This window comes from Sphingomonas sp. GW821-FHT02B09 (assembly GCF_059421875.1).
Window position 1 is genome coordinate 56,112 of the sequence record NZ_JBWKVV010000005.1, and the last position, 115,343, is coordinate 171,454.

Below are 115,343 nucleotides of genomic sequence, written 5' to 3' on the forward strand. Positions count from 1 at the left end.
TGATCGTGATCGCGCCCGCTCTTGCACCGCCCGTTCCAGGTGCATGAACGTCGCTTGCCCGATCGACATTACTCCCATCTTCCGTCCCCTTTGTGGGGCCGGACCAGGCCAAACGATCCCGTGGCGCGAACCGCGCTCTCTTGAACCAAGGCTCAAAGACCCGTATGTCGGAAGCCGTATCGGGCTCCGTTTCACGCTTGCAGGCGTGCGACATTAGAAGTCTCAAGGGTGCCCGGCTTCGGCCGGGCATTCGTTTATGTGGTCACGGCCGCTCCCTGCTCGGCCGATCGCAATCACAATCAGCTCCGACAGTATTTGTGCCGAATTGAGCGGAACTGCGAAACAGCAACTATTCGTGCTTTCGCCGACCAATCACATAAAAAGTTCGTGCTTTCGCCGACCGTCGTCTGCCGAGTTCGTGCTTTCGCCGACCGAGGTTCGTGCTTTCGACAACCGTTTCATTCGTGCTTTCGCCGACCGTACTCGGATCGAGCACACTGATTCGCGAAAGAGAGGAGGTAGGGTCAGCCGGCGCCAAGTAGCGGTAGCGGCATAATCTTGACGCGCGTCGCGCCGGTTTTGCGTCGCGGACGGCCTTTCGTGGGCGCCAACGGCATTTCGACCAGCTTGAAGGAGAAGTCGGGGACGGTGTTCTCGTCAGCGATGCGCTTCAGCTCGAAGCGGAAATGCTTGAGTGAACTTTGATAGCCGAGCTGCAAACGCAGCTCGTCGATATCAACCTCAACAGCTCCGTTCGCGCAGGTCGATCGCGCAACTTCGTACAGACGACGCTCCACGGGGCCGAGCGTGAAGTAGGACGGTGCGTAGGCGAGGATACGTTGATCGCGAAGGATCGCGCGATATAGCCAGTCACACAGTCTGACTTTGACAGCCTTCAGGCGTCGATCGCCGGCCTTTGTCTTGGTGTATTGGAGCTGCGCGTCGGACAGCCAGGAGAAAAAGCCCGTCTGGCCTTCGCCACCCGCTTCGATGTTCGTCTTGATCTGCGTACCCTGAAGACGTTCCAGGGCGTCCGAGAGTCGCGCATAGGATCGGGCCGAGCCCCCATCGCCGGTAACGCGGAACAGATCATGAGCCGTGAACTGAAAGTCTTGAGCGGGCTGCATCCCGGCCTCCATCTTCGCCACCATGAGGCTCGCGATGTAGAGCAGCACTTCCTTGTCGTAGATCGTCGCGACGCCCTTTGGCGTGGCGATGATCTCAATCGACACGGACTCCGTCTTGTAGGCGAGAGGCTTAGTCCACTTGCCCTTGCTCAACGCGAAGAACGGAAACGCCATCAAGGATCGCTCGCCGCGGACCTCCTTCAGCAGCGGGCTATCGAGTGCGAACAGGTCGCCTTGGTCGACGGGGAAGGTCATACGCTACGCGAACCTACCGGAAAACGCTCGGTCGGCGAAAGCACGAAGATTGAGGGGGTAGGGGAGCCTTCGGCTCGGTAGGCACTCGGATCGGCAGGGGAGGTTCGTGCTTTCGGCGACCGATCTACCGAACCGGCCGGGAAGTTCGTGCTTTCGGCGACCGTTCCGGCGTGGCCTGGGAAGCGCCGGGCGGAGCCTCTCGCAAACGATCCTTTTTGAAGCAGCTTCATGTGCGACACTGTAGCACTATGGCCTTAACGCTGGAACGCACATCGCGAAACGACGCGTGTCGCGGATGTCCTAAGTTTGAGCGTCTCGTATGTCGCCGCTTTTGCGACAGCCGATAAATAGTGTGTGTCAAGTTGCGTATACCGTGATCGAACATGTAGACTTGAACAGCTTTCCTGTTCAATCAGGGCCGCTTGCAGAGATATTGAACACAACGTGGTGAGGGTCTAGAAGCTGTCTGAACAGTTGAGGCTCATATGGCGCTTTTTGGTTACGCACGCGTATCGACCACCGATCAGGATGTAAGCATCCAGGAAGCCGCCTTACGCAACGCTGGATGCCAGACGATACGCTCGGAGAAGAAGTCTGGATCAGAGCGGGGAGGGCGACCCGAGCTTCAGACGCTCCTCGACTTCCTACGCGCCGGCGACACGCTGGTGGTCACGCGCATCGACCGGTTGGCGCGATCGATGAAAGACCTGCAGGACATTGTTCACGAGCTGAAGGGCAGGGGGATCACGCTTAAGGCGACAGAGCAGCCGATCGACACCGGTACGGCTGCAGGGAAGGCTTTCCTCGATATGCTCGGCGTCTTCGCAGAGTTTGAGACCAACCTTCGCCGCGAGCGGCAGGCGGAAGGGATCGAGGCGGCTAAGGCACGTGGCGTTTACAAGGGCGGCAAGGCACGCATCAACCCCAATGCCGTACGGGCGCTGATCGCGGAAGGCGTGAGACCATCGCAGATCGCTCGCCAGCTCGGGATCTCTCGAGGCACCGTCTACCGCTTTGCTGGGGAAAAGGTGCAGCCACCGATCGAGCGGTAGCGGTTAGGCGGGCGCGGGGCGCCCGCCTAGTTTGATCACGCGTCTGCTTTGCCTTCGCTGGGGCCGGCAGCCACATCGTCCGTGCTCTTGCGACCAAGGCCGAGGGTCTTGGCCATCGCATTACGGCTCTCGCTATAGGACGGGGCAACCATCGAGTAATCGGACTTGAGACCATAACGCTGCCGGTACTCGTGCGGGGTCAGGCCATTGGTCGCGAGATGACGACGCAGCGTCCGGTATGGCTTGCCGTCGATCATCGAGATGATGTGATCTCTGGACGCGAGCGACTTGCGCACTGACACGGCCGGAGTGACATTTGACGAGCTCGTGTCCTCCTCTACGTCGGGCTCACCAAGCTTCGTCACCGCTGCATGCAGCGACTGCAGAAAGGCTGGAACGTCATCCGCGGACGTGCGGGTATCGGAATTGCGCAGCCAGGGGTCGGCACATAGGACGGACCTAAAACTACGCTAAGGCGTCGGAAAACCCGTTCTCGGCTGTTTCCGTCAGTAGGATCAATCCGACAAGGTTTGCCGCATCAGCGTTGTGACGTGACCAGCAGCGATCATCGTTCCCTGCTCGGCCTGTCGAGAAACAGATGTTTATCGTGATGCTGTTAGGCGAGGTGTCGAAGAACGTCCGGTAGTTGCTCAACCTGCCAAGCACGCTCGGCGTCCGCGTTTTCTCCACAAGCCGCCCGAGCCTTGCGCGCGTAATTCGCCGCGTGAGGAGCATGGGTTGCGACATGTGCAGTTGCCGCCGCATGACCGGCCGCCCTTGCCGCTGCTATAGCCGCTTTGCCGATTGGCTGTCTCGCGGCGGCATGTGCGGCGAACGCCATCTTTCGCGCCATCGTCATCGGCATAGCACCACTTTGCCAAAGTCGAGCGGCCTCAATCGCTTGGCGAGGACGCATATCCCCCGAACATTCGGCTTCAAAGAGGGGTAGAACGCGCTCGGCGCAATCAGCGGCCCATATCGCCAGTTCCTGATGGTGGTTCACCCATCGGCCTCCAACGTAACGTGTAGGCACAACCGTATATCTGTGCCCGTTCTATGTCATGACCCCAGCCAGGCGATAGTGAGTTCGGTGGCAAGCTCGACGGTGTTAGTAGACTGGGACATTCTCACTCACTCGTTACAGAGCTCCCGCAGCTAAGCCTTTGCATGGATAGCCGTCCTAATAGCGCCTGGCTGAGAGAAAGCTAAAGGCTGATGCCCCGTTTGGCCATTTCAGCGGCTGCCCACTTGACTATCGCCATGGTGGGTTTCGCGTGTAATATATCCGCAAGATCCAGCAGGTCTTCATTGCCGAGCGTGGAGATCGCCTCTTCAATCTCGGCAAGGCTCTGCACCGCGGTTGCGCTATTGGCCGCAAGCCGCTTCGATCGAGTTTTTAGCATCGGGGCATCATAACATGATCTGAGCTGTTTGGCATTGGGTTATGCAACCCACCCATCGCTACGTTAGTTAGCGACTGCCTGACCGGACGCACAAAAGCGGTTTCAGCCGCTCTGAATTTTATCAAGACTTTAAGGGCCCGTGAAACGTCGCTAGTGCGGCTTCGTGTACACCGGGCCGGCCTGTGCTGTATCTGCCCCCCTTAGGGGGATAGGCCTTTCACCTCTCCTATCGCCACGAACATTCAGGTGGGGGCGATCGACGAAACCATGAAGGCGCCGGAGGTGGCAACCGCCACCCCCGCGACGCTCAAGGCCGCAGGGATGGCGATCTAACTAAACGCCCCTCGGGTCATCCGTCCGAACGACAATATGCATTTTTTCTATGCCGAAGTCGTCAGCACGCCTGCCAACCAAAACCGTCTCACTATCGCATGAGAAACTAGCACTATTGAACTCTTGAAAGACTTTGTAGTGCTCGCTTGCCCGTGATTTGTAGACTGTCGTTACCACAGTGCGCTGTGCATCAACGTTCTTCCACACCCCTCCATTTGGAAGAACTGCCCCAGTAATTTCCTCACGATGCAACACGAAAAACTCTTCGCCTAGCTTTGTGTCCTCGCCCAGCAACGCTACTAAAAAATACCGCTCCCCAGAGCTGCCCTCTACAACGAAGGCATCCACTACAGAGTCAGTAGCTTCTGGAACGTATATCCTTTTCGCATCGATAAAATCGATAGGGCTTACGGCGTCGGACACATGTTACCCTTTCCACCAGTGAAGTGGATTGTCTCTGCTACCTTAAGATCAAAGGTTCCAGCCTTGATGTCGATGCGCGGAGAAAATCCAACCCTCGCGCCACCGGAGTAATCTACCCCGACACGCAGCCTGACCGATCCACCCGGTTGAGATACCGCAAGCGTCGTCGCATTACTGAAGCTGGGATTTGGAACGATGGTGTAGCTAGGCTCACCCGCAAGTCGGCTAAGGCCAGAGAACACCTTCCAGGCATCTTGAAAGCCCCCAGGTAGATCGGTGTTGTATCGTCCTGAAGCTGGACGTGGGTTCTCGCCCTTGGTGTCACCTTGCGGTGTATAGGCGATCGGGCACGCCACAGGCTGCATATTCTGCGGCGCAGTATCTCGCGGCGTTGGCCAGAGACCAATTTGCTGAAGCCAGCTCTTCGACGCATTATCTACGGGGCGAGGCTGAAAGTATCCCGCAGTACCATTTGGTTCTGAGCTAGGATACGCGGACGATGATCCGGATCCGCTGCTGGGTCCGAGGTGATATACTATTGGGGGCAGATCATACATTTGTAGCCCAGACGGGTCGGTGCGATTAATTGGATCCCCGCTTACATAGTTGTACCAATTGATCCCATCGCCATATCCGATGGGGTCGGTCTGCATGAAGCGGCCCAGCGTCGGCGAGTACATGCGCGCCTTGTAGTCGTACATGCCAAGCTCGGGCAGCCACACCTGGCCGGTGTACTGAAAGCGGCCCTGGTTATTGGCGCCGGGAATGCCGTATTCATCGTAGCTGTTGATGGCGATAGCGTTGCCGGCATCGTTGCTGATCGCCACCACGCTGCCACGTTCATCGGCATGGAGGTAGCGCCGGTCGCTGGTGCCAGCCCCCTCATACCAGACCAGCACCTCGTCGGCACCGGGCCCGTAGACATAGCGACGCAAGACAGCGCTGCTCGACTCCTGCGCCAGCTGGCCGTCGACCCAGTCGAAGTTGCCAGCCGGCGTCTGGCCGAGCTCCCCGGCCGGGTTGCGGTAGATGAGCTGGCCGGCTGCGTTCATGAATAGCTGGTTGCGGCTGTTGTACTGGTAGGTCGTACCGCCCGAGTTGGTGAGGTTGCCGCGTGCATCATAGCCAAACGTCGTGCCGCCGGCGCTGGTGTACTGATTGAGCCCGTTCACCGCATAGCTGCGATCGACGTTGGCCGCGCCCGTCCAGGCGTAGCTGTCGTTGCTGCTGCTGCGCGTCAGGATCTGGCCTGCCGCATTGTAGGTGAAGCCATAGGTCTGGTCCCAGGCGCTGCCTGCCAGATCCTGGGTTAGGCTAGTGAGCTGTGATGCGCCATTGTAGCCATAACTCGTCACCGTGCCGTTGCCGCGGGTCAGCGAGGTGCGCCGGCCAAGGTCGTCATAAGCGAAGGTCGCTAGCGCCAGGCCGCCGTTCTCGCGGATCACCGTCATCTGACCGGCAGCATTGTATTCGTAGGTAACGTAGAAGCCGTCCGCCCAGGTCTGGCGTGTCTTGCGACCTGCCGCATCATACTGCAGCGTCGTACTCGCAACGTTGCTGCTCTGCGTTGTCGCCCGACCGAGCGCGTCATAGCCGAAATTCTTAGTCCAGCCGTTGCCATCACCTGCGCTGGTCAGACGACCAAGCAGATCATAGCCGTAGCTGACATCGACTTCGGCAACGTTGGTCTTGGGATTGTGGTCGAAGACCCGGCGGTTAAGCGCGTCATAGTCATAGGTCAGCGTCTGCCCGTCACGCAGACGGCGGCCGATGGCGTTGCCATTTGCGTCGTACGTCACCTGATCGTAGCTACCGCCTGGGTAGGTTACCGTCGTTGCCCGGTCCATACCGTCATAGCTATAGGTCGTGACGTTGTTGTTGGCGTCGGTGACAGATGAAAGCTGACCACTCGCCGTGTACGCTGAGCTTTCCGTTGCGGCAACATCCGCTCCGTATCCTCGGGTTACTGTTACAGTCCGCCTCGCTACATCGTAGCTCTGCCGTACGATGCGATCCGCGCCGCTCCCACCCGGCGTACCAAGTGTACAGCCGTCTGGCGGTGACTGGAATGCGCCAGCATTCATACGCGTCGCCGTGCAGATCGTGCGACCCATCGCGTCGTACGCGTATTGAGCCACGGCAATGGTTGTACCGCCCGTCGAAAGCGAAGCCAGCAGTTTGCGATCTGCGGCGTCATACCCAAAACTTAGAGTCTGAACCGCAGAAAAGCTGGATCCGTCCGCATTGGCTGTGCCGGTAACCGCCCCGGTCGCTCTACCCTTCGAATCGTAGCTGTAGCTTGTTGCACGACTCCGTTGGGGTCCTGTCCCATCCGGATCTGCGCCGATAACCATCGTAGTCTGACGGGCGGCATCGTAGATCGACCTTATCGTATCGGCGCTACCCGCAATCGGGCCGTCCACCGAAACTACGTCACCAGCACCATTATAGGCAAAGGATGTCGTCGCGGCGACACTTCCATCCCCGGCAGAGACCGTCGTGCTGGTGGGCAGCAGGTTATTTGCAACACCTGGCTGACCGTAGGCAATAACAGTTCGGGCTTCGTCTGCGGAATTAACGCAGCTACTGGAGGTTCTGCACTCGGATATTGACGTCAGGAGATAGGTCGGTGCTCCGGAGGCGACGAGCGTTCCTGAGCTATTTTTGTAATAGGCCTGGAGCTGCGAATAAGCGTAGCGCCTTTGAGGACGGACTCCGCTTTGATTTGCCGGCAATGTGACACTCGTCACTCCGCCATGGATTGGATCATAAACATAGTCAGTTTGCGCGTTTTTCGCATCGCGCGTCCAATTTGGCTGATTACATGTAATAGAATTGCCGCAAGATGTATCATACCCAGAGGACCTAACTATGTCTGCGGGTGTCCCGGCCGTTGCCGAGACCAACCTGCTTTCGATAACATTGCCACGGCCGTCATATGAGTAACGCTGTTGAACCTGGGTCGGCGATGTTGCGGTCAAAAGTCGGCCGCTGCCGTCATATGAATAGGAGGTCACGGCACCGCTTTCGTCGGTAACCTGAGTCGGAAGGCCGACCGTGACGTTCGATGTCACGGTTCGCGAGGTCCCGTCAGGATTACTGATGGTAACCGTGGTCAGCGGATACGTTCCAGAGTATGAGTATCGCCACGTCTGACCAGCAGCCGTAACCGACGCCACGTTGCCGTAGCCGCTGCTTGGATAAGTGACAGATAGATCATCGGTTGAAGAGCCAGGCCGGCGAATTGTAGTCGTCGTGAAGGTCGTTGTTCGGCTAATGTTGTCAGTAATTGTCCAGCTGCCGGCTGCTGTGCCCGCTGCGACGGTGATTGCCGGCCAGTTCTGTGAGAAGGAGCATGAGTATGCAGTGACACCACATGCGTCCGTTGCCATGTTGAAGGCGGTGATAGTGGTCAGCGTGTTCCAGCTACTGTCGCCTGCTATGGTCGTTGCGTAATCAAAATGCAACTGATAGCCTGAGGAACTGGCAACCGAAATCAATCGCACCTTCCACGGTACGTTGCTTCCACCACCACACTGTTGTTGATACTGACTAGAGCAGCCAACCTGGCGCAAATATGACATCGTCAGTGTACGACCTGATGCAAACTTGACGCTTGTTACTCGCGCGATCCTGTTGCTGTCGACGGACGTCAGCGTCCCGTCATAGGTGTATTTTGTGCCATCGCTAAGCGTTAAAACATATCCGGTGCCCGACTGCGTTAGCGTCGCGCCATCGCCCAAATTTGAGACCCAAACCCCATTTACCTTCGCGAATACGGTGCTTGCAGGACCATTTGGCCCAAGCACACCGACATTCACCGAGGTAGTATCGCCATAGATACCGAGCTCGTACTCTGAGGTTCCTGGCCTACCGTTTCTATGGTCAAGATACAGCGGCAGCTCTTCGTTGCCGCTACCTATCGAGAGGATCTTCACTCGACCGGAGTAGGTGCCGCGGGCAAGATCAACGCCATTTCGATCTTTCTGGTATCGGGCTGGCGGCGCAACGTCCGCTCCTGCGTAACCGATATGCCCCAAACAGCAGACGATCGCCAAAGCTGAAGACGAAACAGCATGCCTCCGCAATGCTAGCCCCATAATACTCCCCTCTTATTGTTGGTATGCTAATTCCCTAACACGAAACAGCATGGCGTTCTATAAAGCAACCTGATTATTTTTGAACATGACGCCTGACTCAATTGGCTGACAGATGAGCAAATCGAATGGATGTGCCCGCCCAGGCAATATGCCAGCACTCAAAAGTGCAGCACGCGGCATGGTGGATACCATAATTAGCAATCGATGCGTGCAGGTCGCTCTGCCCCCGCCGCGCTCCTTAAGTATCGTACCGCTGCTAGTCCTGCTTAGTAAAATGCGAGAGGATTTAGCGACTAGCGCCGGTGATTCGCACCACGACCCGATTATCAACCTTATCGTGGCTGTACGTCGTACTCGTACCGTTGTTGATCGTACCGGTATGCACAACACTGAGGACACGCCCTTTGGCGTCGTACGTGTACGTAATTGTCTCTGCGGCGCTCGCCACATGAGACAACGTCATCAGACAAATGATAAAGATGGCCTTCATGATCACGCCTCCCCCAGGTTTTTGCTCTTGCCGGCAGCGTAGACCCATATTATTTCTGTGAGCAACAATATTTTTGAGGCAGGTCGAAATGGTTGCGTTACAATCAAATTTAGAAAGCCTTTGATCTGGCTTGGCCTCCTTAGATCGATGAAATCCACCTCTGAGCTAGGGGCGTCGTCGGGCACAATAATAAAGGGGTGTGGGATTGATGCACGTGAGATTCACGGCGAAAGCGGCCTCGTTCGGTATAATCGTCAGTCTAACGTTGACCATATCTGCAACGGCCTCTGAGACCGTTCGCTATACATACGACGCTAAGGGTCGCGTGACCAATGTAGATAGCAGCAGCAGCGGATCGAGAGCATATTCTTTCGATAAGGCTGACAACCGAACCCGGATGCAGAACACCGGGGCCAGTGCAGCAGTGCTGAATGGTGACGCAGAAAATCCTGCGGTTTCAAATTATGCTTATAACCCTCCAGCACCGGACCTAGTTTTTTCCGGGGGCGGGGGCATTGCTCAGAATGGCGGAGCGTGGGGCTTTTCAGCGCCATGGTCTGGCAATCAGGTATTCTTCATCCAGGCTAGTGGCAACACGGCTGGCTATGTTGAAATGAAAGCGGTTCGCCTCACCATCGGTCAACGTTACCAATTTGCCTTTGCAAGCGCGCAACGGCCCGGCTTCCCGGCAAACAATATGAAAATCTACATAGACGGTAATTTAGTCTGGGATGCGCCTCCTGACACGGCAGACCGCTTTACCCCGCATCCGACGCAGTCGTTCGTCGCCAGCAAAGATACCGCAACGATACGTTTTGCGGCTACGCCAACGTCTTACGATTCCTCGTCAGCCGTTGATGCTGTAAGCGTCCAGCCGCTAAACTAGATGCATTCCATTGCATCAGCATTGAACGGGAAGACGCGATGCTGAGCAGCAGCCCGGCCGAGCTATCGACGAGTGCTGCGGTTAACTGGCTGGCCACGCTCATGCTGGGCAGCATCGGAACCGCTATAGCCATTCTGGCAGTTGCAGGGCTAGGTATCGCCATGCTGTTAGGCCGCCTTCCTGTACGCAGGGGCGGACAGACATCGGATAGTTGGACTTGAGGCCGTAGCGCTGCCGGTACTCGTCCGGAGTGAGGCCATTGATCGCAGATGGCGACGCGTCCGGTATGGCTTGCCGTCGATCATCGAGATGATGCGATCCCGGGACGCGAGTGACTTGCGCAGCGTCACGGCCGGAGTGACCTGTGCGGAGCCTGGAACCTTCTCTACGTCAGGCTCACCAAGCGTCGTCACGGCTGCATGCATGGATTGCAGAAAGGCCGGAACGTCATCTGCTGACGTGCAGGGCATGTTAAAAGACGATCTAGGCCGGCTGATCGGACACACCAAAGGCGGCATGAACATCAAGCTCCATGCCGTTGTCGACGCGAACGGCCGCCCCTTGAGCTTCTTCATAACCGCTGGGTAGATCAGTGACTACGTCGGCGCGGCAGTGCTGCTGGACGACCTGCCAAAGGCTCAGCGGCTGCTCGGCGACTGCGGCTATGACGCCCACTGGTTCAGGGAGGAGCTCCGGGCCAAAGGCATGCAGCCCTGCATCCCGAATCGACGATCACGCAACAAGCCGATCAGATACGAAAAACGCCGCTATCGGCGTCGCCATTGCATCAAAAGTCATGTCCGGCCGGCTGAAGGACTGGCGCCGCGACGCCACCACCTACGACCATTGCCCGACCGCTTCAATTTGTGCCGCCCCCCGCTGCCACCGTAACCTTCCGGCTATGATAAACGAGCCCTGACCCTAGCCCGCCGCCAAACCAGCACACGCGATTTAACCCTGAAGGGTCAGCGGCTGCTAATAACGTTCATAAGCGAAAGGTTCCTATCCTCGAAGAAAAAAAGATGAACATCTTTTCATAATTGATATTGTGATACTCTAATTACCGAGTTATTCGGTGATTAATTTATGATGATACCGGGAGAATAGCTGTGCCAAAGAAGCGGGTAACGACGCTGATGCGTTCTATGCTTTACCTCTCGGTAACCAGCTTCGCAGCGCCTCCCTGCCTTGCTCAGGCTACATCATCCTATTCATACGACACCGAAGGCCGACTAGTTGGGGTTGCCAATGGGGGCGTGGCAGTGCCGAGCTCAGCCTATCAGTACGATGCGGCAGGCAATCGTACAGTGGTAACAGTTGCGGCTGCGAGCGTTGCCCGGCAACAACGTACAAGCGAAAATACAAGTGATAGATCAGTAGCGTTAAAGAAAGCTCGTATAAACTAAACTAACATTATCTACCGGGAGGTGCGCGATGGTCATTAGTTTGAACCAGACGTCTGGGTATTCAACTCTGCGAGCGTTGATCATGACGGGCGCATTGCTATCGGTATCAATTCCTGCTCTCGTCAGCGCCCAAGCCGTCGGACCCGATCTTCCAGTCCCTTCAGTAGAAACGAATCCCGATAAATATGGTATTGATCTAGCTACGGGTGCTTTGAACTTACAGTTCAACGGGCCATCCGCTGGTACGGCCGCAACGGGGATATCGCACGCTCGATACTGGGTCAGCAATGGTGCCAGAGACAAATTTAATATTACGCTCCAGGTGACGTCTCAAGCGGCAATAATAAGTGACGGAAGTCGTAGCGCGTCATTTACCAACTCAAGCGGAACATTCACGCCTGATGACGGTAGTGGCGCATCGCTGTCAGTATCAGGTCAAACGTATACCTACACTCGATCCGATGGCACGGTAACCACCTTCGAGCAGGTACAGGGAGGGCGGATGATTACGGCCTCGTCCGTTCGCAGGCCTGATGGTGAGACCCTTACTCTCGCATATGATAGAGCACCATTTTTCATCAATAATGTACCGCAGCTTTGGTCTCGTGTGGCAACCGTCGATAGTAATAACGGTTACCGTCTAACTTATTCATATGCCTCTGATGAGGGAGGAACTGATAGCCCGGCAGGATTTATGACATTTAAATCCGTCGTTTTGACTAATACTCAGCGGCCAGAAGCGGGTTCAATCGGCTCATTAGCCATTGCCTATGCTCCAGGAACAACGCCAAGTGATTTTACGTACACTGACATTTCTGGTAGAGCTTCGACTTATCAAGTAAATCAGCAGGGTCGGATAGTAGGTATAATTAGACCAGGCAGTTCGGTTGCTGATCTAACCATTGCGTACGGAGAAACTGGTCGAATTTCAAGCGTAACAGATGCTGCGGGTGTGACATCATACGCATACAGCGATAGCGGTTCGTCGCGAACGACTACCGTAACCGATCCCAATGGAGGTGTTACGAGCTATGTTTTCGACATTGCCTCTCAGAAGCTACAGTCGCGGACCGACGCTACAGGCCACACTACGGCGTGGCAATATGACGGCGCGCGTCGAGTAACGCGCGTTACCCAGCCAGAAGGAAATTTCACCCAATATTCATACGATACATGGGGTAACGTAGTCGAGACCCGCTCCGTTGCCAAGCCAATGTCTGGCATTGCCGACGGTGTAGTGTCAGCATCATTCCCATGTAGTAGCGCTGCCACATGTAATAAGCCTGAGTGGACGCGCGACGAATCTGGAAATCAGACGGACTACGCCTACGATCCCACAAGTGGTAATCTTACGTCGGTGAGTTTGCCGGCAAATCCTGCAGGTGTCCGGGCCGTCACGACCTATTCGTATGGAGATAACGGCGGTGTAGCGCGGCTTGCCGCTGTGACAAGTTGTCTTTCGGCTACAACCTGCGCTGGCACAGTGGATGAAACAATATCAACTATCTCTTATACATCCAACGGCCTTCCTGGAACGGTAACGAACAGATCTGGCGATAGCTCTGCTGTTTCGGCAAACACAATAGCATACGACGCAGCTGGCAATATTGCTAGCGTTGATGGTCCGCTGGACGGCACAGACGACACTACGTTCTTTCGATATGATTCCTTGCGTCAACAAGTAGGTGAAATCTCTGCTGATCCTGATGGGGCTGGCGCAATGTCGCGCCGCGGGACTAAGGTGACCTATGATCTGCGGGGGCGTCGAACGCTTGTTGAGCAAGGGTCTGTTGCGGATGGAAGTGACGCAGCTTGGGCTGCCTTCTCCTCAATCCAGCAGGTGACACGAGCATTCGATGGGCTGGATCGTCCCCTGTCTGAAACGATCAGTGGAGCTGGCGCCAATGTCTCCCTGACGCAATACAGCTATGACGGCAATCGGCTTGATTGCATCGCCATACGAATGAATAGCGCTGAGTGGGGTGGCCTGCCTCCTTCAGCGTGTACCGCTCAAAACGCGTCCGCGGATGGTGCGGACCGTATCACCAAATACGGCTACGACGCCGCAAGTCGGATTATTCAGCAAACATCCTCGTTCGGCACCAATGCACCCGTGTCGGTGGGGACCGCTTTCTCAGCGAATGGCAAGGCCACCGCGCTCACCGATCCAGCTGGAAACGTAACCTCCTTTGCCTACGATGGCTTAGATCGGCTTTCAGTCACTACGTTCCCCGGAGGAAGTTACGAGCAACTCACGTATGACCCAAAAAGTAATATCACCACTCGCCGACTTCGCGATGGAAACTCTATTAACTATGGATTTGACTCTAATAGCCGTCTTATATCGGTAGTTGTTCCAAAACTACAGACGTTTGAGTTCGATCGAGCTTACACGTATGATTTGCTAGGAAATATGATACAGGCTGCAGACTCTAATGGCCATTATGCGAACATGACGTACGACGCCTTGGGGCGTCAGATCAGTGAGACAAGTAACTTCTCGACACGTCAATATTCTTACGACGCTGCCGGACGTAGGACGCGACTGACCTGGCAGGACGGCGCTTATGTCAGCTATGACTACCTCATGACTGGCGAAGTGTCGGGAATTCGAGAAAACTCAGACACTGTCTTGGCAACCTATTCGTATGATGACCTTGGTCGGCGGATATCCGTATCTCGGGCGAACGGCGTTACTACGACATATGGTTTTGATGCCGGTTCTCGACTTGCCAGCTTGACGCAGGACCTAGCGGGTACAGGCAGCGACGTAGCAATTACGTTCACGAATAACGCGGCTGGCCAGATCACTGGCCGATCGGCCTCAAACGCGATTTATGCATGGGACGGCGCAACGCCTGTGTCACGTTCGTACGCGGTCAATGGCTTGAATCAGTATACTCAGGCTGGGGATGTTGCATTCTCATACGATGGCCGAGGAAATCTCACGGCCTCGGGCTCGACACCTTACGGATACACATCCGAAAACCTTCTGGCGTCATCAAATGCAGGCTATTTAGCCTACGATCCACTCGGCCGTCTTTATGACGAAAATGGTCAGCTGACCTTACAGTATGACGGCCCTAATCTCATTACCGAGCAAAACGCTGCTGGGATAGCTCGACGTTATGTCTTTGGGCCGGGGGACGATGAACCGATAGTGTGGTATGAGGGCGCGGGGCTGACTGATCGGCGCTGGCTCATCGCTGACGAACGGGGATCGATCATTGCGATTACCGATGGTGCTGGCAACGCCAATGCTATCAATCGGTACGATGAATACGGCATCCCCGCCGGGACTAATATGGGCCGATTTGAATACACTGGACAGAAGTGGTTGCCCACGTTTGGCCTCTATGATTATAAAGCGCGAACATACTCACCAACTCTAGGACGCTTTCTTCAGCCTGACCCCGCGGGTTTCGCTGACGGAGCGAACCTATATTCCTATGCCGGCAATGACCCGATAAATTATTCCGATCCGACCGGCTTATTCCTAGACCCAGCTACCATAACGGTGATTGGAAAGCCACTAGCTACATTTACGTTCACACAAGCTCTGCCAGCACTATTCACAGGAATAGGCAGCATACTGTCCGGTATCTTTGGTGGCGGCATTAGTCCGGCGCAAGCCCGATTGATCCGAGAGCAGCAGCAGGTACAAAGCGAGCAGAGCAACCGAAATATCGATCCACAATCTGACGAGATAGTGGTCAACGGGCGTAGATTGGCGCGTGATCTGCCGGCTGCCGCAGCACGGGCAGCGTCTGGAGCAGCAGCGCAACAGGGCATTTTGGATCGCCTGGCGTCGGCTGGTAAAACCGCTCTCTGCGCTGATTTTACCGGGGATCTGGCCGACGCTGTGTCGGGCGTTATAACAGGTGGCGCTTCCGCGCGAGGTATCACATTTTTGAATGCTCGATACGCGGCGAGCGTAGGTGGCATTGGGTCTATTGTCGGACGGCGGGCAGTACTTATCGGAGCTGGTCCACAAGTACTTATTGCAGTTGGCGTCGCACTTGCTACGTCTCAGGCCGTGAAGTACGGCCGCAGCCAAATATGCCCTGTTAGTGCGGGAAGATAATGTATGAAGATAGTTAAATACGTTTTCGCCATAGTGGCACTTGCATTAATATCCGTATTTGCTTTTTACGGAGTCAGAGCTATTTTTCCGTTGGTAGATCGTGCTGTCCTGTTCGCTATTTCGTTTGCGTTCGGCGCTACGGCCTTGGTGGTGTACACGAGAAGGCGCCCGGCGGTTTAAAGGAAGCCATATGGTACACAGGCGCTTCGTGGTAGCGGAGATCGTGGTTTCAAGGTGGTCACCGCTTGGCACGGCACACGACAGCTTCTCCGATCCCTCCGGGTCCGGCCCCGATCGTTGGTGCTGTCCACTGATGGCAGGTGCTACAATGGTTAATAAAATTGGGCAATCCGAGATTGTTGCGGGTCTCGTCGTTTTTGTGACGTTCATCGTACTGAGTGCGCTGTCAGTTGCATTGCCAATAACAATTGGCATCTGCCTTTTGATATCGGCGCAGCTTATTTTATAACTAGAAGAAGAGAAATTTTCAAAACCTGATATAGATTACTAATTTCATTTTTAAAAACCTGACATCTTGAAGTAAGATGGATTATTTGCTCAAATAATACACCGTTATACCGTCGCATCAAACGCAGTGGAAATCAGGCGCTTAACCAGGAAGACACGATGTTGAGCAGCAACTCGACCGAGCTATCGATGAGTGCTGCGGTCAACTGGCTGACCACGCTCATGCTTGGCAGTATCGGAACCGCTATAGCCATTCTGGCAGTCGCAGGGCTTGGTATTGCCATGCTGTTAGGCCGCCTTCCTGTCCGCAAAGGCGGTCAGATGGTGATAGGCTGCTTTATCCTGTTTTCATCCCACGCCATCGCGTCGGGCCTATGGAACATCGGCCACGCTCAGATCGACGAACCGATCCGGCCGGCAAATATCGAAACCCCGGCGTATGTTGCGCAGACCCCGCCGCCAACACCCTACGATCCCTATGCAGGGGCATCGGTGCCGGTTCGGCCGCCTGACGGTGCAGGCAACCTGATGCCACATTGAACAATGCGATGAAATGAAACCGACCATTCGAAACGAGATTGACGCGCCTCTCCTCTCCTGAGGATATGCGATACAGTACGTGCAAGGGGAGGCACATGAAGACCTATTCGAGGCTCGCCGCTCTGGTGGCATTTGCATCACCGGCAATGGCGGCAGCACAGGACAGCTTTTCTGATCCTGCCGGCTCCGGTCCTATCGTAGGCGCCGTTCACTGGCTGCAGGGCACGTTGCTCGGCACCGTCGCAACCGTCATTGCAGTGATCGCAGTGGCCTCCGTCGGCCTGCTCATGCTGACCGGGCGGATGAACTGGCGCTACGGGGCAACCGTCATCCTTGGCTGCTTCATTCTCTTCGGGGCGGCGAGCATCGTCGGCGGCATCCAGTCGGCGTCGAGCGTTGGCTACTGACCCGGAAAGCCTCGATCGTGACGTTCTGTTCGTCGGTCTTACCCGCCCGCAAATGCTGCTGGGCGTGACCTATGGTTTTGCGATCGGCAATGCGATCCTGACGACCGAGCTGTTTCTCGTGTTCAAGTCCGTTTGGGTGCTGTTGGCGGCGCTTGTCGTCCACGCCGTCGGCGTCATTGCCTGTCTGCGAGATCCGCGCATCTTTGATCTGTGGCTGGTCAAGGTGCGGCGCTGCCCGCGCGTTCCTAATCACCGTTTATGGCGCTGTAACGCCTACCGCCCGTGAACAAAGCCGCACAGGATTGGGCACGAGAGAAAGCGGCGGGTGATCACCTGCCGTATCTTGCGCAGATCGACGACCACACCGTCATGCTACGCGATGGCCGCCTCATGCAGGTGCTGATGCTCGACGGCCTGCTGTTCGAGACGGCGGACACTGCCGAGATTAATTATCGCAAGACGCTGCGCGATGCGATGCTGCAGACGATCGGATCGTCGCGGTTCGCGCTCTACCATCACGTCATACGCCGACGGGTCGAGCCGCAGCTCGAGGCGCCATTCCCGGATCCTTTCAGCACCGGTGTTGATGCGGCCTGGCGTGATCGCCTTGCTTCCAAGCGTCTGTTCTCCAACGATCTGTTCCTCTGCATCATACGCCGTCCGCTACAGGGCCGGGGCGGCGTCGCCGATCGGTTTGGTCGCTGGCTCGGCCGGGGAAAGGACAGCAGTGCAGCAGAAGAAAGCGCAGAGTTGCGTGCGCTCAATGCGGCACGCGATGCGCTGCTCGCCGCTCTTGGTGCTTACGGAGCAAGGCTTCTTGGTAGCTATGACGGCAAGGGTGGACCGTGCTCTGAGGTGCTCGAGTATCTCTCCGGCTTGTACAACGGCGAAATCCGTCCGGTCCGACTCCCTGAGGGTGACGTCGGTCAGTATCTGCCCGCCCGTCGCGTAAGCTTTGGCGCCGATACGGTAGAGCTTGGCGCCACCGGCGAGGCTCCGCGTGATTTCCAGGCGATCCTCTCTATCAAGGATTACCCGGGACAGACCGGGCCGGGGATGCTCGATGAGTTACTGCGACTGCCCTTCGAGCTGACGGTGACGCAAAGCTTTGGCTTCGTCGACCGACAGGCGGCACTCGGTAAGGTCAACCTGGCCCTGCGCCGCATGCGTGCGGCCGATGACGAGGCCCTCAGCCTCCGGGGTGAGCTCGGCGTCGCACGCGATGACCTTGCTGCGGGGCGTGCCGCATTCGGCGAGCATCATCTGACGATCGCGGTTCGAGGCGATACACCTGCCCAGGTCGATGACGGCGTCGCCGAGGTTCAGGCAACGCTAACCGACCTCGGCCTTGTCGCTGTGCGCGAGGAGATGGCGCTGGAGCCAGCCTTCTGGGCACAATTCCCCGGCAACTTCAGCTACGTTCCGCGACGTGGCCTGGTCGCCAGCCGCAATTTTGCGAGCCTTGCCAGCCTGCACAATTTCCCAACCGGTAGAGCGGAAGGCAATCACTGGGGACCGGCGGTCACGGTCCTCGAGACGACCGCTGCCGGTCCGTACCATTTCAATTTTCATCACGGGGATCTCGGCAATTTTACCGTCATCGGTCCTTCGGGCACTGGCAAGACGGTCGTCCTCAACTTCCTGCTCGCACAGGCGCGCAAATACGATCCGCGCATCGTCTTCTTCGACAAGGATCGTGGCGCCGAGCTTTTCCTGCGCGCCGTTGGTGGCCGGTACGATGTGCTGCGACCAGGTGAGCCGTCAGGCCTCAACCCGCTGCTGCTCGACGATACTGCCGAGAACCGCCGCTTCCTGGTCGACTGGCTCTCGCGGCTCGTCGCCGATCCCGCCCGCCCCCTCGACAGCGAGGACATGGTGCGCATCGTCGAAGCGGTCGAAGCCAATATGGAGGCACCGCGCGCCTATCGCCGCTTAGCCCATTTCGCCCAGCTGCTACGCGGACAGGCGCGTCCAAAGGGGGGCGATCTCGCCTCGCGCCTGGCTCCCTGGTGGGGCAGCGGCGATCGAGCTTGGCTGTTCGACAATGCTGAGGATCGTACCGATCTTGATGAGCGTGTCGTCGGGTTCGACATGACCCGTATTCTCGATGATCCGACCGTACGGACGCCGGCGATGATGTACCTCTTCCACCGGGTGGAAGAGCGGCTCGACGGCACGCCGTCGATCATCGTGGTCGACGAGGGCTGGAAGGCGCTCGATGACGAGGTCTTCACCGCCCGTATTCGCGATTGGGAAAAGACCATTCGCAAGCGCAACGGCATCGTCGGTTTTGCCACGCAAAGCGCAGAGGATGCCCTCTCGAGCCGCATCGCCTCTGCGATCGTCGAGCAGGCGGCCACGCAAATCTTCATGCCTAATCCGAAGGCGCAAGCACGCGATTACATGACCGGGTTCGGCCTCACCCAGCATGAATACGATCTCATCCGCACTATGCCCGACAACGCGCGGGCCTTTCTGATCAAACATGGTCAGGACAGCGTGGTGGCGCGCCTCGATCTCTCGGGAAATCGTGATCTGCTGACGATCCTGTCGGGGCGCGAGCGATCGGTACGCGCGCTCGATGCCATTCGCGCAGAGACCGGCGATGATCCTGCGATCTGGCTGCCACGGCTGTTGGCAGAGGCGTCATGATCGACTGCCCGCTTCCCGATGGTGATGCCGGCGTCGCCCTTCGCCTCTCGAGCTTTTTGACCTGCCAGGCACAGGCACTGGGCGAAAACGGTTATCAGGCGCTCGCTGGTGGTCCGATGATCGCCGGCTTGATGACCGGGCTCGCCACGATCTTCGTGGCGCTGATCGGGTACCGGTTTCTGCTTGGTTCGGCGCCGACCATGCGTGATGGCGTCGGCTGGGCCGTCCGCCTTGGCATAGTGCTGACGCTGGCCACTGGATGGCCAGCGTTTCAGGTCCTCATCTACCGTGTCGCCGTCGACGCACCGAGTGAGTTTGCAGCCGTGTTGCTGCCTGCCAGCGGGCTTTCCGCCGACGGGCTCGATGAGCGCGTGCAACAGGCTTATGACACGATCCGGCTAGGCTCGAGCGTCAACCCTGCCTTGGCACCGCAAGCAGCATCGACGACGACCACGCAAGGCGCGCAGGCTAACACCTCTGGGACGCAAGCGCAGCAGCAAGCGCCCAACTTTGGTCCGCTGGGTCAGACAGCCCTTCCGCAGACGGCATCCTGGTTCGTCGTCTCGACATTGGGTGTCGCCGGCGCGCTACGCCTGGCGGCGGGCTTCCTGCTGGCGATTGGGCCGCTCGCTATCATGGCGCTCCTGTTCGATGCCACACTCGGCCTGTTCATCGGCTGGGTACGCGCTCTCGCCGGTGCGGCTCTCGCGACGCTTGGCGCCACGATCGTGACCGCCCTGGATCTGTTGCTCGTCGAGAGCGAACTCGCCCATCTGCAGGCGGTCGAGCGCGGTGTTACCATCATCGATCCGCAGGCGCTGACCACCATCGTACTCGCCTTCACGTTGGTGATGCTGGCAGCGATCTGGGCGGCGGCCAAGATGGCAGGCGCATTCAGCTTTACATTGAAGCGGCAGGAGACGCTGATCACGGAGCGGTCGCACAATAACGTCAGCGAGCGATCAAGCTCGACCTTCGGCAGGCCTCAGGGCGGCCGTGAGGGCGCAGCCGCGGCGGCTGGTGCACCACCCCGCGCGCAGGGCGTTGCCAATGCCCTAGCTGGTACGATGCGGCGCGAGCAGATCGCGATCGCTGCTGGTGAGGCGGGATCATCGGCAGGTGGCAACCGGCGTCAGCCGCTCCAGCCTCAGCCGAGGCAGGATGCCTTATCATCTCCGACGGCGCTTGGCCCTTCGGCCCGCCGCTCGATGACACGAAAGACACGCAGCGCCATGCGGCGGGACGGAGCGGCATGACTGAGCGCGAGACCTATTTTCGAGATGCACGAAGCTGGGCGGAGGATACACGCGCCAGGACATCGCGCTCGAAGCAGATTGCCTGGACGATTGCTGGGATCGCGATCGGCGCTGCAGCTTTTGAAGCCGTGGCGCTCGCCATGCTGACGCCGCTGAAAACAGTGCAGCCGATCACGCTTCTGGTCGATCGCCAGACGGGTTTCGTCCAGGCGCTCGATCCCAATACGCCGCAGCGCGTCTCCGCCGATGCGGCGCTGACGGACGCATACCTCGCACAATATGTCCTTGCCCGTGAGGGCTTTGATCGGGCGACACTGCAGATCGACTATCGCAAAGTTGCGCTTTGGTCGGCCGGGAATGCCCGTGCGTCGTACCTGTCGGGAATTGCTGCGACCAATCCGGCAAGTCCGATCCAGGCGTTGCCTGGTGGGAGCGTCATCACTGCGCGGGTAAAGAGCGTTTCACGCCTTCAGTCCGGCATCAGCCTGGTTCGCTTCGACACTCAGAGGACCGATCGCAACGGTCAGGCTGAAGCGCCTCGACCCTGGATCGCGGTTATCCGCTTCCGCTATTCGGCTGCACCGATGGCGTTCGGTGACCGCCTGGTGAATCCGCTTGGCTTCCAGGTCATAGGCTATCGCCGTGATGCCGAAGCGCCACCTGCCCCAGAGACTGTTACAAGTCAGGTGGTGACGCGCACCAGCGCTGTTCAGGAGCCCGTTTCAGTAATCGAAACGCGCACAGCCCCTGTTGCAACGACCCGATCGTTGGCGGTCCGTCGGGCACCGGTCCGCATCGTGCAGGGCGGCGTAGGCGGCCCCTTCATCAGCCAACGTGAGGTTCCGACCAATCAGATTCCGATGGGCTCACCGCTTGGTCCCGTCGTCGACACGGCCGCGACGACAACGGAGCCGCAGCAATGATGATGGTGCTGACGCTTCTGGCCGGAGTTGCGCAGGCGGGCATGCCCGCCATGCCGCCGGCGCCCTTGCAATTCACCATGCCGGCCGATCCCCGCATCCAGACCTTAGTCTATGACAGCGGCCGCGTCTTCGACTTACGGGTTGGCAGCGGCTATGCCGCCATCGTCGAATTGGCTGGAGACGAGCGGGTCGAAACGATCGTGGTCGGGAACGAGACGGGTTGGGAGGTGACCCCAAATCGCTCAGGCAATCGCGTGATCGTGAAGCCGCTTGGTGCTGCCATGACGACGAACCTGATGATCGTCACCGACCAGCGGCGATATGTCTTCGTTATCAGCGCCGATAGCGGCGGTAATGGGAGCGGTGCGTTTGTACTCCGCTTCTCCTACCCCCTGGGACAGCCCGGCAGCCCTCAGCAGGTCGTTCGTAGCGCCGATTACCGGCTCCGGGGCAACAAGACCCTCTATCCCATTGCAATGAGTGACGATGGCAAGCGGACCACCATCACCTGGGATCTGAAAACCTCGCTTCCTGCAATTTTTGCGATCGATGACCGTGGTCGCGAAGCGCTGGTCAACGGACGCATGGTCGATGGTGACTATGTCATCGAGGGCGTCGCCAAGCGGTACGTATTCCGTCTCGGCAAGGTACATGCCGATGCGACACGCATGGTCCTGAAAGGCCGGCCATGAGCCGTAGCCAACCAGCGCCGGCGCCGGTGGAGCAAGGCGGCCATGATCCGCGACCGGTCGTGCGCTTGCCCCGGCAAGGCATGCCAGGCGCAGTCATTGCACTGGGCGCTATCGCAATTGCGCTGATCCTGTTCGTGGTTCTGAATGGTCAGCGCCAGCGCCGGGTGACGGTACCGCCGCAGACGGCTCAAGCAGATGGGTTTACGCCACCACCGCCCTTACAGGTGCCTGTCCTTGCCGAACCAGTCGTTCCGGCACCAGTGCCCGTCATTGTCACGTCTTCCGCGCCAAGCCTTCCGCGAGAGCGGAATGACCCGCCGCCTGTAACCTACGCGCCGCCCGTCATCACGCCAGCGCCGCCAACGCCGTTCGTACCTGCGCCGGCGGCTCCTGTGGCCGAACCAGTACGCGACAAGAAGGCGCAAGGCGCCATCGTCTATGATCTCGGTGCCGAAGCGCCGACGGCTGGGGGGGCGACGCAGCCATCCGCCGCGGCCGGCGCTAACGTGGGCCGCAATGGCTCGGGCGGATTTGATGACGCACCCGCCAAGGCGACGACCATGGCCAGCCGAACGGACGTCGTTCCGATCGGGACGCAAATTCCAATCGCACTCGAAACACCGATCGACACCGCAAGGCCCGGTCTGGTGCGGGCGATCGCGTCTCGTGACACGCTCGGTTTCGATGGCCGCCGTATTCTTATCCCAAGGGGCTCGCGCTTCGTTGGTGAATATCAATCGGAGGTACGCTCGGGCCAGAACCGCGTGTTCGTCACGTGGACCCGGGTTATCCGTCCCGATGGCGTGACGATCCGCCTTGGTTCGCCGGCAGCCGACCAGCTGGGCGGCAGCGGCGTACCCGGCAAGGTCAACACCTTCTTCTTTCAGCGCTTCGCCGGAGCCGTCCTCCAGTCAGCGTTGACGGTGGGGGTAAACCTTGCGTCACAACCACGATCAGGCTCGGTAATCGTCGGTATTCCGTCAGGGCCAATCTCTACCATAGGGCAGGGGCTGGTGCCCAATGACTACAGGCCGAAAATCACCGTCAAACAGGGTGCTGCGCTCAACGTTTTCGTTGCGCGCGATCTCGATTTCTCTGGCCTGACGGCTGGACAGCCTGCCGCACGATGACCACCGCAGCGTATCTTGACGTCTATCTTGCGCCCTTTCTCGAGCAGCTCGTTCGGCCGGACGTCACGGATCTCTACGTAAACCGCGCTGGCGAGATCTGGATCGAAACGCTGCAGGGTGGACTTGAGCATCATCTCGTCCCCGAAATCACCGAGGCGCAGCTCTGGCGTCTGGCGCGGCAAATCGCGAGCGTGACCCACCAGGGGATCAGTCGGGAACATCCATTGCTGGCCGCACGCCTCCCGGACGGCTCGCGCGTCCAGATCGTCGCTCCGCCGGCGACCCGAGACGGTATGGCCATTGCCATCAGGAAGCACGTGTCCTCCGATCTGTCGCTCTCAGATTATCAGCAGGCTGGCGCTTTCCACGATACGACCGGGTCCGATGCAACAGATCCCGTCGAGGATGAACTTGCCAGCCTGTATGAGATGCGCAGGTGGGACGCCTTCCTTGCCGCCGCGGTACAGGCGCGCAAAACCGTAGTGGTGTCTGGGGGCACCTCGACCGGCAAAACCACCTTTCTCAACGCTCTCTTGCGCGAGATCGCGCCGTCTGAACGGCTCATCCTGATCGAAGACACGCCGGAACTCGTGCTGCGGCATGAAAACGCGATTGGCCTCGTCGCAGCGAGAGGCGGGCTAGGCGAGGCGAACGTCTCAACGGAAGACCTGCTGATTGCCTCCCTCCGCCTGCGGCCCGACCGCATCATCCTGGGCGAGCTCAGGGGCGCGGAAGCCTTTACCTTCCTCCGGGCCGTCAACACCGGACACCCAGGATCGCTCACCACGATCCATGCTGACACCCCATCTGGCGCGCTCGAACAGCTTATGCTGCTCGTTCTGCAGGCAGACGCGAAGTTGCAGCGTGCTGACCTTCTTCCATACGTGTCGCGCGTCATTGATGTGATCGTACAGCTCGAGCGGCGGCAGGGTGTCAGACGAGTGGCTCAGGTCGATTGGCTGAAAAGACATTAAACGGGGGGCAGTTCTTTATGCTGAAGGAAATTGCAGCTGGCGCCATATTGTTGAGCGTCTGTTCGAGCGCTTTAGCCGAGACGGTTCAATATGGTTACGATGCTCAAGGCAGGCTGTTGGTCACCGATATACGGCGGTCTAACGGAACCGGCTATGCTGCCGGCTACGGTTACGACAAAGCTGGTAACCGGAGTGTCTATCAGAATGCGCGGGTCGTTAAGACAGGCGGCCTAGCCTCGGGTACAGGTATTGGGGCTGGAGAAAGCATCCTATCACCCGGCGGTGCATACCGCTTTATCTTGCAATATGACGGCAATCTTGTCCTTTATGCTGGCCCGCTGCAGCCCATTTGGTCCACAAGCACGTTCCAACCGGCAAACGCCCGTCTCGAAATGCAGGGAGATGGCAACCTCGTGTTGTACAGCGGCTCAACCGCTATATGGGCAAGCCATACTGATGGCCACCCGGGAGCATATTTTGCTGTGCAGGAGGACGGCAATATTGTCGTTTATACTGCCGCAAACCAAGCAATATGGGCGCGCTTCGGGCTATAGGTCGAACCGGTCACCAGAAGATGACGTCGTATAATGCTAACAGGGGGCTGCATGAAATATCTTAAAAGCACGCTGCAAATAACCGTTCTGATCGCCGTTGGGTTCGGATCTCCGGCGATGGCAGGCCGCCAGACGGGAACATTGGCTTATATAAGCGCTGACAAGACGTTCGGCACCGGCGTCGTTACCTTCTCGGTGATTGGCGGCGCAAGCTCCGACAAGCCTCCCTGTGCCGCTGGTACCGACGCACGCTGGGCTTTGAACGTCGGTGACAACGCTCCTGCCAACCAATATATTTACTCTCTCATTGTATCGTCCATGTCTTCGACATTCCAAATCTCTGTTACTGGGACCGGCAAATGCACAACGGTCTCCAATCTAGAGGATGTCGCATACGTTGAGGTTAGAAAGTAGCTTCAAGCGCACTTGGCCAACATACGCAAAGATCGCTAATTGTTACTTTTTTCCGTTGTTAGCGAAGCTGAACATAGCCGATACGACAATAAACTCCGCTCTGATTGGTAAGCAATGTTACCGGTTTACCGGATAGATAGGCCGAGGTAATTACCGACACGATGGCATCATAATTGTCAGCATCTTTATTGACGAAGGCCCACGCCTCGCTTGTACCGCACATCGGCGTGCCGTCCATATAGACCCGGAAGCCAAAATTCTGCCCCTCAGTGACGACGTCAATTCCGGAGACCTTCCCGGTCTTTATACCATCCCATGCTGCTGCAGGCGACGCCCATGACAACGCAACGATAGGAAGCGTGGCAGCAATACGACTTAGCAAACGCAATGTGTCCATTCCTTTTCAATTGCACGGCCCATACTGTGCCAGCCTATCAAAAAAATCCAGTTCGCTGAGGAGTTTTTCTCTATATGCTTATAGGACATTGTCAGGCCCACTTTGCGCATGGTTATTTCTTCGTTTTAGAAGATCGACATTGAGCAAAACTTTGAGGTTGGGCGCCAAGCCAATTTCCTTGACTATGAAATTAATTAAGGTTGATAATGGTTCAACATCTCGGGGGGGGGGAGGGGTAGGTGAATAAAAAAACGGCATCGCTTGTGGCATTAGCGCTGACTACGTCCATAGCGCCCAACGCATTTGCGACCTACGATAGCAACACGGTGGGGAGAATCACCAATGTTCTCACCTACGATGACGGGCATTTTTTGGTATCCTTGGACCCCATGCCAGCTGGGCCATGTAGTAATTACTTTATAGTAGGAACGGACGTCGCAGTCGACGCCAGGCAAATGCTCCTATCTCGAGCACTCACTGCTTATGCAAAAGGGGAAGCCATACCCATTGGCTATGACGGGCATACCTGCGTGAACGGATGGTACAGAGTACATCGAATTGGCTAATCATTCTGATGGTGGCTTAGAGCCGTAAGCCAGCCAGCGACAGGAGATCGCAAATGCGCGTAAAGCTGATAATAGCAGTAGTATCCTCATGCCTATCAACAGGCGCTTTGGCAGGCGGAAGCTCGATCACGAGCAAGGTAAAGGAGGTCCACGTTCGCGCCTCTGACGGGTTACATTGGGTAGTGATGACCACACCTCCGTCAGGTCGCCCTGACTGTGGCAGCAGGCAACCATATTACATGATAAAGGACGAGCGCAGCGATGCTGGAAAAGCGCAGTTCGCCATGCTTCTCTCAGCCCAGCTTTCAGGTAACTCGGTAACCGTTGACGGGGCAGGTGTATGCTCGCGATGGGGCGACGGAGAAGACATCGAGCATGTGATGCTCGCGCAGTGAACCCATTAACGTTGCACGCCAACCCGGGTTTTGGAGCAAGACCAATATGACTAGCTCAAACGGCTTCAAAGGTCTTTTGTACGGACTATGCGCGATTGGCTTCGCCTATGCAGGCGGAGCTCATGCAGAGAGCGTCACCAACGTTACAGTGACAGGAGTCGGCAATCAGGGGACGCAGCTTTATGCGACACTGGCAACCACACCCCCCGGTTGCCGAGGAGCCGTGATCTATCACTCCTCCGAGGTTCAGGCCGGTCAATACGTCATGAGCATCTTGTTGTCAGCACGTCTCGCTAATCGGCCGCTTACACGGATCGACTATAGCGTTCATGGTGATGGGACGTGTTGGATCAGCTTGGTTGAGGTATAAAGTATTTCAAAGCCCGTCTCTTAGACGGGAAAAGGTAAAACCTCGGGAGCACTTGTTGATGTGGGTAAGATCTCTAAACGTATTTGCGTTAGCTATAACGGCAAGTGGGACGATATCTGCTTCCGTGGCTAACGCGCAAACTACGTCCTATCGCTACGACGCTAGAGGCCGGCTTATTGGCTCCACCAATTCCAGTGCAGGCGGGACAGTCAACACGACTATAACGTATGACCGCGCCGACAACCGCGCAAATTACTCGGTATCAGGCGCAGTCAATGGTACCGGAGGGAATGCGGGTACCGACCCGAATTCTGGTGCATCGATCCCGCCTCGGTCGAGCACATCCCGATTGATTGTCGTGCCCCTGAATGGCTTCACAGTGATCCCTCTCCCATAAACCTATAGTTATAACTCGTTGCTTTGACGACGGCGGTGAGGCTTCCCATCAAATCTTCTTAGTTTGGCGGGAGCAATGAGCGTTATATTGGAGAAAATTATGCGACTTATTGGCTTTATCGCGCTGTGTACGATTGCTTATGGCTCGGTAGAACAGGCCAAAGCGGACGTCTATTGTGGTGGAGATGCAACGCCAGCCAGATTATTAACGTATAGCGACGGATCGGTTCTTATACTTACCACTTGGCGGAGCGATTTTCTGCAAATTTGCAATCTTAATAAAAGCTGGAAGGGCGTCGAGCCCGCCACATGTTTCGCTTGGATGTCGAAGATCGCCGGTGCGATAAACGCTAATAAAAAGATCGGTCTTTGGTATAGCGGACTGTCGGGAGATGTGTGTCGCTCTATACCAACTTACTCTGGGGCCCCCGCTCCGGTATATATTGACGTATCGTCTTAAAAATAAGTAATCCTATCAATAGGATAGAAGCCCGTATCTCAACCGCGGGGCGTTGACACGCGACGGGGCGCGCGCGCGCCGCGGCGTTATTGTTAGCGACGAATTACTAAAAAAACCTATTGTGTTAAATTGGTATCACGGCATATCTAAAGGCGAATGTGACGGCTGGCAAACCGTAACGGGGGTGTTCGCGTATGCGTAAGGTGTTTCCAATTAGCAGCGGTTTATGCCTCCTGCTTTCGCTCTCACATGCCTCGGCTGCCGAAACTATAACCTATACATATGACGCTAAAGGCCGTTTAGTGCGCGCCGTCGCATCGGGTGGGGCCAATAATGGCACGAATACCACCTACGATCACGATAAAGCTGACAACCGCAAATCAAAAAAGACGGCTGGCGCGCCACGCTGATCGGTCTCAAGCAAACTGGCATGTGGCGCGGGAGCGCTAACTAAAGAGGGGTCACCATGAATGCTCGTCGTTGCGCGCGCGCCGCTGGCGCGTGCGGGTTCCTGCTCGTCTCGGTATCCTTGCCAGCCATTGCATCCGCGCAGCTCGCCGGCGAAATACCGCCACCTGCCCGTGCGTTGACTGACGAGAACGGTGTAAACGTCGCAACCGGGCAATACCGCTCGCCCCGTATGGACATGGTTGTTGGTAGTGGCCCCGGAGCAATCAGTGATGATCGTATTTACGGGCGGCAGACCTGGAATGATGCGCGGATCTCGCTGTACAACCCGAATGACCCATCCGGCCCCGTCTATGTCCGGACCGACAGCAAGACGTATGTTTTCACAAGATCTGGAGGCGGGTTTGCGACCACTTCCGAAGGCGCAAAGCTAGTCGTTACGTCCGGCATTTATCAGGTCGTTCTACGCGATGGGACCAAATACACATACGGCCAGATCGAGAAGGCCTCTCGTCATGCAGACTCCCGCGAGTACGATTACGATGCCTATGCCTATCTAACGACGATAGATGGCCCGGATGGTTTTAGGACCAGCCTGAACTGGTTGACCTCGTCCTATTGCCCCTATGGCCCCCCTCCCGGCGGAGAGGGTGGTAATTGCCGCCTGAGCGCGCAGTCGGCTTCGGGACCACCCCCGCAAATCTGGAAGACCCGGCTGACGTCGATTTCGAACAGCGCGGGCTACAGGATCGACTACCAATATGCCGGCGACAGCTTGGCTGGCCGCCCTGCACCGACACAGGCCGCCATCGTCGCCTGGAGCACCGTGACTGGAGCACGCGGCGCAAATGCGCAAGGTGGTTCAGGTACTCTTCCGACCGCGACCTACGCCTATGCCAGCTCGACGTTGAGCACCGGGGGCTATGTTTCAACTGACGATGTGACCGACGGCTTGGGCCGGACAACCCGGTACACGAAACAGTTCGGGTCGGTAAGCTACGAGGCGATGCGCCGCCCCGGCAGCAGTGCCGACAACGTCCGCATCAATATCGATAATACCCTGCACGTCTCATCGATTGTGCGTGACGGGGCGACCTGGACCTATTCCTTTGCGTCACCCACCGCATCCACCTCAACGTTGACCGTCACCGATCCTGTCGGCCGCGCGCGCAAATACCAGTCCGACCTGACGGTTGGTTTGCCGACGCGTGTCGAGGATGAATACGGCCGGGTTACGAGCTACACCTATGACGGCGCCGGTCGATTGAAGACGGGAACCTCGCCTGGCGGGCAAGTCACGACGTATGACTATGACGACCGCGGCAACGTCATCAAGACGACGGTGACCGCAGTCGGCGGAGCGACGCTCGCCAGTTCGGCAACGTACCAGGATTACAGCTGCACGACTGCCGGAACCTGCAATCGCATGGCATCGAGCACCAGTGAACGCGGCGTGGTGACGACCTACGGCTATGACCCGACGCATGGCGGTGTCACCTCGGCAGTGACGCAGAACACAGGGGGTACTAACCCAAGCGTTCAGACCCGCTATACTCAAGTAGCGGGTGTATGGATGCCGACAAGCAGCTGGGCATGCACCACTCAGGCGAGCTGTGAGAACACCGCGGATGCGGTTCGCACAGTGACCCAATACAACGCCAACCTGTTGCCAAGCTCGATCACTACGGGCGCAGGCGACAGCTCGGTGCAAGCCGTCACGGCCATGACCTATACCGCGGCTGGTGATCTTTTAACGGTCGATGGTCCTTTGGCGGGCTCTGCTGATACAACTCGCTACTATTATGACGCGGGTCGTCAGCGCCTTGGCGCGATTGGGCCGGATCCAGACGGAGCAGGTCCGCTACTGCCAAGAGCTATCCGGACAGGCTACGACGGTTGGGGCCGCACGACGAGCGTAGCGCAAGGTACGGCAGTCGATCAGGGCGATGCCGCGCTTGGTGGCATGACAGTGCTGCAGACACAGACCGCAACCCTCGACGATGCTGGGCGTAGACGTTCGGCTGCGCTATCTTCGGGCGGCACAACCTTTTCTCGCATCGATTATGCCTATGACGCGGCGGGACGCCCGACATGCACCACGCAGCGGATGAATCCGAACAGCTTGGGTGCAGCTGCGGATGCCTGTAGCGTTGGCGGAGACGCCGGATATGGTCCTGATCGGTCGACGCTCGTGCAGTATAGCGCAGCAGGGGCGGGGCAGCCGGCCTCGACCAGCGTGACGTCAGCCTATGGTACGGCGCAGGCTGCCACCGAGACCATCCTCCAAACGCTGACGGGCAAGCCGGCCAGCGTTACGGATGGCAATGGTAACGTGACGTCCTACGCTTATGATAGCTTCGATCGGACATGGCGGACATGCTTCCAGACCGCTTCAAGTGCCGCGTGCGGCGGAACGCCTGGCGATTATGAGCAGCTGGGCTACGACGGCAAAGGCGATATCACCAGCCGACGGTTGCGCGACAATCAAACGCTTAGCTACCGATATGACGTACTGGGAAGGCGTACATACGACCAAAATCCCAAGACGAACGTTGCCGAGGTCGATGTCGGCTACAGCTACGATCTGCTCGGTCGCCTGACCAGTGCCGGCGACGGCAATGGCTGGACCAAGAACTTCGTCTATGACGCGCTGGGTCGGGCGAAGACGCAGAGCAGCAATGTCTCGAGCACGACGCTGCAATATGATGCGGCAGGTCGTAAGGCACGCCAGACCTGGGCGGACGGCTTCTTCGTCACCTATGAGTACAATGTTGCCGGCCAGATGACCGTGATCCGTGAGAACGGCGGTCTTGTGCTCGCTACCTTTGCTTACGACAATCTCGGCCGCCGCACGTCGCTGACCCGCGGTAACGGTACGGTGACGAGCTATGGCTATGATGCCGCCTCGCGCCTGACCAGCCTCACCCAGGATCTGGCAGGCAGTGCCTGGGACCAGAGCTACGGCTTCACCTACAATGCGGCAGGCCAGATCCTGACGCGCAGCAGCAGCAACGACAGCTACGCTTGGACGGGCGCTACCACCGTTGATCGCAGCTATGCGGTGAACGGGCTCAACCAATACACCACCGCCGGCAGCACGACGTTCGGCTATGATGCGCGCGGCAATCTGACCAACTCGGGCGGCACCACTTACCAGTACAACAGCCGCAATCAGCTGTTCATGAATGCGGCGGGTCAGCTGATCTACCGCAACCCGGCCGGTGAGCTCGGCCAGACGCCGGCGGGTAACTTCGACTGGGTCGATGGGCAGCTGGCGCAGGAGTCGACCAGCGGCGTGCTGCGCCGCTATGTCTACGGGCCCAATCCGGACGAGGTGCTGGTCTGGTATGAGGGGGCTGGCACTGGTGACCGGCGCTACCTGCATGCCGATGAGCGCGGCAGCGTAGTGGCGGTGAGCAACGATGCCGGCAACGCCATCGCAATCAACAGCTACGACGAATACGGCATCCCCGGCGCCAATAACCAGGGCCGCTTCCAGTACACCGGTCAGGCCTGGCTGCCTGAGCTCGGCATGTACGACTACAAGGCGCGCATGTACTCGCCGACGCTCGGCCGCTTCATGCAGACTGATCCCATCGGATACGGTGATGGCATGAACTGGTATAACTATGTCGGTAGTGATCCTATCAACGGGACCGATCCCACCGGCATGTATGACTCACCAGATTGCTTTAAAAATGGTCCTATGCATTTTGATGCCACGACTGGCAGCCTAGTTCCGAACAATCCAGATGATATCGTCGTGTGTGGTAACAAGACTCCTACCTACTCGAATCCGTTTCCCTTCGGCTACAACTATGGCGGAGGTGGAACCACGCCTAATTCTGATCGCGGCTACGGCGGAGCACCAACCGCGCCGCAGCAGAGTATTGCCGACGAAATTGTTGTCACTGCTCGCCGAACCGCACGGACATTGAAGCGTTCTGCATCAATCACACTAAACGCCCTTACGTTTACATTTGACACTATTTGGCTCAGCTTTAATCAAGTATACGACTCTATCGTACCACCTTGCTGCTTTACGGCCGGGACGATGGTCTCGACGCCTGCGGGCCTGAAAGCAATTGAAACGCTCAAGGTGGGCGACCTTGTAATGTCCCGAAGCGATAGGACCGGCGAGACTGCCGCCAAACCTATCGTGGGCATTACGCCGGCTCATTGGCGGCAGGTTTGGACGGTTACCCTATCGTACAAGGATGAGAATGGCGACTGGACCAACGAGCGATACGAGACAACCGCTGACCATCCCTGGCGTACGGCTGACGATCAGTGGATTACCTCTGCATCGTTGAAGCAGGGGCAAGTTCTTTTGCGAAAGGACGGGTTAGCTATCGTTGCCGAGGTTGTCGATACCAAAGTCACGAAGTTGACTTACAATCTCGAAGTGGCAGAGTATCACTCTTACTTTGTGGGAAGTGCAAAGACTTGGGTGCACAACGCTTGTGCATATGTTTTCAGGACGGAGCATTATGCACCTCGTCTCATTCGAGCCGGTATAAATGTCCAAAGCGCCGAGTCCGCGGTACGAGCAGCCTTGGAGGCGGGTGGTTCTAGAAACGGGTCAGTCCAGGTTGGCGATCAAACGCTACTTTATCGTTCCTATGTTCTTCCCAACGGGACGGTAAACATTGGAACAATTCATATTCCATGGTGAAAAGAATGATTGACTTTAACGGCCTCCGCAACGCCTCCCGCACAATTTGTAATTCTGCTCCTTTGGAGTTTCGTAACAAGCTACTTCGGCAATTGGAGAAGGCAACTTTCTATCCGATTAATAATGACGGCTCCATCGTTGAGCTAAGATATAGCGGATATCAGCGCCCTGATTATTCCCAAAATCAAGTTGGCCCCGTAGGACTACTAAAAGACACGGACTTATGCCCAATAGAACTTATAATGTATTGGGACAGGAACCTTAAACTTTGCGAGATTGAACTTATTCGTCAAGGAGAGGGCCCTTTGATTGCGCCTGATTTTACATTTTTAGAGTTAATTAAATAGCGCTGCAGAGGCATATCGCACCTGATCGATCAAGAGGAAAAACACCAGGTCCTACGGCAGTTCGTATAGACGAGCGTCCTTGAAGTGCTCGGCTCGCCGACGGCGTTCTTCGTAGATCCGTTGCGCGATCGCAATCTTGTCGTCACCGTCGTCCGGCACCTGTGCGTCGTCCATGTTCCGCCGCGATATTTGGATCAGGTCTTGGCGAAGGGTGCAGTACTATATCCTTGGGAAGACTAATCTCCATTTTCGTCCTTACCGGCACGCGCCAGCTGCGAGCGTATAACGCTATCGTCAAGGGCGACTCCAACGCCCGGTAACCTTCGACCGCCAGCGGCGGTCGAAGGCAGGATTCATCACTGCAGGAGGCTCTACCAGCAAAAAAGGACGCCTTAAGATAGCGGCAGGGCGGAGGCTGCACCCACCGCAGGCAGAACCAATTTCTCGGAAGCCGTTCCCAAATTACTTTCTGGAAAAGTGTGATTCAGATGGAGTTGTGGAAATGATCTAGCTGGCCTTCTCGGCTGATGTGTCTGCCTCCCAGCTGGTGATCGCGAACGATTTTTGAAGGATGAATGACAGGCCTCTCCGACGCACCCGCTCCCAATCAAGCCATATTATCTTAACGACTTTGCACTCAGCAACATTCCTCGCCCCTGCGGCTTCTACATGTCGGCCAGCGGTTGGCGCCGGCTTCCACAGGGGATGACGTTGGAAAATACCATTCTGCTGCTCGTGGTGGGCATCGCCGTTGCGGGCGTGTTCGGACAATGGCTTGGCTGGAAGCTACGCGTGCCGGCGATCATCCCGCTCCTAGTGATCGGCGCGTTGCTCGGCCCCATCGGGGGCGTCATTCGACCGTCAACAGCACTCGGCGAGGTGATGCGACCGGCGATCGGCATGGCGGTGGCCATCATCGTGTTCGAGGGCGGTCTGAACCTCAACCTGCGTGAGCTCCGCTCCGCGGGGTCAGGTATTCTCCGCCTGGTTGCGGTCGCGCTACCGCTCAACTGGTTGCTAGGTACGCTGGCGGGGCATTGGGTCGGCGGGCTGTCGTGGCCGGTCGCCATTCTGGTCGGCGCGATCTTGGTAGTGACAGGGCCGACCGTCATCATGCCGTTATTGCGGCAAGCAAAGCTCGAGCCGCGTGCGGCCGCGTTCCTGCGCTGGGAAGCTATCGTCAACGATCCGATCGGCGCCACTCTGACGCTACTGGTACTGAGCTATCTGACGCTGTCGACCACAATGAGTGGAAGCGAGGCAGTCGTCCATCTCGGCTGGCATACCTTGCTAGGGGCCGGATTGGCGGCGGTGCTGGGTTTGGCAGTTCCGTTCGGCATCCGGACGCTGTTTGCGCGCGATCTCGCGCCTGAATACCTTAAAACGCCGATCCTGCTCGCAGGAGCGTTAGGCGTGTATGCCGCGGGTGAGGCGATCCAGCCGGAGACCGGCCTGGTAGGGGCAACGTTATTCGGCGTCGTCCTCGCCAACATCGACGTCACCGGGCTTCAGGAGCTCCGCCGCTTCAAGGAATCGCTGACGGTCTTTCTCGTATCCGGGCTCTTCATCCTTCTCACGGCGAACATTGATCGGAGCACGGTGGCGATGCTGAGCTGGCCGATCGCGATGACGACCATGGTGATCCTGTTTGTCGTCCGTCCGCTCGCCATCTGGCTGGCCACGATCGGCGCGAAGGCGAGCTGGCGCGAACGCCTGCTTGTCGGCTGGATCGGGCCGCGAGGCGTCGTCGCGGCAGCGATTGCAGGCGTCGCGGGCGAGCGCCTGTCGCAGGCCGGCTATCCGGATGCGCGTCTGGTGCTGCCCTTGGTGTTTGCGGTCATCGCATCCACCGTTCTGCTTCATGGTCTGTCGCTGGCGCCGCTCGCGCGCAAGCTGAAACTCGCCTCGGGCGGGCGTGGCGGGTTGCTGGTGGTCGGCGCGTCACGGTGGACCGTAAGACTCGGGGAGGCGCTGCATGGGGCCGGCATACCCGTCATCCTGGTCGATCGCTCTGCGCTGGCGCTCAAGGAAGCACGCCTTGCCGGCCTCAAAACGTTACGCGTCGAGGTTCTCTCGGTCATCGGTGAAGAGGTGGTTGATCTGCGCGATATTGAGCAAGTGCTCGCGGCGACGCCAGACGATGCCTACAACGCCTTGGTGTGCACGCGCTTCGCCCCCGAGCTGGGGCGCGAACGTGTTCACCAGCTGGCAACAAGCGGCACTGGCACTCGGCATGAGGCATCCCGCGAGTGGCGCGGCAAGATCGTGATGGATGAGACGATGACCTTTCAGCACTTGGCGGACCTGATGCAGGCCGGCGCATCGCTGGTGGTCGAACCGGTTGATGGCACCGGCAATCAGACCGAGATCGTGGAGGATGGCTGGCCTATCGCCATCATTCGAGAGAGCGGCGAACTCGCGTTTGTCGGCGTCGAACACGCGACGGCTCCTGCTGGAGGGGATCTGATCGTACGCCTCTATCAAGCCGCCCTCGCACCCACGTCAGACAGAAAGACAGCACGCTGGCGTCGTTTGCTCAACAGGCGAAGGTTCGATGTCTGATTGATGTCTACCTGTCGCCAAACTCCTAAGTTTTGCAACGCCCCCCTTAGTGCTCATATGTGTAATGTCAGAGCTAATTGGCACCATTGTATCAGCGGTAAATGGCATCCCCATCCGCCCGATTGATCGTTAGGCTGATGCAAGAATCAAAAGATTTGCATCACAGACAACCGGGAGAGGAAGGTCCGCTATCCGCTACCATCCGACAGGGCACTACCGGTGGCCGGACGAGGCAACAAAGGAGGTGTGCTATCCGGATAGGTCAGCCAGTTGCGCCAAATCATATAAGTACGCAGGCGGGTTAGACGTATGCGGCATCTGATCTCCATACTCGTTCTGATCGTGCCACCCCGATACTTTTCATAAGCGGCGTCGCATTCGGAATCTCGATACGAAAGCCATGATCGTTCAGCCTGAACAAGTCTTTTGGTACCAGCTCCGCTTTCTCTACGAATTCGTCGAATAGCCATGTTGTAATATCGGTTTAGATTGGCATCCTCCTCCACGAAGCGGGCCACGAAGCAGGCATTCACTTCAACCGTTGTTGTGCTAGGACAGGGGGCGGCGCCAGAGCTGTCACTAACAATCATTGCAAGAGCCAGAAGCGATAGCATGTATTTATCCTGATTTCTGGCGTAGAGGAACCTAGCAGGCTAACCAAATCTATATAAAGGGCCCCGCAGTAATGCGGGGCCAAGGATTTTCATTGGTAGCGAGGAAAGGCGCCGAAACCGAATCTAACAGGTTCTATAGGCGGGCAACCCGCTGACAGGCGTCAAAACTTGAACGTTGCGCCAGCGTACATCATGCGCCCGTAAAGGTCATAGGTATCGGCAACCGTCTGCGTACCCGGCCACGTCACGGGATTCGTATCGCCAAAGGTGGGCGGCTTCTTGTCGAGGAGATTGTTCACGCCGACGTAGAGTTCCATTTTCCTGCTCTCGCCGACGGCGATCTTGCCTTGGATATTATGGTACCAATAGGCCGGGATGGGGGTGATGACCGTCGTGCTTCCGTCCAGATTATCCTTGAGCGGCCCAAGGTAATCCACGCGATAGTTCAGCTGGAAGTTTTCGGTGCCGAACGTGAAGTTTCCGGTGACCCTATCCTTGAATCCCGATCCCAGGCGGCCGCAGCTATAGCAATCAGCCTGTCCGATTTCGTTCTGAACAGGTCCTCCAGGGAAGGGCGTCTGCTGCTGATCGAATCTATGGTTGTACAACACGTCGATATCGAGCCTGCTGCCTCCGATTGGCAAAGAGTACCGTCCCTCGACGTCGAGACCCGACACGAGATACGATCCCGTGTTGAGGTTCAGAGCGTTCACCCTGGTGATGAAGCCGTTGGCGTCGCGTATTACGTTGTTGCAGAATAGCGGCTGTGCGCTGGTGAAGCACTGCGACACCGAAACCTGCTGACCGATGATCCCGATCGCGTTCTTCACCTTGATGCGATAGTAATCCACTGTAAGGCTGAAATTCCGGATCATCCTCGGCGTTATGACCGTGCCGGCGGTGATCGTGTCGGCGGTTTCCTCCCGAAGGTTGCGGTTGCCGCCCAGAAGCCCATCGATCGTCTGGATCTGCGAGGTGCTGTACTGGAAGCTGCCGCGCGATGCGACCGTGGCCGCGATGCCGGGGATGGCAGAACAGCCGGCCGGCAGCGCGACGGTCTTTGCACCATCGCCATTGCCCTGCGCCTGATCGCATGGATCGGTCACCGCCGGGAAGGTCTGGCTCAGCGACGCGAACAGTTCACCGATGTTGGGTGCGCGCGTTGCCCGTGCGAACACGCCCCGGAACCTGATGTCCTGCGTCGGCGCGTAGGTCGCTCCTGCCTTGAAGCTCCAAACGCCCCCGACCGTGGAATAGTCCGCGTACCGAGCTGCACCTTCGAGGCCCAGGTAGTAGAGACCCGGGCGGTTTTCCACAATCGGCGCCACGACTTCAACGAAAGCTTCCTTGGTGTTGAAGGAGCCTTGCGTGTTGGTGATCTGGTTGCCCGCGGACAGCCCCGCCTGGGTGAAGGGATCAAACACCTCCGAGCTCTTCTCATGGCGATACTCGCCGCCGAATGCGACTGCGACCGGACCGCCCCACATCGAGAAGAGCTTGCCGCTGACGCTGCCGGACACGACGTCCTGGTTGACCTTCGCGAGGTAGTCGTAGGTGACATTCCTACCATTCACGATCTGGACGGTATTGCCATCGACCAGCGTCACCGTCCGGGTCGGACCCGTATACGTCTGAAGGAACTGCGACGCGGCGGCAGAGGCTGTATTGTAACCAAAAATATTCAGCGGGACGCAACCTGCTGCACGGGCCGCTGGGTCGGAGCAGCGAACTTGTCCATCAGGCCCGATTTCATTGTTCAGGGCTGCACCATAGTTGGGCGTGTAGATCGACTGCGCCGTGGTGTGGTCGCGGCTCTGCGAATGTTCGTAGTACAGGTCGTACGACCACCTGCTTGCGCTATCAAGGTCTCCCTTGACGCCTAGCACACCGCGATAGAAGTCGCGATCATTCTGGTTGCTGCGGCTGAAGATGTCATTCGACCGCCGCCTGAACTGTATGACATTGACGCCGTTGGCGATCGCCGCGTTCCGAATTGCCGCAGGCACGTAGGGGCTGGTGATCGGAATGCCTGCATAGGCCGATCCATCGAAACTGAGCGCCGCGCCGGGGCCGGTGTTCGCGATTGCGGACGGCTCCAAGGACGCATTCGATTTGGTGTTCGAGTATTCCCCCTCGGCATAGACCTTGAAGGCATTCGAGAAGTCGAAGTTGCTGAGCAGGGTGCCCTGCAGGCGAGCCACGGGCACGGACAGGAGACGATCGCCATTGCGATTATATCCGTCGACGTTGGCGCCCTGGTAGGGCTTCAGGACGTTGTTGCCGTCGAACGTGAACGTGCGCCCGGTAGCAGGGGAGAATTGGCTCTGCGTAGCGGGATTGCTGACGTCGAAAAGACCCTGCGCCGCATAGGAGCTCCGATTGGGAACGTCCTTCGCGGAGAAGCTGCGATTGCGCGATGGAAGGCCGTGATCGTTGTCGTAGCTGAAGTTGCCCACGATATGCCCGCGTCCGTCCGCAAAGGCGTGCCCACCGGTGATCGAAATGTACTGACGCGCGGCATCGCCCTTGTCCGAGATCGTGTTCTGCCCCCGAACCTTCAGGCCTTCGAATCGATCGTTGAGCACGAAGTTGACGACGCCGGCGACCGCTTCCGATCCGTAGACGGCCGACGCGCCACCGGTGACGACTTCGACGCGCTGGAGAAGGTCCGTCGGGATGTTGTTGACGTCCACGGCCGAACTGCCCGCGATGCCAAGCGAGCGACGGCCGTTGATAAGCACCAATGTGCGCGATGCGCCAAGGTTGCGCAGGTTGACGGTGGCGACACCATTGCCGGTGTTCGAGAAGTTCGAGCTCGTGCGGCTGATGTTCTGGCCTACCGACGGCAGCGTCGCGAGCACATCCTGGATGTTGGAGGCGCCGGTATCCTGGATTCGTTCGGCGCTGACGGTCACGATGGGGACCGAGGCCTGCAGATCCGGTCGGGCGATGCGCGATCCCGTCACGACGATGTCGTTACCTGCATCCCCCGCTTTAGCCGTCTGCGTAGGCGGCGTGGAGCCATCCTGGGCCGCGGCGGGATTGGCGATCAGGACTGCGCTGGAAACCAGCGCTGACGTCAGCAAGCTGTTGCGAATGCTAGATTTCATAGAACCCCTCTACGGCGATGTGCCGTCGTTACCGGCGACCTCAAGGTCACATAACAATCCAATTGCGTAGTTGGGATTGGCCATCAACACTGAAAGAAGGGCGCAAAAAACATATTTACTGCCTGTCACTTAATTGCAACTAGTCAGCAAGACACCTAAAAAAGCCATTTAAAACATGTATTTAGATAAATGGTTATCGATCTGTCATGTTGTGTTCATTTCTTTGTCATGTTCGATTCGGGGATCAAATATGGCAATACGACCGAGAAGAATAATGCTTATCAACGACTTACATAAACATATAAAATCCTTCTCTTGACAATCTTGATCCACTAAATTGGTCCTTGTACGCGCTCTTATAGATGATGTTTAAACGGGTGCACGGAGCGCATCGCAATGCAGATCGAAAAGCTGCCGACCTATGGGGATAATGAAAAAATTATCGTCCGCGGGGCGGTCGCGGTAGCCTTTGATCCCATCGCCGTGTTCTGGCGGGGTCGCCATGTTGCGCTATCGAAGGTTGAAGGCGAGGTGTACGCGCACGTGTTCCGTCGCGGCAGAGTTCACGTTGATGAGGTGACCACTGTACTGGCTGACATAGGCGCAAAGCCATCAACCAGGTCCCTGGTATTAGGGCATATACGGCGAAAGTTTATCAGACTGGGGGCTTGTGACCCGTTTGAACGATTAGGCAGTGAACTAATCTGCCTGCGTGTCGACGCTGACTCAGCGGGCAAAACCGCACCTGTTATCGGCCTTACTGGCTCCCGCTACGCGAAAGCATCAAGCGTCTAGGAAAACCAGAGAAAGAAATTAAATAGTATCTGCCTGATTCGCCCTTAATGAGGCGAGGCCTGTTAGGCTGCATGGCGATACATCTGTTGCATTGGTCTAGCCGGCACTTCAGTTTTGTTATATCGTCACTTGAAGCAAATCACGAAGCGAGAGCGTTGACGCAAAAGTCCTAGCTTTCGAGCATCTCATAATATAGCAAAATCTTTGCGGTAACTTCATTTGCTTAGTCGACCTTGCTGCACCTCCAGCGCCAACTCTCATGAGTTTTTGCTACCACGACTGTCAGGCAAATCACGCTATCAGGCTAGTCGCCGCAACGAATGCAGCTGCAGACAGACTGGACCATGCACGTTTAGGCAACGTGATAAGGAGGGTAATTTCGACAACTGCCTCCCATGCGATCGGACGGCCTTCAGATCGCAAAACGATGTGGCTCGAATTAATCGGTACGCCTTTTGTGTTCTATATATCATTCCTGCGACGTACGATTGTGCAGACCATGCCTCACATCATCGATGCCGGCAACTCGGCGAGGGGGACACGGTCGTGTCGCGGACGTGCTACCTACTTAGGCCACACGCTGGTTTTTCCAACCTTATGACGGCGATGCGCCCGTCGGCCTCGTATCGATCGCCTCCCCCGTTGCGGTAGTTTCGACCTGAGGGGAGCCGCATCGACTCTGCACCTTCTTGTTTGGCACCGCAGCGCTGCAGGACAGCGACCGACAACGCACGTTCCGCATCGATGTCGAAGCCTATATGATGCGTAAGTTGAAATGTGAACAAGCTGAGACCAACGCCGCGGTCGAACGTCGCTGCTGCCAGCCATTGGTCCGGGCCGATCCGCCAAAAGCGGACATGGTGGCGCTGGGCGGCGCCTGCTGCGACGTCCTTTTCGAAGGCGAAGTCCTGTATGCGATCCTCAAGGAATAGCGGACTGACCGGCGCATTGGGATAGGGCCGCGCGGTAAGCACGCTCAGTCCAATCTGCACACCGGTACGTAATGATACCGGATCAGCGCGAGACCAGCCAGCGCTGTGGTACGCCGCGGCGATCAAGGCCTTGCTGGCGTAGATGTGCAGGTTGATAGGATCACCAGGAATGTCCTGTGCGGTGTAAGAGGTGATCGCATCGCGCTTGCCGATCTTGCGATGTTCGTGATGGCTCCACAGCCGGGGCAGCCCCGCATAGGCGAGCAGGAACCAGAGCAGCAGTACACCCAGGAACACACCGATCGCGATGCCGGCCCAATGACGGGATTTGAGCTTCTTGGCCGGTTTGCCGTTCGAAGTGCGCGGCATAGGGTCACAGGCCGCTGGGATTCGCGCCGCACCATCCCGGCAGGCAGCGCGCCTCGTCCGACCGTGCGATGCGCAGTGCATGGGTGACCGCTGCGTTCCAGTCTTCCGTGACTGAAGCACCAGCGATACGGTGACGCAGATGGTCCGCCCAGAGAAATTCAGCGAAGGGGTGATTGGTCTTGGCGCATCCACCTGCGCGGATCAGCGCGCCGGCGAGTGACCGGAACGGATCGTCCGACAGATCCTCCAAGCGTTTTGGAATCGCGTCGAGATCCCGCCGCTTACCCTCCGCGTCGTAGGCGTGGCACCATCCACTATTGTCGAGATACGTCCAGAATTCGCGCTTGGGTAGATGTTCAAGATCGACGATGACGTACACGGCGGCAAGCTCGACCTTCTCGTCGAGCAGGGCACGGGCGAAATGGTGATGGTCGACGATGTAGCGCCGCCCCTTGGGCCCGATCACTGCGGGCAAGACATGACGGCGCAGCAGGACCGCGCGTTCATGCTTGTCAGCATCGCGCCAACGCTGGCGTTTCGCCGCCACTTCCCGCAGGCCAACGGTTATCTGCGTCGGACGCAGTTCGGCAATTGGGATGCCGATGGGGATGGTGGCGGACATGATCGGTCCTTCGCTGATTGGGGCTTACGGATCGGAGCCCCAGCTAATCCCGCCATCGAACGTCCGCAATCAGGAAGCAGAGCGACCGTCCCGGATGTCCGTTAATGCGCAAAAGCGGAACCGCAGCTCTCCGACAGACAGGGTGCCCGAACGCTCACGCTGGCTGTCGTAAAACACATGTTTTCCGACACCCGCAATCCTGAGCCTGCAATGGATCGATCCCGTCTCCTGCAATAATGATCGACAAACCCTGTCGCTTTGATAAGCTATGCGACAATGCGGTTTGGGGCTTTGTCGTACATGCTGGTTGGGTACATGCGGGTTTCGTCGGCCGATGATCGGCAATCGGTCGACCTGCAGCGCGATGCCCTGATCGCGGCCGGCTGCGATCACCGTCACCTTTATACCGACAAGGCATCCGGCGCCCGTGACGACCGGCCGGGGCTCAAGGCCTGTCTCGGTTATCTCGGTGAAGGTGACACCCTCGTCGTATGGAAGCTCGATCGCCTCGGCCGGTCACTGCCCCACCTGCTGACGATCGTCACCGACCTGAAGGCGCGAGGCATCGCCTTCCGCTCCTTGACCGAGCAGATGGACACGACCACCCCGCATGGCGAGCTTCTGTTCTCGTTGTTCGGGGCGCTGGCCCAGTATGAACGCGCGCTGACGCGCGAGCGGGTAATGGCAGGCCTTGCTGCAGCAAGGCGACGGGGGCGGCAGGGCGGTCGCCCACCCACGATCGACGCCGAGACGCTCGAGCGGATTACCGCTGCGCTCGATGGCGGGGCCAGCAAGGCATCGGTCTGCCGGACGTTCAAGGTGCCGCGCTCGACGCTGATCGGCACGCTGTCTCGCATCGGCTGGACGCGCACCGGCAAAGACCTCCAACTTGACCCTGTTTCCTGACAGGGCCTCTTGCTACGTCGTCACGAACCAGGCCTCTTGTATTGAAAGATGCACAGGCCTCTGATTTTCCGGGGAAAACGATGACTGATGAAGTAAATCCCGTCGAGCTTGCCACCGAACTGACGGTCGCGTGGCTGCGCAATCCCAATACGCGTACGTCCGCGGATGATGTGCCCGCCTTCCTTGCCTCGATGCATCAGGCGGTGCTGAACCTGGCTGCGCCGGCGACGCCACAAGCGGAGCCGGTGCCGCCGCAGGATTATACGCCCGCCGTGACCGTGCGTAAGTCGCTGGCCAGCAAGGACCACATCATCAGCATGATCGATGGCAAGCCGTACAGGACGCTGCGTCGCCACCTCGGCTCGAACGGCATGACCCCTGAGGAGTATCGTGCCCGATACAACCTGAAGGCCGACTACCCGATGGTGGCCGAAAACTACAGTGAAGCCCGTCGCGCCATGGCTAGGAGCATCGGTCTCGGCCGCAAGCCCACCCCGGCAACCAGCCAGGACGAGGCGCCCACTCCCGGGGCAAAGCGCACCCTCAAGCCAGCGTTCCAGTCCGTTGCTCAGACCAGCGCCGGCAACTGATCGGAAAGGGCAGGGGCTTGTCTCAGCGATCACCTGATGCGCTGAAGCCTGCCGCATTGACATCGGCGTGGCTCATTCCAGAGACGACGGAATGAGCCGTCCCGCCACACCGCCCTATCGCGTCAAGTTAGTACCCCTTCCCGTGGTCATCGACGCAGACGGCAACCCTGTTGCCCAATCGCATGTCGTCGAGATCATCTTTCCCGGTGATGCCATCGACACCGCCCTTGGCAAGGTGAACACCATCGTGGGCCCCGGTGCCGCCAAGATCATCGTCGGTGACATGACGTTCCGCGGTGTGCCGCTGTGCTGACGTAATACCTGGCACTGATCACAGACGGGCTTTTCAGTCTAATTTTCGCGACACCGCTCTCGACGCCAAGGTTCTCTCGGATGCTGGTGTCGCAGAAGTCGGTTGCATAATGCTGATGATCTGATACAATTTTGCGACATGCTGATCGGCTACGCCCGTGTGTCCACCGACGACCAGGATCTCCGGCTGCAACGCGCTGCGTTGAAGGAGGCGGGATGCAAGCGGACGTTCGAAGAGAAGATCTCGGGCGCGAAACGTGACCGACCCGAGCTGGCAAAGATGATCGAGCAGCTGCGTGACGACGACACGGTGGTGGTGACGCGGCTCGATCGGCTGGCACGGTCCACTCGCGACCTGCTCGACATTGCCGAAAAGCTGAAGGAGGCCGGGGCAGGGCTCCGATCGCTGGCGGAGCCTTGGGCCGACACAACCTCGCCTGCGGGTCGGATGGTACTGACTGTTTTCGCCGGCATTGCGGAGTTCGAACGCGAGCTGATCCACCAGCGCACCAGCAGCGGACGAGTGGCGGCCAAGGCGAGGGGAGTCCGCTTCGGCCGTCCACCCAAGCTCACCTCCGATCAGATCGCACTCGGCGAACGGTTGGTGAGCGAGGGCACATCGGTGCGCGAAGCCGCTAAGCTGCTCAAGTGCCACCACGCCACGCTCTATCGGGCGCTGACCGCCGCAGCGCTGGCTCCATGATACCGGGCGCCTCGCGACCTAGTGCTCCGGAAGGGGAGGCCTGATGCCGATCCGCCCCGAGCACGTATTTCTGTACCCGATCGACTGGCCGCAGCTCTCACACCATGTGCGCTTCGTACGGGCAGGGGGTGTTTGCGAGCATTGCGGGCGGCCGCATGGACAGAGAGTATTCCATCTGAGGGATGGGCGATGGTGGGACCGCAAGCGGCGCTGGTGGCGCAACGGTCAGGGTCGGCGCGTGCGACGGCCCACCGAAAACATCTTGGAGCACGGTGCTTGGACGCCAGTGGTGCTGGCCTGCGCGCACCTCAACCATGATCCCAGTGACAGCGCGCTCCACCAGCTGGCTGCACTGTGCCAGCGCTGCCACATGCTCTACGATGGCCCAGAGCATCGGCGCCGGCGTTGGATGAACGCGCACTACCGGCGCGCCCTCGGCGACCTGTTCCACGGACCTTACCCCGTGCTGGGAGCTGACTGGATCACGCCCACCCCGCTCAGCATGCTCGACGATCACCGCATCGGAACGTTCTCCCGTTGAGAGCTGTTTCATTTATTGCGTTTACACGTCGCACTCACTAGATGGCATTCGCCTTGGGGAGACAAACATGGCTGCCGTGGCCTTCAACATCGACGAGGCTTACGAGCCCACCGCGCAGGAGATCGAGGCGGCCGGTAACGCTGCGCGTGCGCTGTCGCGGGTGGATTCTAGCCGACCCATCCACCTTACCGTGGAAGGGGCGGGCGAGGACGTCATCAGCCTGCCATCCGGTGTGTTCAACAGCATCGTCAAGATGTTGGTCGAGATCGGCAACGGCCATGCCGTCACCGTCGTGCCGGTACAGGCAGAACTCACCACCAGCCAGGCGGCCGACCTGCTCAACATGTCGCGTCCCCACCTTATCAAGCTCCTGGAACGCGGCGACCTGCCGTTCCGGATGGTAGGCACGCATCGTAAGCTGCTTGGCCGCGATGTGCTGACCTACCGGAGCCGCATGGATGCAGCCCGGCATGATGCCTTGCAGGGGATGGCAGACCTGGATCAAGAAGCCGGCCTCTTTGACGATTACGCGACCCTCGATCATCCCTGATGCTGGTCGGCCGCTACACCGTCCTACTTGATGCCAACGTCATGCACCCCGCCATTGTGCGGGGTACGCTCTTGTGGTTCGCCGCCAGCCGGCTGTTCCGGCCGCTCTGGAGCGAGGCGATCCTAACCGAGTGGGAGGAAAGCCTGCGCCGGCGGTTTCCCGATCTGACAGCTAACCATTTCCAACGGCAGCGGGCCTACATGGACAGCTTCGGGGAAGCGTTGGTGGAAGGCTACGAACCGCTGATGCCCGCGCTGGCGCTGCCTGATCCCAAAGACGTCCACGTTCTTGCGGCAGCGATCCACGGCAGGGCCGACGCGATCGTCACCTACAACCTCAAGGATTTCCCAGTCGATGTCGCTGCCCGCCATGGCATCGAGGTGAAGCATCCCGATGACTTCATCGTCAACGTCATCGATCTCGATACTGCCAAGGCTCTAACCGCGCTTGGCAACCAGCGCCGGCAATTCCGCAACCCTACCATAACCGCCGTAGATTACCTCGACCGTTTTCGGAAAAGCGGCCTGGTTCAGGCGAGCCACCGCCTCCAGCCACTCGCTGAGCTGTTCTGAATGAGGGTTCTGACCCCAATAGCGGTTGAAAGGCTCTGCCTTACATAAGGCGTCAGAACCATCCGGTTGTGACACCAAGACGACCACAATGCGACTTTAAGCCATTGGTCCATGCTTCTCCCAACCTGCCGCTGGTTCACGTTCGAAGCAGCCCGCATATTTGCACCGCGGAGTGAGTTCAACGCCGCTCTGCGGCGACTGATTAACTGCTTGGTTAATCGACGCTAAAATGAGTCTATCAGCCTGCTTCGATTCCGGGGATCGATCCTAGATCTTACTAAACACGGGGCAAGTTCCGATGTACAAATATACGCCCGAGCAAGAGCGACTGGCGGTTATGAAGCGGGATCTGGGGCTGCCAGATAACCGGCCTTCAGCGTCGTTAACCAACGAAAGGAAAGTGTTCTCCTGCCATTGCCGGCTGCGCTTGTATTTACCGCCCAAGCTGGCATTGTTCGAGCGTCGACAGACGCAGGGAGATATCAATGAAGATTCGAGACTTGTTAGCCGCTTCGGCAGCTCTCCTTCTTGTTGCGCCCGTTTTGGCCCAATCTAGCCATTCGGTTAGAGGCTATACACGGAAGGATGGGACCTATGTGGCCCCACATCGTCAGACCAATCCGAATGCCACCCTTAATGACAACTGGTCGACGCGGGGCAACACGAATCCTGATACGGGCCGGGACGGCACCAAACCGCGCGACGGAGAGTCGGCGCAAAGTATGCCACGCACCCGCACCGACATGTATGGAAACAGCTACTGATGCAGTTGATGCCACGCCTCGCACTTGCGGTGACGTTCGTGCTTGCCCTCTCTGCTCCTGCCGATGCGCGGAGCAAGCTGAGCGACGGGCAGATTAAGCAGCGGATCATAAAACAGTCGGTCGCGGCTTATCCTGGTAACTGCGCCTGCCCGTACAATTCTGCCAGCAATGGCTCCAGTTGCGGCCGCCGAAGCGCCTGGAGCAGAGGTGGGGGGTACGCTCCGCTTTGCTATGCGGCGGACGTCAGTCGCGCCCAGGTCAACGCCTATCGAGCAAGTCACTGAAGATATGCTGGGCGGCCAAACCGCCCAGCAAGTCCTATTTCACTGGCACGGCGCCAGTGGTTCCGCACTTCGCGAATTGTCCCTTGGCGTTACGGCAGCGCGGTGCGGGCTTCTTATCCGCACACTTGATGAACTTGCCTTTGGTATCACGGCACGGTGGCGCCTTCGCCTCCACCATAGAGCCGAAGCTCGCGATCATCGCGACCGACGCGATCGCGGAAAGTAGCCGTTTCATATCGTCTCTCCTCCAGTGCAGACGTGAAAGCCTGCCGCTATTCACGTGTGTCCTTTGATCGCAGCTTCTCAAGCTGCGTCAACACTCCCTCCCAAACGATGGTCATGGCCTCATCTTCAGAAGCCGAGGCTTCGGCGAGCCTCTCGATCACGGCCTGCTCGGCGTCATCGCCATGCGTAACAATGAGCATGGTGGCCACGCTGATTAACTCCCACTTCGCTATGACGGGAGAACGAACGAGGTCATCACCGGACATTATCTGATCTCACCCAGCAGTCCTGATTATCCGTCGCCACCCTCGTCCACGAAGATTGCTGATCCATGACGTCGACTATCTGGCTGCCAGGCATCATTGCCACAATTGCTGCGCGCGGAGCCGGGTTGGACCTACATGAAGCATCCTTGACCAGCCTAGCACGACCTCGTGACCGCTCCGATGCCGCAGCTGGCTCCTGACCCGCGTCCTTTGCTGCAACGCGCCCTTGCTCCAAGCCCGCTTCCGCGCTCGGCGGGGTGAACGTCGAGCTGGCGCCGCTGTCTTTCGCGCTCTGCAGGCCCGCGACGAAAAGCAAGGCGATCACCACCAAGATCACGACCGCTAAAATGGCTATCCATCCCGTGCTCCGCCTGACTGCCATTCCCGCGGTCCGTTCCTCGTAATCTCCCCCTGCTCCGGGCTCCGCCCCTCTCTTGATGATCGTCTCCGTATACGAAAGCCCTGTACCTGGCAGTCCGACGGTCCCTCGCACGCCGCGTTTACCAATGTTCACAGTAGCGCCCGGCCGCCCGATACTGGTGCTTACCCCGCCTTTGCTCAGGTTGAGCCGAACTCCGGGCATGATCGTGAAGCTCTTCCGAAACCTGAAGCCCACTGTTATTTCCTCTCAGCGCACCTAATCAGCCGATCGCCTTCTGCATCTCCGCTGTCAGAAGCCCGATCATAATAGAGGATCGAGGTGACAGTAAACTACCTGGCAATCGGTCTACGACGGCTGGCCAAGCGCTTCCGTCACCACAACGCTGCACAATTGGAGCTTTGTTTCATCATCAGTCCGATTTTCGCGCGTTCGCAATCGAATCCCATGGCTTCGGCACCGAACTGAAAAAGTGTTTACGCTGCCGATCACAGAAAGCAGAACAGATGCTTCCACCAGTAACCCGCTAATCAACCAATCTTAACGCATGAACGAAGGTCCGCTTGCTAAGGTGCCGCCTAAAAGCGGACGGGCTGCATTTCACCAATTATAAGGATACCACAGTGTCAGAACCGACCGGTTTTGACACTGCTGGCCGACCCAGAGACATGGCAGCATTGCCGTACAGCGAGTGTGGTCAGTGCACCCATGTTGATCTCCGGTGAGAGGCGGCATCCCCACCGACCCGATCTGAGCATAATATTACAAGCGAGCGTCGATCCATTCCCAGACGGCTTTGCTCAGCCACCCTGCATGTTCGCCTTTATTAATCTTCGACACGAAAACTCGGTCGTTCTTATCTAATTTTAGCTGAAGGTCTTTACTAACTTCCTGCGCGGTCCAGTTAGTTGAAACCCAACGCACACTTTCCAGTCCGGAATCTTTAATGCTTTGGTAGCGATCAAGATGCGCAATGAACTCTTGGCGCGCATTCGCGTAATTCGACCGCTCCTGATTGAGGTTCCACGTCACCACGTAAATAGCCATCGTCCTCTCCTATCGTTATGACGGAGACGCTATCTCAATCGGACGATCATGCAAACGCTTCGTCGTCCAGCGTGCCATCACGGCTCTCTACGATAAGCGAGACATAATCCTTGTTGTCTCGTGGGTTGAAGACGCGACCGACTACCGTCCAGATCTCCCGATTTCGCGGATCGTGATGATCCTTGCCGGACGGGACGCCGGGGTTGAGGATCATATCACCGATCGTAGGCACCTGCCCGGCGAAGTGCTCAGGATCGAAATCGTTACCGAAGTCGGACACCTTGCCATTTTTATTGCGGTGAAGAACGCGAATACAGGTCGTCATCGCTACCTATCCCAATCCCATGCCACGGCTCTGCGCTGGCCTATAGATGCCACTTTGCTCGGCTGATCGCGAGGGCGCGATAGCGGCGTGCTGCTTCGCCAAGCTGGTCGCGGCATAGACCATTCGTTCCGGAGTTGAACAAACCGGGATCACGCACCATCTAAGCTAACATCAAGCGCCAAGGTCGGGGCACCAAAGAGCGCAACAACGGGAGGCTGTCATAAGCAGGGCAGACAATTTCAAAACGCTGTTCTCGAACATTTCAATCGACAACGAAGCCACGATTTCGCTGCGCTATGGTGAAGTCACCAAGGCCTGCAACCTTCAGTTTCGCGACACCGACAGTCGCACGGCCAATAGCCTCCAGGTAGGCTCTTATGGCCGCTGGACCGGCATCCGGGGCATTTCCGACTTGGACATGCTCTACATCATGCCCGCCGGTAAGTGGGACACGTACAAGAACGATCCCTACAAGCTGCTTCGGCACACAGCGGATGCCATTCAGGACCGCTACAAAACCACTACGGTATATGTCGATACGCTTGTGGTAGTCTGCGAGTATCAGAACTTCAAGATCGAGGTGCAGCCGGTCTTCGAGGACGCGGATGGGTTCTGGTATCCCTATACAAAGGGCCAGGGCTGCTATCGCCTAACCAAGCCCCGTCTCGAACTTGACACCACCAAGAGAGTGGATGCCGATAAGAGCGGCAACTTGCGCCGATTGACGAGGATGGCTCGCGCGTGGAAGAACAAGCATGGCGTAGGTATGGGTGGCCTACTTATCGACACACTGGCCCATAATTTCCTAATTGGACGAGACACATACGACAAGACCGCGTTCGCCTCTTGTGGGCAGATGATGCGCGACTTCCTCTCATTTCTTGCCGATCAACCCAAGCAGGATCGCTATGGAGCTCTTGGCTCTGTTCAGTACGTCAAGGTCCACAAACCGTTCCAGTCTAAAGCCAAGAAGGGGTTGGAACTAGCGGACAAGGCGCTTGAGGCGGGTGAGGACGCCAAGGCCAACAATCGGTGGCGCAAGCTTTTTGGCAGGGCCTATCCGCTTGCGGATGCCACGGAGGTTCGCAAGTCGCAGGTCACGGAGGCCAGCTACACCGCCGACAATACTGAGGAGTTCATCGAGGACAATTTTCCCGTGGACATTCGGTATTCCATGCGTTTGGAATGCGAGGTCAAGCAGAGCGGCTTCCGCACGGTCCTCCTCCGCGCAATGCGGGGCGTGGGCATGAAGCGCATCAACGTCTACAAGTCCAAGCAGCTCAAGTTCTACATCACTAGCGAGAACATCAAGGGCATCTACATCGTCTACTGGAAGGTGCTGAACCGAGGTCCAGAGGCAATTCGCCGCAACATGATTCGGGGGCAAATCGTCCCGGACAGCGGAAACAAGGTCAGGAAGGAGACTTCGAACTTCCGTGGCGAACATGTCGTGGAGTGCTACGCGGTCCAGAATGGTGTGGTCGTGGCCAAGGACCGCATCCATGTGCCCATTGTGGATGAAAGCGAGCAGTGATGGACAAGGATCGACTGCTCAAGGCGATTGCCGAGAAGGGCTACGATGTCGTGTTCGGCGTCAAGAAGACCTTCGCGACCTACGATATCGTGAGCAAGGGTCCGGGCTGGATTGGCTTCATATCCAGCGCCGTGGGCGTGTTTGCGCTGATCTATGATCCGCTGTCCGCCAAATTCCCCTCAGCCATTCTGGTGATCGCGGGCATCGCCAGCCTCTACCTGTCGTTCTACCGCGCAGAGGAATACGAGAACGCCGCGAACGCTCAGCTGGTTCTCTACAACAAGCTGAAAGCGCTCTACCGCAGCGTGCAATCCGGTATGGACGTGGTAGCTACAAAGGCGGAATACGATGCCATTGAGTCTTCCTACTATTCCGTGACAGTGGGCAAGCAGGTGTTTTTGAGTGGCTGGTATGCCCATTACAAGCTGTTCGCGGAGAGCCAGACCGACTGGATGGACGAGCAACTGCACTTCACATGGAAGGACAAGTGGCCAGTCTCTGCCCGCATCACCATTGTGGTGGTCGCTATCGCGTTGATTGTCGGGCTGGGCTGGTGGATCGCGAGGGCGTCGCTCTGTAGCTAGTGACTAGCTATAGTTTGCCGCTCCCTTGAGCGAGACCTTTCGTTACCCATGCAGGTGGCTTTGCCAAGCGCTTGGACTGTTTTATGTCACCTACATAGATGTAAGGCTTAATCGCGTGTTGCAGGCTTGAGCTAACGCTAAGAAAGCGGCCGTGTGTTCGCCGGTGCTCGTCGCGAACCATCTGGTCGTCTTCTGGGTCAAAGCCGATTGGGTGTGCGTTGCGCTCCATACGCCTGAATGTCATGCGCGCCACTTCATACTCTCCAAGCGCCTCTCCGCCTCGAATAAGCTCATCCTCGATCTCTGGTCCGAAAAGCCACTGTGCTGTCATCTGTTGCCGAATTAGCAGTTCCAACCAGTCGTTGCTTTCTGGTTCGGTCTCGCCGTTGATGATCGTCTCTGTGCTTGAGAAGATGAAGTCATAATAGCCCTGGATGATCCTGCGCGTTTCGGTGTGCCACGCAATCCGCTTATCCAGTAGGTCCAGGAACATCTTGCGCTCGGCCACGCGCACCTGATCGCGCGCTGAGAGACGCGCGAGCACCGCCGCTGCCCCTCCAACCATGATTGTGCCGTAGATCACGGAGCCGACACCGAAATACCAGAGAGTGCCGACGATCACGGCTATAGCTGTATAGGATCAGCGCGTCGAGCATCTCGCCACCTTAGCGGCGGGTTTCTGGTCTCGGTAGTGCGTCTTGGAGCTTCTTCGTCCCACGTTTGTGAAGCGGCTCAGCTGCCGCATAGGCGTGAGGCGATCCCTGTCCAAGACAGGGCTGTTCTCCTATAAGCTGGTTGGTTTTGTGCCAAGAGAATGCCAAATGCGATTTATGCCTCTCGTCCTCATCTTTCTGCTGGCTGCGTGCGGTCCTAACCCTTGCAATCGCGGCTCGATGGGCGACAGCTTGGAAAACCACTCTGACAACTTCCAGGATATGAACGATTGTATGCTGAACAAGCAGGTCGCCCGTTCAAAGTGATAGCCTGACGAGTAGGGCGGTGTCGCGGCTGCGGAAAACGAGCACCATTTCGCTCTACCCGCCCTATCGATCACGTTGACGTAGCGGTTCGTCCCGCAGCGCAATCAATCAAAAGGCGTTTCGTGACCGCAAAGCACGGCAAGCCGCCGAACATCCTGGTGTTACAACCGAGGGAGGCTGTTGAAAAACGGCTGCTTGCGACGGTGACGAGGGCGTGATTCACTCCTGCAAGGCGGCAGGGGGGCACGGACATGATGGGTCGGCAGGTAGCACAGGGCGCGCTGTTCTACGGCTTCCGGCTCGACGACCATGTGCCGGCCGGCCACCTGCTCCGACGCATCGACGGGCTGCTCGACTTCGGCTTCGTGCGCGAGGCGCTGGCGGCGAGCTACAGCATGAGCGGGCGGCCCTCGATCGATCCGGAACTGATGCTCAGGATGCTGTTGATCGGCTATCTGTTCGGCATCCGCTCGGAACGGCGCCTGTGCGAGGAGGTGCACCTCAACCTCGCCTATCGTTGGTTCTGCCGGCTCGATCTGGCTGACCGGGTGCCCGACCATTCGACCTTCTCCAAGAACCGGCACGGCCGCTTCCGCGCCTGCGACCTACATCGTCTGCTGTTCGAGCAGGTAGTCGCGCGGTGCGCCGCGGCCGGGCTGGTAGCGGGGCGGGACTTGGCGGTGGACGGCAGCACGATCATGGCCGACGCCAGTCGCGAGAAGAGGCTGAAGGGGGCCGACGCCGCAGACGAGCTCCGTGCCGGGGAAAGCATATCGCGACCCGTCGCCGAATATCTGGCGGCGCTCGATGCCGCGTTGCCGCCAAATCCCGATGAACCTGTGTCCGTCGATCCGACCAGCATCTCGCCGACCGACCCGCAGGCGGCGCTCACCTACAAGCACTGACCGGCGCGCTACGCATACGCCATCAACCCCCTGCTCGACCTCGACACCGACTGCATCCTCGACGTGGAGGCGACGCCTGCCCGCTTCGCAGCCGAGGTGGCGGCGACCCGGACACTGGTGTCACGCGCCGGCATCAGGCTGGGCATCGAACCCGCCAGTCTCTCGGCCGACAAGGCTTATGGTAGCGGTCCGCTGCTCGGTTGGCTGATCGACCGGAACATAACGCCATACATCCCGGTCATCGACCGGACCCGCCAGCGGGACGCCTTCTTCACCCGGGATGCCTTCCGCTACGACCGGGAAGTGGATGCCTACCGCTGTCCGGCGGACAAGCTGCTCGGCTATTGCTGCACCAACCGGACCAAGCAGGTGCGCGTCTACCGAAGCCGGCCGGCCGATTGCGCCGCCTGCGAGCTGAAGCCGCAATGCACCATCGGTCCGAAGCGGGGTGTCACCCGGCTTGTCAACGAGGAAGCCCGCGATACCGTGCGCGCCCTTGCCGGCACCGACGCCTATGTGCACGCACGGCGTCGAAGACAGCGGATCGAGCGCGTGTTCGGCCACCTGAAACGCAACCTGGGGCTACGAACGCTCAAGCTGCGGGGCCTGGTAGGAGCCGCCGAGGAGTTCACCATGGCCGCCGCGGCATACAACCTTCAGCTGCTCGCCCGGCAAGCCGCGCCGGCCTGATACGCGGCGCATCATTCGGTGTCCGGCATCGCCAGCCATCCGCCACGCCGATTTCGCGCAGGCCTTTTTCAACAGTCTCCATCGTTTGTGGGACGGTCGCCAGCAGTGAACTGCAACGCGCCGACACTGCCTTGCGAGCGGACAGAAGGAAGAGCTTCAACCCTCAATGAAGCTTCATCGGTGCCGTTTGGTAGGGTGCCGTTTGGTCCTCCTTGGTTAGGACTCCAGGCGGACCAAAGGGCCAATCCGAGCTAAATTCTTAATGTCCCTTTTTGGCGGAAATCGGACCGGCCAGAGTAGGAACGCAGAGGGTATACCCAAGCGGGACCAATATAAAAAAGATCAGTAAGATAACCAGCAGGGGAATGAGGGTAAGGGCGACTGCCAATAAGACGTGCTCTAACGTGGCAGGCATGCAGCAGCGTTGAGCTGTGTCTCAAAACGCTGTCGCGAAACCAGAAGCGCATGCTAGGGATTCATGATGGGCTTTGAGAATGCTTCATGCTGATTGGCTACGCACGGGTTTCTACGCCTGAGCAAGATCTGACTCCGCAATTGGAGGCGCTGTTCGCTGCGGGATGCGAACGTACCTTTACGGACAAGGCGAGCGGCGCAAAAGCCGACCGAGCCGGTTTAGCCGATGCGCTCTCCCATGCGCGATGCGGCGATATCATGGTCGTATGGAAGCTCGATCGGCTTGGCCGGTCGATGAAGGGGCTCGTCGACCTCTCCGCAGAGTTGGCGGGACGCGGAATCGGCCTCAAGTCGCTGACCGATGGCATTGATACGGGTGGAACGGACGGCAAGCTGGTTTTTCATATCATGGCCGCGATGGCTGAGATGGAGAGGGACCTTATCCGAGAACGGACGACGGCTGCGCTGATCGTCGCGCGTCGCGGGGGTAGGGTAGGTGGGCGAAAGACGGTAATGACTCAGAGCCGGGTCGAGGCGGCCCGGAAGCTCCTGGCGTCTGGGATGTCGGCGCGAGAGATTGCCCCCACCATCGGTGTGTCCGTAGCAACTTTATATAGGCACCTCCCGGCTGCGGCCAAGGACAGCATCAGCGCGGAAAGCCAATGACGATGCCGGCATTGCTCGCAGCCAACCTTGGCCAGGCAGACAGGGCTCGCTATGCTCTTCGGGGATCACTCCTGCGGCCTTCGCCCTCGCTGAAGCCAAGGGCAAGAACCGCTAGGGGGAAGACTTTTGAAATCGGTGAAAAACGAGCGCCCACCCACGTCAGCAAAAGGGAGGGCGATCACTCGATGACGGGTTCCATTAAGAAGCACTTATGGGCCGACATTGTAAACGCCCCGGCCCTGCCAGGCGTGTACGCCTGGTATTATAGCCCCGAGATCACAGACTATGATCTCGAACAGACGATCGCCCAACTTAAAGCCTGCCGGGATATCGATCGTCCCGCAGCCGAGGAACTGGCTCGCACGACCCTAGACAGCAGGATATTCAAGCATTTCCGCGAGGATCCCTATCAGGCCGTTATTGAGGGGCCTCTGAAGCCAACCTACACCGGGACAATGGAGCACACCTTTAGGGTCTCCAGCGGTCTCGTGCAGCGCATCGTGGACGACCCCGACCGGCTGCGGACGATCCGCAGCGTCTTGGATATGTCGGCACCAATGTTCGCGAGCCCGCTCTACATGGGGATGGCGGGCGAGCTGCGCAGCCGGCTCGCCACTCACAAGGGATTGATAGAGAAATACCGCCGACTGCATCGACAAGGGGAAGAGCCGCTTCGAAACAGCGACGCCGGCTTCGCGTGGCAGGTGGCAAAGCGACGTATCCCGCCAGATCGACTTATCGTTTTTACGTGTACGACGCCGGCCGATGATAATACTGCGGTTGATATTGAGAATATTCTCAACCGGATATACTACCCGATTCTAGGAAGAAACTAAAATGGCCCTCGGACTTAGCGTCACATCTGCTCTGAACCTTACGCTAGAGGGGTCGGTCGGCAGCTTCAGTGTCGGTGCTGGCGGCGAAACTCAGAAGTCGGTCGAAGTTAAATACTTTCTGACCCATGTCGGCTTGGACTTCGAGAACGGGGCGAACGAGGAGGTGCTCAAGCACCTCGCGCCAGTGCGCGAGATCTTCCCCACGGTCGACCTAGAGTTTGACGAGATCATGCAGCGCGACATTGATGACGCGCGCGTCTCGTCGGACCTCGTGCCATACCTCCTCGACCATAAATCTCGTGACTTGGTGAAGCTCTTTCCACCGATCATCGTCGTCGTGCTTCCCGTGAAGGCTTACGAGAACAAGCCGGCCGACCTGTATCCGAAAGTCACCACAGATGTAGAATTGACGCCCGAGGGGCATGAGGCACAAATCACTCGCTCAGGTGTGAAGGGCCAAGAGGTTTTCGAGTTCGTACAGCCGCTCCAAAATGGCAAGCTGTACGAGCACGATCTCGTCCGCTTGCGCCTTAATACAAACAAGTCTCGTCTCGTCATCGTTGATGGCCAACACCGGGCGATGGCGCTTCTCGCGGTCTATCGAAATCTTAAGCAGGACTGGAATGACGCTATGAAGGCGCCATACAAGGACTACTATGAGGAGTGGACGCCAAACTATATCAAAAAGTTTGAATTGAAGAACATCAGCCTTCCAGTGATGTTCTGCACATTCCCGCAGCTCGATGAGGCGTTCGACGGCGAATACAATGTGAAGATGGCGGCACGTTCGATCTTCCTCACCTTGAACAAGACCGCTCGACAGGTTTCAGCATCTCGCAATCGCTTGCTCGATGATAACGACCTGATTGCGCTCTTCCTTCGTGACACTCTCTCTACGATCAAGAAGGGCGATCTTCTTTCCGGTTCGACGTTGGAGATTAGCAATATCGAACTCGATCAGGCGCACGACCGTGTAAAGATCGAGAGCCCCATAGCGATCTCGGGTGTGAACCACATTTACTACATCATCGAGCATCTGGTTTTGAACAAGCTCGAGGACGTGAACGGCGCAAAGCCGCGTGCTGGCCTCTATTACCTTCGCACGGATCTGGAAAACTTCGGCGCGTTTCGCCGGCTTAATGGACGCAACCTTCTGGGAGCGGATCTCGCCGACGCCACGTCGCGGCAGTTCTACACTGCTGCAGCCGGAGACACTCTCACGAAGGAGTTCCGTGAGCGCTTCGGCAATTATGTCGTTGCCGCATTCCAGCAGTTTGCACCATATCAAGCGCACTCAAGCGCCGTGTTCTGGCTTAGTGAGCAGCTGCGGGCGCAGGCCAACACGAAGCTGCGCCCCATTCTTTTCGAGGGACAGGGAATTGGCCGTACCTTCACCGCGCATACCGAGAATCTCGCAGAGAAGATTCGATCGAAGGAGTTCGGCGCGGAAGCGCCGAAGCTCAAAGAGATCCTCGATCGGCTCATTGCAACGCAGAAACTCGTTGAGGAGTTTATCGGCAAGCTGAAGCACGAGCGTGCCGAGCGTTTCTTGGCGAAGGTTTCAGACAAGCGCGCGCTGCGTTCGGAAGACGGTAGCACCCATCCTCGGGTGATCGACTTTGTAAATAAGCTTTATGACAACGTGCTCACAACGGTCGCCTTCCAGACGGCAATGATAGCTGGCTTTTTCGGCGAATTGGAGCGGGCGAACCTCGACCGGTCCAAGCAAGGTTTGGAGCCCGTCGAGACGGAAGCTGCGTTCACGCGGTTCATCGAAGACATCAACGCCTTCTTTATGCCTACGAGCTCGCGCGACTTCCGGCGCTTGGTCGAGGTGTTTCAGGACACGCTCGAGGGCGAAATCCGGGAGTGGAAGATTACACCTTCTAATTCGACGTTCCGTCGCGTCGTGTATCGCGGAGAGATGCAGCCTGCCCAGTGGCCGAAGTATAAATACCTTCTGCTCGAAATCTGGCGTGCATCCGGAACGGAGCTGGAAGCGCCGCTTGCTGCAGAGCGAGACAAGAGCCGTCGACAGATTTTCACGTCTCTCGAGCAGGAGTATCAGAAGGACTTCCTCAACCGGAACCTGAGGCGCGAGGACAGCCTGACGCAGACCGACCGGAACGAAATTACGACGGCAGCATATGACGCGTTCAAGAAGTTCCTGAGGAACGTCGGCTGGCTGGCGCAGGATGTGCCAACCAAGAAGGCGCTAGTGGAGGTGCCCGCACCGGAGGATGCGGACGAAGCGCCGATCGTCGAGGATGAGGCCGAGACCTGGGAAGCGCCCGAAGACGCCGGGTTTGCTACGGACGAGAACCAATAGAGCCTCGCATGAGCGAACCGGTCTATCTCGACGGTTTTGCGACCTCGCCTCTGGCACCTGAGGCCCGGGATGCGATGTTGCTTGCAGCATTGCATCCGGGAAATGCCGGCTCGCCTCACTATGCTGGGGCGCGAGCAAGCGCGACGCTCGATCAAGCACGACAGGACGTCGCGTCGCTGATCGGCGCGGATGCGAACGAGATCGTGTTCACGTCAGGAGCGACAGAGGCAGACAATCTGGCCATTCGCGGTATCGCCATGTGGGCGATGCAGTCTGGCAGCTCGCGTCGAAAGATCATCGTTTCCGCAATCGAACATAAAGCGGTCTTGGAGGCGGCCGAAAGCCTTCGGCCCTGGGGTTTCGAGGTCATCCTTGCTCCCGTGAGTCGGGACGGGGTGGTCGACGTAGATGCAACCGAACGTCTGATTGACTCTGCGACGTTGCTGGTGTCGGTCATGTTGGCGAACAACGAGACCGGCGCGCTCCAGCCGGTCGACGCTATTGCTGCGATCGCCCATCGCGAGGGGGCACTCGTTCACTGCGATGCCGCACAGGCGGTGGGCAAAATCCCTGTCGATGTCGATGGGCTTGAGGTCGACTACCTCTCGGTCTCAGCGCACAAGATGTATGGCCCCATGGGTGTCGGAGCGCTCTACGTTGCGTCCGGCGCACCGAAGCCAACGCCCTTGTCCTACGGAGGAAAGCAAGAAGGATCCATGCGTCCAGGTACGGAGCCAACCTATCTTCTTGCTGCGTTCGGGGCGGCAGCACGGCTCTCTAAAAGTCGGCTCCATGAAGACATGGTGCATGGCCACGCGCTCGCCGAAGCCTTCTGTTCTCATCTCAGCAACAGTGGGGTGGGCTTTGCAATTACAACGGGAAACGCCTCGGTGCTTCCCGGATCGTTAAGTATTTCGTTTGATGCCATCTCGGCCGATAGTCTTGTCGCATCATTAGCACCGAGTGCAAGTGTATCCACCGGATCCGCTTGCACATCTGGGCAGCTTATGCCTTCCCATGTCTTGCTAGCAATGGGTATTACGCCAGATCGGGCGCAGTCGGTTGTTCGGATATACTTTGGACGTTACAATACGGTTGACGATGTTGAGACTATAACCCCGCAATTTGTTAAAGCGGTCCGACGGCAGCGCTCGCCACTGGACGAAGCCGCCAGTAAGATGTAATCGGATGGCATGAGGCATGCGCTTTCCGATTCAGACGTCCGAGGTCAATTTGCCGGCCACGAAACTTTCCCGCTGCGCCTCCTTTGGCTCAAGAAGGCCTATGATGCCGTCCGCGATGGAGCCTCGCCCGGAACATTCCAGGAACAATCGGCTATCGCACGGTTCGGAGTGGGCCGCAACATGGCTGTGTCCATGCGGTACTGGGGGTTGGCTACCGCTTTTCTGAAGGAAGAAGAGCGAATCATCAAGCCGACGAAACTCGGCCATGCGATTTTGGCCAATGATGGTTACGACCCGTATCTTGAGCATGCGGCGACGGTGTGGCTCGCGCATTGGGGTGTTGCCAGCAGCCCGGAATGGACAACGACCGCCTATTTCGCCTTTAACGTGCTTTCGGCAATTGAGTTCGACACCGGAAGTCTGATCGACGAGTTGATGGCGCTTGTTCGATCGAAGGGATGGCGGGCGACGCAGAACACGCTGAAGCGCGATGTCGAGGTGTTCCTGCGCAGCTATGTTCGCCGTGACGGGATGGCTGGTGATGATGCTGCCGAGCCTTTGCTCGCTGAGCTAGGGCTGATCCGCGAAGCGCGGGTAGGGGGCTGGCACGAGTTCGTTCGTGGTCCGAAGCCCACGCTTCCCGATGGCATCTTCGCCTATGCTCTTGCCGATTTCTGGGAGGCCAAGGGCGGGTCGAGCGCGATCACTGCTGAACAGGTCTGCTACGCGCCAGGGTCGCCGGGCCGCGTCTTCAAGCTTGACGAGGATACGGTCATCACACGGCTGATGGGGATCGAGGCCGTTACCGCAGGCGCATGGCGCTGGACGGACACGGCGGGTCTTCGGCAGGTTCAAAGGCTCGGCGATGTCGAGCCCATGAAGCTTATCTCAAATGCCTACGGGCATGTTCTGCACGATCGGGTTGCCGCATGAAGCCTCTGTCCGAAACGGTAGAGATCAACCGACGGTTTGCTAGATCCGCGCGCCTGGACGCCGATCTGCAGGGCACACCGCCGCTAGTCGGCTACGTCATGCAAGCAAGCGTCATCAAGGCGCTCACCACGCTCGCAGACAGCCAAATAGAGAGTCATCAGGGGGCGTTCACTTGGACGGGTCCTTACGGGGGCGGCAAGTCCAGCGCGGCACTCCTTGTCGCCAATCTTGTTGCCGGACATCCAGACAACCGAGCAATTGCTCGGGAAATCGCCGGCGCCGACCTGACAGCCGTTTATGCGCGCGCCTTTCCTGAAACGAATGGACCTTGGGCCATCGTAGCCGTGACCGGCAGCCGAATGGGGCTTCGTCAGGCGATCGCCGACGCGGCCGTTGCTACGCTGCACTGGGGCAAGGCTGCATACGATCGCGCGATCGCGACTGACGACGCGCTTATCGAAGCCCTGATGCAGGCCGCTTCCGCCAAGCGAAGCGGTGTTTTTCTCGTCCTCGACGAGTTGGGCAAGCTCCTCGAGCACGAAGCATCGGGCGGTGGTGACATCCATCTTCTACAGGACTTGGCTGAACGAAGCGCCCGCTCTGAAGGCCGACTGGTGGTGGTTGGCATCCTCCATCAGGCTTTCGACCAGTATGTTGCGCGCGCCGCACGCGATGCTCGTCAGGAGTGGGCCAAGGTCCAAGGTAGATACCAAGACATTCCGTTCCTTGCGGGTGCGGACGAGACCGTCACCCTGCTGGGCAGCGCAATCACCGGCGCTGAAGCGCCGGAGTCGGCGAACGAGCAAGCGCGCCTTGTGGCCGAGGCGATCGGACGCAGGAAGCCGACCGACGAAGCTATTCTTTCAGCCGCCCTGGTAGCGACGTGGCCGCTTAATCCAATAACGTCACTCCTGCTCGGCCCGGTATCGCGGCAGCGGTTTGCGCAGAATGAGCGAAGCGTCTTCGGCTTCCTGAGCTCCGCCGAACCGCACGGATTCCAGGAGTTCCTTCGTTCAACAAGCGATGGCGTGCCGACATACGGCCCTGACAGCCTGTGGGACTATCTGGCCTCGAATTTCGGTATGGCACTTTCGCATGGAACCGACGGAAGTCGGTTCAGCCTTGCGTTCGAGGCGATCGAACGAGCGGCCGCCAAAGGCGGCCCGCTCCACGTCCGTCTGACGAAGGCAGCGGCCGTCATCGAGTTCTTCCGCAACGGCTCGGGCCTCGCGCTTGCAGACGATATCTTTGGTGCCGCAGTGCCCGATGTTGCGGCGTCCGACCGCGTCGCAGCGATCGCCGATCTCGTCGATTGGGCAGTGCTAATCCGACAGCCGCGCCTCGGCGGATACGCGCTGTTTGCGGGCAGCGACTTCGACCTTGAGGACGCAATCGCGCGCGGCACTAGCTCGCTAGACTTTGAGCAGCTCGCCTCCATCCCTCAGCGTGTCGGCCTCGGGTTCGCAACGGCGAAGCGCCACTACTTCCGGACAGGAGCCCTCCGGACGTTCGAAGTCGTCGTTCAACTCCTGACGCGTGACGACACCCCGACCGACCTTGCGGCCCGACTAGCGGCCCGTCGCAGCCGCGGAAGTGGTATCCTCCTTCTCGCGCTGAGCGACGGATCACTGGATGTCGCCGATGTCGACAGCCGGTGCAAGGCGATCGCGAAGCACCTGCACAAGGCCGGTATCGTTGCCGCTGTCGCCGGCGCGGCGAATAGCCATGCGCTTCGGACAAGCGCTTCCGATCTTTTCGCAGTGGAACGGGTTTTCCGCGATCATCCTCAGCTTGAAGGCGACCGGATCGCCCGCCGCGAGATCGCGGCGCGGAAGTCTAGCAGCGTTGACGTCCTTCACCGCGAACTGGAAGCTGCACTCAACCGGGCGCGATGGTGGTTAGCATCGTTGCCGCCGAAGTCGCTGCGCGAACCTATTTCGATTGTTGCCACGGCTCTTGCAGACACCGCCTACGGCTTGGCTCCAATATTGAAAAGCGAACTGCTTCAGCGCGATCGGCCATCCTCAAGCGCGATGGCAGCGGTTCGTGAGCTAGGGCACGCGATGGTGCACAGCTCAAACAAGCCAAATCTTGGTTTCGAGGGCTTTCCCGCCGAGATGGGGCTGTATCTCACCGTCCTGCAGCCTTTCGGGATCCATGGCGCAGATAGTGATGGTAATTATGATTTCAGAGCGCCTCACGATGCCGGCGATGGACCAACGCTGAAGCCTGCTTGGTCTGTGTTGGCAGACGCCTCCGAGGTTTCGCTCGCCGACGTTTACGCGACGTGGTCACGCCCACCTTTTGGTATGAAGGCGGGTATTATGCCAGTGCTTGCATTGGCTATCCTGCTTGCGAACCGCGACCATCTCGCGGTGTATCTCGATGGCGTCTATCAGACCGATATCGATGATGTGTTCGTCGATAAGCTTCTTCAGAAGCCGGCGGACATACGAGTCAGGCGCGTCGATCGGTCCACGAAAGAGGCCGCGTTCCTCAGCGATTTGGCGCGCTATTTCGGTCTGGAAGGGGAGAGTTCGTCTCTGCCCGTGGCGCAGGCACTCTTTCAGCGGTTCAAGGGCCTAACGGCCTATGCTCAGCGAACGGACACGGTGTCGTCCGACGCGAAGAAGGTCCGGAGCGCCGTGCTCAAAGCGCGCGACCCGGAGGCTCTGCTGTTTGAGGCATTGCCGGCTGCGTTGGGCGACCGCCTAACGGCACAGCTCGTCATCGACGCGCTTGACGAGGCAACCGGTGTTTATCCGAAGCTTCTCACGCATCTCCGGGGGGCACTCGCCAAAGCCTTAGCAGTGGACCCTAGTACCTTCCTAGGCGCGCAGGAGCGCGCGACGTCGATCAAAGACCTTACGAATGACTACGCCTTCGAGGGGTTCTCCATGCGCGCTGCGGCATTCGAACGCGGAGAGGGCGACATTGAAGGCGTTGCCAGCGTGCTGCTTCACAAGCCGGCTCATGGCTGGTCCGACCGCGATCGCGAGCAAGCGCTGCTCGAGATGGCACGGTTCGGTCGGCAGTTTCGCGAACTCGAGGCGCTGGCTGTGGTCAGAGATCGACGCTCCAACACCGAGGCGCTCGCCTTGGTCATCGGTGTGGATCCTCGCACACCACCACTCCTAAGGTCGTTCGTTCTCACAGAGCCGGAAAAGGCCGATGCCGCCTTGTTGGCCGAGAAGGTTTTAAAGACGCTACGCAAAAGCGCCGGCCTCGACCGGGTGCAAATGGCGGCGCTCGCGCGTGCGGTTGCTACGCTTGCGGCAGATCAGGACTTGGAGGCAGCATAATGCAGGAACGTCATATCCTCGGCATCTCGGGTGGGCGGGATAGTGCGGCTCTGGCGGTTTACATGCGCCAGCATCGGCCAGAGCTCCACATCGAGTATTTTTTCACCGACACCGGCAAGGAGCTTCCAGAGGTTTACACCTTCCTGGATCGGCTTGAGGGGTTCCTTGGGAAGCCGATCAAACGGCTCAATCCAGATCGTAATTTCGATTTCTGGCTCGACGAGTATGGCAATTTCCTTCCTTCGCCACGGACCCGATGGTGCACACGGCAACTGAAGCTTCGCCCGCTGGAGCACTGGATCAGGCCCGCGCTGGAGGCAGGCACAACCATCCATTCCTATGTCGCCATCCGAGCGGATGAGCCCTCGCGCGAGGGCTATCAGTCGACGCACGAGAACATGCGGGTGCATCTTCCCCTCCGCGAGGCTGGGATCGATCGCGCAGGCGTGATCGAGCTCTTGCAACAGGCGGATGTGGGCGAGCCTGAATATTATAGCTGGCGATCACGATCAGGATGCACGTTCTGCTTTTTTCAGCAGAAGATCGAATGGGTGCGGCTCGCCGAGCATCATCCTAACGAGTTTGCAGAGGCGGTGAAGTACGAGAAAACTGCGCTGGAAGGCGGTTCACCCTTCACTTGGTCCCAAGGCGAAAGCTTGACCGAACTTGTCGAGCCTAAACGGGTACGCGCCATTGTGGACGATTACGATCGCCGCCTGAAGCGGCTGCAGAAACGACGGCCCCGCAACCCGCTCGCAGCCCTATCTGATGAAACGGTGGATGACGTATATGGCATCGATGAAGCCGATGGCGGGTGCGTGATCTGCCATAAGTAGCACGGCAGCAAGGACCGGGACCGGGTAGGACCGCAAGCCATCCTGTTCGGTGGTGTCATCAACGCGAACGTGTTCCAGCGGATGTACCTATCCCCCTCGTCGCGGCCGCCTGGAAGCTAGCCGAAGGGGCTCAAGCCACGGATGGATTGTATCCCACGCAAGTTCAGCGAGGCGGATCGATCTTATCGCGATGAACGCCTCGTCCCACGGTCCAGCGAAAGCGCTGATCGCTTGGCACATCGGCAGCACCGTCGACTCTTCAACTAGCTGTTCGGCACGACGCCCTGGGTTGAAGCCCACAGCGCGACCCTCTGTAAGCGCGCGTGTTGCCTTGGCCCGGGTATCTGCGCCGAACATGCGGTACATTATCCGCTTCTGGTCCCAAGGGCGATTGGCGAGAAGGTTATTTTCAACCTCCGGGATAAGGACGAAGTTACCAAGGCGCTGTACGGTTCGGCGCTCGTTGTAGACGTTGCCGGGCCACCCGGGACTGTGCTGTGCATCTGGTGCGACATGCTCGACAGTCAAAGTTTCCTCGTTCTCCCACTGTGCGCGCGTAAGAAGCGTGTTTGTCCCCCGTCGACCTTTGACGATCATGCCAGGCACATCTTCATCGGGAACGGCATCATGTGCCGCGGCCAACAGGAGGAAGCGGGTAATTGCTTGCCCTGTCTTATAGATAGCTGCCACGCTTGTGTCGGCTACCCACGTAGAGCGGTCGAGACCCTCACCATCAAGCTTCGACTGAAGCGCAGCTTTTAAATTCGCCAGTGATACGTCGCCGCCCGCTCTCCTGCCCAACGCAACTCCGCCGCCTATGCCGCGCGACATAAGCTCACGATACACGCTGTCGATATTGGCGGTTCCGCCTTTCGCAGCTCGCCAAAGCATCGAGAACGCGGTGACAGCCTTCACCGCACCAAAGAACTCGGCTGCCGCCTCTTCACGACCTGCCGCTGCTGCATTGCAATACGCCGCATAAAAACGGGAAAGCGGTGCCAAGACGATGTCGTGCCGAATGGTCCGAAGCGCCTCAAAGCAGAACTCGGCCACAGGATCAGTCCGGGCTCGGTCAGGAAGGAGCTGAGGAACGTGCCTAGCGCGAGGGCGCCAAGCCGACCCGACGAAATCCGCTGTTGTCGCGAGGTGCTGAACGAAGGCCCGCTTCGCAGGACGGGTATTTGCCAGGCTGTACTGTTCGCGCAGGTATCGCCGCTGATGACTTAGGTGCTTCTCCAGACGGTGACCGTTCTCCGCAAGTGCAAATGGAATGAGAAGGGAGCTGGTCGCTTGCAGCCGTTGCTCGGCATTCTTAAATCGATCGAGAAAACGCTGGACCTTGTCCACAGATGTCTTTGACGGAGATGAAGGATAATTAGCTGGCGTCTCAAATTCAACTACCTTCGGCTTAAAAGTCTCGAAAGCAGTCAGTGGCTGCCCAGTCGTGTTGAGCGACTCAAACATGTCGAACGCATAATCCTCGTTCGACGCGTCAATGACAGTCGCGGCCATGCGAAAGTTCACGTAACGTGCCAGCGCCAGTAGCCTGACCGTTTGCACAGATTCCGCAACATATTGCTCGTCTTCATTGTCGTTGAGAAACGCACGAGTTTGCCCCGGTAATGTATGGGGCCACAGCTCCGCCAACACGATCGAACCGTCTGCGATAATCTGCTCGACCGTCGGCAGTGACAGTGTTGGATGGTCGGCCTGAGCTAGTTGCTCAACCTGCTCAGAAAGATAGGCCCAAGCATCGACCAGCGCTTCGTGGCCGTCGATCAAGTCCCCGTTCTCGTCCTTTCCATCATAATGGAACTGGTCACGCTCATCCTCTTCGTCATCCTCGGTCGGTTGCAGATACTCCACGTAGCTCCAGATGGCTTTCGCGATCGGCGAGCTGTACTCGGCGGTTTGATCGTTGCGTGACCAGGTGTCCTCGTATGCCCGAACGATCCGAGGGTAGAGCCGATTGACCTCGCGGCCTCGGGCACGTTCAAAGCGGAACGTCTTGGAAAGGTCGTTGAGGAAGTCGGCGGCATCTTCACGCAACGCTACGACACCGGGATCGTCCGCATCGGCAAGTGCTTCGACGAGAGCACTAAGCTTCATGTGAAAGATGATGTTGAGGATCACTACGGTGCATAGACGCTGCTGCCCATCGATGATCGTCACGACTCGGCGCGGAAGCTCGCGATCAAGTGGAGGCGGGGCCGCAACTAACTCATTCCCTTCCACGGTAATGATTGAGCCGAGAAAGCGCACGGAGGAACTATCCTGAACGAGGCGCTCTAACCCAAGGGTGGCGTCCTCAAGCAGGCGACCAACGTGGCCGCTATCCCAAGCATACCCGCGTTGATAGGATGGGATGAAACAGCCCTGTCCATCTATCGTCAGAAAATCGTATACGTTCTGGCTCTCGGCGCTGAAGATTTGCGATATGTTCATCGGCACTGCTGCACCCGTCCCTCCTGGCAAACTAACGTGTGGTGCTAACCCTGATATTTCCGTTGAGCCAGTGGTCGTTATCCCACGCGCATCAGCTGAGGGGGGTAGGCGGCGACTAAATCCGTCACCTCGTCCCAAGGCGCAGTGAGCCAGCGCTCTTAATCGTCGTCATGAAGGGGTCACGACACGAAAGTAAGTTTTGCATACGCTAGGAGCGAACAGAACGTGTCCGTAAACCCGTCCCGTGCCGATCTTGTCCGGCAAGCCGTCAAAACCGGGCGTTGCCGGACACTCTGAAGCTGACCGGCATACCAGCGTTTGACGGCCACGGCAGGAACCGTCCAAGTCCTGCCGTTAAGTAAATCGTCTCGGCGTCTCGAAACTGGCCATCTGCGGTGCAAAAATATTCCCGCTTTCCGATGTACGACGGGCTGTTTTGAGAAAACTCTATCAGGAACAGATTTCGAGAAATTAGCTCCCCTGGGCGCATTGAGAGAACGATCCTGCCCGGCTTTCTCGCTGCGCCTTCGTTTGTGGGACAGTCGCCAGCAGTGAGCTGCAACGCGCCGACACCGCCGTGCGAGCGCACATAAGACAGAGCTTCAACCCTCAATGGAGCTTCTGCGGTGCCGTTTGGTAGGGTGCCGTCTGGTCTTCCTTTGTTAGGACTCCAGGCGGACCAAGGGGCCAATCCGAGCTAAATTTTTGATGTTCCTTTTTGGTGCAAATCGGACCGGCCAGAGTAGCAACGCAGAGGGTATACCCAAAAGGCACCACAGGCCGCGAGAACACGAGAGGGGTAGCTTGCGACATCAGCAGAGGGGCGGCAGACCCTATTGATGAAGCCAACCGATCAGAGCGTCGAACAATGACCGAGGGACTTCAGCTTCTGCAGCCTATGAGGTGAATCTTGAGTAGAACGATGGCAGCCCTCGTGATTGGAAACGCGGCGTATCCTGACGGGAACGACTTGCGAAACCCGACGAACGATGCTGAGGATTTCGCGCATAAACTCGGCGGCTATGGGTTCAAGGTAATCCTTACCACTAATGCCACAAACAAGGAGATGGCGAGCGCCCTTAAAAGCTTTCAGGCTGCACTAGAAACGCATGACGTAGGTCTGTTTTTCTTCGCGGGTCACGGCATGCAGATCGAAGGCACAAACTATCTGCTAGCAATTGACACCGATATGGATACAGAACTTGATGCGCGGCATAGCTCTTTATCTCTCGATAAGGTTGTTGACGTAATGGCCGCTTCTAAGTCATCGACAAGGATCGTCGTACTAGATGCGTGCAGGAACAATCCATGGGAACGACGGTGGCATCGAGCGCAAGGGGTCAGGGGGCTTGCCTCTGTATATGCGCCTAAGGGAACGATTATAGGATTTGCTACGTCTCCGGGTGAGTACGCCCTAGATGGTACTGGCCGAAACGGGGTCTATACTGCTTCAATCCTGCAGCATATTGATACCCCGGATTGTACAATAGAAATGATGTTCAAGCGCGTCCGCAACTCGGTCGCGGCTGCGAGCGCTGGAAAGCAAACCTCGTGGGAGCATACGTCATTGTCAGGCGAGTTCTATTTTAACCTTAGCCTCGGAAATGCCATAGAGGAATACGACGCTAAGTCTGTAGCTGACCAACTTTATCCGGTTGATCCTACCTTGCCAATCGATGCGATAATCAATGCTCTGAAAAGCTATAGCTGGTCCACTCAGAATCCGGCGCTATCTGGCTTGTCATCTACAATGGCCAACAAATCGACGGAGGATAGCCTCTTTGTTCTTGGGCGAAACATATACCAAGCGTCGTGTGGCAGCTCAAACACCGCATCTGGATTTATTAGCTCCTTCATGTCCAAAACTGTTGGCTACCATCCCGAAAAGCGGAAAGCCTTGTTGGACGGCATGCTGTTTGAGGTCTTCTTTGACTCCACCGGCCAGGTCAGGCGTACCCCAAAGGACGATGAGCTAGATAGGCTATTTGACCTTCAAAAGCACGAGGCGTTGAAAAGCAGCTTCGACTTCATAGCGAAGGTACTAACGCTCGCGGGGGCGGATTTATATGTGCTCCCAGGCAAAGAACACGAACTTGCGGTTGACGTCTCGGTATCCAAAAACAACGAGAAGTTTTACGTTGAAGCCGTATATGTCGAGGGGGCTAATGTACTCGGCATCGATGGCAGCGGATGGGACTTTGGCAGCGGCGAGATAATGTACAATCCAATCGACGCGGAGCGCTTAAACACCGCATTCTCGCGGCAGCTGATTGTTCCGCCTCGACTGTTAAAAATAACGTACACCCTCCCAGAGGCCTCAAAATCAGACGAGCTTCGGATACCGGTAGGATGGACAGTGCGTAAGGGCGCAATCGCTGCCGGAGGAACTGCTCGAAAGATCGTCAATGGTAAGATCGTTTAGGGTGGCACTGCCGATTAGACCACCGAGACATACTTGACACTATTTATCGTTCTCGTCGGGGCCGAGCATCACGTTTGATTGCAAGACGCGCTATTTCGTCCTCGACGGGGTACAGCTCATTTAAGCGCTTTGCCAATTCGTCGCCGTGTAGTTTCGAGGGCGGCGACGGTAAGGGAACATCCTTGAAGCCTGTTTGCTGGCGATGGGGAACGATACGACGTTCCAATTCGCCGGAAGGATCAGTAGCAACCGGGTGATCAGCGGTCCGTGCCGGCTTTGCAGGGCGTGCGTCGTGGAGCCACTTACGCGGCGCGAAGTTAAGGATACCGTTGCGCAGCGCCATATCATCCCTGCCTCGCAACTTGGTGATATCAATAAGGATAGCCGAAGGCCCGTCCATATGCGACATCCTCTCAATAAAAGCCTTTTGTGATGTTGATGCCGAAATGTATAGCTTAAGTTTTCGCGAGCCCTTTTTACAGACCACCATCACCGGACCATCAAGGGGGACTACCTCCTCTATGTCGACGGTGATTGGAGGTTGCTCGACGTTGCGCCTGGGCAATAGTAGCAATGATGATGGTCCTAGAACATCAATGACAAAGCGTGCGAGTGCGCCGACCTTAGCTTTCTGACACGATGCGACTGCTCCTGCCGCATGAGCAAAGTGATGCGCGAGTAACGCGCCCTTCTTAGCAACTAGCGAGGAGCCGCAATCACAACGAAGGTCGGGCTGGACACCACTAGCGGCATCAGAGATCGAGACGAACGAGCCATCTGGACTTTGTCCCCAAACGATCTTCGCGCCTGCCTCATATCTGCGGGCGTCGTTGTTTACTGTGTAGCCCAACGAATTTCGATGCGGGGTAGCCGGCTCGGGCATCATGAGACGAGAGCATGGCAGACCTTTTCGGTCAGCGCCAGTTAGCTAGTCGTGGACGCTCATGAGCTGCGATGGATAAGGTCCTACGAGCTCAACGACATCGTCCCAGGGAGCGGAAAGCCACCGAAGATAGTCGTGGTCATGCAAGATCACCGGCATGGCTTTCGGATGAATCGGTGAGACGACCGCATTTGGCTCTGTGGTTAAAAACCCGAAGGCATTGCCCCGTTCGGTTGGCCGCCAGATCCCGGCGAATGCAAAGATTGGACGGCTTGGGACATCGAACCAGTGCAGCGGCTTTTTGCCATCCTCACTAGGAGCTAACCCGTACTCGGAGAATGACGTAACCGGCACAAGGCACCGCCTCGCCGGCGTGGTCAGCATCGATCGCCAAAAGCTGGAGGTGAGATTGCGCACGTTGGTCACGTACTTGGTCAGCTTCACAGCTGGATCGCGCTTGCTAGGAACATGCGTCGGCACACCCCATTCCATGCGCTCAATCCGCCGATCGTCGCCGTCCTGCACGACGACGGCGCCGTAGAACGGCGTCTTCTTCCCGGTCGGAAAGATATCGCCAGTTGGGAACGTCTCATCGACCTCGTAGGGAGGGCGGATGCCGAACGTCGCCGCCACCTCGGCCTGCTTCGCCGTCAGCCTATACCGATTGCACATCCGCGCCTCCTGTGGGCGCCGGCGATCGGTCGCCGGCGCGTGATCGTCAGAGCTTGTCCTTCAGGCCCTTGGCGGCGGTGAACGACACCTTCTTCGACGCCGCAATCGTCATGGCTTCACCGGTCGCCGGGTTACGGCCCTGGCGCTCCGGCCGATCCTTGACGGCGAACTTGCCGAACCCAGGAATGGAAACTTCGTCGCCCTTTGCCGCCGCATCCGCAATCTGATCGAAAACCGCCGTGATCGCCTTCTTGGCGTCGGCTTCGTTCGATCCCGTCGACGTGGCGACGCCCTTGGCCAGCTCGCTGATGTTCATGCTATTCATGCTCCCTAGAAAAACGAGCGGGATCCTTACCCATGACGAGCGAAGACACAAAGACCGTGCTGGATGACGCCAACACCCGGGCGGTTGCGCTGATGCTCGACAAGCTCGAGGACCACGACGTCACTGTGATCTATGAGGCAGTCGGCGGGGTAGGGCCGATCGCCGACCTCGCGGCTGACGCCATGAAGAGCCGGAACATCGACCTCTAGCGCGCAGCGTGTCGCTCGCGGGTGATGCGTGGATCCTCGTACAGGTCGCGCAGCGCGCGCACCCGGAACGCATTCCACCAGCGCTGCCAGCGATGCTCGGCCGCATCGTGGATCATGTGGCAGCGTTGGCAGAGCGCGCGGAGGTTCGTCGGCGTGCTGTTGCCCGGATCATGATCGAGGTGCGCGCACGCCAAGACGACATACGTCATCCGCACGCTCGCAAGCGTGAAGCCGGCCTTCATCGAGACACGCTTGCCATGGTCCGATCGCCAGCACGACGACTCCGCATCCCACCAGCGTCCATCGCCAAGATGCGCGACGCGCCGAAGGTGCGGCCGACGGCATTGCTCGCAGCGCCGGCCAGCACGCTCGAACCGGATGGCGCCTGACAGCTGCTGCCAGTCGATCGGATAGAGCCAGCGGTTTTCGGCGCGGATCGGCATCGTATTTCTATGAGTCACGCGACGAGTCTTGGGAAGCGGAATTTCACCGTCTGTTGCCTCTTCGTATCGCCTGCGTTCCGTTTCAACACGACGAGCTGAGACGATCGGCGCTTGACCAACTGATCGCATTAACGGAACATAAAGGGAACGAGTAGAGTCTTAGAACACGATGTCCGCCGCCCTCGATTCCTTCGCGCCAAGCATAGCGCATCTCCGGACGATCGCCACGCCGGTCACGGACTATCGTGTGCTGCCGTTCGGCATTGATGAGATAGATAATCGGCTCGGGGCAGGGGGGCTACGTGCCGGGGCGTTGCACGAAGCGACCGCCCAATCCGGGGCATTGGTCGACGACGCGGCGACGACGCTGTTCCTGGCCGGAATTGCGGCCCGTGAGGCTGCGAACGCCGGCGGGCTAGTGCTTTGGGCAAGCTGCCGGCCCGATATCTACGCACCGGGGCTGGCTCAGGCGGGTCTCACGGCTGCAAGCGTCATCTACGCGCGCACACCCGACGATGCCACGCTGCTCGCCGTGATCGAGGACGCTGCGCGCGACGGCACGCCGTCGGCGATCGTCGCGGACGCGAGTAAGGTATCTATGGTTGCCACGCGCCGCCTGCAGCTGGTCGCGGCTGAAGCCGATATGCCCATCTTGCTGATGCGCCGTCGACGCAAACGCGACGAGGATCCATTCGCCGAGCCATCTGCCGCGTGGACGCGCTGGCGGATCGGCTCCGCGCCTTCGGCGCGGTTGGATGTCGCGGGTGTAGGGAGAGCGCGGTGGTCGATCGAACTCGCGCGACAGCGCGGAGGTGAGGGCTTTTCCCTGATATTGGAGGCCAGCGATGAGACGGGTTGTCTCGCTGTTCCTACCGAACTTGGCCATCGAACGGCTGAGACGGTTGGAACGGCCCGCTTCGCGGCCGCCTGAGCGCCCGCCCCTCCAGTTACCGGTTGACGACGATCCCGGCGCCTGCTCGGTGCCGCGGGGCGGCGGTTGGCGTCCTGGTGCCCGTTGGGCGCGGACCAGTGCGCAATCGCGTGAAGAGGTGGAGGCACAAATTGCGTCGCTGCCTGTCCATGCACAGCCACCCATGCGCGAGCTCGGCCGACGGTCGGAGGCGGCGAGCCACCCCTACAAGGCGGCTGCGCTCACTATGCGAAGCGCGCCGACCGCAGCGACACCCGTCGATCACGCCCCGCTTGCACTGATCGGTAAGATCGGTCGTCGCGAGGAGGTGATCGCCGCCTGCACGGGCGCGCAGGCGTTGGGGATCCATGCCGGCATGGCCGCGACCCATGCTCGCGCGCTTGTGTCGGATCTCGATTTCCGTCCGGCCGAACCCGAAGCAGACGCGGCGCTGCTCGATCGCCTTGCACTACTAGCGGTCCGGCGCTGGTCGCCGGTCGCCGCGGTGACGCCGATGGATGGCCTTTGGATAGACCTCGCCGGCTGCGATCATCTCCACGGCGGAGAGGAGCGCTTCTGTCGCCGTCTCCTGGCCTTCTGCAGGCGGGCAGGCTTCACCGCTCGCGTGGCTGTCGCTGACACGCCAGGCGCCGCACATGCCCTAGCGCGGTTCGGGAAAGGCGAGCTGACGCGCGTTGATCCACACGGCACGGTCGAGGCAATAGGCCCGTTGCCGATCGCGGCGCTGCGCCTGTCGGCGACCGCGCTGTCGGCCGCGCGCAAATTCGGGTTCGAGCGTGTCGCGGACCTGCTGCCGGTCGCGCGCGGTCCGCTGGCACGTAGACTTGGTTTGCCGGCGATAACGCGTCTCGATCAGGCGCTAGGCGGTATCGCCGAGCCTATTACGCCTCGAGACGACCCCGAGGTGCCGGCGGTCGAGCGCCGGCTGCTCGAACCGATCAGCACGGCCGACGCGATCGAGAAGGTCATGTCGGATCTCTTGGGGGACCTTGCCGAGGTGCTGCAGGCGAGGGGACTTGGCGCTCGATCGCTGCGCCTGACGGGAATGCGCGTCGACGGTACCGAACAGATTGTCGCGATCGGCACATCGCGGCCGACAAGGGAGGTTTCGCACCTGCTGCGGCTGCTGAAGCTGCGTATCGAGCGCATCGACCCGGGCTGGGGCCTCGAGCAATTTACGATGGTAGCACCGCATACCGAGCCGCTTGATGCAGTAGATCTAGGGGCCGTCTTGGCGGGCGAGACGCTTGTGCGCGATCCCGCACGCCTGGTCGACGTGATCGCGGGCCGGATCGGGATGCAATCGGTCTTCCGCATCGCCCCGGTGGCTAGCCATGTGCCGGAGCGGGCCGTCGCCCACTCCGACCCAAATGTCCTGCCGGGTGATTGGCCCGCTTGGCAACGTCCGGTGCGTCTTTTCGCGCGTCCAGAGCCGCTGCACCGGGTTATCGCGCTGATGCCCGACCAGCCACCGCGACGCTTCGAGTGGCGGGGAACGGTCTATAAGGTCGTCGCCGGCGATGGCCCCGAGCGCGTTCACGGCGAATGGTGGCGGCGAGACGCGGAGATATGGGCCGTTCGCGACTATTACCGGGTCGAGGACGATGCAGGCGGCCGGTACTGGGTATTCCGCCGCGGTGACGGGTTCGAGGATGATACCGGCGACCTGTCCTGGTGGATGCACGGGGTCTTCGGATGACCCACTATGTCGAGCTTCAGGTGCTGACGCACTTCTCGCTGCTCCGCGGCGCGTCCAGCCCCGAGGAGCTGTTCGCGGCTGCGGCCTTGCTTGGATATCCAGCGATCGGCGTCAGCGACATCGGCACGGTCGCCGGCGTCGTGCGCGCGTGGGAGGCGCAGAAAGCCACAGGCGTCCGCTCGATCGCAGGAACGCGCGTCGATCTATCCTGCGGCCGTCGCCTGCTGCTCTATCCCACCAACCGCCCCGCCTGGTCGCGCATCACGCGACTGCTGACCGTGGGGAAAAAGCGGGCAGGGAAGGGCGGATGCCTCCTCCACTGGCACGACCTCGAACCATGGTCCGAAGGCGTCGTGGCGATCCTGCTGCCCCATGAGGCAGACGAGGAGAACCTTGACGCGCTGAGGGACCTGAAGGCGATCTACGGACGGCGCGGCTACATGGCGCTGTTCCAACGACGTCGGCCGGGGGACGCGGTGCGGATCGATGCCTTGGCGCGTCAGGCGGGCGGTGCCGGCGTTCGGGCAGTCGTCACCGGCGACGTGCTCTACCACTCGCCTGAGGCACGGCTGCTGCAGGACGTGGTGACGGCCGTGCGCGAGAAATGCACCGTCGACGAGCTCGGCTACCGGCGAGAGGTCAATGCTGATCGCGCGCTGAAATCGCCCGACGAAATGGTTCGACGCTTCCGAGCCTACCCCGACGCGCTGCAGGCCAGCGTCGACATATCGCGCATCTGCACGTTCGACCTCGGCGAGCTCCAGTACCAATACCCGCACGAGAAGCTCATCGACGGGCTGACCGCTCACGAAGCACTGCAGCGCTTGGCGGATGAAGCTGTCGACCGGATGTTCGATGGCAACGTGCCGCAGGCCTATACCGACCAGATTGCCCATGAGATGCGGCTGATCGGTGAGCTTGGCTACGCGCCCTACTTCCTGACGGTGTACGCGATCGTGCGTGAAGCGCGCCGGCGAGGAATCCTGTGCCAGGGACGCGGTTCAGCCGCCAATAGCTGCGTCTGTTTCGTGCTCGGCGTGACGTCGATCGACCCGATCAAGCACGAGTTGCTCTTCGAGCGCTTTGTCTCAGGCGAGCGGCGTGAGCCGCCCGATATCGACGTCGACTTTGAGCATGAACGCCGCGAGGAGATCATCCAGTGGATCTATGAAACCTACGGCCGCAACCACTCCGCGCTGACGGCCGTCGTCACACGCTACCGCGCGCGCGGTGCCGTGCGTGACGTGGGCAAAGCACTTGGACTTCCGGAGGATCTAACATCCTCGCTCGCCGGCCTGGTCTGGGGCTGGTCGGCCGACGGCGTGGGCGAAAAGCAGGTCGAGGAGCTGAACCTCGATATCGGCGATCGTCGACTACGCCTGACGCTGGACCTTGCGCGCAAGTTGATTGGCGTTCCGAGGCACATGTCTCAGCACCCAGGCGGCTTCGTGCTGACGCATGACCGGCTCGACGACCTGGTTCCGATTGAGCCAGCTGCGATGGAAGACCGCCAGATCATCGAGTGGGATAAGGACGACATCGATGCGCTGAAATTCATGAAGGTCGACGTCCTAGGATTGGGCATGCTTGGCTGCATGAACCGAGCCTTCAATATGCTCGAGGCGGATAAGGGGCTCCGCGTCGGGCTGGCGGACCTGCAGGACGACGATCCCGACGTCTACGCTATGATCTCAAAGGCAGACACGCTTGGGACTTTCCAGATCGAGAGCCGCGCGCAGATGAGCATGCTGCCGCGGATGAAGCCGCGGCGCTTCTACGATCTTGTCATCCAGGTCGCGATCGTTCGGCCGGGTCCGATCCAGGGCGACATGGTTCACCCATACCTGCGCCGGCGCGAGGGATTGGAGAAACCGGAATATCCCCGGCCGGAACTACGCGCCGTGCTGGAAAAGACGCTCGGCGTGCCCCTGTTCCAGGAACAAGCCATGAAGGTCGCGATCGTCGGCGCGGGTTTCACGCCGGCCGAGGCGGACCAGCTGCGAAGGGCAATGGCGACCTTCAAATTCACGGGCGGCGTCTCTCATTTCAGCGAGAAGCTGATCGAGGGGATGGTCGAGCGCGGCTATCCGAGGGAGTTCGCCGAGCGCACCTTCCGTCAGCTCGAGGGCTTCGGCTCCTACGGTTTCCCGGAGAGCCATGCGGCAAGTTTCGCCAAAATTTCCTACGCCAGTAGCTGGATGAAGCATCATCATCCCGACGTGTTCTGTGCCGCGCTCATGAACGCGCAGCCGATGGGCTTCTATGCGCCGGCGCAGATCGTCCGCGACGCGCGCGACCACGGCGTCGAGGTGCGGCCTCCTTGCGTCAACGCCAGTCGTTGGGATTGCACGCTGGAACGCACGGGCGGACGGTATCTCGCCGTGCGCCTTGGATTGCGGCAGATACGCGGCCTGTCGAACGCGGACGGCGCCAAGATCGTCGGCGCACGCACGACGACGCCATTCGAGAGCGTGGAAGACGTCTGGCGGCGATCGGGGGTGCAGCGCGCCTCGATCGAGAAACTAGCCGATGGCGACGCCTTTCACAGCTTCAGCGTCGATCGCCGGCAGGGTCTGTGGAAGGTCCGGGGCTTAGGCGAAGCGCCCTTGCCGCTCTTCGCAGCGGCCGATCGGCAGGCGGAGACGTTCAGCGCCGAGGGCGTCGAGCCGGACGTCGCGCTCCGTGCACTGACAGATGGTCGAGAGGTGATCGAGGACTATCGCGCGCTGCAGCTGTCGCTCCGCGCCCATCCACTGTCCTTCGTGCGGGACGAGCTAACACGGCGCGGCGTTACGAAATGCGCCGATCTCGCCAACATCCGCGACGGCCGCCATGTCGAGGTCGCCGGCATCGTTTTGGTCCGCCAGAAGCCGGGTTCGGCGAAGGGTGTGCTGTTCATAACGATTGAGGACGAAACCGGCGTCTCGAACGGCATCCTCTGGCCAGACCGTTTCGAGGCGCAACGCCGCACGATCATGAGCGCATCGATGGTCGGCATGAAGGGTCGCGTTCAGAAGGAAGGCGAGATCATCCATGTGATCTGCGACCGGATTATCGATCATGGCGACCTGCTGCACCGCGTTGGCGACATGTCGTTTCCGCACCGGACCGGCCGGGGGGATGCCGGCCAGCATCCCGGCTCGCCTGACCGCGGAGACAAGGGCTGGGAGCCGGAACCGCGCAATCAGTATTGGCCGCCTCATGCGGACGGCATGGATCCGGAGCAAGTCGTGCGATTCAAGTCGCATGACTTTCATTGATCCGTGGCAACGCTGCCGAGACATCAGCGCGTCGTGATCGCGCTGTCCGTGCATATCCTGCGCGCTGGCGTAGCGCGGTGTTCAGAGACCACCGTCGACGGCATGGAGGTGCGTCTCGCGTTGCGATGCCTCCTGCCTCACTGTCCAGAACGCTGGCCGCTCGAGCTCTACTGGGACGCCGCGTCGCAATCGAACGAGATAGGTAGAGCTCAGGGCGTCACCGCCGCGTTTAACGGAATCGTCCGTCAGCTGCGCAAGGCGGGGCGATACGAGGATGTGTCACCCCTGTGAGCAAACGCCCCACGATTGAGGCATCTTACAAGACGCTCGGCGAATGGGCGGCCGATCGGGCTGATCTACGCATCGTGTGTGCGTGTGGCCGGACCATGAACATGCCTTCGGAAGAGATCCTCGACCGGTTTAAGGGCGATGGTCAGGTCGCTTCGAGCGTCATCCGTCTGCGATGCCGAGGATGCGGCCGTCGAGGTCATGCGTCGGTGTCGGCTGTTCCGATCCTAAGGCGCTAGAGCATCACGCGTCGTATTCCGATTAGCGACGCCAAACATGTCAGAACGAAATGACGACCGCTTCGCGTGCGACTGGCGGAGCTTTAGGTGCGGCGGTGTGTCGTGTGCCGACGGTAGCGTCGTTGTAAGACTGGCGGCCTTGAGTGTGCCATCGAAGCGCAGAGGCGACTGTCCGATAGCTTTTGGGGTGAATCCCGTCGTTAGACGAAAAACGACCCAGGTAGACGACGGTGTCGCCAAACTGATCGGCGATCGCTGTCACGATTGCCGCAGCGCGTGGGTGATATGGTGCGAGCCAGGTTACATGGCTTGCCGAAACGCGTCGGCGCAGCAGCTCGAGGTTGGCTGAGAGCTTTGGATTAAGCGCGTCATTGGAGCCAAGCGCGATAAGGGTGCGATCGCTAAATGCCCCGCTACGCCACGTTCTAACGGTCTCAATGGAGGGTGCCCCACTACGTGCATGGACGGCGCAGCGCATGCCCGAAGCTGCCAGCGCATCGGCGGTTCCAACAGCCGTGCTGTCGCCAAGGACGAGGCAGAGCGAGATCATTTCTGACCCAGCAGAGCCAGCACAATCGCAAGCGACATGACAAACAGGGACAGCCAGATCGCGATCTGGCCGTAGATATGAAGAACAACCCCAACCCATGAATGTCGACGTCGGAGGAGGATACCGCTTCCGACGGCCACGAAGAAGGCGATTGCGGTAGGCATCGTAATGGACGGAGGCCTGTTCAGCGACGCCTCTGCAAGAGGGAATAGCCCGATTGCCATGACCAAAAGCCAGGAAAACCCGAGCATCGCATCATCGAACAGAGGTCGAATAGGGCCATGCTCGCCCTCCGATGGAACACAGCTATCGGCTTGATGACCGAAGCCGAAAGCTGTATCTTTTCGCCGGGAGCTTTGTGCCATGGCTTATGACCTCACCCAATACCTGATTACGCGCGACCAGGACGGGTCTGGGGGGGTGATATCCACCCCGGCCGCTGATATCCCGTCCATAGAGGCGCCCGCTTCGGACGCACCTCAAAGCCACCAGCTTGCCTATTTGGCAGTGTACGGCGCGTGCTTTGTCGCCCTGCTCGTATGGTTCTGGAGCTAACCGTCACTTTCTAAGCGACGGATCGACGAAGAAGCCCTTTCCGAGCTTCTCATCGATCTCCCCTTTTACCGGCTGTGCGGCAATAACGGTCGATGTACGCTGCGCATTCGCAAGGGTCTGCGCGTCCTGAACCTTAGCCGATCCCGCTTTGATCGCGTCAGCCGCGGGCACAGGTGCCGCCGATTGTCCTGGGCCACCAGCGCTGATGAGACCCCCAGGCTTATACATCGCCTCGATTGCGCCCGCGCCAGAGAGCGCAGGACCGCTCAACTCGTGCGGATCATTCAAGTGGAGCTGGCTCCTAACCTCGTCGAACATGCCCTCACGGCGTTCGGAGAGGAACTTTGCAACAAGCATATCACGAACCTCCCTACGGTGACCGGTAAGGCCGACCTCATGAAGGCCTGGTGCGTCTAGCCCCGTTTTTTGTTGTTCACGCGCGTACCAGTCACCTAGCTCAGCGCTAAGGTTGGTGCTCATCTGCATGCTATGAGTCTCGGCATAGCTGATGTCCCGTGACAACTGCTGCGCCTTCTCTCGCGACTGCCTTGCGCGCTGCTCAAACGAGTGCGCGCGAGAAAGAGCTTCCTCACGGGAGAGCGAGGAGGTCTGCGAGTTCCTCCCACTCGCAAACGTGCCGGAACGCGTCGTATCGGTATCGCCGATCGTGGCTCCGTTGGTGACCGTCGTATCGTCACGGACGCCCTGAGTACGCGAATTGCGATCGTCGGTGCCACGCGATCGATCAGCATTCTGATTGAGCCGATCACCTTGGATGCCAGCCTTCGACACCTCACCACCAATGGAAGGTAGTGAGCCAAGCGCGCGACCCACGAGGCCGCCACGGCCGCCTCCGGGAGCGCCCGGAGCCGCAACATTCGGCCCTTCTGGCGAATTAGGTCCTGCGGCTTGCGGATTGGAACTGGGACGACGTCCGGTACCACCGATGCTCGCGCCGATAGTGCCTCGGACGGTATCGACCGTCTCGGCGCTCCGGTTGTGGCCATCGGTAAGTCGGTTCGACTGTGTGATCGAGCTTTGATCCTCAAGGCCCGTCGATGTCCCAGAGCTATTTCGGACACTCTGGTCAACAGCAGCAGTGTGTTGTGTGTTCGCCCCGGTTTCCCAACCCCGTGACCGCTCAGCGGACGTACCATTCGTCCAGCGCCCAGTCTGGCTGTAGGTTGTGAGAGCTGCAGCTGAAGCTTCGTCGCTAGCAGCAGATCGATCATATTCACTCTTCGCGGTCTTCATGTCCGAGAGGAAGCCGGCGCTCAGAGAGGGGGTGCTTTCAAATCGCGAGATAGCCCCATTGGTGTCGATGACTGAATGGCCGTTGCCATAACTGCTCGCCGTTGAACCGTTGTCGTACCTGAAGCTTGAACCTGCCGCGCCAGACGAGAACATGGGTGCGTCTTGCCACTGATTGCTCTGCTTCATGTTCGACGTCGAATTGGCGAAACTGGTGTTACCATAGGAATAGTTGCCAGTCGTCTGCTCTGCAGCGGCAGCCTCCGCAGCGTTCTGCGCGGGGTTCAGTACAGAGGTAGCTTGCCCCGAGATGCTCATGGCTCCCTTAGCGAGACCGGCTGCGAGGAACGGCACACTCATAAGCATGAAGCCGGCGATCGTCGCAGTCTCTGCGTTGACGGCACCGATCCCGGCGTAAGTGCCTAAGGACATCCCGCCCTCGGCAGCTCCTTGGGCCGCGATCGTCGCACGTGTCATGCAGATCATGTGCAGGATCACGTAGAGTGGCCCCCAGGAAGCCAGATAGAAGAACCCGGTCAGGTAACCCTTGAGCGCTCCCACGCCTGTTTGCGGCATCAGGAAGAGCGGGAAGATGACGGGGAACATCGCGTAGAATACGACCGTAAGAACGATATTCAGGATCGGCACCCAGCTCATCGCCTGCTGAGCGATCGAGTTGTACGTGTTGCGGGCCTGAATGTCCGCGCGTGTCGTAGCGAAGGTATCGATCGACGCGGCGCCCGGACCGCCCGCCATGCCGTCGCGCGCCTGCATAAAGGCGTTGATCGCCGTGTTCTGACGCATCACAGCTTCAAAATTGGCGCTCGAGGCGGTGAAGGCCTGATTGACGATCGGCACGTCGGCTCGAAGCTTGGCAGAGGCAACAGAGGTCGAAAGCTTCGGATACGCCTGTTTCGACCACAGCGGCGTGTGCGCGGCGATCATGGGCGTCCACTGCTCAGAAAGCAGGTTATAAGCGTTGTTGCAGGTGATGATGTCGGTCGTCACCGAGGCGCCAGCGCGGCTCGTCCACGGCTGAGAACGGGCAACCGAGCCGGGCCCCATCGCAGCCCAAAGATCCTTAGCGCTCGCCAGATCGGTCATCGACTTCTGGCCGAGCATGATGTCGCCGAAGACACAATTTTTGAAATGCGCCGAGAGGTTCGTGGCAAACTCGGCATCACGGATCTCAAAGTTGCGCGTCGCGTCGAAGAGGCGAGCACCATAGACCATGCCGTTGGTCGAGTAATTCAGCTGGCTTGGCATCGTGAAGACGGTCTCGGCCGTCCGAGTGAGCCAGTCACCGACCTGACTGGTAAAGCTTGCCATCACACCGAGCCCGAGCGGGACGTTGGCAACGGTCGCCGGCGCGAGCGACGGATTAATGCGGTCCGTGACCTTCACGTCGACAGTCGGCACCATCAGGCACGAGTAGATGAGCGTCGAGCCAAGGAACCAGTTCATCCATACGCGCCAGTTCATCGTGAACGCGACGGACATGAGGGTGTAAATGAGGCCGAGGATCATCACCACGCGGAGGAGCGCGCGATAGCCACCCCCGCCGGTCCATGCCGCGACGGCGTTGAACGTGTTGACGATGTATTCGCCGCCACCAATCGTGAAGACCTCGACCATCGCTCGGTGTCCTTAGTTGAGGCCCTGCGCGCTCAGACCGCGCGAGAAGTTGAGCGATGCTGCCATCGCCGGCGACATGCTGTTTTGCAGCGTCGACTCCAGCATCACCGACTTGTTGATGAGGAAGATTGTCTGATTGAGCGTATCCTTCAGCTTGAAGTCACGCTGCGCATAGCGCTCACGGGCAGCCGCAAGCTGCTCACGCCATGCCTTGCTCACATCGACGTCGCCCGACTGCACCTGCACCGACGACTGGCTAATACGGTCGAGCATGTTGTCGATCATCGCCGAGAGCAGGTTGATCGAAACAATCTCCGCGAGCGCGCTTGTCTCGCCAGGATTGAAGCTCTGGTGTGCCATGGCCTGGACGGCGAGCATCTTGTAAAGCGGCAGCGACGTCATGTTGAGGAGCTGCTGTTCGGCCACGTCGAGCGCGGAGTCTGTCCGGATCTTCCGGTTGATCGAATCGATCATATCCCTGATTTTCGTCCGCAGACCGACGGAAATTTGGAGCTGCTGCTCAGTGACCTTGAGGCACTTCAGCTGCTCGTCGCACTTGAGGAATTTGACGGCTGCGCCCCCCGAAGAGGTGCCGTCCAGCAACGCTGTGACGACTGCCTCCTCGGCCGGTCCGTGGAACACGACCTGCGGCCCGCCATCGTCGCCACCCTTCGGGTTGACGATGATCGTACCGACGAGCGTCATCAGGTATTCCGAGAATGCCTGATCGTAGGTCCCAAATTTATTCGATTTCTGGATGGCGTCCCAGGTGTAGTTGCGCGGTGCGCCCGCAGCGTTCTCGCCCATCTTGGGGTCCTTGCTGCCGTCGATCGTCGCTTCCTGTTTCCCGCCGGGGCCGCACTCTTGGCGCGAACGCGCCCAGTCGGAGAAGATGCCCTCGCTGTTGCCGATCGCGGCGCACACATTCGAGCGAGCGCCAGCCATCTTGGGCCAAAGGCCGCCCACCAACCCCTGCGCCGCCTCGCACGACGAGATGTTCATCTGGTTCATCTGTTGGGCCTTATTGGCCATGCCATCCATGACCTTGCCGATCTCCGGCGAGACGCTGTCGATGGCGAGCTGGAAGGCGAAGCCCAGCGCGTTGTTGGCCGTCGCCTTCAGCATGGCGACCATCTCGGCGCCGTTGATGAAGGAGAACGAGCCGGTGAAAATATCGATACCGCCGCAACCAGCGCGGACGCTCGGCATCTGCAGGTTGAAGGGCTGCACGCTCTTCTGCGGGAACCGGGTCCAGACGTTGCCCATCGAGTAATAGCCGGCCGTTTGCCCCTGATAGGCGCTCGGCCCAGTGACATTCGCCGCTCCGCCCGCGTCCTGGAAGAAGCTGTTCATCTGCCCGGCAACGTCGGCACGCGCGATGTCGACCGGGATCATGCTCGCTGCACCGAGGCACGCAACGACCGCGGCGGAACGCCGCAGGAAGACGCGGAAGGAAGAGGGACGGGGGCGGGGGGAGGGCGCGTCCATCAGAAGTCCTGACCGGGCTTGGTGTTGGTGAGCATGAAGATGCGCTCCATGACCTCGTCGGCCGACATGACGCCAAAGCCGATCGGAACGGTCTTGCGGGTGACGGTATCGAAGAGGACCAGCGCCGGCGTTGCGAGGGGGACGCCCATGCGCTCACGCTGACCGCTGTCGACGACATAGTTCGGGAATGAGCGGCTCGGTCCACCATCGGTCGAAACGGCCATCACCGTCATGCGGTGACTGTCGGCAACCGAGCGGAGAATGGGAGAGAACACCTCACAAGCGGCGCAGCTCTGAGCGAAGAAATAGAACATGCCATAGCGCTGCCCGATGCGGGAAAGCGCCTGGTCGCGGGTCGCGCTGCGATTGTCGGTCCAAGCCCGTTTGCCAACGGTCGAGACCGGACGCTGCAGCGTGTAGTCGATATCCGGGTTCTGCCAGAGCGCGCGCTGCCACGTGTCGGAGAAGGTGGACGCGCGGTCCAGCTGCTCGCGCTGGTAGCGGACATAGGCGATCACGTTCGCCTCGGTCGGTTCGAGAATGGCGCGGTTCTTGAGCTCGTTGAGCTGCTTGGAGATAGCCTTCATCCGGTCGGTAGCGGACGCCTGGGCCTCAGCTTGCTGAGCTGCCTGTGGGGGCTTCGGTTTGGCCTTGGGTCGCTCGCAATAGAACCACTGACCAAGCCGGCGCTGATCGCAGTAGAAATCGTCACCCTGAACAGGCGCGCCGACACTCGCCTCGAGGACCTCCGGCGCGGCCAGATCCTCCGTCGCTGACTCGTCACCTGTATCGGCCATCGCTGCCGATTGCAGGTCGAGGGATTGCGCACCTGCCGGCGCCGCGATCGGCGTGGTTGCCGCAAGCAGCATGAGAAGAGTGGCGGCAAAACGGCCGCGGCGGTTATCCCTGATCGTCATCATCGTCATGCTCCCCGTCGAGCTCAATCATTGCGAGTTGAAGGACGTGCATCATCCGCGCGACGTCGAGCATCTTGGTGCCCTGATCGAGCATTTGGACGATCCCACGGAGGTGAGTGCGGCCGTGCTTCCGGCCTTTGATTGTGGCGCGCATCCCGCTCTCGCGGCGAACAAGCCAACCGGACTCGACCATGCGCGGGAACGACCGTTCGATCTCGCGCGGATCGATGTCACAGTTGAACCATCGGCCGACCGTCTGGGCGACCTCACCGGCTGACGTTCCGCGCCCTGATCGGTGGATACGCAGGAAGATCGCGAGATCGAGCACCGACATGTCGATCGAGCATGGTCCCCCCGAACCGTCAGCATCATTTGCCCCCGTGAAGGTCATAATACCCCTGAATTTTTTGCTGGATGTCGGTCATCACGCTGACCTCGTCGGGCAGCTTTGCGGCGTCCATGAACTCGGCATAGACCTCGGAGAAATCCATCTTGGACAGGTCGAGGCGCTGAAACTCCTCGATCGTGAAGCCCTTGCAGGTCTCCTCCTTGGGTTTCCCCCATGGCTTGTTGATCTGCTGGCGACCTTGCTCCTGCAGGATACGAGCTAGCTTGCTGCCAAAGCAGCAATAGGCGTCCTTCGACGTGACGCAGATGCCGAGCACCTTGTCGGAGCAGTAGGAACCGACCTTGTGGCAAAGTCCCTTGTCGTCCTTTTCGTCGAGCTGCTTCTCGGCCGAGCTGCAGAGCCACGGAGTTAAGAGCGGGACGCCCTTACCCGAACAGCAATTGGATGCGCCGAAGATCTTCTTGTTGCAGGTGCCACGCTCGCCCGAGAAGACAGTCAAATTATTCGGATCGAACTGTTTGCCGGCGTCCCCGATCGAATGGAGCGCAACGAGAGCGTCCTTGAACTCGGTCGAGGCCTCTCGCTCGATCTGCTCGCAGTTGCCGTTGAGGCAATAGACGTCGTTGCCGCAAACATATTGCTTGTCGGTCGATGCCGGATCGTCAGGCAGCGGGCAGCTGTAGACCCTCTGCGATACCTTGCAGGCACCGGATTGCGGATCGTCGAGGCATTCGTCGCGCAGGAACTTGCACTGCTTGTTGTCGTCGAGCGAGCTGCAATCGCTGGCGGGCGTCAGTCGCTGGCAGGTGAAGGTGCGTGACCAGGCCCAGCAGCTTTGCGTCACGGGGACGCCTTCAATCGTCCGCGTCTCCGGACCCTCGGTGCAAACCTCCGTCGCCTGCGGCGTGCAGCTGGTGTCCGCGGCAAGCGACGGACAGGTGCCCTCGTTGCGCGTGACGGAGACGCTGACCTCGCCTTCCTTCTTCAGGTAGACAGTGCCAGTGCGGAAATTCTGGTGGCTGCCGGTGTCACTCGCGGGAAGCTCGCTCGAGCACGAGTATAGCTGCGCGGTGCCGCTCAGCTTGCCCTTACAAAATTTGCGATAGTCCTCGACGTTCGTACCACCGGCACCGAGATCGATCTGGGCGTCGCAGATATGCTTCGAGACGGCCTCGGTGCGACATACACCCGCGGTCGTGCGCGCCTGCATGATGCTGTTGCGCGCGAAGCCGTACCCCTCGTTCTTGTCGAGCACGCCGTAGTAGAAATAGCGCGCGGTATTGACCACGTGGGGAACCATGTTGCCACGGCAAACCTCGTCGGCCTGCGTGACCTTCGAGCCCTTGTTGCAGGTCGCCTCGTAATAGCCTTTCGAGCCGGTCGAAGGGGGCAGCGCCGTGCAGGTGCCCTCGCTACCGCTGATGTCCTGGCCACCGAGGTAGGTCTCCGGATCTTTCTCGATCGCGGTGCCGCGCGAGGTGGCAGCAAGGATTTCGGCATTGCTGAAGCTGGGACGGGTGCCGGCTTTGTCGGTGACCGTTCCGTAAGCGTCGTTCGTCGGCGAGGCGATCTTGCCGTCCGTCGTCAGCTTGTCGGGGTCGTCGAAATAGCCCTTCTCGGGCAGGTCCGTCCCGCCGTAGCCTGGCAGCTCCTGCAGCTTCAGCTCGCTCGGGTTCAGGCTCTCGTCGGCGCGCATGGCCTTGCCCATGGCGTTGCCTTGCTGACGCGCCTCTTCGATCGTCGTCTGCGCGATTACGCCGCTGGCGCCACCCACGAGGATGGCGAGGAACAGGGAGGCAGCGACGCGCTTCACCTAGCTCGCCTTCGCCATGCTGCGCAGCGCCACCGAGGCTACGCCGGCGCCTGGCCCGCGTGCCGACACGAAGGTGTCGAGCACGTACCGAACCGAGACATTGCCAGTGATGCGGTCGTGCGCGGGCACTGCCGTGCGGCAGTTGAGCCCGGAGCACAGGTCAAAGTCGGACGAAACCGCCACATAGGTCGGCACGGCCTGAACATCGAAGGCGCGGAAGAGGCGCGGATCGATGCCGACGTTGGACAACTGATCCTTGTCGGTAACGACCTTGCTGAGCGCTTCGCTGAACGCCTTCATCGAGTTGCCGGGAAAGCCCCGGAAGACCACCACACCGCCGGCCTTCGCGGTGTCCGCGATCAGCTGGCGGAGCGCGGGGACGGGCATCGAGAGACTGGCGAATGCAATGAACTGGGGTGCATCGCCGCGGCCCGTCGATGAGACGTTCTGGCTGGCGCCCTTGATGATTTCGTCGAAGTCGAATGCCCCCTCACCGTTCACGGGGAGATCGGCTTTTGCCAACTCGATGAGGTTTCCCGTCGCCTTGGTTTGCACGGCGACGGCCTCTTCGCGGAAGGCGTCACCACGATTGCGAACGTGATCGGCGAACGTCTCTGCATCGCTCTGCATGGCGGCCGAGCGACGCTTGATCGCGTCGAGGTCTAGACCGTCGACGGTCTGCGCGATCGCCTGGACTCCGCCTACCGCGGCGACGAGTGCGAGGACGATGGTGAAGCGTCGCATGTCAGTGGTTCCTCACAGCACGCAGCAGTTGCGTTTGCGCCAGACGAGATAGCCCATGTCCTCACCCTTCACCGGGAAGGCACGGCCAGCCTGTGGCGGCATGGTCGAAGCACCAAGAGGCGAGCAGGCGAACTTGCCGCTGACGGTCGGGATCGGGTTGGTCATCTGGACGCGGTATTGCTGCTTGCGCAGCACCGGCATCGGGTACTTGTTGCAGAGCCCCTTGGAGCCCATTGTGCCCCACGCCAGCCCTTCGCGGTGGATCTTGAAAGCGAAGCGGGCGAGCGCGAGGCGCGAGGCCTGCACATGCCCGATCGACGCGGCGATGTTACCGTTTACCGGGTACATCGGTCCCTGACAGCCCGCGCACCAGAAGGTCGCATCGAGGGGCAGCTTGGCGGTAGCTGCGATGCAGTCGCCGGCGCACGCGGCCTGAGCGATCGGCGAGGAGAACAGAACCGCCTCTGGATTGATAAGGGCGGTCAGCGAGTCATCCTGCCAGAGCGGATCGACCTCGGTCATGTAAGCGATGTCGAACGACGATTGCTCAAAGCACGCGAAATCCGCGAGGATCTCCATCCAGTAGAGCAGCGGATAAACGTACCAGTGGACGTGCCACTTGGACGTGTTCTGACCGTTGCCGCCCTTCTGCGATGGTCCCGACAAATTCCCCTGCCCGATGTCGAAACCCGGCGAAATCTTGGTGCCGCCCAGGTTCACGAAGCACCATGGTTTGGTCGACACGTCGGCGAGACGGACCGGCTCCCAAAAGCCAGCCGAGATGCCGACGCGCGGCACTGGCGAGCCGCAGGCACACACGGGCAGGCTGGGATTATCGGTATCGGGGCGGTTGCTCGGCCAGATCTTCAGTCCGCCGACCGAAAGCGGAAAGAGGCAGGACCAACAGACATCGGTAATCGGGTTGACGAATTTGCCTGTGCACTTCGATTGAGCCTCCGCGCGCGGGCTCAGCACCGCGGTCGCGAAGAGAGCGATCAACGCGACAAGGAGCAAGCGGAGACGCGGCAGCATCATCGCCCGTTCCCACTGATGATCGTCTTCAGACCGCCGGGTAGCGGGAAGATGAGCATGACTGCCCCTACCGCAATCACGGCATCGACATAGAATTTGCCGCTACCCGACGGCAGATCGTCGATGAACGTCCACTGCAAGATGCCCGCGCTCAAAACTGCGTACAGCATAACGCGATAGGCAAGACGCTGCCGTGGCTCCGTTATGACCTGGCGAGCATTCACGCCGGATCCTCCGACGACACCGCGGCATCGAGGTAGGCGTTGTCGGCGCGGTTCTTCCTGAAAACATAGAGCGTCGTGTGAAGCGCGGTAACAGCAAGGAGGGCGGCGACCACGAACGAGGCGGGCCGGCCGAAGAGCTGCACCAGCGTGCTGATCGACAGTACGCCCAGCGCGGAGGCCACGCAGAGCACCTGGAAGGTCCGGCGCATGCCGCGCAGCTCGTCCGTTTCCGGCGCGGCCATCGGCGTTTTCATCATGTCGAGCCAGAGAGGCATCAGCTGTTTCCCTTCAGCTTGATTTCGGAAAGCTTCATGACGCGGCCGTCCTGCACAGCGACCGCGGGCGTGTGCCGAATGCCCAGCTTGCCGGTGAGACGGCCCTCCTGGTCGAAGTAGAAGCGGCGTTGCCGCGCCGTCATCTCCTCGAGGGGAGAGCCGCTTACGAGAATGATCTTCGCCTTGAGGTCGCTGTATTGCGACGTCGCCCAAGCCATCTCGGCCTTGTTATCACCGTCCACGAACACGAGGGCCTGCGTCACCGCTGTGAAGTCGAGCGGATTGACCGTCTGACCGCGGCGGGCGATGAAATTGCCCTTCTGATCCTGCACGTCGCGCTCGATCGTGATCGTCGGATCGTAGGCCCAGGTGCGGGTTTCGGATGCTGGCGTGATGCCCGCGACAGGCGTGGGGCGTCGAACGCGGGCTTCGGCGCGCTTGGCGAAGGCGGCGTTCATGCGATCGATCTCGCCGTTCGATTGGAGCCGCTGGAGCTTCGCCTCGATCGTCGCGAGCAGATCGGGCTCGATGATCGGGAAGGTCTGCCCGACGACGCCGTGGTCGCTTGCGCGTGTCGCCGAGCTCAGCGACACCGACAGCAGGGCGACGATCGCGATGGACTCCAGCGCGCGCTTCACAGGATCGGCTTTCCGACGCCGACGATCTTGTTCGCGCAGGCGAAGCCGATCGCCGCATAGCGGCTATCGAACCCGTCCTTGTGGGGACTGCCAACGAAGTAGCAACCGCGCGGGATTACCCCCGTTGGACCGGGGACGAGGCGCTCGCCGAACTTGCTCACCGGCTTCATGTGCGCGACCAGCTTGCCGGCAACGAAGACGTCGGCGCCGCGATGCTCGACCACGTCTCCGGGCATGCCGTAGACGATCTTGCCGAACATCTGCTTCTTGGCACCGAAGTGGCGGACGACGAGCGGCGCAGCCGGTGGAACGAAGAAGACGTATTCACCACGCGCCGGCGTGGCGGTCTTGTGGATCACGAACGCCCAATTCGGCAGGGACTGCGAGGAATTGATGAGCAGCGCGTGCGTGTCACGCCATTCGGCAAGCGCGTTTAGCGACGCGCCACCTGCGATGAAAAGACCGAGCGCTGCCCACAACCGCTTGCGCGGGCGGAAACGTTCCTCGGCGACGGGTGCCGCGATGGCGGCGGCCTTACTGGCCACCGGGACCACCAAAGGTTGCGACACTTGCACCAGCGGCCGAGGCTTCAGGCATTTGAGGCGCTTGCGCGGTGTCCTGCGGCATTGCGGCGAATGGCGAAGGCGCAGGCGCGCTGGCAGGCATTTGGACAACGTCAGGGACAGCGGTAGCGGGGGCAGCCACCGGCGCCGTCGGAACCTGACCGCGCATCATGGCACCCATCTGCGCCGGCGAAGCCGCCTGCGGGACGCGAACACCCGCCGAATAGACCGCCTTGGCGACATCGGCAGTGATGTCGGGGACGCTTTTCGAGAGAACCGCCTCGCCGACGAGCACCACCTGGCCTGCGGCTCCACGGCGCTGCAGCTCGGTATCGAGCGCGGCCATGAACGTCCTCATCTGTGCCTGAACCTGTTCAGGCGGGGTGGCGCTACGGGCCTGAGCCTGAACATACTCGCCGACGATGCGTGAGAGATCCGCCTTCACGATGTGTTGCGGCTTCTCAGCCATCACGGCTTTGCTGATCCACATCGCCCAGACAAGCGCGAGAAGCACGGCAGCTCCCACGAGCAGCTGCGGCATCGTGTAGCCGGCAAAAACGGCCCGGCGCTTCGCTCCACGCCCAGCAGCGCGGAGAGGGGACGGATCGCGATCGGGCGAAAGGCCGAGACCGTCGTCGTTGCGGTCGAGACTGGATGCTTCGGTCATGCGTCGCGCTCCCGAGCGGCCGGATCGCGCGGCAGGATCGAATGCCGGCGAAAGAAGATGAGGGCGGTCGACAGGATCACGTGCGCAACGCCCACGGTGATCTTGAACTGGTCGATCCGGTCTGGACCGGCCGCCAGGTAGCGACTGGTCATGTTCTGAAGGTGGTGGATCATGCCATCGAGCGAGAACCCGCCCAGCACGAGGAAGAAGAGCACGAACAAGCCCCACGTCATCAAGAGCGTTGAGGCGAGGAAGCCAGCCATGTGGAGGCTGAAGTAGAGCAGAAAACCATAGTCGACCCGACTCGCTGCCTTCGGCGCAGCAAGCGGGACAAGGGAATTTGCGTGCGTTGCCATGACGGTCACTCCGCGGCGATTGGAAGCGCGTCGTCGCCGGCGTCGCTCCACTTTTCAGGGTTATCGGGGTAGGCGATGCGCTCGATTGCCTCTTCCATCGTCAACCCCTGATCGAGCAGATCGTGGATTGCCGCGAAGGTGCGCGGCGAGGACGAGAAGACGGTTCCGGAATAGGGGTCGAGAACGAGCCGCCCGACCGACATGGTCTCCGGTCCCTTGATGAGCACGTCCGAATACTCGAGGCCGTTACGCTTCAGCGAGCGCATCAAGGCATCGGTGTAATCGTCCATCTCGAAGCGGTCGTGCTTCTTGAAGTCGGCGATGGTTTCGGCCTTCTGCTGAAGGATGACGAACCAGTCGCTGTTCTCAAGAGCCGCGCGGCTACCGTCGGACTTGTAATAGTCGTTGATGCTCTGCGTGGCCGTCACCAGCGATGCGCCGTACTTACGGCAGGTACGGGCATAGGCCTCGATGAAGTCGGCCATCGAACCGCCCTTGAGCAGCTGCCACGCTTCGTCGAGCAGCAATGCCTTGGGGACCGAGCGATCCTGGCGGCGCATTGCCTGACTCGCCATGAACATGATCGCTGTCAGCGCGACCGAACGGAGCTCCTCGCGCGACGAGAGATCGGACAGCTCGAAGACCGTGAGGTCGGCCTTCAACTGGAACGAGACGTCCCCGATAAAGAAGCGACCATAGGTGCCCTCGGACGAAAACGGCCGCATGGCGATGGCGAGATCGGCGGCAACGGAGTTGCCCGTGTCGTTGAGCGCAGCAATGACGTCGTTGACAGAGCCTCCGCGTCCCTTCTCGTTCCACACCTTGTTGATCGCGCCGTCGATCAGGCCGCGTTCGGTGTCATTGAGCTTGTCGATGTGCCGCGCCATCTGGTTCACGATGCTCTTGAGCATCGCGAAGCAGTCCATGAGGTAATCCTCGTCCTGCTCCGCCAGCGCGGGATCGATCATCGCGAACGGGTTGATGCAGAAACCCGACGCCATCGTGAACTCGACGAAGGCACCGCCCTGCAGCTTGGCCGAGTGCTCGAACGACCGACCATCGTCGATTACGACGACCTTCGCGCCGGCGCCGACCAACGACGCACACAACTCCTGCAGCATGACCGATTTGCCCGAGCCGGACTTGCCGCAGACGGCGACGTTATGGTTGCCTGCGGTATTCTCGAACGGCGACCAGAAATATGGCTGGCCGCGTCGACCAATGAGCATGAGGTGCGGGTTATTGCCGCCAAGGTACTCGCCCTGCAGCGGCATGAGGCTCGCGGCGGTCGTGGTCAGCACGGTCCGCATACGCTTCATATTCTTGAGATCGAACGACAGACCGTTGGCCATCGTCATCGGCATCGCGGCGAGGAGGCCTTGGATCTGCAGATACCGATCGTCGAGCAGGTCCCAGCCTGCGGCGCGGTACACCGACTTCAGCGTTCGCTCGTTCGTGTCCCCCTTGCCCTTGGGGCTGAAGGAGGTGACCGAGTAGAACGCCTGAACGAGCTTGCGGCCCTGGCGCAGCTCGTCCTTGACGAACTTCCACTCCGCCGACTGATCCTTCAGCTGCGGCAACATGCGAGCCGACTTCGAGTCCGCAAGGCTGGTGGTCCGCATGAACTTTCGACCAGCGCGCTGTCCCTCTGCCTCCGCGTCGGGAAAGTCGAGGCAGAGGTTCGTCGAGACGGGGCAGGGCATGCGAAGCTTGTCGGCGAACATATCGCCAATGAGCTTGGCCATGTCCCAGGGCGCCCAGCGCTGCGGCAGATTACGAACCGAAAAGGAGCGCACATCGAACGTGTCCGGGTAGATCTCGCCGATCTCCGGGGCGTTATCGACGGTCTTGCCGGTCGGCCGAAAGCGCTCAGTCCGCAGCAGGATACGATCGGGCTCGATCTTCATTTCGAGATCGTGACGCACAGCCTGATCCGCGATCGGATCAAAGGGATTGTAGGTGATCGTGTCGTCGCCCGGCGCGGTCGTGGGCGAGGTGAGGTCGTCGATCCAAGTGATGAGCGCCTTGGGGTCCATGGCGCGCGAGTGGACGCCGATTGACTCGAGGGCGGAGGCGAGCCCCTCCATCACCGATACGATCTCCTCGTTGGAAACGCGGCTCGTTTCGGGTGTCGAATAGGAGATGGCGAGGCGATGGTTGCGCATATGGAAGGGCGCAGCCGTCGACAGCGAATGCCATACTCCGCCAAGCAGGTACTCGGTGCGGTGCTTGGCCATGCGCTCGTAGACGCCGGCGGCCGAGTATCGCGGGAGATACCATTTCGAGAGAAGCTCGCTGATGCGCGGGCTCATCCAACCATGCACCTGCAGCGCGCCCGGAGTGGGGATGCCCTCGGAGAGGAACTGCGCGAGCATTTCGTGGCTCTGCTCGGTGGCACCCATCATCGGCGTGCATTCGAGGACGAAGCCGCGTGTCGCGCTGTTGTAGAAAATCTGCGTCTTGGGATCGTAGCTCCGGTAGGGGAGCCAATGCACAAAGCGCGGCACCGCGGTGTCGGGGCGCCCGCTCTCGGGCTTTGCGCTATCGCCCAGGAACGTCGCCAGCAGGCCGCTCAGAAAGCTCATTGATCCACTCCAGGGAACGAGGGCGCACGCAGCACCGGAACGACGCCGTTTGCCTTCGCAGCGTCGCGCGCTTCCGGCTCGGCGCGCGCGAGCCCGGCGCGGATCGCCGGGTTGGCCTGAACCGACGCGATCGCCGTCCGACCAGCCTGTGTCGCATGTGCCGGAACGGTGACGGACGACGTCGCCGTTGGCGTCGTCTCTGCAGGGCGAGGCAACGCGGAAGAGGCGGAAGGCTTGATACTGGAGGGGCGGACGTTCTGCGTTGTCGCCGTTTGTGGCTGCGACGAGGAACCTGCGGGCCTCGGAGCGACCGGAATAGCTATCGCAGCGGGAGCGGGACGGAAGGTCGGGCGCGTCGCTACCGGCACGCGACGGGGGTTGCGTGCGAGCTGTCGCGCAACCTGGTCCTTGATGTCGCCGACTGGATCCGCTTGCGAGCGCGCAGCCGCGACGGCAGCGGGGCTCGGCATGTCGGGGTCAACCATCCCGTCGGACATGGCACTGACTGGCGGGTCGGCACGATCGACCGCGGCAAGGAGGGTGTCGCCGCCAGTTGCTGTAGCGACTTCGGATGGCGTGGTCGCAACGGCGTTAGCGGCTAAGGCCTGCTGCCACTCGCCCCGCTCGACCACGGCATGAATGGCGGTCTGCTCGCGCAAACGACCGGCACCGTCGATCTGGGCTGGGAAAACGATGCGCAGGACCCGCTCTTGGCTGCGGGCCGGCACTGCCGAGGCGGTCCGGAAACCGCCGGTGACGGCGCGGGCGGCGATGCTTTGTGCGCCGCGGTCATCCCCTGCGGGCACACTGTAGGGACCGGCCGGGGTAATCATGCGATCGCCGTCTTCGCCGGCGATCAGCGCCAAGGCGCGGTCGTCGATGGTCGAACTCGGCGCGCAGATGCCGTCAGGCGCCACGCATGAGAAGTTGCCCTTGATGTTGCCGCCCATCGTCGTGCAGCTCGAAAGGCCGGTGCCGGCGAGGATGAGCGCGAGCGCGCCGAGCTTGGTAGGCGTCACGACCGTCCTCCCTCGATGAAGGCGGCCAGCGCCTCCTTGGGCCGGTAGCCCTCAATCATCGCGCCGTCGGAGCGGACGATGACGGGGGTGCCGGAGAGTCCATGCGCGCGCGCGAACTTCTCGTTGGCATCGAGACCCGAGGTGTCGCACGTGCCGGCATTGCGCAGAGGCTCGCCGGCGTAAGCCTGGTGCAGCGCCTCTTCACGGTTCTTGGCGCAGTAGACTTGGTTGGCGAGGTCGCGACTGCCGAGCACCGAGATGGGGCGTTCGATGACGCGCACATTCATGGTCCGCAGCGTGTTGGAGAGCGCGCGGCAGTAGCCGCAGCGGAAATCGCTGAAGACGGTGACCGTCTTGCCGGCAGATTTGCCCCACACGATCGCACCCGTCGCCGGAAGGCTTGTGAGTGAGAGGTGCTGCGGCGCAGCGGGTGCCGAGGAAGGCGCGCCAGCGCCGCGCGTCAGCGGCGCTTCGTCTCCGCTCGCGGCGTTGTTGGCCTTGGCCGCCCCGCCAATGAGCGTGTCGGGGTTGATCTCGAGGAGGCGGGTTGCCGTCAGGTCCTGCCTCGTCTCCATGTCGTAGACCCGGCCGATCATGAGGTAGCGGCCCGACCGATCGACGTAGAAGAGGTTGTTGCCTGCGGTGACCTCGCAGAGGCCATCGACCACGCCGCAGTCGACCTTGGACACCTGCGTGCGAGGCAGCCGTGCCTTGAGGAGCGCGGCGACCTTCGTGTTGGACGGCGACATGATGCCGAGATCCGCCGCAGCACCTGCGGCACCGATACCCACGACAGCGGCGCAGCCGGCGATGGTTGCGATGAAACGCGGACGCAGTCGCCAGAAGGCGATGTAATCAATTACGGACATACACACCCTCCAGGAAGACGATCTCGACGTCGACGCCCGTGGGCATCTCGATGACGGGCTGGTACTGCTCGGCGCGCTCGATCAGGTACTTGGAGACCATGTCGCCAGCCTCGCCGACGCCGTTCCCGATCCCGCCCTGTGCGATGTCGCCCACGCCGAGCTGCTGACGGCGCCCGTCGACCACGACACTGCTTCCACGCAGGATCGAGTTGGAATTTGCAGCGAAACCCTTGCCGATGCCGCCCACGAGACCGGCGATGAAGGCTTGGCTGACGAGCGAGCCTTCGCGGCTGACCACGCGGCCGCGGACGCCCGTCTTGCCGCCGAAGGCGATGAAGCCCTTTACCTCGGACTCGGCATATCTGCCGCCCGGTTGCGGGCAGGTCATCTTCTGCAGCTTGATATAGACCTTCTCGCTCGACAGCTCGCCGCGCGCGGCGCCGTTGATGAGACAGCCTTGGATTTTGGTGGTGAGCAGCTTGCCATTCTGCAGCACCGAGCGTGCCGGGCCGGTGATGCGGAGTACGACCGGCAGCGGGTCGGTCTGGCTGTTTACACCCGCCGCGGCGTCGACGCCGACGATGACCTTGGCGGTCGCGAAGCTGTTCGCTGGAAGATAGTTGGGGCTGTCGGTGTAGACCGTGCTGCCCTTGGCGATCTTGGAGGCGGTGCCGCGATCGGCCGAGCTGAACGACACCATCTTAACTTCGCTCAGGCGAGGTGCCGCAACCTCAGGGCCGGGCGGGGGCGCGGCACCGCGGCCGTAGACTGCCGCACTGCCGGGGCCGTACATCGCTTGTGGACCAGCAGGGACCGGAGCCGGCGCCGCGCGGTCGTTCACCTGGCGACGAAGCTGCTCGTTCTCGGCCTGGTAGGCCGACACCACGCGCTGACCGTCCGACGACATCGACTGGTTCTGCGCTTTGAGCGCGTCGATCTGCTGCGAGAGCTGCGCGACGCGAGCATTGGTGCCATCGACGCTTTTGAGCTGGTTTTCGGCTGACTGGAAGCGGTTCTCGGACAGCGCCATCCACTCTTGCTCGGACATGGTCTTGTTGGCCATGTCGCCAACCGAGACCTTGACCTGCTCAGGCTTGTCGGGGTCGAGCTTCTTGGCACTGTCCGTGCCCCCGAAGATCCAGAACGACGAAGCGACGAGGCCAACCGCACCCACCCCGGCGAGGAGCATGCGTTGCTTCTTCTTGGTCTCGGTGTTGCCGTCCAGCTCGGAGGCGATCGGCGAGACGCCATCAACTGCGGGACCTGCCTCGGGCCCGTCGAGCGGCTTGCGGCTTCGCGAGAAGATGTCCGTGAGGGCCATGGCTTAGTTTCCGTTCCGCGAGACGAGGTAGGCGGTCGTGACCCGACCAGGTGCGAGCTTGGGCTCGGCGATCGAGACGGCGAGGGCGCTGGACGGCGCAACTTGGGCCTCGGTCAGGACCTTCTCCTGCGAACCCTTGTTCTCGATGCGGAGGACACGACCGGTCAGGGCCTCCCCGCGATATTCGGAGATCATCTGGACCTTCAGATCACCGACATAGACGGGCTTCAGCGAGCGCTGACGCTGCTCGAAGCCTTCGACCGACTTGTTGGCGTACATGGCCTGGACCAGCGACACCGCGGCGTCCTCGGGCGACGATGCGGCGGCCACCTTGGTGGGCGTTGCCTCCACAGCATCCGCCTTGGCGATCGCGGGGTTGGAGAGGAAAACCTGCACGGCCTGATCGCCAGCGATGCGGCAAGCGAACTTGTAGACGTAGCCGCGCTTGGACGTTCCGAAGAACGACAGCGTCTGGCGGTTGAACCCCTCTGGGACCGACAAGTAGATGTCACCGCGCACCGGCTCGTTGACGACCGAAAAGTCATCCGCCGGATTGCCGGTGTTGATCTTGGAGACGCCTGCAAATTCGTCGCCGACGAGGCTGATGCGGGTAAGGTCCTTGGCCGACGCGGTGCAGGAAACCTGCGCGCCGTCTGCCACCATCAGCGTCTGATCGTTCGCGGCGAAGGCAGGGCCTGCGTACACGAAAAAGGCGAGGGCGATGAGTGCGGCACCGGCAAGGCGGCTGAGCCAGCACATCGTCCGCGATGCGAGGACGGTGCCGAGTGCGGCGCTACCGAAGGCATAGAGTGAGGCGGTCACAGCGAACCTCCCAGGCGGCCCTTGGGCTGCGCCATGCTGAAGCCGACCAGCTTCAGGCTCATGCCCGAATATTCCCAGTCGTAGATGAAGGTGCGAGGCTCGTTTGAGACGACCTTCTGCCCGACCACCGTGCTGAGCTTCCCCGTGACGGTCGACTGAAGGTGCTTGGCGTCGATCTCCATGCCTTCGAGCGTGAAGAACTGGCTCATGCTTGAGCCACGCTGCTCGCTGACGATCTTGAGGAGGTCGGCCTTGATTGTCCCCTGAGCCTTGGGCGAGACGATCGCGAGGACCGACTTCATCCAATAGTCGAGGCTGCCCGGCGACCGGTTGAGCGTCAGCACCGCGGTGTCGCGGGTGACCAGCTCGAGATACTCGCGCGACACGCCCGAGCTGGAAACCGTCACCGGCGATCCAAGGACCGGCTGCAGGACGATCTCGCGGCTGCGCGTCGCAGACATGAGGAGAAGGAGCGCAACGGCGCCCGCCAGCACGAGGGCGGCGATGCCGAGGAGATTACGCTGGCGAAGGACGCGCTGGCTCTGCGCGTGCTGGTAGGAATAATCCATGTCAGCCCACCATCAGTCGGAGATAGGAAGGTGGCGTGGCCCTGAGCGACGGGAACCCGCCAGGAAGGTGCCAATACGCCAGGTGGATCAACCAAGAAGTTGCCCGTCCCGCCTTGGCTCGTCGCAGAGCCCACCAACCCGAGAATGCTAAGGCAATCCCGATGACGATGTGTTGGGACAGGATTCCCCATGTGAAGGGGATGACCATCGCGAGGAACTCGTCCAACGTCCAAAAGCCGATAAGCTCAGGGTCGTCTAAGTGCGATGGGATCACGAACTTGTCGGCTGACATCACGCCACCTTCAGTGACGACGCCGGCGGAGCTGCTATCTCCGCCGGTGCCGGATATATTCAGATGGTTGCGGTGACGGTCGAGGTGACGATCGGAACGCCGGTGCCGGCGCCAACGCCCACGCCGACCGGGATCGCGACCTGGCCGAGCGAGAAGCGGCCCGAGGCCAGACCGACGACACCACCGGCCAGCGACAGAACGGTGATGATCTTGCCGCCCGAACCCTCGAGGAAGCCGGTGAAGGCGTCGAGCGCGGTATCGAACGTGCCATCGGCACCGGCGAAGGCCGGCGAGGCCATCACGGCTGCGGCAGCCGCGACACCGAGGGTGGCCAGCACGGCCGTCTCGGTGCGACGGCCCATCTTGAGCAGGGTCTTCATGACGATAGGTCTCCTTTGACTGAGCGCATTTCAGCGCGCCCAACCAAAGGCTCGGCCGAGAAAAAAAGTGGCGCAATCGAAGCGTTGAGGAACCGCTTGATCGATCGAATGTTTTTTAATCCGTTGCGACGAAAAGAGCGTCAGCCGCTCACTTGTCCCGCTGCCCGGGACGATTTGTCCGCCCTCACGAACAACCGTCCGCCGTGACGAACGCCTGTCCGCAATAGCGGACAGCTGTCCGTATTGACGGACAACTGTCCGCGGACGAGGACAGCCTTGTGACGGGTCTGATCCGACGGTGCGACTCCGGCACATGAATGTGTTACACAACGCGGACTCGATGGTGCTAAAACGCCGCTGGGACGATATTTTTCAGGGTGTTAAATACAGGTGAGGACTTCTTCTAAGATGACGGCGGGGCAGCGCGCCTTCGATCTAAAGATCTCGGAAACACTCTTTCGGCTAGTAACCGAAAGCATCCGGCTTTTCTCGAATAAGAAGAAGACTCTTCTGTCGATAAACGATGTGGTGAATGACCGTTCTTCATCCGCATCGCACATTAAGAGCACCTACAAAGCTGGCTCTTTGAAGGAGCATCTGCGTATCATCCCCACGGATGGCGACGTCGGACTGTCTCTAACAATAATGGAAAGCAGCGCTGAGGCGATCGACGGGTCGATACCAGACCTCGAAGCAGTCGTCGGGACGTCAGTCAGCTTTGCCTCGGCTGTATCGCTGGTCCTCTTCGACTTTATTGTCGAGGAGAACACGACAGAGGTCATCAATAAGCTTGGCTTGGACGTCGAGGACGCCCAGGCCTTCCGCGCAGCTGCCAAAAGAACCGAAACGAATGTAATTCCAATCAGGTAGCCCCTTAGAAAGATGAAATTAACGTTAACGGTAGGGCTGCCATTCTGTCATTTTGAAGCTTACCTGAGTCGGAATACACGGGTGGGGAGTGCCCTGAGGTGGGAGCGTCATATCCATACAATTCTGGTGACAGCAGTAGCAGCGCTAAGCCAGAACTTGCCGATTTCCTCCTTGCGAGGATGAAAGAGCTGCGGGTCACGTTCCGCGTGCTCGAAGCTGCTACGCCGATGATGAAGCGGACGAGGCTTCACTCCATCCTGCATACGGACCCGGCAAAGCGCCGGCCGATGCGGGTGGATGAAGCGCAGGCGATCTGCGAGGCCCTCGGGATCACGCAATCCGAGGCATTCTTTGGAACAGAGCTGCTCGCTTGCCTGTCGGGCGATGAATGCGAGCATACCGCTGGGCTGACGGCCTTCCTCGCTACCGTCTTCGGTGGCTTGGCCCCAAGGCTGGCAAATGCGGTTTCCGCGATCGGTGGCCTGGACCTGAGCGACGTTCGCGGCGAGCATGGCCAGCAGATCCAGCAGCTGGTGTGCGAGACGTTCGAGCGCGGCTACGCGGATCTCGCTGAGCGCAAGGGCTTCCGCCTGCGCAAGAAGGATGCCGAGGGGCTCTAAAGCCGCTGCATCCATGACGATCGGATCAGGCACCGCTCAGGTGCCTTTTTTTTGGCTGTGACGGCCGGCGAGGGCTTCGACCGCTGGATACGCGCGACGGCGCTGCCACGGGCCTCCACAGGCTTCCTAGCGCCTGGGATAGCCAATGGATCAAAGGGAAGAGGGAGGGCAATTGCGCGGGTGGACGGGTGTGACCAGGTGCTGCCTGCGACGATGCTGTTTTGAGGCACAGGCGTCGCGTGCTACGGCGGGGCATGGCTTACGCTCCAGTAAACCAGACCCCTTTCAGCGACGTACCTCCAACCACGGCGTCTCGTGTTATTAAAAGCACGAAGAGCGCGGCCTCTCGGCAGGCGAGGTGCCCGAAATCGGCCAAAACAGCCCCGAAAAGCGGGGTTTTTAGACCTGACTTCGTGCTTTTGATAACGCGAGGCCCTGAATTTTCGTGCTTTCAGAAACGCGAGAGGTCCACTGGCGAATTATCAATGACACGAGAGCGGCACGGCCCCGCTAGGATCGAGTCACACCCAAAGCCCGCCCCTCGACAACCTCAGATTAAAATAAAGGCTAATTGACGATGGCGGAGATAGAACAAGGCGAGCTTTTCCTGCTCGATAGCCCACTGCATGGTGCGGTCCGCGGGGAGCGGTCGCTCATGGCATGGCCGTTCTTCGCGTTGGCAAAGAAGGCTTGGATGCAGCCCTTAGCCTACAAGAAGGACGACATCTCGATCGAGATCGGACCTGGGCCAAAAGGCGTTGCCACGATCTACGACAAGGAAATCTTGCTCTACATTGCGAGCCTGATGGTATCGAAGGTCGAGGCGGGGAAACACGTCGGTCAGGAATTTAGCTTTACGGCCAACGATCTTTTCAGTGTCACCGGGGTCAACAAATCCGCGAGATCGTACCAACGGTTGTCCGAGGCACTTGAACGACTGCAGGGTACACAGATCAAGACCAACATCGAAGCTGGTGGAGAGGGCGAGGATGGCTTCTTCTCTTGGCTGCAGGAAGCCAAGCTTCAATATACCAAGGGCGAAGGCGGTGAGCGCCGACTGAAAGCCATTAAGGTGCGTCTCTGCGATTGGCTGTACCGAGCGATCATGGTCGATCGTCAGGTTCTGGAATACGCATCGACATACTTCCAGCTGGGGCCGTTAGAGCGCAGGCTCTATGAGGTTGCTCGCGCGCTCAGTGTCGACGGTCGAACGACGATCCCGCTCGAAGACCTCCGGCTGCAGATGGGCTATCAAGGCCCCTCGCGTCACTTCAAGTTCGTGCTCACGAAGATTATCGATGAGAACACGATCCCAGGCTTCCGGTTTGAGATCGATGATTCCGGCCGCCCGACGGTCACTGCAGCTGGACGGACAGTCCGCGAATATATCGTCAAAATCATCCCCGAGGCGTCGAACAAGCGACTGACCTCATAGCTCTGTCTGATTCGGGATCGGAACGTGCGTGACGGTGCCCGCCAGCACCTCGCGTCATTGAAAGCACGAATTGTTGTCCCGGGCCACGGGACACAAACGCTCTCGTGTTTCTGAAAGCACGAACATTAGTTGCCTAATGTCCTTCAAAGCACGAATCACGCGTGTTTCGCGAGCACGCCGCGTGCGGCAGATTGGCCAAGTCTGGGTCGCAGTCCGCGACCTAGAAACATTAGGATTGGCTGTGACCACATAAACGAATGCCCGGCACGAAGGCCGGGCACCCTGAAACCGCTATGTCCGATGCCGGCAAGCATCGAAAGGGCCGTTGCAACGCTCAAGATATACTGGTTTCCGAGCTCCGGTTCAAGGGTTGCGCGCTTCGCGCCACGGTCGAGTTTTGCCCCGGTCCCGGCCCACATGAGGGCAGGAAATTGGCTGCAATATCAATGGCAGAGGCCGCTCTGTCGGCGCTCGGTGGTGTTCGCTTCAAGCGGAGGCCCTCGCGGTCGGGCACTGTGCATCGCACCGGCGCGCCCGTGCGGCGCGACAGCATCGAGGCCGGCACGTTCGAGAACGCCTTCTTTTCACGTCCGGCCAAGGGCGAGACCGATCGGATTTATAAACGGGCAGCGACGCTCAGCGCCGGCCGCGCCAACCTGCGAGCTCGGATCGCGCACGAAGGGCGAGAGCCGACGGCTTTGGAGGCCGCCATTCTGCGCTTCAATCGTACCACGCTGGCCGTCCTCGAGGAGCTGCTTAGGATAGCGCGGGTCCAAGCTGGCCGGGTGTATCCAACGCTCGAGTATCTGGCCGAGAAGGTCGGACTTGGTCGCCGGACGATCGTTCGCGCCCTGGCACTCTTGGCCGAGCTCGGCTTCGTCCTCTCGCAGCGCCGCTTCAAACGCGTTGAAATCGATGGCGTAGGGCCACGCTATAAACAGACCAGCAACGCCTACCGCATGCTCATGCCGGCATGGGTTGAGGCGCACCTTCCGCGATGGATGCGGCCCGCTCCGATGCCCGCCGACGTCGTTCAAAGGGAGGTCGACCGGATCGAAAGCACAACGGCCATGCTCGCGTCGCTTTCTCGACGGGAATATGCGCTCGCCACCGTCGATGGTCAGTTGGGCAAGGTACTCGCACGCCTTGGTGCTGCACTCGACGCCCAAGAGAGCGAGTGCCACCACGGCCCGCAACCGCTCCAGAATCTATTTATAAATGGGAATGAATGACTTGGCCTAGCCGGCCAAGGCGTCATCGCCTGACGGCGGTCCAGTACGACGGAACCGACCAACCGAACCACCATCGCAAAGTGAAGCCCTTGAGCGCCGGCTACGCCGTCGCAATGCTCCCGAGTGGAGCATGCGTTTTCTGTCGCCGTTCATCGGACGGATGCGTGCGCGGAGGGGTTAGAATTGCGCGAGTGCGACCGAGCGATAGGCGGGTTGTGGTAAGGTCGAGCGGAACGTCTGTGATCCAGGCGAGGCGGTCAATCTTGACCAGTTGGCGATGATGTCGGTCACATAGGCCTGCGTTTCGGTGATCCTCGGTACGAGGCCCCCGCGCACCCGCCCCGGACCGGCGTTATAAGCAGCGAGGGCCAGCTGCACGCGGCCAAACCTATCGAGCTGCTGGCGGAGGTAGCGGGCGCCGCCCCGCATGTTCTGATAGGGGTCGAAACGGTTCACACCGAGACCGATTGCGGTGCCGGGCATCAACTGCGCGAAGCCAAAGGCATTTTTCGGTGAAAGCGCCGTCGGATTGTAACGGCTTTCCCGGATTATCATCGCGTCGAAGAGCCCCGTTGGGATGCCGTGTTCACACGCGATCGAGCTCATCATGCCATAGTAAACCGCTCGCCGATTTTCGGCCTCCCGCGAAAGGAAGCCCGACGGTCTATATGCAAGAGGCGCGCAGCCGGGGACGAACGCGGGCGCCGTAAATGATCCGACGCCGGGCCTCATCCAGTCTGGCACGCTAATCGACGACGTGATCGCGACACTCTGTGGCAGGCTCTCCGATACGCTGACCTCGGGGACAATCGAGGCGAGCTCTTGCTTCATGCGAAACTCGACATAGCGACGGCTCAGGTCATGGATCTTGAACTCTGCGGGTAGCTCGGGCGCAGGAGGGTTCTCGATGACTCCGAGATCCCCGTCCGCCATAGGCGCGACAGGCGCTGGCGCGGTCGTCATCGAGATCATCTCGACCCGCCGGATATTGCCGCGCTTCCCGGGCGCGGCCGTGGCAGATGTGGCAAGCGCCATGCTCGCGATCGCCAATACGGCCTGAAACTGATGCACGAAAACCTCCTCGACCCCCGGTTTAGAACAGTGGAGATCAAGAGATTTGCCCTTGTCAAGACAGGGGCCGAGCGCGAAACTGGCTCAGTAACATCGCCCAAAGGCTCTCAGAGCATGTGGTTGATTCATCGAGATACTGACGGAAAAGGCCCCGATCGCATCAAGCTTCCGCAGCCGCTGCGCGAGGCACTGGTACGTTGGTACGTTGGCGAGGGCACTTTTCATGACGAGCAGGCCGGGATCACGCTCGTCCAGAACGCGCGTATCGGTCACCGCTGGATCGCCTGCAATTGCCTTGGAACAGAGGCCGCCCCACCCATACTCACCCCCGCGTTCCTATCCGAGGCGGAAACCTATTATCTACGACGCCTGACCAGCGAGAAGCGTCCTGAGCATCGCGCGGAATGCCCGTTCTTCCGGGACCAGGTGACAAACCGGATCACCGAAGTCCGCTCCCACAACACGCCGACCGACCCACCCGCCGGCTTTTTCGAGGTGCTGAGGCCTGCGCCAGAAAAGCTCTCGCAGCGCCCGGAGGAGGACAGCAACGACGATCGCACCAGGAACGCGTCCACGCCGCGGCTCGCCCGGCTCCTATGGCGACTGATGGACACGGCCGGATCGAACACTGTCCCTCCCATCGGTGCCGGCCCTGAATGGTCGATCAAGGAGGCTTTCGCCGCGATCTTGGGCGCCGCAGGAAAGATCGAGATCGCGCCTGGCATCGAGCTGGGGCGGGCTATCTGGACGCACGCTCGACCGCTGGAGGCTAAGGTCGTGTACGCGACGCTGCGACGCCTCGCGGAGCATTGGCCGAAAGCGCACGCGCCGCAGGGTTTCGTTCTGCTCTATGCGACCGCCATTCATGGGCACAAAATCTATGTGCCCGATGGACCGCCGGTCGAGATCGCCAACCGGGTCCAGTCACCGTCGGTGCGCGGTAACAGGATCAGCGGGCCGTTCCTCGTGCTGGTTGTCGCCGGCGAGTACCCGGAGGCGCACGGATATGCACCTCTCCGAGGATACGCGCAGCCGATCTACAATGGCCGGCTGTTCGTTCCAGTGGAGTCGGATTTCGAGCGGAAAACCTTCAAGCGGATTTTGGAAGCGCAACGCCTCCTCCGCTCGCAGTCGATCGATATGGCGATCGGGAAGCCGCTCTTCGATACGATGACGCCGGATGGACCTTGCCGTCCCGATTTCATCCTCGAGGGTAGATCACGCGAAACCGGGGAGATTCGGACCGTCGTCGTGGAGGCGATGGGCTTCGATAACGACGACTACCTGGCCGCAAAGGCGGTGACCCACCCGCGGATGCGACACTTGGGGGACCTCCTTACCCTCCGCCCGAGCGATATGGAGGACGACGCAGTTGGATTACGGATCGCCAAAGCCATGCGGCTGTAGTGCTGAGAATTTACCTAGCACATCAAAGGTGTTACAACTCGTCTAACGTCGTCTAGTGATACTAAACTAGAAATACGCCGCTAAATAGCGGCTTAGCTCCACCGCATAGTCGCTGCAAAATAGCACACGATCCCGAGCGTCACCGGCGTGGAAAGAAGATAAAGCTTCTGCCATCGCCACCAAGTCTTCGGGAGCAACAAGGCGGCACCGCGAAAGGTACGAGCGTCCTGCCAGACCTTCGCCTGCCACATCTCATGCATGGTCACCGACACGGACATGACCATAGCGATCCCGCAGCAGATACCCGCCGCCAGATAGATAGCGACCCAGTTCGCGATCTCGATTGGCGAAAACTGAGACATCCTCACCTCTTCTTAAGGCCGTGCATCGACAAACAAGCACAGATCGATTCTAGTTCCTCAAGCACCCTACTTGAGTGGGCTTAGCGCTGGGTAAACGGGACTGATACCAAATCACCCCTGATTTAACGGGGGTAGAGGAAGAGCGGAGGGGGGGAGAAGGGATGGGCTGCTCGGATGGCCCGATATTCCCTTTCAGTAATGGTTCGCCGGTACAGGCGGCCAAGTACGAGGTCCGCTCGCCATGGAACGCTTTCTGCTCTTCATCCGCGACGACGACGGTCGCGACCAAACCGACGTGCATCCGAGTGAGCGGTCGGCGCGCACCGCCCTTGCTGCGTATGTTCGGCACCGGTCGGAGCCGAATGCCGATGTCGTCCCGCTCCACGACGACGACGCGATCGACAACTACTTCGCCGCGCGAGACGCTGAATATGCAATTGCGCGCCTGACCAAAACGATGCGCCGTGAGGGGGATCCGGCATGACCCTGATCGCCAATCGCCCCTCACAGAAGCTGGTCGACCTCGTGGGCGCGCTTGGGGGAACCTGGCACCACAACGTCGCGACGTGCCGATGCCCCGCCCATACGGATAAGACACCCAGCCTCTCGCTTCGCCAAGGCGACCGGGGCATCCTTGTGACCTGCTTTGCCGGCTGCGCCGCTGCCGACATCCTGCGGGAGCTCGACCGCATACCTCTCGGGCAAAGGTATGAGCCGCCCAAAATATCCCGGGCCGCGGGCACCGCCAACATCGACCGGCTGTGGAACGAGGCTCGAGCCGTGCCGGGATCCTGCGCCGAGCGCTATCTCGCGTCGCGCTTCCTCCTGCCGCTACCAACCGACCTTCGCTTCCATCCGCGCTGTCCTCTCGGCCCCAAGCCACTCACCGTGTTCAAGCCCGCTCTGCTCGTCGCGGCGCGTGAGGACGACCGCCTAGTCGCCTTCCAGCGGATATTCATCGATCCCGCGACAGGCACTTACACCGAGAAACAGACGCTCGGAACGCTCGGTAGCGGGGCGTGGCGTGGCGGCGGGATCGCCCCCACGATCGGACTAGCGGAAGGTTTCGAGAGTGCCCAGGCATGGTCGCGCCTGCGCGGTTTGCCGTGCTGGTCGTCGTTCGGGTCGCGCAGACTCGACCTTGTATCCATACCATCGTCGGTCACGCGGCTGATCCTGGCTGCGGATCGCGATCTCGCCGGCCGACGAGCCGTGGCGCGTAGCATCGAGCAATATGCTTCGGACGCGCTCACCGTCGTGCCCGATTATCCGCCAGCGCCCTACAAGGATTGGGCGGAGGTGCTCGAGGCGAAAGAGAGAGGAGGGGGAGGGAGGCGGTGAGCTGCCGGAATGGCAGCATGACCAAGGGAGCCTTCCATGTCCGACCTGCTCGACCTGCCGCCTGTCACCGACCGTTCGGCCGCGCTTACCATCGCCCTGGCGCTGGCGTCCGGCGAGCCGATCACCCGGCGCGCGCTCAACAACGCTATGACAGCTGCGTTCGGAGGCACCGACGCAGAGGGCCGTTGGACCCAGCGCGACAGCTTCGAGATGCTGGAGCACGCGCTGGCGCTGCACGTCACCAAGCAGCCCTATCCGCTGGCTGATATCGCCGGCGTGACGCATGCCGCAGCGTTGATGGAACGGCTTCCGACGCAGACGGTGCGCAGCGAGGAGCAGATCGAACTCCAGCAATTTTCGACGCCAATCGATATCGGCGCTCTTGCCGCGGTCATGGCCGCGATCGGACCGGACGACATCGTGCTGGAGCCGAGCGCCGGCAATGGACTGCTTGCGGTCCAGGTGCCGCACCATGCCGGCCTGCAGCTGAACGAAATCGACCCGCGTCGTCGGGAAAGCCTGGCCAGCGTCTTCCCGAATGCCATCATCACGGGCCACGACGGAGCTTCGCTTGTCAGTCTTCACGCGGGGCTTGAACGGCCCACCGTCGTACTGATGAACCCGCCGTTCTCGCGCAGCATCGGCCGCGGCGCGGACAATCTCGCAGCCCTGCGCCATCTGCAGGCAGCCATACGCCGCGTTTCTATGGGTGGGCGGATTGTCGCGGTCATGCCCGATTGGTTCGCGCCGAGCGCGCAGCTGAAAGCGGCCTACGAAGCGGTGCTGACCGGCTGCACTGTCCGCACCTCACTGCGGCTCGAAAGCTGTTACAGAAAGCACGGCACCGACATCGCAGTGCGACTCTACGTGATCGACAAGGTGGCTGGTGGCACATCGCATACCGTCATCCAGCGCCGGTCCGTTCTCGACTTCCTCGACGTGGTCGACGTGCCGGTCCGCGCCGAGCTGGTCCCCGAAGCACGGAGCGCCAAGCCTTCCGCCGCGCCGGTGAGCCTCTTTGGCGTTGCACGTGCGGCTAAGCCGGCTGTCGCACGCACCTTTCACAAGCCGATCCGCAATGCCGTACTCCCCGTCGGCTATACAACCCTGACAGCACCGGCACCGCTCGCCGAGCAAGTGGGCGTATACCTCCCGTATCGACCGAGCCGCATCGTCTTCAACGCAGCCGGTGAGCACCCCACGGCTCTGGTGGAATCGGTCGCGATGGGCTCGATCCCTGCGCCGGTTCCTGCACACGTTCCGCACCTGCCCGAGCGAACCGTTTCGGAACGGATGCTGTCCTCCTCGCAGCTCGAGACGGTGATCTATGCCGGGCACGCATGGTCGCAAATGCTTCCGGGCACTTTCAAGCCCGACAAGGAGGGCGTGGGTCTCACCCTGGATGACAATGGCCGCAGCTACCGCAAGGGCTTCTTCCTCGGAGACGGTACGGGTGCAGGCAAAGGTCGACAGGTGGCCGCGTGTATCCTTGATAGCTGGCTGCAGGGCCGGAGACGCCACATCTGGGTGACCAAGAACGAGCCGCTGCTCGAGGACGCGCGGCGCGACTGGTCTGCGCTCGGCGGGATGGCGGGCGATGTGCAACCGGTCTCCAATTGGAAGATCGACGAGGCGATCCGCCTTGAGGAGGGCGTCCTGTTCGTGACCTACCCCACGCTGCGTTCAATGCGAACCGAGAACAGCCGCTTGCAGCAAATTCTCGATTGGGCAGGCCCCGACTTCGTAGGTGTCATCGCATTTGATGAGGCCCACGAGATGGGCGGAGTAGCAGGCGGCGAGGGAGCACTCGGCAAGAAGGATGGATCACAGCAGGGGATCTGCGGCGTGCTCCTGCAGAACCACCTTCCGGACGCCCGCGTTCTGTACGCCTCCGCGACCGGCGCGTCCGACGTGAACAACCTCGCCTATGCGGTTCGCCTCGGCCTGTGGGGGCCAGAGACGGCGTTCGCCGGTCGCGAAATGTTTATCGCCGAAATCCGGAAGGGTGGCATCGCTGCAATGGAGCTGGTCGCCCGCGACCTGAAAGCTCTCGGCCTCTACACGGCGAGGGCGCTCAGCTTCGCAGGGGTCGAGTACGATGTTCTCAAGCACGAGCTGACGCCTCTGCAGATCGAAATCTACGACACCTATGCAGAGGCCTGGAGCGTGATCCATCAGAACATGGAGGAGGCGCTAGAGTTCACAAACGTCGTCGACGGGCTCGAAGGGGGAACGCTCAACAGCGGCGCCAAAGCAGCCGCCCGGTCACGTCTCGAATCCTGCAAGCAGCGGTTTTTCGGTCAGGTCCTCCTCGCGATGAAGCTTCCGACGGTCATCGGCGCGGTCGAACAGCACCTCAAGGCTGGACAATCGGTCGTGCTTCAGCTGGTGACCACCGCCGAGGCGATCCTCGATCGTCGGCTCAGCCAGATGTCGGCCGAGGAACGCGCAGATCCCACGATCGACCTGTCGCCAACCGAGTATATCGCTGACTATCTGCAGAGCGCGTTTCCGACACGTCAGATGGAAACCTTCACCGACGACACAGGGACCACCAGATCGCGACCGATGGCTGATGAGGCCGGCAACCCGGTCTACAATCCGGACGCCATCGCCGCGCGCGAGGCAATGCTCGAACATATCTGTGGGCTCCCGCCTATCAAGTCCGCCCTCGACGCCCTGATCGAGCATTTCGGCACCGACAACGTCGCCGAGGTAACAGGCCGCTCCAAACGTCTGGTTTCTACCTCCGACGGCCGTCAGAAGGTCGAAACGCGATCCGCTCGGTCGAGCCAGGTCGAGGCTGCGGCTTTCATGGCGGGCGCCAAGCGCGTGCTCGTGTTCTCCGACGCCGGCGGAACGGGGCGCTCCTATCACGCGAGCCTTGACGCGAAGAACCAGGAGCAGCGCGTTCACTTCCTGCTGGAGCCGGGCTGGCGCGCCGATAGAGCGATCCAGGGGCTAGGCCGCACGCACCGCACCCATCAGGCCTCGACGCCGCTGTTTCGGCCGGTCACGACGGACTGCAAGGGAGAGCTGCGCTTTACCTCGACCATCGCACGACGGCTCGATAGCCTCGGTGCGCTGACACGCGGGCAGCGCCAGACTGGCGGACAGAACCTCTTCGACCCGGCTGACAACCTCGAAAGCGAGTATGCCAAGGATGCGCTCGTCACCTGGTTCCACCTGCTCGACAGGGGTAAGCTCACCAGCACAACGCTCGATGATTTCTGCGCGCGCACCGGCCTCGAGCTCTACGACAACGACGGATGCCTGAAGGAAGAGCTGCCGCCTATCCAGCGTTGGCTCAATCGCCTTTTGGCACTGCCGATCGGGCTGCAGAATGTCATCTTCGACGAGTTCCTCTCCCTCGTCGCGACGCGCGTTGCGGCAGCCCGGGAAGCGGGTACGCTCGACGTGGGCGTCGAGACCATTACAGCCGACACCGCTACCGTCGTCGACGACACTCTCCTGCGGACCGACCCGTTATCCGGTGCGACGTCCCACCTTCTCACCATCGAGATTGCGCGCAAGAAGATGCCGATCTCGTTGGAGCGGATCCTCACGACGGCGCAGTGGGCTGGCGATGCGGCGTTTGTAATGAACGGGCGGTCGGGGAAGGTAGCGTTGCAGCTGCACGCACGTCCGTGGATGGACGAACAGGGTCAGCCAATCCCCCGGCTCGAACTGCAGCGCCCGTGCCGGCGCGAATATATCGGCGAGTCCGACCTGCTCGAGTCCGCCTGGGACGTGATTGATCGCGCCACGTTCGAGACCAAGTGGGCCGAAGAGGTTGCCGAGCTGGCAGGACAGACCGAAGTCGAGACGATCCGGCTTGCAACCGGTCTGCTCTTGCCGATCTGGTCGGCGCTTCCGTCCGACCACCTCGCGGTGAACCGGATCGTCGACGGGCAAGGCAACTCGTGGCTCGGCCGGCTCGTCTTCGATCAACACGTCGTCCAGCTTTTCACCAAACTGGGGATCGCGAAGAGCGAGGATCTACCGGTCGAGGCAATCGCACAGTCGGTCCTGTCGGGCCGCAGCGTCGACGTGGTTCGGCCGTTCGAGATGACGATCCGCCGCTCCTTCGTGAACGGTGCACAGCGGATCGAGATCGAGCGAGCACCGGCGCAGCAACTCGGCTACCTCAAGGCGCTGGGATGCTTCACGGAAATCATTGCTTATCGCACGCGCGTGTTCGTGCCGGTCGGGGAGGCCAGCACGATCCTCGAGAAGCTCCTCAAGGCGGCATGAAAGTGGGCCGGTCCTGCCACAATTGGGAGGACCGGCTGCCCGATCAGCTTTCGGCCGTTTCCGCGGCCTTCTTGGTGCGACGCGGCTTGCTTGCCGGGGCCTCGGCCGCTGCAGCACCCGGCTTCTGGCCGGGCTTGCGTCCAAGGCCGATCTTCTTCGCCATATCCCGGCGCGCTTCACTGTAGGCTTCGGCGACCATCGGATAGTCAGCCTTCAGCCCATAGCGCTGACGATAGTCCTCCGGGGTCAAACCGTGACCCGCGAGATGACGACGCAACGTCTTATACGGCTTGCCATCGATCATGCTGACGATGTGATCCTTGCTCGCCAGCGACTTACGCACCGACACCGCCGGCGTATATTCAGCGGCAGCAGGCTCGGCGCTCGCCTCATTCGAGCTGGCGCCCAGCGTCGCGACGGCATCGTGCATCGCCTTCAGGAAAGCTGGAACGTCGTCGGCTGAGGTTCGTGTATTCGGGTTCGACAGCCACGCGATCGTCAGCTCGGTCGCCAGTTCGACGGGGTTCGTATCTTCGCTCATCTTGGATCCTGATAGTCAGGGTAAGGTCGCACGGGCGACGTCACCTTCATAGCCCGGTGCGGCCACGCAGCAACACTGAACGGCCCAAGAACACGTCACGTTCCGATGCAGCCCCGAGCCAAGGAGAGAAGGGGGGAGGGAGCTGGTGTCCGGCGAGAATGTCGGATGCTCAGCAAAAAGGGTGATTTCCCATGATCCAGTCCGTCAAGCTGTCGAAGCTCGTTCTCTCCGAGGTCAATGTGCGCAAGCGTCGCGCCGACAAGGCCGAAAGCTTCGCAATCAGCATTGCCGCAAACGGCATCCTCCAAAATCTCATCGTCACGCCGCTCAAGAAGCCACGCGGTCACTTCGGCGTCGTCGCGGGCGAGAGCCGCTATCGCGGTCTGATGCTCCTGGCCGAGCGCGGCGAGATCAACGCCGACGATTACGACGTGCCGGTGAAGCTGATGACCGGCGCCGAGAGCCAGCTGTCCGAAGTCTCGTTGGTCGAGAATTTCCAGCGCGACGCCATGAACCCGGCCGACGAGTGCCGGGGCTTCCAGCTCATCCTCTCGCAGGGCGGCGACATCGACGGTCTGGCGCGCCGCTTTGGCGTGACCCGCCGTTTCGTGGAGGGACGTCTGCGGCTCGCAAACCTCGCAGAGCCGATCTTCGACGCGCTTGCCGATGAAAAGATCGGCCTTGAGATGGCCAAGGCATATGGCTCGACCGCCAGCCACGACCGCCAGCTGAAGGTCTGGAACACCTACGGGCACAGCAGCTACTACAATGCTGACGCGATCCGCCGAATGATCGCAAACGACGACATGCGCAGCAGCGATCCGGTCGCATTGCTCGTGGGTGCGGTCGCCTATGAGGCTGCGGGCGGTATCATCGAACGCGAGCTCTTCAGCGAGGGTGACGATCGCTGGTCGAACCCTGAAATCGTGCAAAAGCTCGCGGCCGAGAAAATGGAAGCGGAAGCGAAGCGCATCGGGGAAGAGCGCGGCCTCGCATGGATCCGACCAGTCGCATCGAACAGCACGTATGATGCGGCACGCGGCCTCTATCCGGTAAACCTCCCGACGGAGCCGATGACCGAGGAGCAGGGCATCCGCGCGGTCGAGATCGAGGCGTTGCTGGAGCCGCTGCAGGAGCAACTCGAAAGCGGCACGCTCGCCGACGAGGCGTACCTCGCGATCGAGGAACAGTACGATGCGCTGGCAGCGGAACTGCATGGCCTCGAAAACCGGCCGGTAATGATGCCCGCCGAACTGGCGCCGCGTGTCGGCACGTTCCTGACGCTGTCGCACGCCGGCGAGATGGTGCTCGACGACACCTTCTACAGCGAGACTCCGCTGACGATCACGATGGTCGAACCCGATGTTACCGACGGCGCAACTGGCGCACCGGAAGGCGAAATCGATGACGACGCCAGCGATGATGCCGGCGAAGATGGCCAGGTCACACCGCGCGGTGTCCAGACGCCGACCTTCCGCATCGAGGAGGGCACTGGACGGTCGAGCGTTCGGGGTGGCACCACCGGGATTGTCGAACCCGACCGTGCGGCACCTGGTGGCAAGCAGATGAGCCAGGTCCTGCTCGATCAGCTCGCGATCCAGCGCCGCGACGTGCTCGGCGCAGCACTGCAGGCGAACCCCGGGCTTGCGCTCGATTACATGATCTTCACCATGATCGAAGCGCGCAGCCATCGAGGCACCGGCAACGGCACGACCATTCGCGCAGCGCTGCCGCAGGATCCGGTGTTGGCCAATAACGTGCCCCCCTCGCGTGCGCGGGACTATCTCGCCGAGGTCCACGACAGTCTGGACGCGACCTGGACCGAGGCGACCGACAAGGTAGCTCGCTTCGAGGCGTTCCGGATGCTGGCCGATGAGACGAAGGCCGCATGGATGGCGTGGATCGTCGCGACATCGTTCGAGGCCAAGGAGGGCTACGGCGCAACCCAGCAGATCCCGCTCCAGAACAGGCTCGCCACCATCCTCGAAATCGACGTCGCCAGCTGGTGGCGCCCCACGTCGGAGAACTTCTTCGACCGCGTTCCCAAGGGCGCGCTGCTTTCGCTTCTCGACGAGGTCGGCGGTCCGGCGCTGACGAGCCGCCACGCGAGCAGCAAGAAACCGGAAATCTCGGCGTCGTGCCAGAAGCTGTTTGCTGGCGATGCGATCGTCGAAACCGAGATCAAGGACAAGGCGCTCGCCTGGGTGCCCTCCGCGATGCGGTTCAATGACAAGCC

General features: G+C 59.9%; 100 protein-coding genes and 3 pseudogenes (2 of these 103 cut by a window edge). 53 read left to right on the forward strand and 50 right to left on the reverse strand.

What is annotated here, in order from left to right; translation table 11 throughout:
- Both AC07U4_RS18390 and AC07U4_RS18395 read right to left on the reverse strand, forming a co-directional pair.
- Positions 1-69, reverse strand: partial view of a cyclic nucleotide-binding domain-containing protein gene (locus AC07U4_RS18390; protein ID WP_495196419.1) — the start only. 756 nt of this gene lie to the left of the window's left edge; the window shows 69 of its 825 coding nt (coding positions 1-69); its start codon is at positions 67-69; the stop codon falls past the left edge of the window.
- 455 nt (positions 70-524) lie between these two features.
- Positions 525-1,382 carry a replication initiator protein A gene (locus tag AC07U4_RS18395; RefSeq protein ID WP_495196420.1) on the reverse strand — a complete coding sequence of 286 codons (858 nt, stop codon included), beginning with the start codon at positions 1,380-1,382 and terminating at the stop codon, positions 525-527.
- Between the two features lie 485 nt (positions 1,383-1,867).
- Between AC07U4_RS18395 and AC07U4_RS18400 the strand changes: the two genes are divergently transcribed.
- Complete coding sequence (locus AC07U4_RS18400; RefSeq protein WP_495196421.1) at positions 1,868-2,434, forward strand: recombinase family protein; 567 nt, start codon at positions 1,868-1,870, stop codon at positions 2,432-2,434.
- A gap of 35 nt (positions 2,435-2,469) precedes the next feature.
- Here the strand turns inward: AC07U4_RS18400 and AC07U4_RS18405 are convergent, their stop codons facing one another.
- The 5 genes from AC07U4_RS18405 to AC07U4_RS18425 form a co-directional block, all read right to left on the reverse strand.
- Positions 2,470-2,868, reverse strand: a complete 399-nt coding sequence (locus AC07U4_RS18405; RefSeq protein ID WP_495196551.1) for a Ros/MucR family transcriptional regulator — start codon at positions 2,866-2,868, stop codon at positions 2,470-2,472.
- A 182-nt stretch (positions 2,869-3,050) separates the two neighbouring features.
- Positions 3,051-3,467, reverse strand: a complete 417-nt coding sequence (locus tag AC07U4_RS18410) for a putative immunity protein (protein WP_495196422.1) — start codon at positions 3,465-3,467, stop codon at positions 3,051-3,053.
- A 172-nt stretch (positions 3,468-3,639) separates the two neighbouring features.
- Positions 3,640-3,837, reverse strand: a complete 198-nt coding sequence (locus tag AC07U4_RS18415) for a hypothetical protein (RefSeq protein WP_495196423.1) — start codon at positions 3,835-3,837, stop codon at positions 3,640-3,642.
- A 333-nt stretch (positions 3,838-4,170) separates the two neighbouring features.
- Entirely contained in the window at positions 4,171-4,593 is a 423-nt protein-coding gene (locus tag AC07U4_RS18420) for a hypothetical protein (RefSeq protein WP_495196424.1), read from the reverse strand.
- Positions 4,578-8,693 (reverse strand): RHS repeat domain-containing protein, encoded by a 4,116-nt coding sequence (locus AC07U4_RS18425; RefSeq protein ID WP_495196425.1) that lies wholly within the window; start codon positions 8,691-8,693, stop codon positions 4,578-4,580. The genes AC07U4_RS18420 and AC07U4_RS18425 overlap by 16 nt, the downstream gene beginning before the upstream one ends.
- 815 nt (positions 8,694-9,508) lie before the next feature.
- On the opposite strand from AC07U4_RS18425, the gene AC07U4_RS18430 reads away from it, so the two are divergent.
- Complete coding sequence (locus AC07U4_RS18430) at positions 9,509-10,069, forward strand: hypothetical protein (RefSeq protein WP_495196426.1); 561 nt, start codon at positions 9,509-9,511, stop codon at positions 10,067-10,069.
- Positions 10,070-10,170: 101 nt separating this feature from the next.
- The gene (locus AC07U4_RS18435) at positions 10,171-10,290 is read left to right on the forward strand and encodes a hypothetical protein (protein WP_495196552.1); all 120 of its coding nucleotides are present in this window, start codon (positions 10,171-10,173) and stop codon (positions 10,288-10,290) included.
- On the opposite strand, the gene AC07U4_RS18440 is transcribed toward AC07U4_RS18435, so the two are convergent.
- Positions 10,237-10,644 carry a MucR family transcriptional regulator gene (locus tag AC07U4_RS18440; protein WP_495196427.1) on the reverse strand — a complete coding sequence of 136 codons (408 nt, stop codon included), beginning with the start codon at positions 10,642-10,644 and terminating at the stop codon, positions 10,237-10,239. The genes AC07U4_RS18435 and AC07U4_RS18440 overlap by 54 nt on opposite strands.
- Here AC07U4_RS18440 and AC07U4_RS18445 point away from each other — a divergent pair.
- The 14 genes and pseudogenes from AC07U4_RS18445 to AC07U4_RS18510 all read left to right on the forward strand — a co-directional run.
- A pseudogene (locus AC07U4_RS18445) lies at positions 10,544-10,974 on the forward strand (IS5 family transposase); the annotation flags it as partial. The gene AC07U4_RS18440 and the pseudogene AC07U4_RS18445 sit on opposite strands and share 101 nt — an antisense overlap.
- A 583-nt stretch (positions 10,975-11,557) precedes the next feature.
- Positions 11,558-12,637, forward strand: a pseudogene (locus AC07U4_RS18450) (hypothetical protein); the annotation flags it as partial.
- A 579-nt stretch (positions 12,638-13,216) separates the two neighbouring features.
- Complete coding sequence (locus AC07U4_RS18455) at positions 13,217-15,559, forward strand: RHS repeat-associated core domain-containing protein (RefSeq protein WP_495196553.1); 2,343 nt, start codon at positions 13,217-13,219, stop codon at positions 15,557-15,559.
- 627 nt (positions 15,560-16,186) lie between these two features.
- Entirely contained in the window at positions 16,187-16,567 is a 381-nt protein-coding gene (locus tag AC07U4_RS18460) for a TrbC/VirB2 family protein (RefSeq protein WP_495196428.1), read from the forward strand.
- Positions 16,568-16,662: 95 nt separating this feature from the next.
- Positions 16,663-16,974 (forward strand): TrbC/VirB2 family type IV secretion system protein, encoded by a 312-nt coding sequence (locus AC07U4_RS18465; protein ID WP_495196429.1) that lies wholly within the window; start codon positions 16,663-16,665, stop codon positions 16,972-16,974.
- Positions 16,964-17,260 (forward strand): VirB3 family type IV secretion system protein, encoded by a 297-nt coding sequence (locus tag AC07U4_RS18470; protein WP_495196430.1) that lies wholly within the window; start codon positions 16,964-16,966, stop codon positions 17,258-17,260. Before AC07U4_RS18465 ends, AC07U4_RS18470 begins: the two co-directional genes overlap by 11 nt.
- On the forward strand, positions 17,257-19,626 hold the full coding sequence (locus AC07U4_RS18475; RefSeq protein ID WP_495196431.1) for a VirB4 family type IV secretion/conjugal transfer ATPase: 2,370 nt from the start codon (positions 17,257-17,259) through the stop codon (positions 19,624-19,626). Before AC07U4_RS18470 ends, AC07U4_RS18475 begins: the two co-directional genes overlap by 4 nt.
- Entirely contained in the window at positions 19,623-20,882 is a 1,260-nt protein-coding gene (locus AC07U4_RS18480) for a type IV secretion system protein (protein WP_495196432.1), read from the forward strand. The genes AC07U4_RS18475 and AC07U4_RS18480 overlap by 4 nt, the downstream gene beginning before the upstream one ends.
- The gene (locus AC07U4_RS18485) at positions 20,879-21,805 is read left to right on the forward strand and encodes a VirB8 family type IV secretion system protein (protein WP_495196433.1); all 927 of its coding nucleotides are present in this window, start codon (positions 20,879-20,881) and stop codon (positions 21,803-21,805) included. Before AC07U4_RS18480 ends, AC07U4_RS18485 begins: the two co-directional genes overlap by 4 nt.
- Positions 21,802-22,497 carry a TrbG/VirB9 family P-type conjugative transfer protein gene (locus tag AC07U4_RS18490; protein WP_495196434.1) on the forward strand — a complete coding sequence of 232 codons (696 nt, stop codon included), beginning with the start codon at positions 21,802-21,804 and terminating at the stop codon, positions 22,495-22,497. Before AC07U4_RS18485 ends, AC07U4_RS18490 begins: the two co-directional genes overlap by 4 nt.
- A gap of 392 nt (positions 22,498-22,889) precedes the next feature.
- Positions 22,890-23,627, forward strand: coding sequence for a TrbI/VirB10 family protein (locus AC07U4_RS18495; RefSeq protein ID WP_495196435.1), 738 nt, complete (start codon positions 22,890-22,892; stop codon positions 23,625-23,627).
- On the forward strand, positions 23,624-24,601 hold the full coding sequence (gene virB11, locus AC07U4_RS18500; RefSeq protein ID WP_495196436.1) for a P-type DNA transfer ATPase VirB11: 978 nt from the start codon (positions 23,624-23,626) through the stop codon (positions 24,599-24,601). The genes AC07U4_RS18495 and virB11 overlap by 4 nt, the downstream gene beginning before the upstream one ends.
- Positions 24,583-25,155 carry a hypothetical protein gene (locus AC07U4_RS18505; RefSeq protein ID WP_495196437.1) on the forward strand — a complete coding sequence of 191 codons (573 nt, stop codon included), beginning with the start codon at positions 24,583-24,585 and terminating at the stop codon, positions 25,153-25,155. Before virB11 ends, AC07U4_RS18505 begins: the two co-directional genes overlap by 19 nt.
- 51 nt (positions 25,156-25,206) lie before the next feature.
- Positions 25,207-25,569, forward strand: a complete 363-nt coding sequence (locus tag AC07U4_RS18510) for a hypothetical protein (protein WP_495196438.1) — start codon at positions 25,207-25,209, stop codon at positions 25,567-25,569.
- Between the two features lie 58 nt (positions 25,570-25,627).
- Here the strand turns inward: AC07U4_RS18510 and AC07U4_RS18515 are convergent, their stop codons facing one another.
- Positions 25,628-25,966: a hypothetical protein gene (locus tag AC07U4_RS18515; RefSeq protein ID WP_495196439.1), complete on the reverse strand. Its 339-nt coding sequence runs from the start codon at positions 25,964-25,966 to the stop codon at positions 25,628-25,630.
- A gap of 805 nt (positions 25,967-26,771) precedes the next feature.
- Between AC07U4_RS18515 and AC07U4_RS18520 the strand changes: the two genes are divergently transcribed.
- Together AC07U4_RS18520 and AC07U4_RS18525 are read left to right on the forward strand one after the other, a co-directional pair.
- Entirely contained in the window at positions 26,772-26,927 is a 156-nt protein-coding gene (locus AC07U4_RS18520) for a hypothetical protein (RefSeq protein WP_495196440.1), read from the forward strand.
- A 1,692-nt stretch (positions 26,928-28,619) separates the two neighbouring features.
- A complete protein-coding gene (locus tag AC07U4_RS18525; RefSeq protein ID WP_495196441.1) occupies positions 28,620-33,236 on the forward strand; it encodes an RHS repeat-associated core domain-containing protein in 4,617 nt (1,538 codons plus the stop codon).
- Positions 33,237-33,634: 398 nt separating this feature from the next.
- Here AC07U4_RS18525 and AC07U4_RS18530 read toward each other — a convergent pair whose 3' ends face one another.
- Positions 33,635-33,757 carry a hypothetical protein gene (locus tag AC07U4_RS18530; protein WP_495196442.1) on the reverse strand — a complete coding sequence of 41 codons (123 nt, stop codon included), beginning with the start codon at positions 33,755-33,757 and terminating at the stop codon, positions 33,635-33,637.
- Between the two features lie 537 nt (positions 33,758-34,294).
- On the opposite strand from AC07U4_RS18530, the gene AC07U4_RS18535 reads away from it, so the two are divergent.
- Positions 34,295-36,145 (forward strand): cation:proton antiporter, encoded by a 1,851-nt coding sequence (locus AC07U4_RS18535; RefSeq protein WP_495196443.1) that lies wholly within the window; start codon positions 34,295-34,297, stop codon positions 36,143-36,145.
- A gap of 188 nt (positions 36,146-36,333) precedes the next feature.
- Here AC07U4_RS18535 and AC07U4_RS18540 read toward each other — a convergent pair whose 3' ends face one another.
- Entirely contained in the window at positions 36,334-36,759 is a 426-nt protein-coding gene (locus AC07U4_RS18540; RefSeq protein WP_495196444.1) for a lysozyme inhibitor LprI family protein, read from the reverse strand.
- 161 nt (positions 36,760-36,920) lie between these two features.
- Positions 36,921-39,869 carry a TonB-dependent receptor domain-containing protein gene (locus AC07U4_RS18545; RefSeq protein WP_495196445.1) on the reverse strand — a complete coding sequence of 983 codons (2,949 nt, stop codon included), beginning with the start codon at positions 39,867-39,869 and terminating at the stop codon, positions 36,921-36,923.
- Positions 39,870-40,265: 396 nt separating this feature from the next.
- On the opposite strand from AC07U4_RS18545, the gene AC07U4_RS18550 reads away from it, so the two are divergent.
- Complete coding sequence (locus AC07U4_RS18550) at positions 40,266-40,664, forward strand: hypothetical protein (protein ID WP_495196446.1); 399 nt, start codon at positions 40,266-40,268, stop codon at positions 40,662-40,664.
- Between the two features lie 560 nt (positions 40,665-41,224).
- Here AC07U4_RS18550 and AC07U4_RS18555 read toward each other — a convergent pair.
- Both AC07U4_RS18555 and AC07U4_RS18560 read right to left on the reverse strand, forming a co-directional pair.
- Positions 41,225-41,965: an LssY C-terminal domain-containing protein gene (locus AC07U4_RS18555; RefSeq protein ID WP_495196447.1), complete on the reverse strand. Its 741-nt coding sequence runs from the start codon at positions 41,963-41,965 to the stop codon at positions 41,225-41,227.
- Positions 41,966-41,969: 4 nt separating this feature from the next.
- Complete coding sequence (locus tag AC07U4_RS18560) at positions 41,970-42,587, reverse strand: ParB-like protein (RefSeq protein ID WP_495196448.1); 618 nt, start codon at positions 42,585-42,587, stop codon at positions 41,970-41,972.
- A 300-nt stretch (positions 42,588-42,887) separates the two neighbouring features.
- Between AC07U4_RS18560 and AC07U4_RS18565 the strand changes: the two genes are divergently transcribed.
- The 7 genes from AC07U4_RS18565 to AC07U4_RS18595 all read left to right on the forward strand — a co-directional run bounded on the left by AC07U4_RS18565 (position 42,888) and on the right by AC07U4_RS18595 (position 46,761).
- On the forward strand, positions 42,888-43,493 hold the full coding sequence (locus AC07U4_RS18565) for a recombinase family protein (protein ID WP_495196449.1): 606 nt from the start codon (positions 42,888-42,890) through the stop codon (positions 43,491-43,493).
- An 80-nt stretch (positions 43,494-43,573) separates the two neighbouring features.
- Positions 43,574-44,083 carry a Ros/MucR family transcriptional regulator gene (locus tag AC07U4_RS18570; RefSeq protein WP_495196450.1) on the forward strand — a complete coding sequence of 170 codons (510 nt, stop codon included), beginning with the start codon at positions 43,574-43,576 and terminating at the stop codon, positions 44,081-44,083.
- 91 nt (positions 44,084-44,174) lie between these two features.
- Positions 44,175-44,396, forward strand: a complete 222-nt coding sequence (locus AC07U4_RS18575; protein WP_495196451.1) for a hypothetical protein — start codon at positions 44,175-44,177, stop codon at positions 44,394-44,396.
- Between the two features lie 138 nt (positions 44,397-44,534).
- On the forward strand, positions 44,535-45,098 hold the full coding sequence (locus AC07U4_RS18580; protein ID WP_495196452.1) for a recombinase family protein: 564 nt from the start codon (positions 44,535-44,537) through the stop codon (positions 45,096-45,098).
- Positions 45,099-45,141: 43 nt separating this feature from the next.
- Entirely contained in the window at positions 45,142-45,639 is a 498-nt protein-coding gene (locus AC07U4_RS18585) for a hypothetical protein (protein WP_495196453.1), read from the forward strand.
- A 67-nt stretch (positions 45,640-45,706) separates the two neighbouring features.
- Entirely contained in the window at positions 45,707-46,189 is a 483-nt protein-coding gene (locus tag AC07U4_RS18590) for a helix-turn-helix domain-containing protein (protein WP_495196454.1), read from the forward strand.
- A complete protein-coding gene (locus AC07U4_RS18595) occupies positions 46,189-46,761 on the forward strand; it encodes a PIN domain-containing protein (RefSeq protein ID WP_495196455.1) in 573 nt (190 codons plus the stop codon). The genes AC07U4_RS18590 and AC07U4_RS18595 overlap by 1 nt, the downstream gene beginning before the upstream one ends.
- 1,082 nt (positions 46,762-47,843) lie before the next feature.
- Here AC07U4_RS18595 and AC07U4_RS18600 read toward each other — a convergent pair.
- The 5 genes from AC07U4_RS18600 to AC07U4_RS18620 all read right to left on the reverse strand — a co-directional run bounded on the left by AC07U4_RS18600 (position 47,844) and on the right by AC07U4_RS18620 (position 50,051).
- Positions 47,844-48,044 (reverse strand): hypothetical protein, encoded by a 201-nt coding sequence (locus AC07U4_RS18600; RefSeq protein WP_495196456.1) that lies wholly within the window; start codon positions 48,042-48,044, stop codon positions 47,844-47,846.
- 37 nt (positions 48,045-48,081) lie between these two features.
- Positions 48,082-48,300 carry a hypothetical protein gene (locus tag AC07U4_RS18605; protein WP_495196559.1) on the reverse strand — a complete coding sequence of 73 codons (219 nt, stop codon included), beginning with the start codon at positions 48,298-48,300 and terminating at the stop codon, positions 48,082-48,084.
- The gene (locus AC07U4_RS18610) at positions 48,290-48,916 is read right to left on the reverse strand and encodes a DUF4236 domain-containing protein (RefSeq protein ID WP_495196457.1); all 627 of its coding nucleotides are present in this window, start codon (positions 48,914-48,916) and stop codon (positions 48,290-48,292) included. The genes AC07U4_RS18605 and AC07U4_RS18610 overlap by 11 nt, the downstream gene beginning before the upstream one ends.
- Before the next feature lie 525 nt (positions 48,917-49,441).
- Positions 49,442-49,726, reverse strand: a complete 285-nt coding sequence (locus AC07U4_RS18615; RefSeq protein WP_495196458.1) for a hypothetical protein — start codon at positions 49,724-49,726, stop codon at positions 49,442-49,444.
- A 46-nt stretch (positions 49,727-49,772) separates the two neighbouring features.
- Positions 49,773-50,051, reverse strand: coding sequence for a hypothetical protein (locus AC07U4_RS18620; RefSeq protein WP_495196459.1), 279 nt, complete (start codon positions 50,049-50,051; stop codon positions 49,773-49,775).
- Between the two features lie 220 nt (positions 50,052-50,271).
- Here AC07U4_RS18620 and AC07U4_RS18625 point away from each other — a divergent pair, with 220 nt between their 5' ends.
- Positions 50,272-51,585, forward strand: coding sequence for a nucleotide-binding domain-containing protein (locus tag AC07U4_RS18625; RefSeq protein WP_495196554.1), 1,314 nt, complete (start codon positions 50,272-50,274; stop codon positions 51,583-51,585).
- Complete coding sequence (locus tag AC07U4_RS18630; RefSeq protein ID WP_495196460.1) at positions 51,585-52,169, forward strand: SLATT domain-containing protein; 585 nt, start codon at positions 51,585-51,587, stop codon at positions 52,167-52,169. Before AC07U4_RS18625 ends, AC07U4_RS18630 begins: the two co-directional genes overlap by 1 nt.
- A 7-nt stretch (positions 52,170-52,176) precedes the next feature.
- Here AC07U4_RS18630 and AC07U4_RS18635 read toward each other — a convergent pair whose 3' ends face one another.
- Positions 52,177-52,791 (reverse strand): hypothetical protein, encoded by a 615-nt coding sequence (locus AC07U4_RS18635; RefSeq protein WP_495196461.1) that lies wholly within the window; start codon positions 52,789-52,791, stop codon positions 52,177-52,179.
- A gap of 609 nt (positions 52,792-53,400) precedes the next feature.
- Between AC07U4_RS18635 and AC07U4_RS18640 the strand changes: the two are divergent.
- The 8 genes and pseudogenes from AC07U4_RS18640 to AC07U4_RS18675 all read left to right on the forward strand — a co-directional run bounded on the left by AC07U4_RS18640 (position 53,401) and on the right by AC07U4_RS18675 (position 65,244).
- Positions 53,401-54,744 (forward strand): annotated as a pseudogene (locus AC07U4_RS18640) (IS1182 family transposase).
- A 501-nt stretch (positions 54,745-55,245) separates the two neighbouring features.
- Positions 55,246-55,824, forward strand: a complete 579-nt coding sequence (locus AC07U4_RS18645) for a recombinase family protein (protein ID WP_495196462.1) — start codon at positions 55,246-55,248, stop codon at positions 55,822-55,824.
- Between the two features lie 2 nt (positions 55,825-55,826).
- On the forward strand, positions 55,827-56,660 hold the full coding sequence (locus AC07U4_RS18650) for a hypothetical protein (protein WP_495196463.1): 834 nt from the start codon (positions 55,827-55,829) through the stop codon (positions 56,658-56,660).
- 1 nt (position 56,661) lies between these two features.
- A complete protein-coding gene (locus AC07U4_RS18655; protein ID WP_495196464.1) occupies positions 56,662-58,989 on the forward strand; it encodes a ParB N-terminal domain-containing protein in 2,328 nt (775 codons plus the stop codon).
- 8 nt (positions 58,990-58,997) lie between these two features.
- Positions 58,998-60,173, forward strand: coding sequence for a cysteine desulfurase family protein (locus AC07U4_RS18660; RefSeq protein WP_495196465.1), 1,176 nt, complete (start codon positions 58,998-59,000; stop codon positions 60,171-60,173).
- A 9-nt stretch (positions 60,174-60,182) separates the two neighbouring features.
- Entirely contained in the window at positions 60,183-61,106 is a 924-nt protein-coding gene (locus tag AC07U4_RS18665) for a DUF4007 family protein (protein ID WP_495196466.1), read from the forward strand.
- The gene (locus tag AC07U4_RS18670; protein WP_495196467.1) at positions 61,103-64,408 is read left to right on the forward strand and encodes a hypothetical protein; all 3,306 of its coding nucleotides are present in this window, start codon (positions 61,103-61,105) and stop codon (positions 64,406-64,408) included. Before AC07U4_RS18665 ends, AC07U4_RS18670 begins: the two co-directional genes overlap by 4 nt.
- Complete coding sequence (locus tag AC07U4_RS18675; protein WP_495196468.1) at positions 64,408-65,244, forward strand: phosphoadenosine phosphosulfate reductase family protein; 837 nt, start codon at positions 64,408-64,410, stop codon at positions 65,242-65,244. The genes AC07U4_RS18670 and AC07U4_RS18675 overlap by 1 nt, the downstream gene beginning before the upstream one ends.
- Before the next feature lie 87 nt (positions 65,245-65,331).
- Here the strand turns inward: AC07U4_RS18675 and AC07U4_RS18680 are convergent, their stop codons facing one another.
- Positions 65,332-67,689 carry a DUF262 domain-containing protein gene (locus AC07U4_RS18680; protein ID WP_495196469.1) on the reverse strand — a complete coding sequence of 786 codons (2,358 nt, stop codon included), beginning with the start codon at positions 67,687-67,689 and terminating at the stop codon, positions 65,332-65,334.
- Positions 67,690-68,611: 922 nt separating this feature from the next.
- On the opposite strand from AC07U4_RS18680, the gene AC07U4_RS18685 reads away from it, so the two are divergent.
- The gene (locus AC07U4_RS18685; RefSeq protein WP_495196470.1) at positions 68,612-70,111 is read left to right on the forward strand and encodes a caspase family protein; all 1,500 of its coding nucleotides are present in this window, start codon (positions 68,612-68,614) and stop codon (positions 70,109-70,111) included.
- Between the two features lie 43 nt (positions 70,112-70,154).
- Here AC07U4_RS18685 and AC07U4_RS18690 read toward each other — a convergent pair whose 3' ends face one another.
- The 3 genes from AC07U4_RS18690 to AC07U4_RS18700 are packed head-to-tail and all read right to left on the reverse strand — an operon-like array spanning position 70,155 to position 71,982.
- A complete protein-coding gene (locus AC07U4_RS18690; protein WP_495196471.1) occupies positions 70,155-70,997 on the reverse strand; it encodes a hypothetical protein in 843 nt (280 codons plus the stop codon).
- A 42-nt stretch (positions 70,998-71,039) separates the two neighbouring features.
- On the reverse strand, positions 71,040-71,666 hold the full coding sequence (locus tag AC07U4_RS18695; protein ID WP_495196472.1) for an SOS response-associated peptidase: 627 nt from the start codon (positions 71,664-71,666) through the stop codon (positions 71,040-71,042).
- A gap of 46 nt (positions 71,667-71,712) precedes the next feature.
- Complete coding sequence (locus AC07U4_RS18700) at positions 71,713-71,982, reverse strand: HU family DNA-binding protein (RefSeq protein WP_495196473.1); 270 nt, start codon at positions 71,980-71,982, stop codon at positions 71,713-71,715.
- Between the two features lie 41 nt (positions 71,983-72,023).
- Between AC07U4_RS18700 and AC07U4_RS18705 the strand changes: the two genes are divergently transcribed.
- A complete protein-coding gene (locus tag AC07U4_RS18705) occupies positions 72,024-72,200 on the forward strand; it encodes a hypothetical protein (RefSeq protein WP_495196474.1) in 177 nt (58 codons plus the stop codon).
- Here AC07U4_RS18705 and AC07U4_RS18710 read toward each other — a convergent pair.
- Positions 72,197-72,643, reverse strand: a complete 447-nt coding sequence (locus AC07U4_RS18710; protein WP_495196475.1) for a hypothetical protein — start codon at positions 72,641-72,643, stop codon at positions 72,197-72,199. The two genes, AC07U4_RS18705 and AC07U4_RS18710, sit on opposite strands and share 4 nt — an antisense overlap.
- 169 nt (positions 72,644-72,812) lie before the next feature.
- Here AC07U4_RS18710 and AC07U4_RS18715 point away from each other — a divergent pair, with 169 nt between their 5' ends.
- From AC07U4_RS18715 to AC07U4_RS18730, 4 genes are all read left to right on the forward strand, one after another.
- Positions 72,813-73,574 (forward strand): ImuA family protein, encoded by a 762-nt coding sequence (locus AC07U4_RS18715; protein ID WP_495196476.1) that lies wholly within the window; start codon positions 72,813-72,815, stop codon positions 73,572-73,574.
- 163 nt (positions 73,575-73,737) lie between these two features.
- Positions 73,738-75,273 carry a Y-family DNA polymerase gene (locus tag AC07U4_RS18720; protein ID WP_495196477.1) on the forward strand — a complete coding sequence of 512 codons (1,536 nt, stop codon included), beginning with the start codon at positions 73,738-73,740 and terminating at the stop codon, positions 75,271-75,273.
- Entirely contained in the window at positions 75,270-78,533 is a 3,264-nt protein-coding gene (locus AC07U4_RS18725) for an error-prone DNA polymerase (protein ID WP_495196478.1), read from the forward strand. Before AC07U4_RS18720 ends, AC07U4_RS18725 begins: the two co-directional genes overlap by 4 nt.
- A gap of 33 nt (positions 78,534-78,566) precedes the next feature.
- A complete protein-coding gene (locus AC07U4_RS18730; protein ID WP_495196479.1) occupies positions 78,567-78,824 on the forward strand; it encodes a hypothetical protein in 258 nt (85 codons plus the stop codon).
- Positions 78,825-79,606: 782 nt separating this feature from the next.
- On the opposite strand, the gene AC07U4_RS18735 is transcribed toward AC07U4_RS18730, so the two are convergent.
- The 22 genes from AC07U4_RS18735 to AC07U4_RS18840 form a co-directional block, all read right to left on the reverse strand.
- Positions 79,607-79,975, reverse strand: coding sequence for a hypothetical protein (locus AC07U4_RS18735; RefSeq protein ID WP_495196480.1), 369 nt, complete (start codon positions 79,973-79,975; stop codon positions 79,607-79,609).
- Positions 79,976-80,168: 193 nt separating this feature from the next.
- A complete protein-coding gene (locus AC07U4_RS18740; protein ID WP_495196481.1) occupies positions 80,169-83,051 on the reverse strand; it encodes a conjugal transfer protein TraG N-terminal domain-containing protein in 2,883 nt (960 codons plus the stop codon).
- A 12-nt stretch (positions 83,052-83,063) separates the two neighbouring features.
- Positions 83,064-84,446: a conjugal transfer protein TraH gene (locus AC07U4_RS18745; protein ID WP_495196482.1), complete on the reverse strand. Its 1,383-nt coding sequence runs from the start codon at positions 84,444-84,446 to the stop codon at positions 83,064-83,066.
- Between the two features lie 92 nt (positions 84,447-84,538).
- On the reverse strand, positions 84,539-85,459 hold the full coding sequence (locus tag AC07U4_RS18750; RefSeq protein WP_495196555.1) for a conjugal transfer protein TraF: 921 nt from the start codon (positions 85,457-85,459) through the stop codon (positions 84,539-84,541).
- Entirely contained in the window at positions 85,440-85,790 is a 351-nt protein-coding gene (locus AC07U4_RS18755) for a hypothetical protein (protein WP_495196483.1), read from the reverse strand. The genes AC07U4_RS18750 and AC07U4_RS18755 overlap by 20 nt, the downstream gene beginning before the upstream one ends.
- Before the next feature lie 34 nt (positions 85,791-85,824).
- Positions 85,825-87,618 carry a conjugal transfer protein TraN gene (locus tag AC07U4_RS18760; protein WP_495196484.1) on the reverse strand — a complete coding sequence of 598 codons (1,794 nt, stop codon included), beginning with the start codon at positions 87,616-87,618 and terminating at the stop codon, positions 85,825-85,827.
- Entirely contained in the window at positions 87,619-88,362 is a 744-nt protein-coding gene (gene trbC, locus AC07U4_RS18765; RefSeq protein WP_495196485.1) for a type-F conjugative transfer system pilin assembly protein TrbC, read from the reverse strand. It abuts the gene before it with no gap.
- A gap of 12 nt (positions 88,363-88,374) precedes the next feature.
- Positions 88,375-89,394, reverse strand: coding sequence for a conjugal transfer pilus assembly protein TraU (traU, locus tag AC07U4_RS18770; protein WP_495196556.1), 1,020 nt, complete (start codon positions 89,392-89,394; stop codon positions 88,375-88,377).
- Complete coding sequence (locus AC07U4_RS18775; RefSeq protein ID WP_495196486.1) at positions 89,394-89,618, reverse strand: hypothetical protein; 225 nt, start codon at positions 89,616-89,618, stop codon at positions 89,394-89,396. The genes traU and AC07U4_RS18775 overlap by 1 nt, the downstream gene beginning before the upstream one ends.
- Positions 89,615-89,893: a hypothetical protein gene (locus AC07U4_RS18780; protein WP_495196487.1), complete on the reverse strand. Its 279-nt coding sequence runs from the start codon at positions 89,891-89,893 to the stop codon at positions 89,615-89,617. The genes AC07U4_RS18775 and AC07U4_RS18780 overlap by 4 nt, the downstream gene beginning before the upstream one ends.
- Positions 89,893-90,531 (reverse strand): type-F conjugative transfer system protein TraW, encoded by a 639-nt coding sequence (traW, locus tag AC07U4_RS18785; RefSeq protein WP_495196488.1) that lies wholly within the window; start codon positions 90,529-90,531, stop codon positions 89,893-89,895. The genes AC07U4_RS18780 and traW overlap by 1 nt, the downstream gene beginning before the upstream one ends.
- Entirely contained in the window at positions 90,528-91,085 is a 558-nt protein-coding gene (locus AC07U4_RS18790; RefSeq protein WP_495196557.1) for a S26 family signal peptidase, read from the reverse strand. The genes traW and AC07U4_RS18790 overlap by 4 nt, the downstream gene beginning before the upstream one ends.
- A complete protein-coding gene (locus AC07U4_RS18795) occupies positions 91,066-91,761 on the reverse strand; it encodes a type-F conjugative transfer system protein TrbI (RefSeq protein ID WP_495196489.1) in 696 nt (231 codons plus the stop codon). Before AC07U4_RS18795 ends, AC07U4_RS18790 begins: the two co-directional genes overlap by 20 nt.
- Positions 91,758-92,117 carry a hypothetical protein gene (locus AC07U4_RS18800; RefSeq protein ID WP_495196490.1) on the reverse strand — a complete coding sequence of 120 codons (360 nt, stop codon included), beginning with the start codon at positions 92,115-92,117 and terminating at the stop codon, positions 91,758-91,760. Before AC07U4_RS18800 ends, AC07U4_RS18795 begins: the two co-directional genes overlap by 4 nt.
- A 5-nt stretch (positions 92,118-92,122) precedes the next feature.
- Positions 92,123-94,702, reverse strand: a complete 2,580-nt coding sequence (gene traC / locus AC07U4_RS18805; protein ID WP_495196491.1) for a type IV secretion system protein TraC — start codon at positions 94,700-94,702, stop codon at positions 92,123-92,125.
- On the reverse strand, positions 94,699-95,721 hold the full coding sequence (locus AC07U4_RS18810; RefSeq protein WP_495196492.1) for a TraV family lipoprotein: 1,023 nt from the start codon (positions 95,719-95,721) through the stop codon (positions 94,699-94,701). The genes traC and AC07U4_RS18810 overlap by 4 nt, the downstream gene beginning before the upstream one ends.
- Positions 95,718-96,590 carry a DsbC family protein gene (locus AC07U4_RS18815; protein WP_495196493.1) on the reverse strand — a complete coding sequence of 291 codons (873 nt, stop codon included), beginning with the start codon at positions 96,588-96,590 and terminating at the stop codon, positions 95,718-95,720. Before AC07U4_RS18815 ends, AC07U4_RS18810 begins: the two co-directional genes overlap by 4 nt.
- The gene (locus AC07U4_RS18820; protein ID WP_495196494.1) at positions 96,577-97,911 is read right to left on the reverse strand and encodes a TraB/VirB10 family protein; all 1,335 of its coding nucleotides are present in this window, start codon (positions 97,909-97,911) and stop codon (positions 96,577-96,579) included. Before AC07U4_RS18820 ends, AC07U4_RS18815 begins: the two co-directional genes overlap by 14 nt.
- 3 nt (positions 97,912-97,914) lie before the next feature.
- Positions 97,915-98,670 carry a type-F conjugative transfer system secretin TraK gene (locus tag AC07U4_RS18825; protein WP_495196558.1) on the reverse strand — a complete coding sequence of 252 codons (756 nt, stop codon included), beginning with the start codon at positions 98,668-98,670 and terminating at the stop codon, positions 97,915-97,917.
- A 59-nt stretch (positions 98,671-98,729) separates the two neighbouring features.
- Positions 98,730-99,302, reverse strand: coding sequence for a type IV conjugative transfer system protein TraE (locus tag AC07U4_RS18830; protein WP_495196495.1), 573 nt, complete (start codon positions 99,300-99,302; stop codon positions 98,730-98,732).
- Between the two features lies 1 nt (position 99,303).
- Positions 99,304-99,594 carry a type IV conjugative transfer system protein TraL gene (traL, locus tag AC07U4_RS18835; RefSeq protein ID WP_495196496.1) on the reverse strand — a complete coding sequence of 97 codons (291 nt, stop codon included), beginning with the start codon at positions 99,592-99,594 and terminating at the stop codon, positions 99,304-99,306.
- A 59-nt stretch (positions 99,595-99,653) separates the two neighbouring features.
- Entirely contained in the window at positions 99,654-99,974 is a 321-nt protein-coding gene (locus AC07U4_RS18840; protein ID WP_495196497.1) for a TrbC/VirB2 family protein, read from the reverse strand.
- Positions 99,975-100,382: 408 nt separating this feature from the next.
- Here AC07U4_RS18840 and AC07U4_RS18845 point away from each other — a divergent pair, with 408 nt between their 5' ends.
- The 4 genes from AC07U4_RS18845 (at position 100,383) to AC07U4_RS18860 (ending at position 104,131) form a co-directional block, all read left to right on the forward strand.
- Entirely contained in the window at positions 100,383-100,844 is a 462-nt protein-coding gene (locus AC07U4_RS18845; protein WP_495196498.1) for a hypothetical protein, read from the forward strand.
- A gap of 179 nt (positions 100,845-101,023) precedes the next feature.
- Complete coding sequence (locus AC07U4_RS18850) at positions 101,024-101,464, forward strand: hypothetical protein (protein ID WP_495196499.1); 441 nt, start codon at positions 101,024-101,026, stop codon at positions 101,462-101,464.
- A 577-nt stretch (positions 101,465-102,041) separates the two neighbouring features.
- Positions 102,042-102,899 carry a replication initiator protein A gene (locus tag AC07U4_RS18855; RefSeq protein ID WP_495196500.1) on the forward strand — a complete coding sequence of 286 codons (858 nt, stop codon included), beginning with the start codon at positions 102,042-102,044 and terminating at the stop codon, positions 102,897-102,899.
- A 293-nt stretch (positions 102,900-103,192) separates the two neighbouring features.
- On the forward strand, positions 103,193-104,131 hold the full coding sequence (locus AC07U4_RS18860; protein WP_495196501.1) for a helix-turn-helix domain-containing protein: 939 nt from the start codon (positions 103,193-103,195) through the stop codon (positions 104,129-104,131).
- A gap of 177 nt (positions 104,132-104,308) precedes the next feature.
- On the opposite strand, the gene AC07U4_RS18865 is transcribed toward AC07U4_RS18860, so the two are convergent.
- A complete protein-coding gene (locus AC07U4_RS18865; RefSeq protein ID WP_495196502.1) occupies positions 104,309-105,202 on the reverse strand; it encodes a lytic transglycosylase domain-containing protein in 894 nt (297 codons plus the stop codon).
- Positions 105,203-105,316: 114 nt separating this feature from the next.
- Between AC07U4_RS18865 and AC07U4_RS18870 the strand changes: the two genes are divergently transcribed.
- A complete protein-coding gene (locus tag AC07U4_RS18870; protein ID WP_495196503.1) occupies positions 105,317-106,609 on the forward strand; it encodes a DUF8535 domain-containing protein in 1,293 nt (430 codons plus the stop codon).
- A gap of 92 nt (positions 106,610-106,701) precedes the next feature.
- Here the strand turns inward: AC07U4_RS18870 and AC07U4_RS18875 are convergent, their stop codons facing one another.
- On the reverse strand, positions 106,702-106,971 hold the full coding sequence (locus tag AC07U4_RS18875; RefSeq protein ID WP_495196504.1) for a hypothetical protein: 270 nt from the start codon (positions 106,969-106,971) through the stop codon (positions 106,702-106,704).
- Between the two features lie 241 nt (positions 106,972-107,212).
- On the opposite strand from AC07U4_RS18875, the gene AC07U4_RS18880 reads away from it, so the two are divergent.
- The 3 genes from AC07U4_RS18880 to AC07U4_RS18890 are packed head-to-tail and all read left to right on the forward strand — an operon-like array spanning position 107,213 to position 112,566.
- Entirely contained in the window at positions 107,213-107,455 is a 243-nt protein-coding gene (locus tag AC07U4_RS18880; RefSeq protein WP_495196505.1) for a hypothetical protein, read from the forward strand.
- The gene (locus AC07U4_RS18885; protein ID WP_495196506.1) at positions 107,452-108,312 is read left to right on the forward strand and encodes a DUF7146 domain-containing protein; all 861 of its coding nucleotides are present in this window, start codon (positions 107,452-107,454) and stop codon (positions 108,310-108,312) included. The genes AC07U4_RS18880 and AC07U4_RS18885 overlap by 4 nt, the downstream gene beginning before the upstream one ends.
- Before the next feature lie 36 nt (positions 108,313-108,348).
- Entirely contained in the window at positions 108,349-112,566 is a 4,218-nt protein-coding gene (locus tag AC07U4_RS18890) for a strawberry notch-like NTP hydrolase domain-containing protein (protein ID WP_495196507.1), read from the forward strand.
- Between the two features lie 43 nt (positions 112,567-112,609).
- Here the strand turns inward: AC07U4_RS18890 and AC07U4_RS18895 are convergent, their stop codons facing one another.
- Positions 112,610-113,107 (reverse strand): Ros/MucR family transcriptional regulator, encoded by a 498-nt coding sequence (locus AC07U4_RS18895; protein ID WP_495196508.1) that lies wholly within the window; start codon positions 113,105-113,107, stop codon positions 112,610-112,612.
- Between the two features lie 191 nt (positions 113,108-113,298).
- On the opposite strand from AC07U4_RS18895, the gene AC07U4_RS18900 reads away from it, so the two are divergent.
- A protein-coding gene (locus AC07U4_RS18900; protein ID WP_495196509.1) for a ParB/RepB/Spo0J family partition protein crosses the window boundary here: on the forward strand, positions 113,299-115,343 show its 5' portion. Its footprint extends 232 nt past the window's final position; 2,045 of the gene's 2,277 nt are visible here — the first part of the coding sequence; its start codon is at positions 113,299-113,301; the stop codon falls past the right edge of the window.

Excerpts from the sequence above, each read along its gene's own strand:
- AC07U4_RS18395 (WP_495196420.1), bottom strand. The coding sequence starts at position 1,382 with ATGACCTTCCCCGTCGACCAAGGCGACCTGTTCGCACTCGATAGCCCG.
- AC07U4_RS18400 (WP_495196421.1), top strand. The coding sequence starts at position 1,868 with ATGGCGCTTTTTGGTTACGCACGCGTATCGACCACCGATCAGGATGTA.
- AC07U4_RS18415 (WP_495196423.1), bottom strand. The coding sequence starts at position 3,837 with ATGCTAAAAACTCGATCGAAGCGGCTTGCGGCCAATAGCGCAACCGCG.
- AC07U4_RS18425 (WP_495196425.1), bottom strand. The coding sequence starts at position 8,693 with ATGGGGCTAGCATTGCGGAGGCATGCTGTTTCGTCTTCAGCTTTGGCG.
- AC07U4_RS18435 (WP_495196552.1), top strand. The coding sequence starts at position 10,171 with ATGCTGGGCAGCATCGGAACCGCTATAGCCATTCTGGCAGTTGCAGGG.
- AC07U4_RS18440 (WP_495196427.1), bottom strand. The coding sequence starts at position 10,644 with ATGAAGAAGCTCAAGGGGCGGCCGTTCGCGTCGACAACGGCATGGAGC.
- AC07U4_RS18460 (WP_495196428.1), top strand. The coding sequence starts at position 16,187 with ATGTTGAGCAGCAACTCGACCGAGCTATCGATGAGTGCTGCGGTCAAC.
- AC07U4_RS18465 (WP_495196429.1), top strand. The coding sequence starts at position 16,663 with ATGAAGACCTATTCGAGGCTCGCCGCTCTGGTGGCATTTGCATCACCG.
- AC07U4_RS18480 (WP_495196432.1), top strand. The coding sequence starts at position 19,623 with ATGATCGACTGCCCGCTTCCCGATGGTGATGCCGGCGTCGCCCTTCGC.
- AC07U4_RS18485 (WP_495196433.1), top strand. The coding sequence starts at position 20,879 with ATGACTGAGCGCGAGACCTATTTTCGAGATGCACGAAGCTGGGCGGAG.
- AC07U4_RS18490 (WP_495196434.1), top strand. The coding sequence starts at position 21,802 with ATGATGATGGTGCTGACGCTTCTGGCCGGAGTTGCGCAGGCGGGCATG.
- virB11 (WP_495196436.1), top strand. The coding sequence starts at position 23,624 with ATGACCACCGCAGCGTATCTTGACGTCTATCTTGCGCCCTTTCTCGAG.
- AC07U4_RS18510 (WP_495196438.1), top strand. The coding sequence starts at position 25,207 with ATGAAATATCTTAAAAGCACGCTGCAAATAACCGTTCTGATCGCCGTT.
- AC07U4_RS18515 (WP_495196439.1), bottom strand. The coding sequence starts at position 25,966 with ATGGACACATTGCGTTTGCTAAGTCGTATTGCTGCCACGCTTCCTATC.
- AC07U4_RS18520 (WP_495196440.1), top strand. The coding sequence starts at position 26,772 with ATGATAAAGGACGAGCGCAGCGATGCTGGAAAAGCGCAGTTCGCCATG.
- AC07U4_RS18525 (WP_495196441.1), top strand. The coding sequence starts at position 28,620 with ATGAATGCTCGTCGTTGCGCGCGCGCCGCTGGCGCGTGCGGGTTCCTG.
- AC07U4_RS18530 (WP_495196442.1), bottom strand. The coding sequence starts at position 33,757 with ATGGACGACGCACAGGTGCCGGACGACGGTGACGACAAGATTGCGATC.
- AC07U4_RS18540 (WP_495196444.1), bottom strand. The coding sequence starts at position 36,759 with ATGCTATCGCTTCTGGCTCTTGCAATGATTGTTAGTGACAGCTCTGGC.
- AC07U4_RS18545 (WP_495196445.1), bottom strand. The coding sequence starts at position 39,869 with ATGAAATCTAGCATTCGCAACAGCTTGCTGACGTCAGCGCTGGTTTCC.
- AC07U4_RS18550 (WP_495196446.1), top strand. The coding sequence starts at position 40,266 with ATGCAGATCGAAAAGCTGCCGACCTATGGGGATAATGAAAAAATTATC.
- AC07U4_RS18555 (WP_495196447.1), bottom strand. The coding sequence starts at position 41,965 with ATGCCGCGCACTTCGAACGGCAAACCGGCCAAGAAGCTCAAATCCCGT.
- AC07U4_RS18560 (WP_495196448.1), bottom strand. The coding sequence starts at position 42,587 with ATGTCCGCCACCATCCCCATCGGCATCCCAATTGCCGAACTGCGTCCG.
- AC07U4_RS18565 (WP_495196449.1), top strand. The coding sequence starts at position 42,888 with ATGCTGGTTGGGTACATGCGGGTTTCGTCGGCCGATGATCGGCAATCG.
- AC07U4_RS18570 (WP_495196450.1), top strand. The coding sequence starts at position 43,574 with ATGACTGATGAAGTAAATCCCGTCGAGCTTGCCACCGAACTGACGGTC.
- AC07U4_RS18575 (WP_495196451.1), top strand. The coding sequence starts at position 44,175 with ATGAGCCGTCCCGCCACACCGCCCTATCGCGTCAAGTTAGTACCCCTT.
- AC07U4_RS18580 (WP_495196452.1), top strand. The coding sequence starts at position 44,535 with ATGCTGATCGGCTACGCCCGTGTGTCCACCGACGACCAGGATCTCCGG.
- AC07U4_RS18585 (WP_495196453.1), top strand. The coding sequence starts at position 45,142 with ATGCCGATCCGCCCCGAGCACGTATTTCTGTACCCGATCGACTGGCCG.
- AC07U4_RS18590 (WP_495196454.1), top strand. The coding sequence starts at position 45,707 with ATGGCTGCCGTGGCCTTCAACATCGACGAGGCTTACGAGCCCACCGCG.
- AC07U4_RS18595 (WP_495196455.1), top strand. The coding sequence starts at position 46,189 with ATGCTGGTCGGCCGCTACACCGTCCTACTTGATGCCAACGTCATGCAC.
- AC07U4_RS18600 (WP_495196456.1), bottom strand. The coding sequence starts at position 48,044 with ATGAAACGGCTACTTTCCGCGATCGCGTCGGTCGCGATGATCGCGAGC.
- AC07U4_RS18605 (WP_495196559.1), bottom strand. The coding sequence starts at position 48,300 with ATGTCCGGTGATGACCTCGTTCGTTCTCCCGTCATAGCGAAGTGGGAG.
- AC07U4_RS18615 (WP_495196458.1), bottom strand. The coding sequence starts at position 49,726 with ATGGCTATTTACGTGGTGACGTGGAACCTCAATCAGGAGCGGTCGAAT.
- AC07U4_RS18620 (WP_495196459.1), bottom strand. The coding sequence starts at position 50,051 with ATGACGACCTGTATTCGCGTTCTTCACCGCAATAAAAATGGCAAGGTG.
- AC07U4_RS18630 (WP_495196460.1), top strand. The coding sequence starts at position 51,585 with ATGGACAAGGATCGACTGCTCAAGGCGATTGCCGAGAAGGGCTACGAT.
- AC07U4_RS18645 (WP_495196462.1), top strand. The coding sequence starts at position 55,246 with ATGCTGATTGGCTACGCACGGGTTTCTACGCCTGAGCAAGATCTGACT.
- AC07U4_RS18650 (WP_495196463.1), top strand. The coding sequence starts at position 55,827 with ATGCCGGCATTGCTCGCAGCCAACCTTGGCCAGGCAGACAGGGCTCGC.
- AC07U4_RS18655 (WP_495196464.1), top strand. The coding sequence starts at position 56,662 with ATGGCCCTCGGACTTAGCGTCACATCTGCTCTGAACCTTACGCTAGAG.
- AC07U4_RS18660 (WP_495196465.1), top strand. The coding sequence starts at position 58,998 with ATGAGCGAACCGGTCTATCTCGACGGTTTTGCGACCTCGCCTCTGGCA.
- AC07U4_RS18665 (WP_495196466.1), top strand. The coding sequence starts at position 60,183 with ATGAGGCATGCGCTTTCCGATTCAGACGTCCGAGGTCAATTTGCCGGC.
- AC07U4_RS18670 (WP_495196467.1), top strand. The coding sequence starts at position 61,103 with ATGAAGCCTCTGTCCGAAACGGTAGAGATCAACCGACGGTTTGCTAGA.
- AC07U4_RS18675 (WP_495196468.1), top strand. The coding sequence starts at position 64,408 with ATGCAGGAACGTCATATCCTCGGCATCTCGGGTGGGCGGGATAGTGCG.
- AC07U4_RS18680 (WP_495196469.1), bottom strand. The coding sequence starts at position 67,689 with ATGAACATATCGCAAATCTTCAGCGCCGAGAGCCAGAACGTATACGAT.
- AC07U4_RS18685 (WP_495196470.1), top strand. The coding sequence starts at position 68,612 with ATGGCAGCCCTCGTGATTGGAAACGCGGCGTATCCTGACGGGAACGAC.
- AC07U4_RS18690 (WP_495196471.1), bottom strand. The coding sequence starts at position 70,997 with ATGATGCCCGAGCCGGCTACCCCGCATCGAAATTCGTTGGGCTACACA.
- AC07U4_RS18695 (WP_495196472.1), bottom strand. The coding sequence starts at position 71,666 with ATGTGCAATCGGTATAGGCTGACGGCGAAGCAGGCCGAGGTGGCGGCG.
- AC07U4_RS18700 (WP_495196473.1), bottom strand. The coding sequence starts at position 71,982 with ATGAACATCAGCGAGCTGGCCAAGGGCGTCGCCACGTCGACGGGATCG.
- AC07U4_RS18705 (WP_495196474.1), top strand. The coding sequence starts at position 72,024 with ATGACGAGCGAAGACACAAAGACCGTGCTGGATGACGCCAACACCCGG.
- AC07U4_RS18710 (WP_495196475.1), bottom strand. The coding sequence starts at position 72,643 with ATGCCGATCCGCGCCGAAAACCGCTGGCTCTATCCGATCGACTGGCAG.
- AC07U4_RS18715 (WP_495196476.1), top strand. The coding sequence starts at position 72,813 with ATGTCCGCCGCCCTCGATTCCTTCGCGCCAAGCATAGCGCATCTCCGG.
- AC07U4_RS18720 (WP_495196477.1), top strand. The coding sequence starts at position 73,738 with ATGCGCGAGCTCGGCCGACGGTCGGAGGCGGCGAGCCACCCCTACAAG.
- AC07U4_RS18725 (WP_495196478.1), top strand. The coding sequence starts at position 75,270 with ATGACCCACTATGTCGAGCTTCAGGTGCTGACGCACTTCTCGCTGCTC.
- AC07U4_RS18735 (WP_495196480.1), bottom strand. The coding sequence starts at position 79,975 with ATGGCACAAAGCTCCCGGCGAAAAGATACAGCTTTCGGCTTCGGTCAT.
- AC07U4_RS18740 (WP_495196481.1), bottom strand. The coding sequence starts at position 83,051 with ATGGTCGAGGTCTTCACGATTGGTGGCGGCGAATACATCGTCAACACG.
- AC07U4_RS18745 (WP_495196482.1), bottom strand. The coding sequence starts at position 84,446 with ATGATCCCGGTCGACATCGCGCGTGCCGACGTTGCCGGGCAGATGAAC.
- AC07U4_RS18750 (WP_495196555.1), bottom strand. The coding sequence starts at position 85,459 with ATGATGACGATCAGGGATAACCGCCGCGGCCGTTTTGCCGCCACTCTT.
- AC07U4_RS18755 (WP_495196483.1), bottom strand. The coding sequence starts at position 85,790 with ATGTCGGTGCTCGATCTCGCGATCTTCCTGCGTATCCACCGATCAGGG.
- trbC (WP_495196485.1), bottom strand. The coding sequence starts at position 88,362 with ATGCGACGCTTCACCATCGTCCTCGCACTCGTCGCCGCGGTAGGCGGA.
- traU (WP_495196556.1), bottom strand. The coding sequence starts at position 89,394 with ATGCTGCCGCGTCTCCGCTTGCTCCTTGTCGCGTTGATCGCTCTCTTC.
- AC07U4_RS18780 (WP_495196487.1), bottom strand. The coding sequence starts at position 89,893 with ATGCCTCTCTGGCTCGACATGATGAAAACGCCGATGGCCGCGCCGGAA.
- AC07U4_RS18795 (WP_495196489.1), bottom strand. The coding sequence starts at position 91,761 with ATGACCGAAGCATCCAGTCTCGACCGCAACGACGACGGTCTCGGCCTT.
- AC07U4_RS18800 (WP_495196490.1), bottom strand. The coding sequence starts at position 92,117 with ATGGCAACGCACGCAAATTCCCTTGTCCCGCTTGCTGCGCCGAAGGCA.
- traC (WP_495196491.1), bottom strand. The coding sequence starts at position 94,702 with ATGAGCTTTCTGAGCGGCCTGCTGGCGACGTTCCTGGGCGATAGCGCA.
- AC07U4_RS18815 (WP_495196493.1), bottom strand. The coding sequence starts at position 96,590 with ATGTCCGTAATTGATTACATCGCCTTCTGGCGACTGCGTCCGCGTTTC.
- AC07U4_RS18820 (WP_495196494.1), bottom strand. The coding sequence starts at position 97,911 with ATGGCCCTCACGGACATCTTCTCGCGAAGCCGCAAGCCGCTCGACGGG.
- AC07U4_RS18825 (WP_495196558.1), bottom strand. The coding sequence starts at position 98,670 with ATGTGCTGGCTCAGCCGCCTTGCCGGTGCCGCACTCATCGCCCTCGCC.
- AC07U4_RS18830 (WP_495196495.1), bottom strand. The coding sequence starts at position 99,302 with ATGGATTATTCCTACCAGCACGCGCAGAGCCAGCGCGTCCTTCGCCAG.
- traL (WP_495196496.1), bottom strand. The coding sequence starts at position 99,594 with ATGTCAGCCGACAAGTTCGTGATCCCATCGCACTTAGACGACCCTGAG.
- AC07U4_RS18840 (WP_495196497.1), bottom strand. The coding sequence starts at position 99,974 with ATGAAGACCCTGCTCAAGATGGGCCGTCGCACCGAGACGGCCGTGCTG.
- AC07U4_RS18845 (WP_495196498.1), top strand. The coding sequence starts at position 100,383 with ATGACGGCGGGGCAGCGCGCCTTCGATCTAAAGATCTCGGAAACACTC.
- AC07U4_RS18850 (WP_495196499.1), top strand. The coding sequence starts at position 101,024 with ATGAAAGAGCTGCGGGTCACGTTCCGCGTGCTCGAAGCTGCTACGCCG.
- AC07U4_RS18855 (WP_495196500.1), top strand. The coding sequence starts at position 102,042 with ATGGCGGAGATAGAACAAGGCGAGCTTTTCCTGCTCGATAGCCCACTG.
- AC07U4_RS18860 (WP_495196501.1), top strand. The coding sequence starts at position 103,193 with ATGTCCGATGCCGGCAAGCATCGAAAGGGCCGTTGCAACGCTCAAGAT.
- AC07U4_RS18870 (WP_495196503.1), top strand. The coding sequence starts at position 105,317 with ATGTGGTTGATTCATCGAGATACTGACGGAAAAGGCCCCGATCGCATC.
- AC07U4_RS18875 (WP_495196504.1), bottom strand. The coding sequence starts at position 106,971 with ATGTCTCAGTTTTCGCCAATCGAGATCGCGAACTGGGTCGCTATCTAT.
- AC07U4_RS18880 (WP_495196505.1), top strand. The coding sequence starts at position 107,213 with ATGGAACGCTTTCTGCTCTTCATCCGCGACGACGACGGTCGCGACCAA.
- AC07U4_RS18885 (WP_495196506.1), top strand. The coding sequence starts at position 107,452 with ATGACCCTGATCGCCAATCGCCCCTCACAGAAGCTGGTCGACCTCGTG.
- AC07U4_RS18890 (WP_495196507.1), top strand. The coding sequence starts at position 108,349 with ATGTCCGACCTGCTCGACCTGCCGCCTGTCACCGACCGTTCGGCCGCG.
- AC07U4_RS18895 (WP_495196508.1), bottom strand. The coding sequence starts at position 113,107 with ATGAGCGAAGATACGAACCCCGTCGAACTGGCGACCGAGCTGACGATC.